The 115,343-nt window shown below is 55.6% G+C and carries 84 protein-coding genes, 2 pseudogenes and 2 riboswitches (2 of these 88 running past the window's edge); of the genes and pseudogenes, 68 read left to right on the top strand and 18 right to left on the bottom strand.

Annotated features, from left to right (window positions below; genetic code table 11):
- A protein-coding gene (yicI, locus tag PUR_RS04930; RefSeq protein ID WP_179034276.1) for an alpha-xylosidase crosses the window boundary here: on the top strand, positions 1–2,034 show its 3' portion. 288 nt of this gene lie to the left of the window's left edge; only the last 2,034 of its 2,322 coding nucleotides appear in the window; its start codon lies off the left edge, out of view; the stop codon is at positions 2,032–2,034.
- Positions 2,035–2,150: 116 nt separating this feature from the next.
- Here the strand turns inward: yicI and PUR_RS04935 are convergent, their stop codons facing one another.
- Positions 2,151–3,365: an alpha/beta hydrolase family protein gene (locus PUR_RS04935; protein WP_179034277.1), complete on the bottom strand. Its 1,215-nt coding sequence runs from the start codon at positions 3,363–3,365 to the stop codon at positions 2,151–2,153.
- Positions 3,366–3,497: 132 nt separating this feature from the next.
- On the opposite strand from PUR_RS04935, the gene PUR_RS04940 reads away from it, so the two are divergent.
- Complete coding sequence (locus tag PUR_RS04940) at positions 3,498–4,049, top strand: PadR family transcriptional regulator (protein ID WP_179034278.1); 552 nt, start codon at positions 3,498–3,500, stop codon at positions 4,047–4,049.
- A gap of 234 nt (positions 4,050–4,283) precedes the next feature.
- A complete protein-coding gene (locus tag PUR_RS04945) occupies positions 4,284–5,456 on the top strand; it encodes an MFS transporter (protein ID WP_179034279.1) in 1,173 nt (390 codons plus the stop codon).
- Between the two features lie 145 nt (positions 5,457–5,601).
- Here the strand turns inward: PUR_RS04945 and PUR_RS04950 are convergent, their stop codons facing one another.
- Positions 5,602–6,435 (bottom strand): helix-turn-helix transcriptional regulator, encoded by an 834-nt coding sequence (locus tag PUR_RS04950; protein WP_179034280.1) that lies wholly within the window; start codon positions 6,433–6,435, stop codon positions 5,602–5,604.
- A 162-nt stretch (positions 6,436–6,597) separates the two neighbouring features.
- Between PUR_RS04950 and PUR_RS04955 the strand changes: the two genes are divergently transcribed.
- The gene (locus PUR_RS04955; protein ID WP_179034281.1) at positions 6,598–8,622 is read left to right on the top strand and encodes a beta-galactosidase; all 2,025 of its coding nucleotides are present in this window, start codon (positions 6,598–6,600) and stop codon (positions 8,620–8,622) included.
- Positions 8,623–8,889: 267 nt separating this feature from the next.
- Here the strand turns inward: PUR_RS04955 and PUR_RS04960 are convergent, their stop codons facing one another.
- Positions 8,890–9,936: a LacI family DNA-binding transcriptional regulator gene (locus PUR_RS04960; protein ID WP_179034282.1), complete on the bottom strand. Its 1,047-nt coding sequence runs from the start codon at positions 9,934–9,936 to the stop codon at positions 8,890–8,892.
- A gap of 553 nt (positions 9,937–10,489) precedes the next feature.
- Here PUR_RS04960 and PUR_RS04965 point away from each other — a divergent pair.
- From PUR_RS04965 to PUR_RS04980, 4 genes are all read left to right on the top strand, one after another.
- A complete protein-coding gene (locus PUR_RS04965) occupies positions 10,490–11,938 on the top strand; it encodes a glycoside hydrolase family 32 protein (protein ID WP_179034283.1) in 1,449 nt (482 codons plus the stop codon).
- Between the two features lie 46 nt (positions 11,939–11,984).
- Complete coding sequence (locus tag PUR_RS04970; protein ID WP_232101722.1) at positions 11,985–13,448, top strand: glycoside hydrolase family 32 protein; 1,464 nt, start codon at positions 11,985–11,987, stop codon at positions 13,446–13,448.
- 158 nt (positions 13,449–13,606) lie between these two features.
- Positions 13,607–19,858: a GH32 C-terminal domain-containing protein gene (locus PUR_RS04975; RefSeq protein ID WP_232101723.1), complete on the top strand. Its 6,252-nt coding sequence runs from the start codon at positions 13,607–13,609 to the stop codon at positions 19,856–19,858.
- Between the two features lie 189 nt (positions 19,859–20,047).
- The gene (locus tag PUR_RS04980; RefSeq protein WP_179037751.1) at positions 20,048–20,605 is read left to right on the top strand and encodes an SLOG family protein; all 558 of its coding nucleotides are present in this window, start codon (positions 20,048–20,050) and stop codon (positions 20,603–20,605) included.
- 133 nt (positions 20,606–20,738) lie between these two features.
- Here PUR_RS04980 and PUR_RS04985 read toward each other — a convergent pair whose 3' ends face one another.
- The 3 genes from PUR_RS04985 to PUR_RS04995 all read right to left on the bottom strand — a co-directional run bounded on the left by PUR_RS04985 (position 20,739) and on the right by PUR_RS04995 (position 23,495).
- Positions 20,739–21,185 carry a DUF2269 family protein gene (locus PUR_RS04985; protein WP_179034285.1) on the bottom strand — a complete coding sequence of 149 codons (447 nt, stop codon included), beginning with the start codon at positions 21,183–21,185 and terminating at the stop codon, positions 20,739–20,741.
- Positions 21,186–21,349: 164 nt separating this feature from the next.
- Positions 21,350–22,807: an amidase family protein gene (locus PUR_RS04990; protein WP_179034286.1), complete on the bottom strand. Its 1,458-nt coding sequence runs from the start codon at positions 22,805–22,807 to the stop codon at positions 21,350–21,352.
- 199 nt (positions 22,808–23,006) lie between these two features.
- Positions 23,007–23,495 carry a hypothetical protein gene (locus PUR_RS04995; protein WP_179034287.1) on the bottom strand — a complete coding sequence of 163 codons (489 nt, stop codon included), beginning with the start codon at positions 23,493–23,495 and terminating at the stop codon, positions 23,007–23,009.
- A gap of 282 nt (positions 23,496–23,777) precedes the next feature.
- On the opposite strand from PUR_RS04995, the gene PUR_RS05000 reads away from it, so the two are divergent.
- The 3 genes from PUR_RS05000 (at position 23,778) to PUR_RS05010 (ending at position 26,323) form a co-directional block, all read left to right on the top strand.
- Complete coding sequence (locus PUR_RS05000) at positions 23,778–24,167, top strand: (deoxy)nucleoside triphosphate pyrophosphohydrolase (RefSeq protein WP_332107948.1); 390 nt, start codon at positions 23,778–23,780, stop codon at positions 24,165–24,167.
- A 109-nt stretch (positions 24,168–24,276) separates the two neighbouring features.
- Complete coding sequence (locus tag PUR_RS05005) at positions 24,277–24,633, top strand: hypothetical protein (protein ID WP_179034289.1); 357 nt, start codon at positions 24,277–24,279, stop codon at positions 24,631–24,633.
- A gap of 109 nt (positions 24,634–24,742) precedes the next feature.
- Complete coding sequence (locus tag PUR_RS05010; RefSeq protein WP_179034290.1) at positions 24,743–26,323, top strand: ATP-binding protein; 1,581 nt, start codon at positions 24,743–24,745, stop codon at positions 26,321–26,323.
- A 113-nt stretch (positions 26,324–26,436) separates the two neighbouring features.
- On the opposite strand, the gene PUR_RS05015 is transcribed toward PUR_RS05010, so the two are convergent.
- Both PUR_RS05015 and PUR_RS05020 read right to left on the bottom strand, forming a co-directional pair.
- Positions 26,437–27,375, bottom strand: a complete 939-nt coding sequence (locus PUR_RS05015; protein ID WP_179034291.1) for a hypothetical protein — start codon at positions 27,373–27,375, stop codon at positions 26,437–26,439.
- The gene (locus tag PUR_RS05020) at positions 27,368–27,520 is read right to left on the bottom strand and encodes a hypothetical protein (protein WP_232101724.1); all 153 of its coding nucleotides are present in this window, start codon (positions 27,518–27,520) and stop codon (positions 27,368–27,370) included. Before PUR_RS05020 ends, PUR_RS05015 begins: the two co-directional genes overlap by 8 nt.
- A gap of 203 nt (positions 27,521–27,723) precedes the next feature.
- Between PUR_RS05020 and PUR_RS05025 the strand changes: the two genes are divergently transcribed.
- The 13 genes and pseudogenes from PUR_RS05025 (at position 27,724) to PUR_RS05085 (ending at position 53,514) form a co-directional block, all read left to right on the top strand.
- A complete protein-coding gene (locus PUR_RS05025) occupies positions 27,724–29,547 on the top strand; it encodes a vWA domain-containing protein (protein WP_179034293.1) in 1,824 nt (607 codons plus the stop codon).
- Between the two features lie 92 nt (positions 29,548–29,639).
- Complete coding sequence (locus tag PUR_RS05030; RefSeq protein ID WP_179034294.1) at positions 29,640–33,029, top strand: tubulin-like doman-containing protein; 3,390 nt, start codon at positions 29,640–29,642, stop codon at positions 33,027–33,029.
- Positions 33,030–33,033: 4 nt separating this feature from the next.
- A complete protein-coding gene (locus PUR_RS05035) occupies positions 33,034–35,514 on the top strand; it encodes a transcription initiation factor TFIID (RefSeq protein ID WP_179034295.1) in 2,481 nt (826 codons plus the stop codon).
- Between the two features lie 26 nt (positions 35,515–35,540).
- Positions 35,541–36,815: a vWA domain-containing protein gene (locus tag PUR_RS05040; protein WP_179034296.1), complete on the top strand. Its 1,275-nt coding sequence runs from the start codon at positions 35,541–35,543 to the stop codon at positions 36,813–36,815.
- A gap of 38 nt (positions 36,816–36,853) precedes the next feature.
- Positions 36,854–37,495, top strand: coding sequence for a beta-mannanase (locus tag PUR_RS05045; RefSeq protein WP_179034297.1), 642 nt, complete (start codon positions 36,854–36,856; stop codon positions 37,493–37,495).
- Between the two features lie 174 nt (positions 37,496–37,669).
- Positions 37,670–38,925: pseudogene (locus PUR_RS05050) on the top strand (hypothetical protein).
- A gap of 3 nt (positions 38,926–38,928) precedes the next feature.
- Positions 38,929–42,012, top strand: a complete 3,084-nt coding sequence (locus PUR_RS05055) for a GAP1-N2 domain-containing protein (RefSeq protein ID WP_179034298.1) — start codon at positions 38,929–38,931, stop codon at positions 42,010–42,012.
- A 92-nt stretch (positions 42,013–42,104) separates the two neighbouring features.
- A riboswitch (cobalamin riboswitch) is annotated at positions 42,105–42,299 on the top strand.
- A gap of 166 nt (positions 42,300–42,465) precedes the next feature.
- Positions 42,466–46,995: an S-layer homology domain-containing protein gene (locus PUR_RS05060; protein WP_179034299.1), complete on the top strand. Its 4,530-nt coding sequence runs from the start codon at positions 42,466–42,468 to the stop codon at positions 46,993–46,995.
- A gap of 420 nt (positions 46,996–47,415) precedes the next feature.
- A complete protein-coding gene (locus PUR_RS25935) occupies positions 47,416–48,297 on the top strand; it encodes a DUF4430 domain-containing protein (protein WP_232101725.1) in 882 nt (293 codons plus the stop codon).
- Positions 48,294–49,235: an energy-coupling factor transporter transmembrane component T gene (locus PUR_RS05070; protein ID WP_179034300.1), complete on the top strand. Its 942-nt coding sequence runs from the start codon at positions 48,294–48,296 to the stop codon at positions 49,233–49,235. Before PUR_RS25935 ends, PUR_RS05070 begins: the two co-directional genes overlap by 4 nt.
- Positions 49,151–50,992: an ABC transporter ATP-binding protein gene (locus PUR_RS05075; protein WP_179034301.1), complete on the top strand. Its 1,842-nt coding sequence runs from the start codon at positions 49,151–49,153 to the stop codon at positions 50,990–50,992. The genes PUR_RS05070 and PUR_RS05075 overlap by 85 nt, the downstream gene beginning before the upstream one ends.
- A complete protein-coding gene (locus tag PUR_RS05080) occupies positions 50,965–51,648 on the top strand; it encodes an ECF transporter S component (protein WP_179034302.1) in 684 nt (227 codons plus the stop codon). The genes PUR_RS05075 and PUR_RS05080 overlap by 28 nt, the downstream gene beginning before the upstream one ends.
- A gap of 159 nt (positions 51,649–51,807) precedes the next feature.
- A complete protein-coding gene (locus PUR_RS05085; protein ID WP_179034303.1) occupies positions 51,808–53,514 on the top strand; it encodes a methyl-accepting chemotaxis protein in 1,707 nt (568 codons plus the stop codon).
- Between the two features lie 583 nt (positions 53,515–54,097).
- On the opposite strand, the gene qoxD is transcribed toward PUR_RS05085, so the two are convergent.
- From qoxD to qoxA, 4 genes are read right to left on the bottom strand one after another with little or no spacing between them, the layout of a single operon-like run.
- A complete protein-coding gene (gene qoxD, locus PUR_RS05090; protein WP_179034304.1) occupies positions 54,098–54,391 on the bottom strand; it encodes a cytochrome aa3 quinol oxidase subunit IV in 294 nt (97 codons plus the stop codon).
- Position 54,392: 1 nt separating this feature from the next.
- Complete coding sequence (qoxC, locus tag PUR_RS05095; RefSeq protein ID WP_179034305.1) at positions 54,393–54,989, bottom strand: cytochrome aa3 quinol oxidase subunit III; 597 nt, start codon at positions 54,987–54,989, stop codon at positions 54,393–54,395.
- Positions 54,986–56,935, bottom strand: a complete 1,950-nt coding sequence (gene qoxB, locus PUR_RS05100) for a cytochrome aa3 quinol oxidase subunit I (RefSeq protein WP_179034306.1) — start codon at positions 56,933–56,935, stop codon at positions 54,986–54,988. The genes qoxC and qoxB overlap by 4 nt, the downstream gene beginning before the upstream one ends.
- 38 nt (positions 56,936–56,973) lie before the next feature.
- Positions 56,974–57,990 (bottom strand): cytochrome aa3 quinol oxidase subunit II, encoded by a 1,017-nt coding sequence (gene qoxA / locus PUR_RS05105; protein WP_179034307.1) that lies wholly within the window; start codon positions 57,988–57,990, stop codon positions 56,974–56,976.
- Positions 57,991–58,408: 418 nt separating this feature from the next.
- On the opposite strand from qoxA, the gene PUR_RS05110 reads away from it, so the two are divergent.
- Positions 58,409–59,581: a polysaccharide deacetylase family protein gene (locus PUR_RS05110; protein WP_179034308.1), complete on the top strand. Its 1,173-nt coding sequence runs from the start codon at positions 58,409–58,411 to the stop codon at positions 59,579–59,581.
- Between the two features lie 133 nt (positions 59,582–59,714).
- On the opposite strand, the gene PUR_RS05115 is transcribed toward PUR_RS05110, so the two are convergent.
- Complete coding sequence (locus tag PUR_RS05115; RefSeq protein WP_232101726.1) at positions 59,715–60,347, bottom strand: TetR/AcrR family transcriptional regulator; 633 nt, start codon at positions 60,345–60,347, stop codon at positions 59,715–59,717.
- A gap of 153 nt (positions 60,348–60,500) precedes the next feature.
- On the opposite strand from PUR_RS05115, the gene PUR_RS05120 reads away from it, so the two are divergent.
- The 6 genes from PUR_RS05120 (at position 60,501) to PUR_RS05145 (ending at position 67,564) form a co-directional block, all read left to right on the top strand.
- Positions 60,501–62,198, top strand: coding sequence for an MFS transporter (locus tag PUR_RS05120; protein WP_179034310.1), 1,698 nt, complete (start codon positions 60,501–60,503; stop codon positions 62,196–62,198).
- Between the two features lie 198 nt (positions 62,199–62,396).
- The gene (locus tag PUR_RS05125; protein WP_179034311.1) at positions 62,397–62,783 is read left to right on the top strand and encodes a GntR family transcriptional regulator; all 387 of its coding nucleotides are present in this window, start codon (positions 62,397–62,399) and stop codon (positions 62,781–62,783) included.
- Positions 62,780–63,682, top strand: coding sequence for an ABC transporter ATP-binding protein (locus PUR_RS05130; RefSeq protein ID WP_179034312.1), 903 nt, complete (start codon positions 62,780–62,782; stop codon positions 63,680–63,682). Before PUR_RS05125 ends, PUR_RS05130 begins: the two co-directional genes overlap by 4 nt.
- Positions 63,657–65,702: a DUF6449 domain-containing protein gene (locus tag PUR_RS05135; RefSeq protein WP_179034313.1), complete on the top strand. Its 2,046-nt coding sequence runs from the start codon at positions 63,657–63,659 to the stop codon at positions 65,700–65,702. Before PUR_RS05130 ends, PUR_RS05135 begins: the two co-directional genes overlap by 26 nt.
- A gap of 335 nt (positions 65,703–66,037) precedes the next feature.
- The gene (locus PUR_RS05140) at positions 66,038–66,562 is read left to right on the top strand and encodes a mismatch-specific DNA-glycosylase (protein ID WP_179034314.1); all 525 of its coding nucleotides are present in this window, start codon (positions 66,038–66,040) and stop codon (positions 66,560–66,562) included.
- 249 nt (positions 66,563–66,811) lie between these two features.
- On the top strand, positions 66,812–67,564 hold the full coding sequence (locus tag PUR_RS05145) for a YjjG family noncanonical pyrimidine nucleotidase (protein WP_179034315.1): 753 nt from the start codon (positions 66,812–66,814) through the stop codon (positions 67,562–67,564).
- An 80-nt stretch (positions 67,565–67,644) separates the two neighbouring features.
- Here the strand turns inward: PUR_RS05145 and PUR_RS05150 are convergent, their stop codons facing one another.
- The gene (locus PUR_RS05150; RefSeq protein WP_179034316.1) at positions 67,645–68,616 is read right to left on the bottom strand and encodes a ring-cleaving dioxygenase; all 972 of its coding nucleotides are present in this window, start codon (positions 68,614–68,616) and stop codon (positions 67,645–67,647) included.
- A 246-nt stretch (positions 68,617–68,862) separates the two neighbouring features.
- On the opposite strand from PUR_RS05150, the gene PUR_RS05155 reads away from it, so the two are divergent.
- The 14 genes and pseudogenes from PUR_RS05155 (at position 68,863) to PUR_RS05220 (ending at position 83,130) form a co-directional block, all read left to right on the top strand.
- Positions 68,863–69,654 (top strand): DeoR/GlpR family DNA-binding transcription regulator, encoded by a 792-nt coding sequence (locus PUR_RS05155; protein ID WP_179034317.1) that lies wholly within the window; start codon positions 68,863–68,865, stop codon positions 69,652–69,654.
- 181 nt (positions 69,655–69,835) lie between these two features.
- A complete protein-coding gene (rpe, locus tag PUR_RS05160) occupies positions 69,836–70,528 on the top strand; it encodes a ribulose-phosphate 3-epimerase (RefSeq protein WP_179034318.1) in 693 nt (230 codons plus the stop codon).
- Positions 70,529–70,531: 3 nt separating this feature from the next.
- Complete coding sequence (rbsK, locus tag PUR_RS05165) at positions 70,532–71,491, top strand: ribokinase (RefSeq protein WP_179034319.1); 960 nt, start codon at positions 70,532–70,534, stop codon at positions 71,489–71,491.
- A gap of 3 nt (positions 71,492–71,494) precedes the next feature.
- The gene (locus PUR_RS05170; protein WP_179034320.1) at positions 71,495–73,012 is read left to right on the top strand and encodes a sugar ABC transporter ATP-binding protein; all 1,518 of its coding nucleotides are present in this window, start codon (positions 71,495–71,497) and stop codon (positions 73,010–73,012) included.
- Positions 73,013–73,127: 115 nt separating this feature from the next.
- The gene (locus PUR_RS05175; protein ID WP_179034321.1) at positions 73,128–74,111 is read left to right on the top strand and encodes an ABC transporter permease; all 984 of its coding nucleotides are present in this window, start codon (positions 73,128–73,130) and stop codon (positions 74,109–74,111) included.
- Between the two features lie 13 nt (positions 74,112–74,124).
- Positions 74,125–75,096, top strand: a complete 972-nt coding sequence (locus PUR_RS05180; protein WP_179034322.1) for an ABC transporter permease — start codon at positions 74,125–74,127, stop codon at positions 75,094–75,096.
- A gap of 74 nt (positions 75,097–75,170) precedes the next feature.
- Complete coding sequence (locus tag PUR_RS05185; protein WP_179034323.1) at positions 75,171–76,208, top strand: autoinducer 2 ABC transporter substrate-binding protein; 1,038 nt, start codon at positions 75,171–75,173, stop codon at positions 76,206–76,208.
- 310 nt (positions 76,209–76,518) lie between these two features.
- Entirely contained in the window at positions 76,519–77,451 is a 933-nt protein-coding gene (locus tag PUR_RS05190; protein ID WP_179034324.1) for a manganese-dependent inorganic pyrophosphatase, read from the top strand.
- Between the two features lie 222 nt (positions 77,452–77,673).
- On the top strand, positions 77,674–78,108 hold the full coding sequence (locus tag PUR_RS05195; protein ID WP_179034325.1) for an RrF2 family transcriptional regulator: 435 nt from the start codon (positions 77,674–77,676) through the stop codon (positions 78,106–78,108).
- Between the two features lie 184 nt (positions 78,109–78,292).
- Positions 78,293–78,940 (top strand): nitroreductase family protein, encoded by a 648-nt coding sequence (locus tag PUR_RS05200; protein ID WP_179034326.1) that lies wholly within the window; start codon positions 78,293–78,295, stop codon positions 78,938–78,940.
- A gap of 203 nt (positions 78,941–79,143) precedes the next feature.
- On the top strand, positions 79,144–79,842 hold the full coding sequence (locus PUR_RS05205) for a pirin family protein (RefSeq protein WP_179034327.1): 699 nt from the start codon (positions 79,144–79,146) through the stop codon (positions 79,840–79,842).
- 29 nt (positions 79,843–79,871) lie between these two features.
- The gene (locus PUR_RS05210) at positions 79,872–80,204 is read left to right on the top strand and encodes a hypothetical protein (RefSeq protein ID WP_232101727.1); all 333 of its coding nucleotides are present in this window, start codon (positions 79,872–79,874) and stop codon (positions 80,202–80,204) included.
- 192 nt (positions 80,205–80,396) lie between these two features.
- Positions 80,397–81,497 carry a Glu/Leu/Phe/Val family dehydrogenase gene (locus PUR_RS05215; protein WP_179037753.1) on the top strand — a complete coding sequence of 367 codons (1,101 nt, stop codon included), beginning with the start codon at positions 80,397–80,399 and terminating at the stop codon, positions 81,495–81,497.
- Between the two features lie 413 nt (positions 81,498–81,910).
- Positions 81,911–83,130: pseudogene (locus PUR_RS05220) on the top strand (IS110 family transposase).
- A gap of 296 nt (positions 83,131–83,426) precedes the next feature.
- Here PUR_RS05220 and PUR_RS05225 read toward each other — a convergent pair.
- Positions 83,427–84,134, bottom strand: a complete 708-nt coding sequence (locus PUR_RS05225) for a peptidylprolyl isomerase (RefSeq protein ID WP_442953765.1) — start codon at positions 84,132–84,134, stop codon at positions 83,427–83,429.
- Positions 84,135–84,298: 164 nt separating this feature from the next.
- On the opposite strand from PUR_RS05225, the gene PUR_RS05230 reads away from it, so the two are divergent.
- A complete protein-coding gene (locus PUR_RS05230; RefSeq protein WP_179037755.1) occupies positions 84,299–85,501 on the top strand; it encodes an MFS transporter in 1,203 nt (400 codons plus the stop codon).
- 86 nt (positions 85,502–85,587) lie between these two features.
- On the opposite strand, the gene PUR_RS05235 is transcribed toward PUR_RS05230, so the two are convergent.
- A complete protein-coding gene (locus PUR_RS05235) occupies positions 85,588–86,181 on the bottom strand; it encodes a hypothetical protein (protein ID WP_179034329.1) in 594 nt (197 codons plus the stop codon).
- Between the two features lie 5 nt (positions 86,182–86,186).
- Positions 86,187–86,387, bottom strand: coding sequence for a hypothetical protein (locus tag PUR_RS05240; protein ID WP_179033485.1), 201 nt, complete (start codon positions 86,385–86,387; stop codon positions 86,187–86,189).
- A 223-nt stretch (positions 86,388–86,610) separates the two neighbouring features.
- On the opposite strand from PUR_RS05240, the gene PUR_RS05245 reads away from it, so the two are divergent.
- Positions 86,611–88,506 carry a sensor histidine kinase gene (locus PUR_RS05245; protein WP_179034330.1) on the top strand — a complete coding sequence of 632 codons (1,896 nt, stop codon included), beginning with the start codon at positions 86,611–86,613 and terminating at the stop codon, positions 88,504–88,506.
- Between the two features lie 29 nt (positions 88,507–88,535).
- The gene (locus PUR_RS05250; protein WP_179034331.1) at positions 88,536–89,636 is read left to right on the top strand and encodes a Gfo/Idh/MocA family protein; all 1,101 of its coding nucleotides are present in this window, start codon (positions 88,536–88,538) and stop codon (positions 89,634–89,636) included.
- 141 nt (positions 89,637–89,777) lie between these two features.
- On the opposite strand, the gene PUR_RS05255 is transcribed toward PUR_RS05250, so the two are convergent.
- A complete protein-coding gene (locus PUR_RS05255; RefSeq protein WP_179034332.1) occupies positions 89,778–91,733 on the bottom strand; it encodes a beta-N-acetylhexosaminidase in 1,956 nt (651 codons plus the stop codon).
- Between the two features lie 84 nt (positions 91,734–91,817).
- Here PUR_RS05255 and PUR_RS05260 point away from each other — a divergent pair, with 84 nt between their 5' ends.
- From PUR_RS05260 to PUR_RS05355, 20 genes are all read left to right on the top strand, one after another.
- A complete protein-coding gene (locus PUR_RS05260; protein ID WP_179034333.1) occupies positions 91,818–92,669 on the top strand; it encodes an AraC family transcriptional regulator in 852 nt (283 codons plus the stop codon).
- A 274-nt stretch (positions 92,670–92,943) separates the two neighbouring features.
- Positions 92,944–94,590: a sensor histidine kinase gene (locus tag PUR_RS05265; protein ID WP_179034334.1), complete on the top strand. Its 1,647-nt coding sequence runs from the start codon at positions 92,944–92,946 to the stop codon at positions 94,588–94,590.
- 23 nt (positions 94,591–94,613) lie between these two features.
- Positions 94,614–95,249 carry a response regulator gene (locus PUR_RS05270; RefSeq protein WP_179034335.1) on the top strand — a complete coding sequence of 212 codons (636 nt, stop codon included), beginning with the start codon at positions 94,614–94,616 and terminating at the stop codon, positions 95,247–95,249.
- Between the two features lie 491 nt (positions 95,250–95,740).
- The gene (locus PUR_RS05275; protein ID WP_179034336.1) at positions 95,741–96,481 is read left to right on the top strand and encodes a YveK family protein; all 741 of its coding nucleotides are present in this window, start codon (positions 95,741–95,743) and stop codon (positions 96,479–96,481) included.
- Positions 96,465–97,106, top strand: coding sequence for a CpsD/CapB family tyrosine-protein kinase (locus tag PUR_RS05280; protein WP_179034337.1), 642 nt, complete (start codon positions 96,465–96,467; stop codon positions 97,104–97,106). Before PUR_RS05275 ends, PUR_RS05280 begins: the two co-directional genes overlap by 17 nt.
- A 195-nt stretch (positions 97,107–97,301) precedes the next feature.
- The gene (gene galU, locus PUR_RS05285) at positions 97,302–98,186 is read left to right on the top strand and encodes a UTP--glucose-1-phosphate uridylyltransferase GalU (protein WP_179034338.1); all 885 of its coding nucleotides are present in this window, start codon (positions 97,302–97,304) and stop codon (positions 98,184–98,186) included.
- A gap of 59 nt (positions 98,187–98,245) precedes the next feature.
- Positions 98,246–98,935: a sugar transferase gene (locus tag PUR_RS05290; protein WP_179034339.1), complete on the top strand. Its 690-nt coding sequence runs from the start codon at positions 98,246–98,248 to the stop codon at positions 98,933–98,935.
- A gap of 21 nt (positions 98,936–98,956) precedes the next feature.
- A complete protein-coding gene (locus PUR_RS05295) occupies positions 98,957–99,901 on the top strand; it encodes a glycosyltransferase (RefSeq protein ID WP_179034340.1) in 945 nt (314 codons plus the stop codon).
- A 4-nt stretch (positions 99,902–99,905) separates the two neighbouring features.
- On the top strand, positions 99,906–101,255 hold the full coding sequence (locus PUR_RS05300) for an O-antigen ligase family protein (protein WP_232101728.1): 1,350 nt from the start codon (positions 99,906–99,908) through the stop codon (positions 101,253–101,255).
- Entirely contained in the window at positions 101,252–102,025 is a 774-nt protein-coding gene (locus PUR_RS05305; RefSeq protein ID WP_179034341.1) for a WecB/TagA/CpsF family glycosyltransferase, read from the top strand. Before PUR_RS05300 ends, PUR_RS05305 begins: the two co-directional genes overlap by 4 nt.
- A gap of 36 nt (positions 102,026–102,061) precedes the next feature.
- Positions 102,062–103,678, top strand: coding sequence for an O-antigen ligase family protein (locus tag PUR_RS05310; protein WP_179034342.1), 1,617 nt, complete (start codon positions 102,062–102,064; stop codon positions 103,676–103,678).
- An 18-nt stretch (positions 103,679–103,696) separates the two neighbouring features.
- Positions 103,697–103,978: a hypothetical protein gene (locus PUR_RS05315; RefSeq protein WP_179034343.1), complete on the top strand. Its 282-nt coding sequence runs from the start codon at positions 103,697–103,699 to the stop codon at positions 103,976–103,978.
- Positions 103,965–105,185, top strand: a complete 1,221-nt coding sequence (locus PUR_RS05320) for a glycosyltransferase family 4 protein (RefSeq protein WP_179034344.1) — start codon at positions 103,965–103,967, stop codon at positions 105,183–105,185. Before PUR_RS05315 ends, PUR_RS05320 begins: the two co-directional genes overlap by 14 nt.
- Positions 105,151–106,290: a glycosyltransferase family 4 protein gene (locus PUR_RS05325; RefSeq protein ID WP_179034345.1), complete on the top strand. Its 1,140-nt coding sequence runs from the start codon at positions 105,151–105,153 to the stop codon at positions 106,288–106,290. Before PUR_RS05320 ends, PUR_RS05325 begins: the two co-directional genes overlap by 35 nt.
- A gap of 100 nt (positions 106,291–106,390) precedes the next feature.
- Positions 106,391–107,491: a glycosyltransferase gene (locus PUR_RS05330; RefSeq protein ID WP_124696792.1), complete on the top strand. Its 1,101-nt coding sequence runs from the start codon at positions 106,391–106,393 to the stop codon at positions 107,489–107,491.
- Positions 107,492–107,495: 4 nt separating this feature from the next.
- Positions 107,496–108,836: a UDP-glucose dehydrogenase family protein gene (locus PUR_RS05335; RefSeq protein ID WP_179034346.1), complete on the top strand. Its 1,341-nt coding sequence runs from the start codon at positions 107,496–107,498 to the stop codon at positions 108,834–108,836.
- A 151-nt stretch (positions 108,837–108,987) separates the two neighbouring features.
- Complete coding sequence (locus PUR_RS05340) at positions 108,988–110,361, top strand: sugar phosphate nucleotidyltransferase (protein ID WP_179034347.1); 1,374 nt, start codon at positions 108,988–108,990, stop codon at positions 110,359–110,361.
- Positions 110,362–110,510: 149 nt separating this feature from the next.
- Positions 110,511–110,594: riboswitch (cyclic di-GMP riboswitch) on the top strand.
- 12 nt (positions 110,595–110,606) lie between these two features.
- Positions 110,607–112,505, top strand: a complete 1,899-nt coding sequence (locus tag PUR_RS05345; RefSeq protein ID WP_179034348.1) for a glycosyl hydrolase — start codon at positions 110,607–110,609, stop codon at positions 112,503–112,505.
- Between the two features lie 199 nt (positions 112,506–112,704).
- Complete coding sequence (locus PUR_RS05350) at positions 112,705–114,204, top strand: glycosyl hydrolase (RefSeq protein ID WP_179034349.1); 1,500 nt, start codon at positions 112,705–112,707, stop codon at positions 114,202–114,204.
- 52 nt (positions 114,205–114,256) lie between these two features.
- Positions 114,257–115,343: the start of a discoidin domain-containing protein gene (locus PUR_RS05355; RefSeq protein ID WP_442953766.1), read on the top strand. The gene runs 1,580 nt beyond the window's last position; only the first 1,087 of its 2,667 coding nucleotides appear in the window; its start codon is at positions 114,257–114,259; its stop codon lies off the right edge, out of view.

A 115,343-nucleotide genomic window follows, 5' to 3' on the forward strand; every position in this document is an offset into this window, starting at 1 on the left:
AACGGGAAGCAGGCGATGCTGACAAGCGGCGGGCTGACCGCCGTCATCCGCAAGGGGGCGGAGTGGGCGCTCGATTTCTATCGCGAAGGGAAGCGGCTGACAGGCAGCCGCACCCGGTCAATGGCGCATGTGAGAGCCCCGGAAGGACGAACCTTTATGCGCGAGGAGCTGGACCTTGGCGTCGGCGAGTGGGTATACGGCCTGGGCGAGCGGTTCACCTCTTTTGTGAAGAACGGACAGACGGTGGATATTTGGAATGAAGATGGAGGGACCAGTTCGGAGCAGGCGTACAAGAACATCCCCTTTTATCTGACGAACAAAGGCTACGGCGTATTCGTCAATCATCCGGAGCGCGTATCGTTTGAAATCGCCTCGGAAAAAGTGAAAAAGGTCCAGTTCAGCGTTCCTGGCGAGCGCCTGCACTATTTTATCATCGACGGCCCGTCGCCGAAGGAGGTTCTGAGCAAATACACGGAGCTGACCGGCAGACCGGCGCTGCCTCCGGCATGGTCGTTCGGGCTATGGCTGTCGACTTCTTTTACGACCAATTACGATGAACAGACGGTGAACGCGTTCGTGGACGGGATGGCCGAGCGCGATCTGCCGCTGCATGTCTTCCATTTCGACTGCTTCTGGATGCGCGAATTTCAGTGGACCGACTTCCGGTGGGACGAGCGGGTATTCCCCGATCCGGCGGGCATGCTGAAGCGTCTGAAGGACAAGGGACTCAAAATCTGCGTCTGGATCAACCCGTACATCGGGCAGCGTTCCCGTCTGTTCGCCGAGGGCAAAGCGAAGGGCTATCTGGTCCAAAAAGCGGCCGGCGGCATCTGGCAGTGGAACCATTGGCAGCCGGGCATGGCTCTGGTCGATTTTACGAATCCCGAAGCGCGCCGGTGGTATGCAGGCTATCTGCGGGAGCTGGTCGATATGGGCGTTGACAGCTTCAAGACCGACTTCGGCGAGCGCATCCCGACCGATGTCGTCTATCATGACGGCTCCGATCCGTACAAAATGCACAACTACTACACCTACTTGTACAATGAGGTCGTCTTCGGGGTTCTTCAGGAGAAGCTCGGCAAAAATCACGCGGCGGTCTTCGCCCGTTCCGCCACGGCAGGGGGGCAGAAATTCCCCGTGCACTGGGGCGGCGACTGCTACGCCGACTACGAGTCGATGGCCGAATCCCTGCGCGGCGGCCTGTCGCTCGGCCTGTCCGGCTTCGGCTTCTGGAGCCACGATATCGGCGGCTTCGAGAACACGGCCCCTGCGCATGTGTTCAAGCGCTGGCTCGCTTTCGGCCTGCTCTCCAGCCACAGCCGGCTGCACGGCAGCAGCTCGTACCGCGTGCCGTGGGCTTACGACGAGGAGGCCGTCGAGGTGGCCCGTTTCTTCACCAGGCTGAAATGCCGCCTGATGCCGTATCTGTACGATGCGGCATGTCAGGCGGCGGAGAACGGCTGGCCTTGCATGCGGGCGATGCTGCTGGAATTCCCGGACGACCCCGCCTGCGAAATGCTGGACCGCCAATATATGCTCGGCGGTTCGCTGCTGGCCGCCCCGGTCTTCGACGAGTCGGGCGAAGTCAAATACTATCTGCCGGAAGGCAGCTGGACCTCTCTCCTGACCGGCGAGACGGTGCAGGGCGGTTCCTGGCGCAGGGAGCGGCATAGCTTCCTGAGTCTGCCGCTGTTCGTCCGGCCGAATACGCTGCTCGCAGAGGGCCGGACCGATCACCGTCCGGATTACGAGTATGCGGACGGCGTGACGCTGGGTCTTTACTCGCTGGAAGACGGGGCTTCGGCCTCCGCCACCGTGCGATCCTTAAGCGGCTTGCCGGAGCTGCGCGTCACCGCGAGCCGTGAGGGCAGCAAGATCATCGTGGATGCCGAAGGCAGCGGCAAGCCGTTCAGCCTGGAGCTGCACGGCCTCGGAACGATTGCCTCGGTGCGAGGGGCGGAACGGACCGGCGAAACCGCCGTTGCTATTGCAGCGGGTGCCGAAGCCGTATCGTTCCGCCTGACGCTGGCCTAAAGCCGCCCTGAGAACAACAAAAAGCCTCCAGCAACAACACGGTTAGGAACGGGAGTGACCCTATTAGTGAGACAGGGGTCACTCCCCATCCGCCGCGTTAGCTGGAGGCTTTTATATTAATGCAGTACGCCTGCCGGTTCGGCGCTGATCTTCAGCGTCTCATCCAGCCAGGAGAAGACGCGGTGATTGAACAGCAGCAGGGCGCCGAAATGGCAGTGCTCCTCCCCGCCGTCCTCTTTGGTGAGCTTCAGATAGGTCTTAGGGCAGCTCAGCGCATCGTACAGTCTCCCGGGCTGTTCAGCAAAGAAGTGATCCTCTTCCGCCTCGCAGACCAGCGTCGGGCAGAGAACCTGGTCTGCGACTCCCTCCATTGTGCAGGGCTCCGTTTTCTCGACCAGCTCGCTGAGAGAGCTCGCCTGGAAGGTGAACATGCCGTTGTCAACCGCCCAACGAACGCCGCTGTGATGCTGCATAACCTTGGCTACGGTCGCTTCGTACTCCTCGAAGGTATAGTCTGTTCGGCCTGCCATGAATTTCTGGCCCAATTCCCGGAAGCGGAACGTATGCACGCCGTCGTTGGCGATACAGGCGGCAAGGCGATGCTCAAAGGCCGCCGCCCGGGGCGCGAGATAGCCGCCGAAGCTGATGCCCATCAGCGCGATGCGGCCGGGGTCTACTTCGGGACGGCTGATTACATAATCGACGACCGGCGTAATGACCTTCTCCCAATCGTGGCGGAAAGGAATCCGCTGCTCACGGATGACGGAGCCTTGGCCGGGACCCTCGAAGGTAAGGCAGTGATAGCCCCTCTGGAGAGCGGCGGCGGCTCCGCCGAAATACAGCTCTTCGCCCGTGGAATCGTAGCCGCCGTGAATAATCAGGATCGGGCGGGGCTCCACGGCGTCTGCTGCTGTATAGAAGTAACCGGAAAGCGTCGTTCCTTCGTACGGAATGCTGACCTGCTCCACTTTGGTGTCCATCAGCTTCGCCGCTTGTCTGAAGGTGTCGCGGCTCAGCTTCCAGGTGGAGAGCATGCGCGGATCTTCGGGGCTCCCGTGCAGGAAGAACTCCGAGGTGCGGTAATAGTTGGAGGCGCGGAGATACGCCTCCCGGGCGCCGATCCGCTGGCCGGCCGCCAGTGCTTCATCCCCCAGCGCATGCACGCGTTCGGCGACCCGGAACCATTCCTTGTGCCAGCTCTCGAAATCGCCTTCGACTATGCGGGAGGCGGTCACCAGGCATTCGCCGATATCCGCTCCTCCGTAGGGCGCGTAGCTTACCGTCCGCAGCAGTTCAAAAGAAAAAGCCTCATCATTAAATATAAGTTTCATCAACTTTTCGCTCCTTTATGGTTCATGGAATTGTGTGTGACTGAATAATAGGTTAATATTAACCTATAACATAACAAACTATATGTCAATAATAACTTATGTTAAATTTAACTTAATGTTGGAGTGAAGAGGATGAGTTCGATTAAATACGCCCTGCTAAGTCTGCTGGCCAGAGAACCGCTGAGCGGATATGATATGAAGCAGCATATGAACGGGCGGGTCAGTTTTTTTTACAAAATCAATAACAACCAGCTGTATCCGACCCTGGCGAAGCTTGAAGCGGAAGGCTTGGTCCAACTGGAATCGCATGAGCGTGAGTCGTACCGTCCGGCGCGTAAGGTGTACAGCATAACGGACAAAGGAATTGATTTCCTCAAGGCTTGGGTGATGGAGGCGGAGGAGCCGCGATCGTTGGACGATTTTATGCTGAAGCAGTACAACTCCTGGCTGGTGGAGCCGGAGGCGATGATCGGTATTTTGCGGGAGAAACGAACAGAGCATGAAGAACGTCTGAAGATTTACCGAGCCAAAATCGCGGGCTTCCGCGAGCAGCAGGCCGTTTATCCCAGCAGGGACCCGCTGTTCTCCTCGATTGCGGTCATTGAGATGGGGATCAGAAACGAAGAGAGCTATATGGAATGGTGCGACAGGGTGATCGAGGCGCTGAGCAAGGATGAGATATAACCCGAATTTCAGCGAAAAAATACCCGGGGCAAGGCTTTAGGGATGTGTCTATTTTGTGACATTGCCTATATAATTAGAGTGAGCTTGGCATGTGGACATTCAAATTCCGCAAAAGGAGACGATGAACATGTCGAAGGCAAGACCTCCCTGTTAATTTCTAAAATCGGTCCTTGAGCGCGCTCCGCCTCGATTCCGGTTGGAACAATCCAATCCGAATCGGGAGGAGATCCGCGCATGATGGGTTTGCGTAATTTACGGGTGCTGTATGCGGTCCGTTTTTTTGGCAGTCTGATTCCGGCTTATGTGATCGAGAGGCTGTATTGGGAAGAGCGGGGCATGACCATTCAAATGGTCGTATATACGGAGATGATTTATGCGGTGACGGTTGTGCTGCTGGAGCTTCCGACCGGCAATATTGCCGACAGATGGAGCCGCAAACGGATGCTGGTTTTGGCCTCGCTGCTAGGCTGCTTCGAGTTTCTCATTCTGGTGTATGCGACATCGTTCTGGCACTTCGCGCTGGCCGTATTTCTCGCGGCTGTCGGCAGATCGGCGGGAAGCGGGGCGGAGAATGCTCTGCTCTACGATTCGCTGCAGGCTGCCGGGCGGGAGAAGTCTTTTGAGCAAGTGCTGGGCCGCCTAAATGCCGTCGACATTTCCTCCACGATGCTCGCCGCAATGTGCGGAAGCTTTCTCGCCGGTCTCTGCGGCTATGAGCTGAACTACTGGATTTCGCTGGCAAGTTCGTTTGCCGCATTGAGCTTTACGTTCATGCTGGTAGAGCCCGCTGCAAGCGGCGGAGCGGAGGGGGAGAAGAGCATCCCGATTGGGGCTTCTATTGCGGGTGCCGTGCGCTTTTTCAGAAGAAACCGTGGCGTCATGCTGGTGATGCTGTCCGGAATGGTGACAGGCGCGTCGCTGAACTTCATCGATGAATTCTGGCAGCTGTATCTGGACAGAATCGGGATTCCGGCTGCGGCCTTCGGGTTGTTCTCGGCATCGATCTTCCTGCTCAGGCTTCCGGGCAATCTCCTTGCCTATAAGCTGAAGACCCGCATGGGCAGCAGGCCATTGCTGACGGCCGTTACCGCGGTTTTGGCCGCGGGCTTCCTGTATCTCTCCATGGCGCGGAACGTCAGCGGCCTGGCGGCGATCTTCCTGATCTGTCTGGCCGGCGGGGTAATTGAACCGCTCGCGGCCGGATATTTGCATCACCGGATCGGTTCGTCCATGAGAGCGACCATGGATTCGTTTCAGTCGCTGGGCCTGAATGCGGCGCTTATCGCCATAGGCCTGGGGTTCGGCTACTTTTCATCCCGCTGGGATGTGTTCGGCGGCTACGGTTTTGTCGGATTGCTGTGCCTGGCATTCTGCGTTTATTTTGCATTCGCTTCTTCGAAACTATGATAAGCAGCCCCTCCTGATGATTCGCGTGCGGCCGAGGCCGTCCTGACATTGGGAGGCGGCTGCTTTTTTTCGCTGAGGTTCAAGGCTTCTCTACTCAACTAAATGGCTGCGGATGGGCCGGAATTACCTGAAGCGTCATGCGCTACTAATGCAGCTTCCTGAATTGTTCCGGAGTCGTTCCGGACTGCTTGCGGAATGTCGCGACAAAATGGCTGGCATCCCGGAATCCGACCCGCTGCGCGATGGATTTGACGGTGGCTTCCGGGCGGCCGATCAGCAGCTCCTTGCCCTTGCGGATGCGCAGGCGGACGAAATAGGCATAGGGAGATAAGCCGAACGTTTGCAGGAACAGGCTGTTGAGGTAGCGTCCGGATATCCCGATATGCCCGGAGAGGTCCTCCAATCCTATATCGGGATTGCCGTAGCTTTCTTCCATCCATGCGAGCAGCGGCTGAAGCTTGCCGAGATTGCCGGAAATGGATTTCTGGTTATGCGTGCTCCCGCAGGAGCTTAATGCGAGCAGAAATCGATAGGCGCCCGCCGAAGCGCTCAGCCCGAAGGGATCTGCTTCCTTCTCCTGAAGGTTCAGCAGAGCTTCCACCATACCGCCCACAGCCGCATCATCTTCCCATTGGAGGAAGGTGGGGCCGGCTATGCCCAGGGACTGCAAAATACTGTCGGCGGCGCTCCCCGCAAACGTCAGATAACAGGTGCGCCAGCCGTCCTGCACCGCTTCATAGCGGTGGGGGAAACGGGGAGGCAGCAGCACGCCGCTCCCCTGGGGAAGGAACATCCGCTGTTCCCCGAAATGAATCAGTCCTTGCCCCTCCGCCGTCTGAAGCCAGTGATAGGCCGGATAGCCGTCGGGGCGGCTGACTCGCTCCTGCTCGGGATTATACCCGATGCTGTCGAGGGCAATCGGCAGACGGCTTCCGGCTTCGGGAGCGAAAATAATTCGGCGGTGTCCGTGAGTAGCCATGCGGTTAACCTCCTGGGGCTTGAATATACAGAGATCGGTAAGGATCTGTGTAGTCTGTGCAAGTTCCATATTCTTATATGTGGTGCGAAAATGTTATATTTAAACGCCAACTTTAAGCGATTACAATGAGAATATACTTATACTGTAAAGGATGTGCCGCGTGTGATCAACGATAAATTGCCGAAGATTTGGTACGGAGGAGATTACAATCCCGAGCAGTGGGACGCCGAAGTATGGGCCGAGGATGACCGCTTGTTCAAGCTGGCCGGCATCGATGTCGCTACCATCAATGTGTTCTCCTGGGCGATGATTCAGCCGGATGAAGAAACCTATGATTTCTCGTCGCTCGATGAAACGATGGACCGGCTGTACAGAAACGGGACCTATATTTGCCTGGCTACGGCCACCGGGGCGCATCCGGCCTGGATGGCGCGCCAATATCCCGAGGTGACCCGTGTCGATGTCAAGGGCCGGAAACGCAAATTCGGGGGACGGCATAACTCCAACCCGCACAGCTCGGTCTACCGTACATTTTCCGCCCGGCTTGCGGGCAAGCTGGCGGAGCGGTACAAAGATCATCCCGCGCTCGTGGCCTGGCATGTCTCGAATGAGTACGGCGGATACGACTACTCCGAGCAGTCCGAGACGGCCTTCCGTGAGTGGCTGAAAGTGCGCTACGGCACGCTGGACGCCCTGAACAGAGCGTGGAATACGAGATTTTGGGGACATACCTTCTATGATTGGGAGGAGATTGTCGTCCCCAGCGAGCTGAGCGAGGAGTGGAACGGCAGCCGGACCAACTTCCAGGGCATTTCGCTCGATTACCGCCGGTTCATGTCGCACAGCCTGCTGGAGTGCTACCGGCTGGAATACGACGCGATCCGGGAGCACAGCAAGGATGTGCCGATTACGACGAATCTGATGGGCTTTTATCCGGAGCTGGATTATTTCGAGTGGGCCAAGTATATGGATGTCGTGTCCTGGGACAACTATCCTTCTCTGGATACGCCCGTCAGCTTTACGGCGATGACCCATGACCTGATGCGCGGCCTGAAGAGCGGCCAGCCGTTCATGCTGATGGAGCAGACGCCGAGCCAGCAGAACTGGCAGGCGTACAACTCGCTCAAGCGGCCCGGCGTAATGCGGCTGTGGAGCTACCAGGCGGTGGCGCGCGGAGCGGACACCGTCCTGTTCTTCCAGCTGCGCCGATCGGTCGGCGCCTGCGAGAAGTACCACGGCGCCGTGATCGAGCACGCCGGGCATGAGCATACGCGCGTGTTCCGCGAATGCGCGGAACTGGGCCGGGAACTGCAGCTGCTCGGCGGCGAGCTGCTGGACGCCCGGAGCTCGGCGAAGGTCGCCATCCTGTTCGACTGGGAGAACCGCTGGGCGCTCAATCTGTCTAGCGGGCCGACGGTCGCGCTGAACTATGTGGACGAAGTGCATAAGTATTACGATGCGCTGTTTGCACAGCATATCGAGGTGGATATGGTCGGCGTCCTGGAGGACTTGACCAAGTACGAAATCGTGATCGCCCCGGTGCTATACATGGTGAAGCCGGGCTTTGCGGCGAGAGCGGAAGCTTTTGTCCAGGCGGGGGGTACGTTCGTGACGACCTTCTTCAGCGGAATCGTCGACGAGAATGATCTCGTTACGCTCGGCGGCTATCCCGGCCAGCTGCGGCGGCTGCTTGGCGTATGGGCGGAGGAGATCGACGCGCTGCTGCCGGGCATGAGCAATCAAATCGTCATGGAGCGGGATTGGAAAAAGCTGAGCGGAAGCTATGAATGCGGCATTCTGTGCGATCTGATTCATTCGGAGGGGGCGGAGACGCTGGCGCGTTACGGCTCCGATTTCTATCGGGGCATGCCGGCGCTTACCGTCAACCGGTTCGGCGGGGGCAAAGCCTATTATATTGCTTCCAGCCCGGACGCCGGCTTTCTGCAAGGACTCCTTGGCAATCTGTGCGCCGACAAGAATATCGCGCCGCTCGTCAAAGCCCCGCAGGGAATCGAAGCTGCGCGGCGGGTGAAGAACGGAACGCCGTACCTGTTCCTTCTGAACCACACCGACGGGGAACTGACGGCAGAGATCGGCTCCGCCGGGATGACCGATCTGCTGACCGGCAGGGCGGTGAGCGGAACAGCGGTCGTTCCAGCGAAGGGAGTAATGATATTGAAGGGATAGCACTGCAAGTCCGGTTGCTTGAATCGTGCCGTGCGGAAATGAACCGGACTTTCGCGGGGCACCCGGCAGGAGATACGGCACTGACCCGAGGCAGGAAGAAACAGCAAAGGACAGCTCTTCGCTTTACGTGAAGAAGCCGTCCTTTTTCTAAATATCAGGTTAAGTATAAGCTTCGCGCTTATCCTTAACCTGATATTTTTACGAGAAACGGATGCCTTCCTCTTCCAGAGGACGGCGAAGCCGTTTCTTCTTATTTGTAAAGATGGATTAATTTGAATGCAGTTGTGCGGCTTCGCCCACCTCATTACGCCGCCGGGTCGATCCCCGCAGAACCACGCTGGTATCCAGATAGATGGTTTCCTTGTGGCGGTCGGGCTGTTCAATCCGATTCAGCAGCGCTTCGACGACGCGGATGCCGAGCTCGTAAGGATAGGTATGAACGGTGGTCAGCGGCGGGTCGATGATTTTGGCGTTGGCAATGTCGTCAAACCCCGTCACTTCAATCTGTCCTGGCACCTGAACCTTCATTTCTTTGAGCGCGCGAATCGCGCAGATGCCGATATCGTCATTGGCGCACACGAACGCGGTTGGAAGTTGGGCCAGGTCTTTCAGCTGGGCTGTCATCCACTCGACGGAAAGGTAGGGCTGCGTGTCGTCCGGCGTTATGCTGAAGGCAGGATTCGGCTCATGTCCGGATGCCCGTATCGCGCGCTCGAACCCGAGCCATCTTTCGTAAAAGCTGCGGCAGTGGTACAAATCTCCAATGAAGCCGATATTCGTGTGCCCCTCTTCGATCAGTGTTTTGGTAAGGGTATAGGTGGCGAATTCATTTTCAACCATCACGATGTCGTACTTGTGGCTGTCAAAGACGGTGTTGGGCAGGGAGTCGATGAATACGGTCGGAATGCCGGCCCCAAGGATCGTTTCGATATAAGGCTTATGAAAAATCTCGATGCATACGATGCCGTCGATATTAAACGGATTGATGTTGGCCGGCAGCGCATTGTTTCGGATATCTTCGGGCTTCACCAGGGTCAGAATCAGATTAAATCCCTGGGCGCTCAGCGCCGTTTCCATACCTTTTATTGTCTCGGCGTAGAAACTGATGACGTTAATATCTCCGCGGGTGAGCAGCGCAATGTTCCCCATGTTCATGGTGGAGAAATTTTTATATTTCAGCTCCGCCGCCTTTTGGAGAATCTTCTCCTTGGTCCCGTCGGGAATTTGCGGATGGTTGTTCAGCGCTTTGGAAACGGTATTGCGGGACAATCCTAAAGCATCAGCGATATTTTGAATGGTCACTCTCTCAGCCATAGACAGCATGCTCCTTTTTGGCTCACGATTTTTATATTTACTGGGATATGCGATTGACGCGTTTACGCCTTTTCATCGAAGTGCAATCTTTATATCATTTTAGTGTGCGATAGTAAACAAAAATGTAAAGAAAAATTCAATTGGAAAAATGCAAATGAAAACGCCCAAAACAAAAGAATGAAAAGCACAAACAGCAGAACTCTATTTAGTATGGACGGATTTCCTCGTTTTAACATCTTATTATATAACCTTTTTCAGCGGTTGCATAGGTTATCCTGTCCATAAAATCAGCTTGGAAAGCGTTTTTGTTGAAAATGACGATGATGGCTTGTCTCTACTTCAGATATGCAAAGATTTGGTTGGATCAAGCGGAAAAATATTTTACAAAACAGCGCTTTAAAAGTGATTGACACTTGGAATTGGAAGCGCTATACTTCAATTGCGTCAAAGTTGTTTACATTTGTAATGATCAATGTAAATTAATGAAGGTCGGATATGCCTATCAAAGCGTGCTTGAAAAGAGACCAGGAAGTCGGGCCTATGGAGGTTGACCATGACTGAAACGTACCATGAGCTTTACCGCCCGCAATTTCATCTGACACCGCCGGAGGGGCCGATGAGCGATCCAAACGGCATGGTGTTCTATGAAGGGGAATATCATCAGTTTTATCAATTTACTGGGAGGTGGGGCCACGCGGTAAGCCGGGATTTGCTGCACTGGGAGCATCTGCCGCTGGCGCTTGTATCCGATGAACTGGGTGACATCTGGTCAGGCAGCGCCGTGGTGGACTGGAAGGACAGCAGCGGTTTCTTCGGCGGAGGCAGTGGTCTGGTTGCCATCTTCACTCACTTCAAGGATGGCCTTCAGTCCCAGAGCATCGCGTACAGCCCGGACAAAGGCCGGACCTGGGTGAAGTATTCGGGCAATCCGGTCATTCCCAATCCCGGCCTGAATGACTTTCGCGATCCGAAGGTGCTGTGGCATGAAGAGACGGGCCGCTGGGCGATGGCGGTCAGCGTGGACCGGGCCATTCATTTCTACAGCTCGCCCAATCTGCGTGAATGGCGGTTTGAAAGCGTGTTTGAAGGCGTCGGCTGCCAGGATGCAGTTTGGGAGTGTCCTGATCTGTTCCGGCTTCCCGTCCTGGGAGAGCCGGACGAGAGCCGCTGGGTGCTGCATGTCAGCATCGGGGACAACGAGGTGACGGACGGGTCGACCGCCCAGTATTTCGTCGGAGACTTCGACGGCCGCCGCTTTGTCTGCGAGCATGAGGACGGGGCTCCCCGGTGGACCGATTACGGGCAGGACTTCTATGCCGCCGTTTCCTATTCGGATATTCCTCAGGAGGACGGACGGACGATCTGGCTCGGCTGGACCTCCAACTGGCAGTATCCGTTTCATTCGCCCACCGAGCCTTGGAAAGGCGGAATGTCGATTCCAAGGACGGTGGGGCTGGCAAGAAAGGGCGGCGAGCTTCGTCTGGTGCAGCAACCCGTGCAAGAGCTGGAGAAACTGCGTGAAGAACCGGTCCGCTTCGGTCCTCTGGAAGTGAAGGATGAAATTCTCCGACTTCCCTTCTCGGGCCTGTCGTACGAATTCGAAGCGGAAGTAAGCTGGGATCGGGCGGCGGAATGGGGAATCCGCGTTAGGGTATCGGGTGACGGCGAGGAGCATACCGTGCTTGGCTTCAGCCCGGAACGCGAAGAGCTGTTTCTTGACCGCCGCAAGTCGGGCTTCAGCGAGCTGCCGAAGCGCACGGGCGGAACGGCGAATTTCGCCAAGGTATTCCGGGCGCCGAAGAGCGGCGAAGCCGGCAGGTTGTCCGTGCGGGGTTATGTCGATGATTCGGTCATCGAGTGGTTCGTTGGAGACGGCGAGGAAGTGTTCACGTCGCTTGTCTATCCCCGCCCAAGCAGCGGCGGACTGGAATTGTTCGCCCATAGCGGAAGCGCCAGGTTCAGCCATTTTACCGTGTATCCTCTGAAATCGGTTTGGACTTAAACAAAATACAGAAAATAATTATTTTGGAATCGGATGGTGATCTACTGTGAGCAACACAATTCAAAACGAGACAGTATCTATTACCAACGGCCGGTATCGGCTGCAATATCATTTAATGCCGCCTGTCGGCTGGATGAACGACCCGAACGGACTGATTTATTACAAAGGCGAATATCACGCGTTCTATCAACACTACCCATACGGTCCTTGGCAGGGTCCTATGCACTGGGGACATGCGAAGAGTAAAGATCTCGTACATTGGGAGCATCTTCCGATCGCGCTGACCCCCTCCATGCCCTACGACAGCGGCGAAGATACGGTGTACGGCTGCTGGTCGGGCAGCGGGGTGGACGATGGCGGCGTGTTGACCCTGATTTATACGGGGCATGTGGAGAGCAATGATCCGGTCGAGGTGCAGTGCATCGCGCGCAGTACGGACGGCATCCATTTTGAAAAAGGGCCGGTCAGCGTCATTGATGGCCCTCCGGACGCGGAGTGCTTCGGCTTCCGCGATCCGAAGGTGTGGAAGCGCGGCGAGGTATGGCATCTGGTCGTCGGTTACGGCAAGGACGGCAAAGGCAAGGCGCTTCACTATACCTCAAGCGATCTGAATGAATGGACCTATGAGGGAATTGCGGCGGAAAGCGACGGAACGATGGGCGATATGTGGGAATGCCCCGATCTGTTCCCGCTTGGGGAAGGGGCGGACAGTCATGTGCTCCTGTTCTCTCCGATGAATATTGCCCCCGTCAAGACGCTGTATCTGTCCGGACAGTTCAACTATGACACGGGTAAATTCAGCAACCAGCATAAGGACCGGGTGGACTATGGCTTCGATTTCTACGCGCCGCAGACCTTCGAGGATGCGTCGGGCCGGCGGATCATGTTCGGCTGGATGAATATTTGGGGAGCGGAGATGCCGGAGAAGGAAGACGGCTGGATGGGCGCCTTTACTCTGCCGCGCGTGCTTACGCTCGCGGAAGACGGCAGCCTGCTGGCCAACCCCGCCGAGGAGCTGGAGGCGCTGCGGGGCAGCCATGTGGACGCGGCCAACATCCTGCTGAAGAACGGCGAAGAATTTACACCGGATGGAGTGGCGGGAAGCGCGCTGGAGATTGAAGCCGTATTTGTGGCCGATTCTTCATCCGATGCCGAATTCGGCCTGCGCGTGCGCTGCTCGGAAGACGGCTTGCAGTATACGGAAATTTCCTATAAGGCATCTGAAGGCGTGCTGCGAATGAACCGGGATCACGCCGGAGCGGGCGAGGGCGGAGTCAATGAAGCGGCGCTCGTTCCGACGGAGGACGGACGGATCAAGCTGCGCCTGTTCCTTGACAGCTCTTCGGTGGAGCTGTTCGCCAATGACGGACGCCGGACCATTACGAACCGGATTTATCCGCTGGAAAGCAGCCTCGGCCTCAAGCTGTTCTCAAGAGGCGGAGATACCTTGCTTGAAACGCTGAATATCTGGCAGTTGGAATCGGATAAGGCGGCGGCAGCAGTTGAATAATTGGACCCCGGGGTATGCCTGCTATGGCTAGGGAAGAAATCGAATACCCTTAAGCAAGACAGAATGAACTAGAGGAAAAAGCGGCCTGAAACTTGGGTCGCTTTTCTTCAGCAGTAATGGACAGCGCTTACATGATATTAAGAATGGGAGTGAATGCGTTGGGAAGAGGGAAGAAGCTTCGGGGGAAAGTCTGGTTAAACGCGTGGGTTGCCGTACTGCTGCTGGGAACGGTTATATTCCCGGGTTCATATTCGGTGGCGTGGGCGGCGTCGGTAGCAGACGTTACGTATGGTGAAAGCATTTCTGAGAGCGTTTCAATTAGTGGCGCGAACAGCAACTTAAGCGGGTGGACGGCGAGGGACAAGGGGATCATTGAGGAGACGGCGGACGGCCTGAAGCTGTCGTCTTCAGAGAACGGCTTCGCGCTGTCGGCGGAGCAGGGAGAAAGCTTCAGCTATGAAACGGACGTAACGCTGCTTCAGAACAGCGGCGTGGTGTCGCTCATCTTCCGCTCGAACGACAGCGGCTGGGGCTCGTACATGGCGCAGCTTGATCCGGGCGCGGATATCCTCAAGCTGAAGGATGCGAACGGCGACCGGGTGCTGAAGACGGAAAGCGTGCCGCTGGAAGTCGGACAGACGTACCACCTTAAGGTGACGGCGGAGGGCGCGTCGCTTAAGGTATACTGGAACGGCGGAAGCGAGCCGCTGATTCAGGTAAGCGATTCCGCCTACACCGGCGGGTATTTTGGCATGCATGTCTGGAACAGCTCGGCCGTGTTCCAGAATATTAATATGCAGGTCATCAACACGGAGACGAAGCCGGGAACGGTGAACGGCAACCTGAGCGGCTGGACGGCGAAGGACAAAGGGAGCATCGAGGAGACGGCAGACGGGCTGAGGCTCTCCTCTTCAGAGAACGGCTTCGCGCTGTCAGCGGAGCAGGGTGAAAGCTTCAGCTATGAAGCGGACGTAACGCTGCTCCAGAACAGCGGCGTGGTGTCGCTCATTTTCCGTTCAAACGACAGCGGCTGGGGCTCGTACATGGCCCAGCTTGATCCGGGCGCGGACATCCTGAAGATGAAGGACGCGGACGGAGACCGGGTGCTGCAGACGGAGAGCGTGCCGCTGGAAGCCGGACAGACATATCACCTCAAGGTGACGGCGGACGGCGCGTCGCTGAAGGTGTACTGGAACGGCGGAAGCGACCCGCTGCTGGAAGCTGAGGATACCGCCCACACCGGCGGGTATTTCGGCATGCATGTCTGGAACAGCGCGGCGGTATTCCAGAATATTTATGCGGGCCCGCTCGGCGAACCGCAGCCGATAGAGATGTCCGGCGTCAGCAGCAATCTGACGGGCTGGACGCAGCGGGGAATTGGAACCGCTTCCTCAGGTCCCGAAGGCCTTCAACTGTCGGCATCGGGAGCGGTTACGGTCATGTCGGACACCTACGCCCAGGATTTCACTTATGAAAGCGACATAATGCTAAAGTCAGCGGATACGGCAGGCTCCTTGCTGCTGCGTTCGGATAAAGAAGGGCGCAATGCGCTGCTGGTTCAGGTGGACGGCAAAGCCGGCAAAATCCGGCTGGCCGATGCGGGCAGCGGACAATCGGACCGCCTTTGGATCGAGAAGAGCATCGCGGTCCTTCCGGGTGTCAGCTACCATGTAAAGGTCAAAGCGGACGGAAACCGGATTAAAGTCTACTGGAACGGCAAATACGATCCCATAATCAGCGCCGAAACGGAGCTTTATTCCGTCAATAAGGGACTTGGTCTTCGCGGGGCGGGAACCGCGGTGTTTCAGAATATTAAAGTGAGCGATCTGCTTACAAATATAGAAGGTCTGTCGAACGCGGACGGGTTATGGATGAAGGACTTTCAGGGCCTTAAAGGAACGGCGCAGGGAGCACAGTGGTCCCTGCATCTCTCCGAAACGCAGGCGGAGGATTTCGTTCTGGAGGGCAACGTTACGATTTCCGTGTATTCACCGTCTGCCGAAGCGGCGCTGCTGTTCCGGGCAAACGAAGACGGTTCCGGCTACTGGCTTCAATTGAATGCGAATGAAGGCACAGTTAAGCTGGTGAAGTCGGGTTCGGCAGGACGGGAGGTGCTGGCTTCCTCTTCGGATATTCCGCTTGCTCCCGGGAAGAAGCATCATATTGAAATTCATGCGGCGGGATCGAAAATCTCGGTCTATGTGGACGGCTATAAGGGAGCGGTCGCCCAGCTTGAGGATAGCACCTATGCCTCGGGCCTGACCGGTTTTGCCGTAGCAGGAGGCAGCGCTTATTTTCAGGATGTCTATTTGACGCCTTCCGGCGGTTACTACAATGAAATTTACCGTCCGGCGTATCATTATACGCCTGCGCGCGGCTCGGCAAGCGATCCGAACGGGCTGGTTTATTTTGAAGGGGAATATCATCTCTTTCATCAGGACGGCGGACAGTGGGCTCATGCAGTCAGCACCGATCTCGTTCACTGGAAGCGTCTGCCGCTTGCGCTGAAATGGAACGACATGGGCCATATCTGGTCGGGATCGGCGGTTGCGGACGAGACGAACGCCTCGGGGCTGTTCGGCGACTCCGGGGGCAAAGGCCTTATTGCCTACTACACTTCTTTTAATCCCGACAAGACCGGCGGCAACCAGAAAATCGGGCTGGCTTTCAGCAAGGATAAAGGGCGCACCTGGCAGTATTACGGGGATGGCGCGGTTATCCAAAATCCGGGCTATGTAAGCCCCAATGAACCGGGGAACTGGGATTTCCGCGATCCGAAGGTCGTCCGGGACGAGGTGAATAACCGCTGGGTCATGGTCGTTTCCGGCGGCGATCACATCCGCTTCTTCACCTCGGAGAATCTGATCGACTGGACGCTGACCGACACCTTCGGCTACGGCAGCTATATAAGAGGCGGAGTGTGGGAATGTCCCGACCTGTTCCCTCTGCCGGTGGATGGCAACGCCTCGAACATGAAATGGGTGCTGATGCTCAGCTCGGGCGCTAATCCGAAGACGAACGGCTCGGATGCGGAGTATTTCATCGGCGATCTGACTCCCGAGGGCAAATTCGTCAACGATAACCCGGCAGGAACGGTGCTTAGAACCGATTACGGCAAAGAGATGTACGCTTCGACTTCCTTCGCCAACGCGCCGAACGGACGTCGGATCATACTGGCCTGGATGACCAACTGGGACTATCCGTTCAGCTTCCCGACCTCGCCGTGGAAGGGAGAGCTGACGGTGCCGCGCGAATTGTCGCTGAAGACGACAGCGGACGGCCTGCGTCTGGCGCAGGCTCCGATTGCGGAGCTTGAGACCTTGCGGGGCGCGCCATTCTCGGTTACCGATACTTCCGTCTCTGAGGATACGGACAATATCCTGGCTTCTTCCTTCGGCAATGCTTATGAAATTGAGGCCGAGCTTGAACTGCCTCAGAGAGGAGCCGCTTCGGAATTCGGATTCTTATTGCGCGAAGGCGGCGACCAGCGGACCGCTATCGGTTACCGCGCAGGGGACGGCACGCTGTTCATCGATCGTTCCGCTTCCGGACGGACCGATTTCTCATCCAAGTTCTCCACCCTGCATGAGGCCCATGTGCCGGTAGTGAACTCCACGCTGAAGGTGCGCATTCTGGTGGACCAATCCTCCATCGAGGTGTTTGCAGCGGATGGCACGGCGGTGTTCTCCGATGTGATTTTTCCGGGTGCGGCGCGGAGCGGCATGAGCTTTTACGCCAAGGGCGGCGCGGTGAAGGTGAAGTCCTTGAAGGTATATCCGCTGAAAAATATTTGGAACGGCGAGTTTCAGCCGGACGACTCGGCCGGCCGGATCATTCTGGACAGCAGTGTGCTGGAGCTGGGCTCCGGGGAATCCAAGGAGATCTACGCCAATGTGCTGCCGCATGAGTCCGCGAAGGAGTTAGTCTGGACCTCCGCCGACGAATCAGTCGTCAAGGCCGAGCCGTCCGGTTCCGGCAGCGCCGTGCTGAAGGCCGTGGCGCCGGGGACGGCGGCCGTTACCGTACAGACGTCTGACGGAAGCCTGTCAGCCGTCATTCAAGTGACCGTGGGTATATTCCATACGAATCTGAAAAACTGGAAGCCAAATTCCAGCTGGGCGGTGACATCCGAGGGCATCCGGGGCACCTTTGACAGCGACTCCAACTATATGTCGGGGGATCGGGCGGCGGATTTCACCTATGAAGCCGACGTTATGCTCCCGAGCACCGGCGGAGCCGGATCGATTCTGTTCCGGTCGAACACCGACGGTACGAGCGCTTACTATTTCAACCTTGATCCCAATTTGAAGGCTGCGCGGCTGTTCTATATGGCCGATGGCCAGTTCCAGGACCGGCAGGTGCTGGCGAAAGTGCCAATGGCTCTGACGACGGGAGTGAAGCATCATGCCAAAATCACAGCCGTGGGCACGCGGATCACAATCGAGCTGGACGGACGGCAAATTATTGATGTAGACGACGATACCTATCGTCAGGGCGCATTCGGTGTGAATGTATTCGGCGGGGACGCCTATTACCAGAACGTCAATGTAACCGGGGCAACGGCGGCTGATGATTCGGTCTACCGTTTCATAAATGAGGGGACGGGAGCGGCGCTTGCGGCCGACAGCCAAAATTCCCTAGCCTTGCTGAGAACGGCGCCTGAACAGGAATCGGTCAATCAATACTGGAGCTATTACCCGATCAAAAATAACGCCTACACGATCCGGACGGGGGGAAGCGGCAAATCGCTCGACTGGGATACGGGGGCGAACAAGGTTCAATTGTACGCCTATCTCGGCTATGACAATCAGCGCTGGCTGGTGAACGGGAACTCGGACGGGACGCTGACGATCCTGTCCAAGTTCCAGCCAGGCAAGGCGCTGGAAGCCCGGGAGGATGGAACGGTCGCGCTTGGCGACGCGGACGGTTCCGATCGGCAAAAATGGCGCGCCGTGAAGGTGGAGGCCGGCGGCGGAGAGCCTGAGCCGCTGCCATCGGCAGCACCGTCAGCAGCGCCATCAGTAGCACCGTCGGCGGCGCCATCGGCAGCGCCGTCAGTGGTGCCATCGGCCGAGCCCTCAGCGGCATCGTCGGCCGAGCCGACCCCGGCACCCGAGCCGACGCCTGCTCCGGCACCGAAGCCCTCAGCGGCTCCGCAGCCGGGGGATGCCGTGACGGGCACCGTCAATCAGGCTTCGGCAGCCTTCTTTACCGCTGCCAAGACGGAGCAGGGAAGCGGTTCGGCGCTGGCGATCAAGCTTGACGGCGGCGCGCTGAAACAGCTGGCCGGCGACAAGGCGGCCGATCTTCAGATCAAGGTCGGCGTGAAGGAAGACGTTGTGATAACCGGCTTGTCGGCCGCCGAGTGGAACGGGCTGTTTCAAGGAGGAAGCCGTCTCACCGTCAGCACGCCGGAGCTTACCCTGCCGCTGACTTCGCTTTCGATTGGCGATGCCATCGCAGGTCTGGGCGGCAATGTGAAGGCGGAGGACATCGGAGTGCGTCTGTCCATTGAGCGTAGCGCGGCGGCGTCCGATGCGGAGAAGATAGCCGCGGGTCAGGGATATCGTCTGCTGGCCGATCCGCTGGCGGTCAAGCTGACGCTTAGTTACAAGGACAAGAGTGTGTCCGCGCCTTTAAAAGCGCCGGCTGAACTGCTCATTCCGGTTCCGTCAGAGCAGGCGGGAACGCAGGGCGGAATTGCCGCCGTTTCGGTTCAGGATGGAGGAAGGCTGTTTGCGATACCGGCTGCGCTTAGGACGGTGGATAACACACGGTATGCCGTCATCCACGAGGCTGCCGGTTACCGGACGTATGCGCTGCTGAGCGGTAAGACGTCCTTCTCCGACACCCCGGGCCACTGGGTTCAGGGCATCGCCGCAGACCTGGCGGGCCGCCTGATGCTTGCAGGCGACGGAGACGGCCGGTTTGCGCCGGAACGCAAGGTTACGCGTTCGGAACTGGCGGCGCTCTCCGTACGAAGCCTCGGGCTCATGGGCGGAGAGATTTCATCCCCCGCCTTCAGTGATGTGCCTGCCTCTTCCTGGGCCTACGGACCGGCGGAGCTTGCGCATCAGTATGGGCTTGTCACCGGCTATCCCGGCGGCGTCTTTGACGGCGGCGGTGAGGTGAGCAGGGAACAGGCTATGGTGATCGTTTACAATGCCATCTCCCTCATCAAGGGAGGACATCCGCCGGCGGAACCTGTGAAGACGGCGGGCAGCCTGTCTGCTTACCGGGACCGCAGCGAGTTGTCTCCATGGGCTGCAGCTGCGGCTGCATATCTTATTGACAGCGGCATTGTCCAGGGAGACGGTACCCGCGAGCTTAGACCGAAGGATACGCTGACAAGAGCGGAAGCGGCTGCCTTGATTCACCGCATGCTTCAGGCAAACAGTTGGATCGACTAATCGGCTAAACATAGCATCAAGCGCGAAGCGGAGCATGCCCGCAGGGTTCACGGAACCTTGCGGGCACTCCGCTTTTTTTGCGGAAAAGGAGAAGTTCGATAGGAGGGCTCCTTGCGCGCCGCCGGCGGGCAGAGTCCGGGAACGGCTGGTATAATGGAAAGACCGACTGAAAGAGGAAAGAGGCATGACATGAAAACACTGCTCGTTACCGGCTACCGGGCGCATGAGCTTGGAATTTATGACAATAAACATCCCGGCATTCCCTATATCAAAAAGGCGCTCGCCAACCGTATGCTGCCGCTGCTGGAAGAGGGGTTGGAATGGATCATCACCCCCGGACAGTACGGCGTAGACCTGTGGGCGTGCGAAACCGCGCTTGAACTTAAAGGCAGCTATCCCGGCCTGAAGCTGGGCATCATCACAGCCCATGCAGCACCGGAGGAAAGATGGAAGGAAGAGAAGCAGGACGAATTTCGCCGGATTGCGGCGGCGGCCGATTACTACGGGGCGGTCAGCAACCGTCCTTATGAAGGAAGCTGGCAGTTCCAGGCAAGGGATGAGCTGCTGATGCGCAAAAGCGACGGGCTGCTGTTGGTGTACGACGCGGATGCGGCGGAAGGAAGCCCGAAGTATATCAAAGAAAAAGCAGTGAAGCTGCAGGAAGAGACGGGGTACACGCTGCTGACGATTTCAATGGACGACATCCAGAGCATGGCGGATGAGGAAAATCAGTCGTCATACGACTGAAACCGGGTCCGGCCGAAACTGCGGCGATTATCCGTAGCCAAATAAGAAAGGAGCCGCCGAGGCAGCTCCCGAATCCTTGATTCGCCGTCATCTTATAGCGGCCCTGACAATCCCCATAATCCCGACAATCCCGCTAGAAAGGCTTGAATACCATGAGCAGAATGAGGAGGAACGCGGCCGCATGGGTGACGCTTTCCCACTTGGCCGACAGCCTCGACAGCTGCTTATACGATTCCGGCAGGTTCTCGCCCTTCTGAGCATTGACAATTTTCAGCTGTTTGTTCATCTGCTTCGGAAGAATCCCCACAACGATCACCTGGACAGCCAAGTAGATGACGATGGAGGCGATAAACCAGCCTGCTTTGAACAGAGACGGCTCCAGAATCGCCATAGCAATGCCCGTCAGGAGCAGCAGAATACTGCCGACCTTTGGGAGGATCTCCAGTCTGTGCAGCAACGACAAGACAAATTTGGCCTGACTGACCGTTTTTGCGCTTTTGGCGATTAGCGGAAAAGCAAAGGCCGCCCCCAGCCCCATTACAGCGGCGGCAATGTGGACAAACAGAACATAAATATACAAACCATACTCCCCCAATCAACGGATGGAAATGTTATCCTGTTGGCTATTATATAGTCGAAGGCTAGGATATTTGTCACTTATTTCGGGGGGGAGAATATTTTTTTCAACGAAAAGAGAGGGAGATGCAAGCCCAATCGGACCCGTGTCTCCCTCTTCGCCTATAATTAGATAAAGCTGCGCAGCGACGGCGACTTGCGGGCTTTGGAGTGTCTCTCGAACGCGTAAGCCAGCCGGATCAGCGTCGGCTCGGCGTAAGCCATGCCCGCAAACGTCACGCCGAAGGGCTCGCCGTCCGGAGTGTAACCGGCGGGCACGACAATCGACGGGTATCCCGCCCGGGCCATAATTCTTGAGCCGAAATCGGCGGGGAACAGCAGGGCGTCCAAGCGGTGCTCCCGCATGACGGCGTCGATGCCCTCTTCCTTGCACAACCTGAGATCGGCCGCCCTGTCGCGGAGATACTGCGGCTCCGTCAAAGCGCCGGAGGTTCTGTACTCAGCGTCAAGCAGCGTCGATTGGCCATAGCGGAGCGTTTCCATCGGATGGGCGTGGTTGAAAGCGATGATGTCTTTCAGCGTGCGCATGGGCGCGCCCGGACCGAGCTTCGCCAGGTAGGCGTTCAGCGAATTTTTGAACTCGTTCAGCAGAACCGTGGAATAGCGGACCTCACGCGCTGTCGGCACATTTGCGGGATCGACGATTACCGCCCCTTGGTCCTTCATTAGCCGGACGGCCGCCTCATACAGCGCAATCCGGTCTTCGCCGACTTCCTCGAAGTAGTAATCGCGCGGTATGCCGATTCTTGCGCCCTGAAGGCCGTTCCCGTCCAAAAATTCGGTGTAATCGCCGTGGTTTCTCTCGAGTGAGGCGCCCATGGCGGCGTCCGTTTCGTCCTGGCCGAGCATGGCATTCAGCAGCAGCACCGCATCGTGCACCGTTCTCGCCATCGGTCCGGCGGTATCCTGCGTGTTCGACAGCGGCAGGATGCCGGAGCGGCTGATCAGCCCGACCGTGGGCTTGATGCCGACAATGGAGCCGAGGCTGGCGGGGTTGAGGATTGAGCCGGAGGTTTCCGTTCCGACGGAGACCGTGCAGAAATTGCAGGCGACGGCCACAGCGGAGCCCGAGCTTGAGCCTCCCGTCGGCTTCGAAATATTGTATGGGTTCAGCGTCTGCCCGCCGCGCGAGCTGTATCCGGACGGCATGCCCATGGTCATGAAGTTGGCGAACTCGGTCATGTTCGTCTTGCCAAGGATCACCGCTCCCGCTTTTCGCAGCCGGGACACAATAAAGGCGTCTTCCCCGGCAAAAGAATCCGCAAGCGCAAGCGACCCGGCGCTCGTATGCATTTTATCCCCCGTGTTGATGTTGTCCTTGAGCATGACGGGCACGCCATGGAGCGGCCCCCGGGCGCCGAGCCTTGCGCGCTCCGTATCCATGGCATCCGCGATAAACAGAGCGTCCGGATTAATCTCAATGACTGAATTTACCGTCAGCCCGTTCTTGTCATGATCCGCGATGCGTTCAAGGTACATCAGAACGAGCTGTCTGGATGTGATTTCGCCGGAGTCCAGCGCTGCCTGAATCTTCGTAATCGTCGTCTCCACAATTTCAAATGCCATCCTTCGCACGCTTCTTCCTGTTATGGAATCGCCTTCAAATTTAATATAAGCCAGTTTAGCTTTGCTTCATAGTCTGACTTCGATTTTTTTGCTGAGGAAGCAGCGCTCGGCAAAAAAAATAAAGCGGAAGCGGCCCGGCTATATTTGAGGCCAAGCTCGTTTCCGCTTTTTCAAGACGTAAAGCCCCGGACAAGAGAAGCTAATCCTGTATCTGCGAAAAGCCTTCTTCCGCCAAATATTCTCTCGCTTCCTCCGGCGTTTCAAAGGCCATTTCTAAACTCAGGCCCGAATAGAGATACCACAGGTCGTCCTCGGCTTTAAGTGTAAGATTCTCGCCTTTCCCGTTCACCCAGTTCGTCTCGGCCGCAAGCCGCTTGCGCTTCTTGGCTGACGGCGCCGCTTCGGGCAAAGGCTCGGAAAGCGAAGCGATGGAGGCGTCCAGCAGGCGCCGCAGTTCGTCCTCCGTGAAATCGCGGATGTTGACGAAGCCCTTGGCGTCGGTCTGGTAGCCTTTCAGCAGACCCGCGAATACATAGCCGTTGCCGTTCGGATGGAGATGAAACGCAACGGTCTTTTTGTCGTGCAGGCTTTCTTCATAATGGTAGTTGACCCTTCCTAAAGAAACGTCTTTGCGCTGAAGCTGCGGATAGGAGTCAAGAATCTCGATTTTTTGTTGAAAAGTAAGCATAGGGTCAGCCTCCGTTGTTCGAATCGGTCCAGCCGGGACGCAGGAGTCATTTTATCCACGGCTTTCGCTATCTGATTATATCATGCCGCCCGGCTCCACGCCGCTTTCGGACGGTTTATCCCCATATCCGCAGTGTAAAATGTGGATAGTGTGGAAAAATAGATCTAAATTATATTTTTGTGGATAAAAGATATATATCTAATGAAATAATCCACTGGATAATCACAGTATGCAGCGTTATATTCCATTTATAACATGACGGAGGTGGCTTCATTGATTCAAGTGGCGGCGGCCATCATTTATAATTCCGAGGGGAAGGTGCTGATTGCGCGCCGCAGGGAAGGCAAGTCCCAGGCGGGATTCTGGGAATTTCCCGGCGGCAAAATCGAAGACGGCGAAGACGCCTGCGCCTGCCTGCGGCGGGAATTGATCGAGGAGATGGGTATCGCCATCGTTCCTTATGAATATTTTGGCGTTAACGAGCACCGTTACGGCGGCGTCTTGCATATCCGGCTGATCGCCTGGAAAGCGGAATACCGGGGAGGCGATATCATTCTGACGGATCATGATGACTGTCGCTGGGAGCGTCCGGGGGAGCTGGAACGTTTTCTTTTTGCGCCTGCGGATATTCCGTTTGTGCAGAAGCTGGACTCGGAAGCGGGCAAGCGGTGAAAGAAGAACACGAATGAAGGAGCGGCGCTTCATACCGCTCTTTTTATCATATAATTTGCGGTTTGCAGACGTTATGATAGAGGAAAGAACGCTAATGAGGAGTGGGAACTTGCTGAAATTAGACTACAGACGAATGCTGCTCCACATCGCCATATATGCCGTTTTGTTTTTTGCGCTGCCTCTGTTTTTGCGGAGCCATCCGGGCACAATGAGTGATCTGGGCGCGCTGGTCATGCTGCTCTTGATGATCTGTCCGGCGGCCATCTTTATTTTGTCGGGAGAGCTTGGTTTTCGGGCAGGCTTTCGTCCGCTGGCGGCACTTCTGCCCATGCTTCTATTTGCGATATCGGTGCTTACGGTGTTTGAAGGCAGTGTAACCGGTTTTGTGTATTCGGCGGTTTACGGTGTGATATCGCTGACGGGGAACGCAGTCGGTGCTTTTTTTCGGAAGAGGACAAGGAGATAAAGGAGAAGAAGATTTGAAGGCGCCGGAGGTTCGATCATGTGATCTGTGAAATGCAATGCTGCCGATCCGGACGAAGGCAAGGTAAAATCGGTTTGGGAGGGAAATCAAGATGAATACGGACGAAAACAGCTTTAAGCTCATAGTCTTGTCGGAAGCGGGACAGGAGCTCATCTTGAATGAAGACCCCAAGAAACTCCTGGATAATGTATTCAATAGACTGTCATCCCATTTGGATTTGGATGTTTATTTTAATTATATTTTTGACGAGGAGACTCAGCGGCTTCATTTGATGAATTACCACGGAATCAGCCTGCAAGAATATTTACCTATCGAGTGGCTCGGCCTTGATGAAGCGGTTTGCGGAGAAGCCGCAACGAGGCGTTCCAGAATAATCGTCGAAGATGTTCAAAGCTCTTCCGATCCGAGAGTCGTGTTCATTAAAAGCTTCGGCTTAAAATCATATGTAAGCCATCCGCTGATTTCTTACGGGAAATTTGTAGGCACTTTGTCATTCGGTTCGCGAAAACGCCGCTCTTTTTCCCATTTGGAATTGGATATTATGCAGACGATTTGCAGTCAAGTGTCCATCGTGCTGGACCGCATTCTGCTTATTTCAGCGCTAAAAAGAAAGAACCGGGAGTTGGCCCAAAAAAATAAAGAACTCAAACATTCGGAGAAGCAATTGGCCGCCATTTTCTCCGTAATTCCCAGTCCCGTGCTTGTCGTTTCACTGGAGGCTCAGCAAATCATTGAATGCAATGACGCTCTGTTATCTATGCTGGACATCAGCCGGGAAGAGCTGTTGGGCCAATATTGGCCCGAGCGGCACAAGGCGGATTCGTTGCTTAAACCGATTTTGGATGCTTCCATGCAAGCTTTGCATAAAAGCAATATTGAAGTATCTTTCCCCAACGCTTCCGGCCAACCGAAGATTTGTTTATGCCATGCCGTTTCCTTAGACATCAATCAAACTCCCGGTATGCTGGCCGTCTTCAGCGACCTTACGGAGCATAAAGAGTATGAAAAGGAAATGGTAAGGCTCGACCAGCTTCATCTTATCGGCGAGATGGCCGCGGGAATCGGTCATGAGGTGAGAAATCCGTTGACCACGGTGCGGGGGTTTCTTCAGCTTATGAGCAAGACGGAAGCCGGGAAACAGCGCTATCTGGAGGTGATGATCGAGGAACTGGACCGGGCGAACTCTATTATCTCCGAATTTCTCGGGCTGGCCAAGAATCAAAGGATCGACATGAAATATGATGTGCTGAATGCCCTGATAGAAAAAATCCTTCCTTTGATTCAAGCGGATGCGATGGTTTCGGGCAAAACGGTAACGACCGAGCTTGGCCCTATTCCGCCCATGCTTATGGACGAAAGGCTCATTCGCCAGCTCATATTGAATATGGTACGAAACGGGCTGGAAGCCATGCCGCCTGAAGGTCATTTAATCATCAGAACTTATATGGAAGAGGACGGCATCATATTGTCCATCGAAGATAACGGCAAAGGAATCCCTTCCGACCAGATTGAGCATATATGGAAACCGTTCTATACGACCAAAGAAAGCGGATCCGGCCTGGGATTGGCCGTATGCTTCAACGTTGCCGACAAGCATGGCGCCAAAATCGACGTCGTTACGGGCCCGGCCGGAACTACCTTTTCAGTCAAGTTTAAGAGATTGCCTGCTTAAATTCTCCTCTGCAAGACCCAAATTCCGCACTTTTCTTCAAAAATTCATAAATTTCCGCAGGTATCACAGAATTTCGATCGTCAAATAAAGTAGCTGCTTTTGTCCCTGCGCCTCTAATGCTCAATCTGACCGAAATCGGGGTCCCAGCGGTACTTGGCCGCCCGGATTTCCTCGGCACGGACATTGAGACCGTTCCAGGACTCGTGCGGATAGGCGGAGATCAATTGATGCAGCCGGAGGAAACGGTCGCGGGGCAGCAAATCGGCGTAACGGCCGATAAAGCCGGAATAGAGCAGGGCGTAGCGCTTCATGCGCACCGCCGATCCGGCCACCGCGGCTAGCAGCGAGGAGCCGTCGTTCATTTCGAGAATTTGCGCTTCATACCGCTGTACATAACGCAGGGTGCGGTCCTTGATCAGATCACGCCGCAGTCTCGCAACCTCGCCGATATATTCCGCGAGCAGCGGCTCGAAATCTTTCAGCAGCAGCTGTTCCATCTCCAGATCCATGTCCTTGCGCAGCCGGAAGCCGTGCAGCAGGGCGACGCGCTGCCTTGCGATGCGATCGCCTCGAAGCAGCACGGCGATTTCGCGCAGCTTCTCGTAAGCGAGCGTATCGTTCTCCCGCAGCACGGACACGGCCTCCTGCCGGTTGATCTCAAGGCCCTGCTTGATCGCGCCGATATTCCGGCCAAGCAGTTCGTCCAGTGCGCGCAGGTTCTCGGCCGGCCGCGCCTTTCGCTGGGCGGCGAAGAGCGCCAGCAGCAGGGCAAGCCCGCCCGCTACGCACAGCGCAAGCTGCGGGAAGTCCGCGGCAAAATAAGCCGCGGCCAGCGTCAGGAGGACGACGGCAAGGAGGGCGGTCTTCATGCGGCGCCCGGCAAGCGAAGCCGCCCTGCGTTCCACGGATACCAGGGCGGCCCTTCCGCAGTGCTTGCAGCGTTCCCCGGGCAAAGCGGTGAACGTGCCGCAGCGTTTGCAGACACGCAGCTTGTCGAAGGCATAACGTGGGGCTTTGAAGGGACGGAGGACGACCGGTTTTTTGTTAGCCACGGGTGCGGTCGCCTCCGTTCAGCGCGGCCAGCAGCCGTTCGTCGATCTCTTCCCGGATAACAGGCCTGCGCCCCCGAAGGAAGTACCCGAGAATTCGGAAGACGGTATAAAGAAACGTAATTCCAAGTATCACGTATGAAATCATGGAGCTGTCCTTTCCTGGAGAACGGCGTGCTCGAACAGTGTCCGAAAAGGCTTACGGACGCCGCCCGTTCCCGCCTGCTCAGCGTTCCTTAAGTTGAAGTTTACAGGGTTTAATTATATCATAATGGCAGGCTATTTACAGAATTTAGCTGCCTTTATCCGTCTTTGCCGCCGCCCTATCAAATTATAAGAGGAGTTATAGTCATGCTTCGTAAAGATGTTCGAAATAGAAGGGTTTTGTCTTTTTTTGCTCGGTTTCTTCCTGCGCTGCTGCTGACGCTCTGCCTTGCGGCCGGACCGTTTGCGGCGTTTCCGGTACTCGCGGCTCCGTCTTCTTCCTCTGGAGCCTCGTCGCAAATCGATGCCGTTCTGGTGCTCGATGTCAGCAATTCCATGAAGACAAGCGATAAAAACAACATCGCCGGCGAGGCGATGAAGATGTTCATAGATATGCTGTCCGCGAAGGGAGACAAGGTTGGCGTCGTCGCCTATACCGATGAGGTGCAGCGGGAGAAGGCGCTGCTGACGATTAACTCAGCCTCAGACAAGCAGGATTTGAAGGATTTTATCGGTGGCCTGGATAAAGGCGCCTACACGGATATCGCCGTCGGCGTCGATGAAGCGATCAAGGTGCTGCAGAACGGCAGCGACCCTTCCCATGAGCCTATGATCGTGCTGCTTGCCGACGGCAACAACGATCTGAACGAAGCTTCCGGCCGGAAGCAGAGCGAGTCGGACAAGATGCTGAGCGCGGCGGTAGAAACCGCCAAGAAGAAAGGATATCCGATTTACACAATCGGTCTGAATGCGGACGGCAAACTGAACAAAGCAAGTCTCGCCAAGCTGTCCGACCAGACGGGCGGCAAGGCGTTCGCAACCGATACCGCAGACGATTTACCCGAGATTTTGAGTGAGATTTTTGCCGACCATTTGAAGCTTAAGGTTGTTCCTGTGCAGTCGATTACGGCGAGCGGCAGCTATCAGGAGGTTACGGTGAACGTTCCGAACGCCAGCGTGCTGGAAGCCAACATTTCCATCATTTCCTCGAAGCCGGTAACGGCGAAGCTGACTGACCCGTCGGGGGCGAGCGTGGCGATTCCTTCGAATAATGTGCTGCTGTCCAAGTCATCGACGTATAGTCTGCTGAAGCTCCTGTCCCCGAAGGAAGGAGACTGGAAGCTTCAAATCAAGGGCGTTCCGAAGGATAAAATCGACATCAATCTGATTTTCAACTATGACCTTGAGCTTAAAATGGAAGCTCCGGCGTCCAAGACTTACAAGAAGGGCGACAAGATCGGCATCTCCGCCCGCCTGTTCACGGGCGGCACGCAGGTGAACGAAGCGGAGCTGTACAGGAACATGAAGGCCGTGCTGCTAGCGACGGATCTTGATACCGGAAAGACCGCAGAGCTCCCGCTGGATAATTCCAGCGGCGAGTTCAAGGGCAGCTTCGAGGTAAAGGACAGCCATAACTACGAATTGAAAGTCCGGGCCGAAGAGAGCAGCTTCTACCGCGAGAGCAACACCGTGCAGATAAACGCGGGCGGTTCCGCTACTCAGGCCCCCGCAGCGGCAGGAAGCGGGAATGAGGCTCAGGACGGAGGCATGTCATGGACGCTGATTCTGGTTATTTCCGGAATCCTGCTGGTTCTGGCCGCCGCCTTCGTCATCTGGATGCTGTGGAAGAAAGCGAGCCGCGGTTTTGTCGGCCAGCTCGTGATCGAGGTGATTGACGGAAATACTGGCGAGAAGACGTATCCGCAGTACAAGAAGCTGACGGGATTCAGAGGTAAATTCAACCTGCACCAGCTGCTGCAGCTTGCCCCTGAGCTTAAGGAAAGCGAGAAGCTGGTCTTCACGCCGGGAAGCAATGACCGGCTGCAGCTTCGCGGCGGCGACGGGATCGCGGTCGAGAAATCGGGCCGTGCGGTCGACGCCTCCCGGGGACTGGAGCTGAAGAGCGGAGAACGGGTCTCGGTTCCGCTCAGAAGCGTGGACAAGACGATTATGCTGGAGTATTTGGTATAAAATCCGTAAAACTTAGCGTATGCTTTCGAAGCGAGTTTTACTGAAGTATATGCGAGGAAGTATATCATCGTAAAACTTTTAGGGGGATAAACATGAAACCGGTCGTAAGAGAACATATTCAGCAGCTGGACGTTTCGCTTGGCGGAGGCATCGTCAGCGACAAAATCAGAGTCGACACGATCGACAATCCGATTCTTATAATCGGTCTCGGCGGTACGGGCATCGACGCTCTGCTCCGCCTGAAATACCAGATCAACCGCCGCTTTAAGCTGCCGGAGGACCCGATTTCCAAGAAAAAGCGGGATAAGCCGGACAACGTGGAGTTCCTCGCTTTCGAGACGAACGAACAGGACCGCGGCAAGAAGTACAAAGGCATCGGCCTCGACCCGCAGAACGAGTTCGTGCTGCTGGCCAACGCTGAAATCGGCGGGCTGCTGCAGAACCGGAGCATTCTTGATCCCTACATTACGGAATGGCTGTCGCCCGAGCTCAGCATTACGGACGGCATGAACGGCGCCGCCGGGGTGCGCCAAGCGGGACGGCTGCTTCTGTTCACGAAGATTAATCAGGTCGTAGGAGCGATAGACAAGAAGATCAAGACTTTGTCGGTCGGCACGAACAAAAAGCTGATGGTCTTCCTGCTAACGGGTCTGTCCGGTGGGACGGGCAGCGGCGCTTTTCTGGACATCGCCTACATCGTCCGCGGCATCATCGAGCGTGATTACGGCTCCGCCGGAATCGACCGCGTCAATACACTCGGGTATCTGTTCACGCCGGACGTGAACCTGTCGAACAAGAGCCTCAGCGAGCATACCCGCGAATACATCCGCAAGAACGGATACGCGGCGCTCAAGGAGCTGGACTACTGGATGAACGTGGACAGCCGGGGCGAGCGGTTCCGCCAGCAGTACGGCAATATTTTGACCGTCAATTCGCCGCTTCCTCCGTTCAATCTGTGCCATCTCATTTCGGCGACGAACACGGAGGGCAAGCTGCTGGAGAATGCCTACGATTACTGCATGAACGTGACGGCGGAGAACATTACGAACTTTATGGCCAGCGAGGAGAAGCAGTCGGGCGAGGAGTTCGCCATCCACGACTATATCAGCAACATCCGCACGAACATCGCGCAGATGCACAAGAGCTATCCCGCCAACTACGAATACAACATTATCGGTGCGTCTTCAGCAGTCCTGCCGATTGAAGAAATGACGACTTACCTTGCTTACCGCCTGTTTGATAAAATGGATAAAATGTTCCACCAGGCCCCGGGCCAGGAGGATATCGATAAGCTTGCCCGCAAGCTTGGAATCGATCTGGAGAGCATGATTAAGTCTTTTGAAGCCCGCGTGCCGGAGCCGCTGCCCGGCTATGAGAACAGCGAGCGCCTGAGCCATTCCAACGTCATCAAGCATCAGGTCGTCGACATGGATACCGAGCTTGAGCAGAACTTCCTGTCGCGGGCAAGAGAAGAGTATATCAAGGTGAGAAAGCAGCTTCCCGGCGAAATTGTCGGACGGTTCGGCGAGGAAATGGAGCGGACGTTCCTGCATCCCGAGCAGGGGCCGTTCTATGTGTCGCGGCTGATCTATACGGAAAAAGGCTTCTGCATCCTGAAGCTGATCCAATCCTACATTGAAGCGCTGCGCGAGAATCTGCTGCGTCTGCCGCGCGATATCGAGACGGCCCGGGAGTCGGCGGAGGACAAACTGGGCGATGCGCGGAGCGCTTTTGTCTCGAAGGAAAAGAAGAAGAACGCCTATATCGACGCGAAGATCAACGAATATTGGCTGCATGCCGATACGGAGCGCACCGAGCGCATGATCGAGTTCTATGAAGACCTGTTCGAGCTGCTGAATGAGGAGAACAGCCGGATTTACGGCGTGTTTACGGAGATTTTGAACGCGCTGAGTTCGATCTTCTCCAAGAACGGGGATATTCTCACGAGCGGCGAAGAACAGACGGACCACAAGGGCAACAAGACGTATTACTGGAATATCGTAAGCGTGCCGGACATTTCGCAGACGATCTCGAAGATTATGGATCAAAAAGACGGCGACGATCTGATCCGCGACTTTTCCCGGGAAATGCTGCGGAATTCCAGCCGCTGGGTCAGAGAGCAGGAGATCGACATCGTCCGCTCCATTTCCGAGTTCCTCAGCGACAAGTTCGGTGATCTCATCACCCGGTCGATGGAGGATTTCCTCGTGATGAAATACGGCAGCGAGGAGCCGCTCGACAAGCTCGTGGAACGTACGATCGCCGGGAAGCTCGATGAGGAAGCCGTTCCGGTCTTCCACCTCAGCAACAGCTCGGGCAGCCTGCACTTTCCATCGTGGGGCTTTGTGTCGGTGCCGGTAAAGGCGCCGGGTATCCTGAAGGGCATCCGCAATTATCAGGATAACGCACTCGGCAAATCGCAGTTCACGGTCAAGGAGAGTGAAGTCAAGAACCGGATTTTCTGGCTGAATACGCGCAACGGAGTGCCGCTGTTCGTCTATACGCCGCTGCGGGTGTATGAAGAAAACTATGAGCGGACCATTCTCGATAAGGAAGGCATCGGACGCCATCTGGTGCAGACCGACAAGAACAACTGGACCTATCTGCCGTCGCCGATTCCGGAGCAGTCCTGGGGCGACACCTACAGCAACGCACGGGTGCGCGAGTATAACGCAAGAGTGCGCGGAGATTTCTCCAAAGCGCTGGAAGCCGGAGTCATTGCCGAAAAAGGCCTGGACGAAAACACGAGCAGCCGCTATTCGGTCGTGTTCTCGAAACCGTTCGACATCGACGCGTTCCTGCGCGGATACGATCTTCAATTGGAATCGCCGCGACCGAATCTGGGCGAAGTGAAGAAAGCTGCCGACGAGCTCGGAAGGCTGCGGGAGAACGGGCTGGAACGCGAAGGCGTGAAGGATATATTCGGAAGCATTAACCGGGAGCTGGCCCAGGAGAATCTGATCCGTTCGCCGCAGCTTACCGCAAGGGTGCGCGAGGAGCTGGCGAAGTACGAAGCGCTCGCGGTCAAATCGGAGGAACTGAACGCAGTGCTCCGCCGGTACCTGGACGAGGAAAAATGGATGGACCAGTTCCTGGAGGCCCTGTACTCCGATACCATCGTGAAGAAGGGCGCGCTGTTCGTGTACGATAAAGACGAGGAAGAGGATGGTTGGGAGCCGTTCGCCAACCTGATGAAGGAACGCAGCTATGTGGAATTCGCGGTCTACCGCCATTTCCGGGCGCTGGACGAGAAGAGCCGCAGCGTTCTGCTGCGCAAGGCGGCGCGGCGCGCTGCGGAAATGACCGCGGCCGAGGATGTGTCCCCGCTGCTCTACAAGCTGGAGAACCTGTATGTAACCTTCCTAGAAGCGCGGGACAGCTTGGAATACGAGCGGGTGGAGCATGCCGACGGCGACGAAATGTACGCTTTCTACAAAGGCATGACCGGAAAGCTTGGCAGCATCCGCAGAAAGTTGAAATAAGCCTATGATCAAATCGCTGGCAATGCGTTATGCGGCGGAATACGCCGCCCGGGAGGACCGGCTGCAGGATCAGGGGGACGGGCGCAGCAGTATCCATTACCCCGCCCTGTTTCTGTTCGTAGGTGAGAAGACGGCGCCTGCCATCGGGCCCGTGCTGGACAGCTGCCGCCGCAAATGGGACAATGCCGGCGGCGTTATGGCGATGCACGCTGTTCCCGAAGGCTGGAAGGCGGAGCAATCCGCCGTCCCGAAGGAGGAATCGTCGTCCGGCGGCTTCGCATCTGTGAGCCCCGCTCCCGGCATTTCCGCTCGGAGCGGGGCTTCGGCGCCCGTCTTGTCCGACTGGCCGTCGGGCCATTTGAGAACGTTGATTCTTCCCCGGCTTACAGGCCGCGATCCCCGCACCGTCCGCCGGGACTTGTTCCGTGAATTTCAGGGGGAACAACGCTATCTTGCAGAGATGAACACCGCACTGCGGCGCATGACGGGCGGCATAGCGGATTACGGCAGGCTGTACTCATCCTTCGACGTTATCCATCTCTCGATCATTACGCGGGTCGACGACCCGCTTAATGTGCTGCTGCCGGAAATCACACTGCTGACCCGCGCCGTGCTCGGCCAGTCCTTCAAATCGGTGCAGACCGACCTGTTCGCGCTGATCAGCGAGCGGGACCAGGCCGAGAGCTTCGGCCTCTCGAGCTCAGTGGGAATGGCCTTCCTGCGCGAACTGGAAGGGATGCAGTCGCCGGATTACGAATTCACCGCTCCGCTGCTCGTTACGGAGGATGGACTGTCCATTCCGGTCAGCCACGGCCCGTCGCCGCTGTTCGACCTAGTCTACGTCCTGTCGGACAAGAATGAGCGCGGCACGTCTCCGGCAGGTGGAATGGACGACAATTACGAGATTATTTCCCACATCAGCCTGTTGAAGAATGTGATGCGGCCCTCCGGCGGCATCGGCCAGGAGCAGGTCAGCTACAACAATATGGCGTTCAAAAGCGGGATAAGGGGCAGCACGGGCCGGCAGGGATACGCTTCCGCCGGCTTCTCCGGCGTCAAACGGCCGAACCGGCAGATCGCGCTGGCGGTGCTGTACCATACGTTCCGGCGGATCAGGGAGGAGATGTCCGGCTCCAGCCGTCTCAGCCCGCGTGAACGGCTGGAGCTGTTGGGCTTAAGCCCTGACAGTCTGCGGGAACGTGCCCGGCGGCTGCTTCCGGACAAGGAGGGCATTCTCGAAATGACAGGCCTGATGAGCCTTGGACGTCCCTCCTACCATGAGCTCAAACGGCTGTCTCTCCGCGAAGCGGAGGAACTGCTGTTTGGCAGCGGGGGCGAGGCTTACTTCCGCAGCAACTTCGCCTCGCCCGCGGCGAAGCGGCTGGAAGCCGCCGATCCTCTGCGGGAATGGACGCCGCTGCTCTCCGCTCCGGACGGGGCTAGTCCGGAAATCACGTTCTTCCAGCTGGCGGAATGGACCGCCGACCGGGACGATGCCGGCAGTGTACTTCATGGGCTCCGCCAGCACATGGCCGGCCTCCGAGCCGCGATTGCCTCATCGCGGGAAGAGCTGGAGCTGTTGTACGGGGATAGTGTGGACCGACAGCCCTTCTCAAGGGTGCCGCTTATGGATAAGCGGACGGTGCGGAACTTCATCCATTATTTGTTCGCCGAAGGCTACGGCGCAAAGTATGAATTGCTGCTGCTGGAGAGCGAGCTTGCGCTGTGCGCCCGCCTTGAAGCCGGGCTGGAGTCGCTTCATTCGGCAAGCGTCAAGCGGGTGAAGGCGATGGAACGGCTGGAGGAGGAGCTTAAAGCGGCGGCGCTGGACAGCATCGGCCGGGCCGAAAGTGATATTGGCCGGAACATTATGGAGTATTACCGCGCCGTAACGGATGAAGTAATCGACGAGATTAAGGCCCGGCGCGGGCCCGGAGCCCTGCTGGGCGAGCGGTATATGGGAAGTCTGCCGGGTCTGCTGGACCGGGGCATCGAGGTGCTGCTGGAACGGCTGATCGAGGTGTGCGGGCGGGAGATTCTGACGGCGGAGCCTTTTGCCCTTTCTTTCGAAGAGGAGCTTCTGCGGCGGGCAAATGTCGCGGCGGCGTACGACAACCGGGAGGTATTATCGAAAGAAGAGCTGTTCCGGCGGCTGTACCGCACACTGGAAGAGGAAGCGGCCATCAACGTCCGTCTCTTCGAGTACACGCAGGAACACCGGCATGAGGAAAAATATTTCTTCGGCGACAGCGGCTCGGAATTTTTGCGCTACGCGCTTTCCGCCGACGAGACGACGCGCATCTACCGGCTGGGCTTTGTGCATGAGCGGCGTCGAAGCGGCGTGGAGAAGCTGAATCTGATGGGCGGCTTCCATCTGGAGGACCTGCTCTACTACCGCAATGGCAGGATCTATTACGAGACTTATTTGAAGAACGGTTACGAGCTGCACGGCGTGGATGAAGAGTCGCTTCCCGCTCTGCGCTAGAGGCTTTCCGAAAGGATGATGAATCAATGCAGCGCAAATTGAATCTGCTTCTTCTCTTGTTTAGTTTGATCGGCGGAGCGGTCGCTTTTGTTATCGGCGAGCTGCTGATGGGCCGCCTGCTTGGAGACTGGCCGTCCATTTTGGTCGTCGGCCTTTATTTTGCCATTGTGGCGCTCGGTGTAGGACTCGGCTGTCTGCTGGCGGAGATGATTTCCCCCCGGCTGAATGGCTGGTCGTGGCGTCGGCGGTATCTTGGCTTGTCGTGGAAACTACTCCCGCTGACCGTCGCCATGCTGCTGGGTGTTGGGGTATTGATGGAGTTCGTATATGAACTCAATTTCGGCGGCCTGAAGCCGGTCAAGGATATCGTGATGGTCATCGACGACTCCGGCAGCATGCAGCAGAGCGACCCCGGCAACAGCCGCTACTCGGCAGCGCGGGACCTTGTGACGCGGATGGACGGCGATAACAAGGTCGCGGTGCTGACGTTCAGCGACGTGGCGTCGGTCGTTCAGCCTTTGACTTCGCTTTCGAAGGCAGAGAACCGGGAGCAGGTGACGGCGGCGATTCAAACTCTGCAGACGACGCAGGGCGGAACGAATCTCAGAGAAGCGCTGACGGAGGCGCTGAACGTCATTAACGGCGACAATGCCGCCGGCCGTGGAGCGATGGTTATTCTGCTGTCGGACGGGGTAAGCCAGCTTGATACCAGGGCGGAACTCCAAGAGTACGTGGACCGAGGCATCGCAGTCAACACGATCGGACTCAGCATCAACGACCCTTCAGGCCCGGATCTGCTTAGGGACATCGCCGGGACAACCGGCGGGCAATATTACGATGTGGCCGATGCGAATCGTCTGGCCGACATCTTCCGCCAGATTTACGACCGTCTCGGCGACCGGACGCTGCTTACGGAGCGGACAGATAACACGCAGCACAGTCCTTATTACGCGACCCTGCGCATTCTGTCGCTCGTATTGATCGGGGCCGCGCTCGGGCTCGGGCTCGGCATTGTCTTTGACAACCGCCATCTGGCCAAAAGCTTCGGCCTGGGCGGCATCGTGTCCGGCTTCATGGCCGGCTTGACGCTGGAATTCGGCCTCGGCGGACACGTCTTCCTGAATGCGATGGTGCGGCTGCTTGCCGTGCTGCTGCTGGCGGGCGTGATCGCGCTGTTCACCGCGGTCGTTCCGGTGGGGGAAGGACGGCTGACACGCCGCGGACGCGGAGCAGAGCAGCCGTCCGCGCGTCCGTCGCAGGGCTACTCGCCACGCAGGAACCGGAGCAGCAAAGGCTTTTAGCAGCAAGGCAAAGATACTAGGAAAGGGGCTGTGCGGCGATGAGGTACATCGAGCTTTCACCGGACTTGCCGGTTATCACGGATATGACCTCACGCGTGGAAGACCGGCTATGCACACTCCGTTGGCGTTGGCCGGACGGCCTGCAGGCCGTCTATGTCCACAAGGGCCCCGAGGTCGGCACTTATCCGGAGGATGGCAGCCATCCGCCCGGCGGTTTGAAGCTGTACACGCGTGAAGAATACAAGGCGAACGGCGGTTATCATGACCGGCTGGAAGACATCGGTCCGGTGGTCTACACCGTGTTCGCCCGTCTGACGGAGAACGGTGAGACACTGCTGGTCCGGCAGCGGGACGGCTTCAACCGGGCTTCCGTCAGTGCGGGCAAGGCGCTGATCTATTACGCGATTAACACCAAGCGGGGCTTGTTCCGCAAGGAACAAACCGTACATATGACGATTACGGCAGAAGTTCCCGTCGGCAGAGATGTGCTGTGCTATGTCAAAAAGCACGGCGGTTATCCGGCAGCGAAAGAGGATGGCATCCTCTTTCCGTTTGTGCAGGATTTCGCGCCAGGACGCAACGCCCTTCCGCCGATCGAGATCGGCAAGGACGATCGCATTCGCATCTTTTTTACCGACGGGCCGAAGTATGGCCGCTATTACGAACTGGTGCCGGAATGAAACAGGGTGCCTGCGGCGGCGGTACGTCCATGACGGCTCTGTGATGCACACAGGCGAAAGGTTGGCATGAAATCGCATGGCTGTGGGCAACGCCGGATGTTTATATTTTTACGAGAAACGCACCTGCGTCTTGACTAGACGCCGACACGCGTTTCTTCTTAGGAGGGTGAACCTATGTCTTTTTTCAGCCGCTTTTTGAAGAAAAACCAGCCGCAGCCGCGGCCGCTTTTTACGATATCGTATGCCCGTACTGCTTCAGCAAATTCGCCCCTTCGGAAGTGGCCTTTCGGGCCATGCACAGCCGGGAGGACGACGAAGATTACGCGCTCGGCGAAGATGACGAGCTCAATAAATACCGCGAGCAGTTCGGGCTCGACTCGGTGGACGATCTCGAAGCGATTATTCAGCCGTCCGACATTCCGGAGGAGCATCATCATTACACGGATCATGTGCTGACCGGCCTTACCGACCGCTACGGGGTGCTTACGCGCAGACGGCTGTGCCCTTACTGCCACAATGAGCTGCCGGTAACGGCGGGCAAGGTGCCGAGTAATATCATCTCCATTATCGGCGCTTCCCAGGTCGGCAAATCGGTCTACATGACCTCGCTCATCCACACGCTCCAGCATACGACCGCCGGCCATTTCGACGCCGCCTGTATGCCGCTGAACGCCGAAATCAGCCGGAAATTCCGCACGCTGTACGAGGACCCGCTGTTCGAGCGCGGCGATCTGCTGTCTTCGACCCAGAAGGAGAAGATGCAGGAGCCGTTTATTTTTCAATTCGTATTCAAAAATGAGGAGAAGCCGCCGCTGACACTCGTCTTCTTCGATGTTGCGGGCGAGGGCATGGTCGATCAGGACTACCTCGGGCTGCACGGCCAGCATATCAAAAATTCGGCGGGCATCCTGTTCATGGTCGATCCGCTGCAAATCCGCTCCATCCGCGAGAAAATCCGCATCAATATCGGCGACCGCCCCGGCGAATGGGTGTCGCAGTACGATGAGCCGCGTGACGTGGTGCTGACGCTGTTCGGCGATTTCATCGCCTATCAGGAGAAGAGCCGAACGGATATCCCGACCGCCGTCGTGCTGGCCAAAAGCGACATGCTCCACTCGCTGAAGGACGAGGACGGAGATTACATCAAGACGAACAGCAATGTATTCAACAACTACGTTCACCGCGGGACGCTGAATCTGGACGAGGTCGGCAATATCGACGGGGAGATCAGCCGTTTTATCGAGAAGGTGGACCGTCCGTTCAAGGATACGATGGATGTATATTTCTCCAATACCGCCTACTTCGCGGTTTCGGCGCTTGGCAGCAATCCTGTCGATCAAAAAATCGAGGGCGTCGTCAGCCCCGTTCGGGTGGATGAGCCGTTCCTGTGGCTGCTGCACAAGCTGAAGTTCATCGAGGGGAGCGATTAAACGGTGAGTATTCATTCGGAAGCCGGCGTCGCCCAGCAGATGTATACGCGTCAGCGGCGCGGTGTGTACCGCTCCACGGAGGGCTTTGACACGGTGGCGAAGTCGGAGAGCCTGGACAACAATTTCGTCAAAAAAATACTGCACCCCTTTTGCCTGTACGACGCTCCGGCGGAGCTGGCCGCAAAAGGCGAGAAGAACGAGTCTCTGTATCCGCCCGCGCTGCATCTGTTCCATCTGGAAAGCGGAGAGACTGTACTCGGTCAAAGCGTCTTCCAGGCTGCGGATTTCACGGGTCTGCGCAGCGCTTTTTTCACCCACAACTATGTTCTTCCCGCCCCTCGCGCTGAAGAAATCATTCGGGATTACGGCGGCTACCTGCATGCGGATTTTGCAAAAGGCTTCAGCGGAGAACCGGGCGAAGCCCTGCCGGAGCTGAGCGGCATCCCGGCTTCGCGCCGAAACCGTCCCCGCGCGGCGGACGTTCTGAAGTCGCTCGGCATTGACAGGGAAATGTTCAAAAGCCTGCTTCAGGCGATCATGCAGTCGATGTCCGGCAAAAAGAAAATTTATATATCCCTGAATGTCCCCGTGAGTGAGCTGTCGGCGAGGGCGGCCGACCTGACCGAGGTGCTGCTCGGCTGTCTCCCCTTCGAATTTCGGCGCAGACTCGGCGTTATCACCTATGCGAAAGAGCCCCAAAGCCGCAAGTACATCCACCTGACATTCGTGGAAACAGGCTCGCTGCGTCCCGGAGACCGTGCAACCGAGAAGGACTTTATTTTTGATCTGGCAGCAGGACGGACGCTGGGCGCTGATTTTCCGGCCTCGCCCCAGCCGTTCCTTGAGCTCGCTTGGGAACTGCTGCTGCGCGGGCAGGAGACTGCGGACGATTTTGCCGTGTTTGCCGACATGATGCTGGGAGGCGAGCCTGCGGAACGGAAGCTGTCGCTGGGGGCCTATAATGAGCTGGCCGTGTTTTACCGGATCGAGCAGGGGAACGAGGCTTTATACCGGGAGAACAAAAGTGCTGTGCTGAACGGGCTGCTGAGCTATCTTGGCGGAGAAGGGGCGCTGGAATCGAAAATCCGGCTGAACGACCTGTTTCTGGAGCGCTTCGACCGCGAATTCGACGCCGTCCGTCAGAAAGCCATACCGGAGCCGGCTGTTCTGGAAAGCTTCCGGGATTATTTTTCGCTGAAGGGCCATAATTACCGGACGCGGATTGTCGATTACTTTATCAACGGAATGCTGAACGCGCAGAATGCGGGCCGGGGGGACTCTCTGGAGGAGGCGTTCGGAGTGGTCGAGAGCGGCGGGGAGCTGGCTGCCGCCTTTTTCCGCAAGCTGCTGACGACCCCGGTCTTTGGACGCCTTCTGTTCCAGCCTTATGTGGAATCCCGGCTGGCATCCGCCGCGAACGCTGCGGACCTGCTGGAATTCGTGGCGGACTGGGATCGTTTTATGCCCGAAGCGCTCCGTCAACCGGCCGTCCATGACGCGCTGCTGGATTATTTGCCGGAGAAGCTGGAGCGCGAGCGTGATCCGGTGGGTGCTGTGGCTGCGATCCATGATTGCATTGAGCAAGCGGAGAAAGACCGCCGGCGAAGAGCCGGCATTCGCCCCGAAGCGCTGGCGCTCCAGAAGGAGCTGGCAGCAGCGGCGGACCGGTATTTGCTGGAGCGTCTTTCGCTTGACGATATTACGCAGGAGCAGCTGCTGGAGCTGTCGTTCGTTCGGTATTCCCTTGAAATGGGCGCATGGGACCCGCCGCTCGACCTGCACAGCAGACGGAAGGCGAATGTGCTGCGCACGGCGTACCGCTGGTTCGGCGAAGAGGACCCGGACGAGCATATATTCGACGGCCTGTCCCCGCAGGAAATGGACGATGTGCAGCTGTTGGGTCGGCGCTGGCTCAAGGAGAACCGGGGAACGGAGCCGTTTGCCCGCCTGCCGCTTGCCTTCTACCACAGCCGTGCCCGCGAGGGAGGGCCGCTGGAGTACGACGCGCTGCTGGAGCATCTCCGCCAGAAGGCGGATGGCGATAAGGAAGCGGTGTACCGCTTTCTGGCCTGGTCGCAGGACAATCCGCTGTTCGCCATTTCCTCCAAGAAGCTCCAGCCGGGCTACCGGCGGGCGATTTTGAAATATTTTGCGGGCCATGACCGTGAAGCGTTCAAGAGCCGCGATTTCCGTAAAAATCATATGGCCAAGGCCGGACCCGCGCTGCAAAGCGTATATGGCGCGGCCCGGTCGCAGCTGGCCTCGCCGCTGGCGCAGTGGGTACGCCGCCGCCGGTTTCAGCTGATGATCTTCGGCGCGGCCCTCATCGTTCTGCTGATCGCGGGAGTCCTTGCCACCCGTCTGCTGAAGGGAGGAGGAGACGAAGCGGTTCCGGCAGCCTCGCCGCAGCCTTCGCCTTCGCAGTCTGCGTCAGGCGTGAGTTATCTCGAAGCTGCGGCGTATCTTGTACATGGCGACGGTAAGGGCGGAAGCTCGCTGCTGTTCGCCTTCGCCTCCCAAGCCGCCTGCCAGGAGTTTAACCCGGCAGAGATTGAGGTGGATTCCGGGACCGGACAGGCTGAAGTATATAAAGTGGACGGCCTGACCCATAACTGCGAACTTCAGGTATCCGCTAGCCCTTCGGATTCCGGAGTCGAGGCGGGTGCCGGAGAAGCAGCCGATTCGGGAACGGTGGACGGAAGCGCCGGAACGGCCGGGAACGTAAGCGGCGGCATAGGCAATGCGGAAGCGGCGTCCGCCGATGAGAGCGAAGCCGCCGCGGAATCTTTGGCGGCTTCGGCCGTTCCGCCAGCCTCTCCCGGCGGGGACGTTCCCGCCGGTGCGCCTTCGCCGTCAGGAGAGCCGGATGCAGCGTCAATCGCTCCGGGTTCCCCGGCTCCGGCCTCACCCGGCGCAGGAACTTCCGGCCTTGCGCCTTACCAGGTGAAGGTGACGCTCGTTTCCTCTCCGGAGCTGACCGCCGGAAGCGCGGTCAAAGCCGAAGACTACACGCTGGTACTGATGGAAGATCCGCAGGCGGCCCCGTCCCCGGCTCCTTCCGCAAGCGCGAGTCCTCCGGCGGAATAACGTGTGATTTTCCCGTTTTAATTAATGGCCGAATGGCCTGCCATGTATGGACAACCTCTGCGATAACCGATATGATAAAGATTGTCAAAATTTAATATAGTCTTAAAAAAGGTGCGGGCCGATTACAAGCCTGCTTAAAAGGGAAGCCGGTTGGAATCCGGCGCGGTCCCGCCACTGTATATGCGGAGTAACCCTCTGAAATCATGCCACTGTTCACGTAAAGCGGGAAGGCGAGAGGGAAGCGATGAGGCATAAGCCAGGAGACCTGCCTTTTTTAGTCAAAGTTCGGTGTCCTTCGGGGGGTGAGGGCATCTGACATTTGCGTGCGGCTGATGCTGGGAATGGCTTACAGCATGGATTCCGGCTCATTTTTCCGAAAGACCGTCCCTCCGGGGGCGGTCTTTTCTTATTCGGAAGACTCCCACATTATTCAGGAGAGAAAGAGGTTGAAGAATGAAGAACAGGATTTCTTCCAGAATGTTTGCGCTGGGAATGGCATTATTGATGATTTTTTCATTATTGGGCGCGCCGTTTGCTCCGGCGGGGCAAGCGCTTGCCGAGGCTGCGGATTCGCAGACAACGGGTGCTGCCGATGCCGGGTACGCTGCGGATGCAGCTGCGGCTACCCCGTCTTCCCAGTCGATCGGTGTAACCGATGCCGTTTATTCCGCGGCCGAGTATATTATAAAGCAAGGCGTAGCCTCGGAATGGCAGGCAATCGGCTTGGCCCAAGCCGGGTACAAAGTGCCGAATTCCTACTCTGCCGCGCTTAACCAAACGGTAGAGAAGGCGAAAGGGATCTTTTCGGCCGTTACGGAATATGCAAGGTACGCTTTAGCGGCTAAAGCGATCGGAGAAGACCCGACCAATATTAAAGGATATAATCTGATTGAATCTATCTACAACAGCGGCGGAATTACCGGGCAAAGCCTGAACAACGCCGTCTACGGATTGATCGCGCTGGATTCCGGCAGCTATACGGTGCCGTCCGATGCGAAATGGACCCGTGACAAGCTGGTTCAGCACATTCTTTCCAGACAAAATGGCGACGGGGGATTTGCCCTCAATAGCGGAGGCTCCAGTGAGCCCGACCTTACGGCAATGGCTTTGGCCGCTCTGTCTCCTTACAAGGGCGATCCGGCTGTCGCCACCGCCGGGCAAAAAGCGGTACTATGGCTGTCCGCTCAGCAGAATACGACCCACGGAGGCTATGGAGAGAGCAGCGAAAGCGTCTCGCAGGCCATTATCGGCCTGACCGCATACGGCGTCGATCCGGCCGGTTCCGATTTCACCAAGAGCGGCAGCAATCTGATCAGCCGTCTGATGAGCTTCCGTACGGCAGACGGAGGCTTTGCCCACCTGCTGTCCGGCGGCAACGACGCTTTTGCCACGGAACAGGCGCTGCAGGCGCTTGCCGCATACAGCCTGTTCACGGGCGGCGGCGACAGTAATCTGTATGATTTTATTGCGAATCCGCCGGCCGTGCACCCGCTTGTCCAAGTGTCCGTAGCCATCGAAGGACCGACGGCTTCTTTGGGCGAGGGCAATGTGTACGGCAGCAGCGCTTTGGACGCGTTGAACAAGCTGGCGGAGACCAAGGGAATCTCGGTTGTCAATCCGAGCGGCAGTTACGTAACGGATATTGGCGGCATTCCGGCGGGGCTTTTTGGCAGCTTGTCCGGGTGGTCGTATGCGGTCAAGAGAGACGGCGAATGGGTTGCCATCGATGTCGGCATGAAAGATTTCGTCCTTAAGGATGGCGACAAGCTCGACATTTATTATGGGAACTATGGCGTCACTCAACTGATTGATTCCGTATCCTTCTCACCGCAGCAACCGAAGCAAGGAAAGGCGTTTGAGGTCAGCGTTATTCAAAAAACGTGGGTGTGGGACAACGAGACTTTCGCCTCGCATCCTGTAACCTCTCCGGCGGCAGGCGTCTCCGTCTCCATCGGCGGCAAAACGGCTGCTACGAACGACCAGGGTGTCGCGTCCTTTGGAACCGATCTGACGCCGGGAACACAGGCGCTTCAAATTACCGGCTACCAGGACGATGCCGCGCCGACTGTCGTGCGTTATACCGGGTCTGTTACGGTTCTGCCGAAGGAAGTGCCGGTGTCGTTGTCGGTAGAAGGGCCGCAGGGAACCATTATGGAAGGCTCCATAAGCGGGTCCGTTGCGCTTGAGGCTCTTCAAAGACTGGCCGATGCCGGTCATACGGCGCTGGATATTACACAATCCTCATACGGAAGCTTTATCAGCGGGATTGGCGGAATCAGCGGCGACATGAACAACTGGTGGTCGTTTGTCGTTCAGCGCGGGGGCAAGTGGATTTATCCAAGCGTCGGAATAGGCGACTTCGAACTTCAGGCTTCGGACAAGGTGCTTGTCTATTACGGCAGCTACTCGACCCAGGTTGTCCATTCTTTGGAGCTTTCGCCTTCACAGCCTCAGCCGGGGCAGGCTTTTACGATTAAAGTCACTCAAGTTCAATGGGTGTGGAATAACGAAACTTACAGCTCCGACCCTGTCACTTCACCCGCTTCCGGCGTGAAGGTAAGTATCGGAGGTCAGACGGAGGCAACGAATGACCAGGGCATCGCTTCGTTCAGCGGCCTATCGGCGGGCAGCTATGCAATCGAAGTGACCGGTTATCAGGCGGGTGGTGCGCCAAGCGTGGTGCGATATATGCAGCAGACAGCCGTTTCCGCACCGCCGGCGGTTTCCACGGCAACCCTTTCCGTTGTCGGCGACAGCGTGAAAGGAACGATTCTTCCAAGCACCTCCGTCGCTCTCAGCGCGGGGGACAGTCCGTACAGTCTTCTTCTCCGCAAGTTGGGCGGCAAAGTAGAATCGCGGACAACTTCGGGAGGCGTGTACGTCTACTCGATCGACGGTCTGGCCGAATTTGACCGGGGCGCCGAGAGCGGCTGGAAATATTTTGTCAATGGAAGCGAACCGTCTGTCAGTGCCGATAAGTATGTGCTTAAAGACGGGGACGAGGTGCTGTGGAAGTATGTGTCCTCTTCGTCGGAAACATCGACCGGCGCGGCTTCTGGCACAGAAAATCCGGCAGCTTCCGGCGTGTCGATTACTCCCGCAAATACGCTGCCGCTGAATCAGGTTGGTGCGACAACAGCGGTCAGCGGCACTCCGATGACGGCGGAGAAATCCGCCGAACTGGCCAAGACTCTGGCAGCGAACAGCGTATCCTTTGCCCAGCTCGCTACATCGGCGGGAACCGCCTTGAAGGATGCGGCCGGCGAGGTGCAGCTGCAAATTCCAGCGGGCGCGGTAGAAGGTATCGCCTTTACCATCGGTGTGCAGGAGCAGCCTTCATCCCGGCCTGAGCTGGTATCCGGCTTGTACGAGTTCACGCCAAACGGAACGAAATTTGCCAAACCTACGGATCTCTCCATCCAAATTCCAGTAGGGGCGCGCAATCCGCAAAATCTGGCGCTGGCCTGGCTGGATGAAAAGACCGATCAATGGATTCCGGTTCCGGCCGTGCTGGATCTGTCGACGGGAACCATTACCGGCAAGGTGAGCCATTTTACCAAATACGCTGTAGTTGACCGAAGTAAATGGGAGGCTGCAGGAAGTGGAGTGAAAGCAGATATTTCTGCAGCGGCAAAATGGATCCTGTCAGCGGGCGAGCTTAGCGATTGGCAGGCCTTCGGCTTGGTCCGTTCCGGCAATGCATTGCCGGCAGGCTATCTGGAAAGCGTGCTGAAGCAAATTTCGGAGAGCAAGGGCGAATTCCGCAAGGTGACCGATTACGAGCGGCTGGCGCTGTCAGTGGCCGCAGCCGGTGGGAATCCGAGAAATGCGGCGGGATATGACCTGATCGCCAAGATCTATAATAACGAGGGCCTGACGAAGCAGGGCAGCAATGGACCGATCTTTGCGCTCCTGACGCTGGACAGCGGGAACTATTCCGTACCGGTAAATGCGCCATGGACCCAAGCCAAGCTGGTGAAGTGGATATTGGATATCCAGAACACGGACGGAGGCTTCCCGCTGGCAGATGGCGGAGAGAGCAATGTAGATCTTACCGCAATGGCTGTCGCCGCGCTGTCCGCGCACAAGGAGGAAACCGGTGTACAGACAGCCCTCGATAAAGCGGTGGCCTGGCTGTCGGCGCAGCAGCTTGAAGACGGCGGCTATAAGCTGTCCGGTGAAGAGAACAGCGAAAGCGTGTCGCAGGTTATCATCGCCCTTTCCTCCGCAGGTATTGGACCGGCTGATGCCCGGTTTGTCAAAGCGAAGGGAAGCCTGCTGGGCAATCTGGCAACGTTCAAGCGCAGCGACGGCGGCTATGCGCATACCCTGAATGGCGAGAGCAGCGGGCTGGCGACCGAGCAGGCACTGCTTGCCCTGACGGCATACGATCTTTATATGAACGGAAAAGGCAAGCTGTATAGCTTAGCCGCGGCCCCGGCGACAGCCGCCGCCATATTCGCCGACGAGAAACAAATCTCGGCATGGGCGCTGTCTTCGGTGCATGAAGCCTATGACCAGAAGCTTATGGAAGGCGTAGGGGGAGCGGTTCCGTCGTTCGCGCCGAAATCGGCGATCACCCGGGCGCAGTTCGCGGCTCTGCTTGTAAGGCTAACCGGCAATACGCCTGCCGATGCTTCGGCCGTTTCCGGATTTGACGACGTCAAGTCCGATTCATGGTATTATGGATATGTTCTGAAAGCGAAAGAGCTTGGCGTAATCGGCGGGGTAACGGCAACCACGTTCAAGCCGAACCAACCTGTCAGCCGTCAGGATATGGCGGTAATGATCGCTAGAGCTTACAAACTGTCGCCTTCGTCCAAAACATCCTTCAAGGATGGAGCCGCAATCGGCAGCTACGCGATTGACGCCGTAAACGCGGTAACGGAGAAGGGGTATATGACCGGCTTTGGCGGGTCGTTTGATCCGGCTGCCGCCGTAACGCGGGAGATGGCGGCCGTTGTGGCAGTCAGACTGCCTTAGCATTCTGCCTGGATCGTGTACTTGAGCGGCAGCACGCAGCTATTGTCCAGGGAGTTGGCTGCCTCGCGCTCGATCCGCAGCGTTGCTCGATCCGCAGGGTAAGAAAAGGGCCCGATCTCAGGTAAACCGATGATACAAGCAGGAAAATATCCCCTTTATTTTTGCTAAAAGGATGTTTACGGTTAATCGAACTGGAAAAACTCCGGTTAATCGGCCGGTTTTCCTTTGTTTCGGGCTAAATCGCCGGATTTAGATGGAGATTTTCCCGTTTGTTTTTGCCGGAGGCCCTTTTACTGATGGATAAGCGGGAGAAATTCCGTCTCGCAATTTCTGAATGTAATCATACAAGCTTTAATACAATGAACGGGGGCGCTCTGCTGCCCTCGTTCTTTCCCTTTACACGGAGGTGTTCCCATCTTGATGTCAATCCGAAAAGCGGGCGCCGGTTCCCTAGCGCCCCTTCTGCTTGCAGCCGCGCTGCTGCTGTCCGGCTGCGCGCCGGACCGTGACGAGGCGGCGGTAACGAGCCCGCCGCCAAGCGCCGCCGGCACGGGCACCGGCGGCGGCGCAGCCCCGGCTTCGGCGCCGCCCGAAGCCGCCAAGGGCACGCCCGGCGCGAGCCCGGCGCCGGGGACTGCGGCAGCGGCTGATGCGTCCGCCGCTGCGCCCAACACGGCCGGGCCTGCCGCCGACGCGGCCCGGCCAACATCTCCCGGCGCTTCGCAGCCGCCGGGAGACCGCGCCGCCGCCGCGCCGGAGGCGGCGGGCAAGACAGCCGGGGCCGCTTCGCCCGCCCCGGCGTCCACAGGCGCGCAGCCGCCCGCCAAGGCGGCTGCTCCGCCAGCTTCGGCTGCGCCGCCTGCGGCCGTGAAACCGGCCGCCCCGGCGCAGCCGAAGCCTACGGCGACGGCGGCCAGCCCGTCGCCTTCATCCGGCGGCGACCGGCCCGCCGCCGAGCAAGCCGCCGTCACAATGTCCATTGTCGGCGACAACGAGCTTGGAACCGTTCTGCCGCCGACCCCGGTAGAGGTGGAGGAGGGCGACAGCGCGCTGGATGTGCTGAAGCGGGTCACCCGCCAGCACAAAATCCAGATGGAGTACCGAGGAGCGAAAGCCGTCGGTTACGTGGAAGGCATCGCCAACCTGTACGAGATGGACCGGGGCGCCGAGAGCGGCTGGATGTACCGGGTGAACGGCAAGTTCCCGAGCGAAAGCGCCGGAGCTTACGGGCTGAAGCCGGGAGATACGGTTGAATGGCTGTATACGCTTGATATGGGCAAGGATCTGGGAGCCTCAAGGTGAACGGCTTCCGGTCCATGCATCCGTCGGTGGCCGTAGTCTATTACGCCGGGCTGCTGCTGTTCACGCTGCTGCTGTTCCATCCGGTGTTCCTGCTGACCGAAATCGGGGCCCTTCTCGGCCTGATGCTGCTCCAGGGACAGGGACGGCGGATAGCGGGGAGCCTGGCTTTTTGCCTGATCGTCGCCATTCCCGCAGCATTGCTGAACCCGCTTTTTTCGCATAGGGGAGCCGTTATCCTGTTTTATTTCATGGATCAGCCGATTACGCTGGAAGCCGTGCTGTACGGGCTGATGATGATGGTTGTGCTGATTTCGGTTTTTGTTATCTTTCTTTCGTACAACTATACAGTAACGCCGGATAAATTCATGTACCTGTTCGCGTCCGCGGCTCCCAAAAGCGCCCTGATAACGCTCATGACGCTCCGCTTCGTTCCGCTGTTTCAGCGACGGCTTCGCCGGATTGCACTGATTCAGGGCGCGCGCGGAGTGTCGGTCCGCGAAGGCAGCCTGCGCTCTCGTATGTCGGACGGCATGACGCTGCTAAAGACACTGCTGACCTGGTCGCTGGAGGAAGCGCTGCAGACCGCCGACTCCATGAAAGCGCGCGGGTACGGCATAAGCCGCCGAACCTCTTATGCGGTGTACAGGCTGGATCGGCGCGATATTCGCGTCCTGGCCGGGCTTGGAGCGGGCGGGCTGGGTACCCTGTGGGGCTGGTTTCAGGGATACGGCATGCTGATGCTGTATCCCCGGATGAAGCCGCCGGTATTTACCTGGCAGGAAGCGGCGATGTACGCCGCCTTTTGTCTGTTCGCAGCGCTTCCCCTCTGGGTGGAAGGAAAGGAGAAATGGTTATGGAGATACTCCGCGCACAGGAGCTGTCCTTCCGCTATCCAGGGGAAGAAAGGCCTTCACTGGACGGGATATCGTTCACAATAAAAGAGGGCGAATTCGTTGTCCTCTGCGGTCCCTCGGGAAGCGGCAAAACGACGCTTCTGCGGCATTTGAAGCGGGAGCTGACCCCGGTGGGGGGCGGCAGCGGTACGATTTATTACAGAGGCTCAGAGCTGCCGCTGCTGCCGCCGGAGACCGCGGCCGGGGAAATCGGCATGGTCTTCCAGAATCCGGAGGCGCAGATCGTGATGGAGACGGTATGGCAGGAGCTTGCTTTTTCCATGGAAAATCTGGGTCTTTCCCCGTCCGTCATGCGTGGCAGGCTTGCGGAGATGGCCGGGCTGTTCGGGCTGGAGCCGCTGTTGTACAAGCCGGTGCATGAGCTGTCCGGCGGACAGAAGCAGCTCGTCAATCTGGCTTCCGTCCTGCTGCTGCATCCCCGGCTGCTGCTGTTGGACGAGCCGACCTCGCAGCTTGACCCGATAGCGGCCCGCGAGTTCATTTATCTGCTCCGCCGTCTGAATGAGGAGCTGTCGATGACGGTCATTATAAGCGAGCACCGGCTGGAAGAAGCGCTGCCGCTGGCGGACCGCGTGCTGGTGATGGAGAACGGCAGAATTGCGGCGGACGGAAGCCCCCGCGAAATCGTGCGCGCCGCGGGGAGCGGGCTTGGAGAAGGGCATTATGCCTATTTGCCTGCAGCTTCGCGTTTGTTTCTGGCCCTGTCAGCCTCCCCGGCCGCCGCGCTGACGGATATAATTCCCCTGACCGTGCGGGAAGGCAAACGCTGGCTGGAGTCGGCTGTCGAAGAAGCGCAATCGGCGTCCCCGGTCTCTGCGGAGGGGGCCATTCCGAGCGCTGGCCCCCGGGAGAAGAATGCGGCCGGTCCAGCTCGGATAGACCTGACCCGACTGGGCGGGAGCGGTAAAGGCAACACGATTGAGGGAGCGCGGCTCTGGGAGAACGGGGGCGTCGGATCTTCATTTTCACGATCCGGCTCCGGAGCATTCGCGCGGGAGCCGCAGCCGTCACGCGCCCAGGAGACGCTGCTCGAATGCAGGGAGGTAACATTCCGTTACGAGAAAGACGGGCCCGAGATATTGAAGAAACTCGATTTCTCGCTGTACCGGGGGGAGCTTACCGCTATCCTTGGCGGAAACGGTGCGGGCAAGTCCACGCTGCTGCAGCTGATGGCCGGTCTGCTGAAGCCGCAGCGGGGCCGGATGGCGCTCACGAAAGGCGTCACCGCCGGCTATCTGGCGCAAAATCCGCTGCTGTATTTCAGCCATGACACAGTGTCGGAAGAACTGCGGCATATGGCGAAGTACGCGGGCCTGCCCGCCTCGGAGGGCGAGCGGGAGATTGCCTCGCTGGCGGACGCTTTCGGCCTCGAAGGCGTGCTCGCCAGCCATCCGCATGACATCAGCGGCGGCGAGCAGCAGAAAACGGCGCTGGCGATGGTGCTGCTGCTGCGGCCGGATATTCTGCTGCTGGATGAGCCGACCAAAGGGCTGGACCCTGGCACCAAGGAGCATTTGGCAGAACTGCTGAGAGCGCTGGCGGAGGCTGGGAAAAGCGTAACGTTCGTTACGCATGACGTCGAGTTTGCAGCGCGCTACGCTTCCCGCTGCGCTATGTTATTTGACGGAAGCATGGCGGCGGAAGGGCAGCCGGAGGCTTTTTTCGGCGCGAATTATTTCTATACGACAGCCGTTAACCGGATGGTCCGCGATCGGCTGCCGCAAGCATTGACCGTAGAGGATGTGATGTCACAATGGTACGATTTCGTTTCCCGGTCCTGATTGCGTTTGGCCTGTTTATAGGCGCGCTTGCGCTGTCCTCCGCGCTCAAGGACCGCCACTATCTGCTGCTGAGTCTGGTGCTGCTCTGCGCCGCGCTGCTTCCGCTGTTTCTAAGGCTGGAACGCCGGAAGCTTGAGCCAAGAGAGCTGGTCTTGCTAGCCGTTCTTGCCGCGCTTGCCGCCGTCAGCCGGATTCCGTTCGCCGCGCTGCCGAGCGTCAAGCCGGTGTCGGCCATTGTTATTTTGTCGGCGTATGTATTTGGAGCGGAAGCGGGCTTTCTGATCGGGGCGGTTGCGGCTCTCGTCTCCAATCTGTATTTCGGACAGGGGCCGTGGACGCCGTGGCAGATGTTTGCCTGGGGGATGGTCGGGCTTACCGCCGGCTGGCTGCGCAACACGCGCTGGATGAGGACAAGACCCGGGCTGCTGCTGTTTGGCTTTATATGGGGCTTTTTATTCGGATGGATCATGAATATTTGGCACCTGATTGGCCTGCCCGACGCTTTCAGCTGGGGACTTATTGCGACTGTATATGCCGCCAGTTTTTATTTCGATCTGGCGCATGCGCTGTCCAATGTCGTCTTTCTGTCCATTTTGGCGGGAGGCTGGATTAAGGTGCTTGAGCGTTTTCGCAAAAAATACGGGCTGCTGCGTTAAAGAACGGCTAACGTGTCATGACAAGCCGGCGGATTGTTAATCTGCCCGGCTTTTTTGTTGTAATTTGTCGATTATCGTTTCAAATCATTCAATTTGCAAAGGAGTTTTGCCGATAAACAATTGTATATGTAAAAAGTCACCCGGAGAGTGAGGATCATAATGAAAAATTTGAAATTGAAGTACAAAATGGGACTTATTATGCTTATCGTCCTGTTTGCACTGATCAGTGTGGGAGTTGTGGGGATAGTTACCGGGCAGCAACTGGCGGATCGTTCCAAAGCAATGTATAAGGAGAACCTCCTGCCTGTTCTATGGTCCGCCCAAATCCGAATCAACAACGGTTTGATCGAATCCGATTTATTGGAGCTTATGATGACCAACAACGTGGCAAGCAATGCGAAGCTCGCCGAGGATGTTGAATCGAAGAAGGCGAGTAACGATGCCCTATCTAAGAAACTGCTTCAAGTTTCTTTTGGTACGGCCGAAGCCTTGAATAAGCTGAAAGAATACGAATCGCTGCTTCCGGAATACCGGAGCCAAAGAGAGCGGATTATTACGCTGGCTAAGGCTAACCGCAAAGCTGAGGCGTATGCCCTTTTTTCCGGAGATTTCAGCACTCTGCGCAGCAAGATGGTAAATCTGCTCGGCAATGCCGGAAGTCTTCTTCAACAGGATGCGGAGAAGCAGTACGCTGACGCAATGGCAAAAGCCCAGAGCACACGGAACCTGAATATTGTCCTGATTATTGTCTTTACTCTTCTCACCCAACTGGGCGCCTTCTTTATCGTCCGCATGATTACCAAGCCTTTGGCCATACTGCGCGAGAGCATGGGAAGAGCGGAGCAGGGAGACCTGACGGCGGCTGCGGCGTACAGCTCCAAGGACGAAATCGGTCAAATCACCGGCTCGTTTAACGGCATGCTGGCGAGCCTGCGCCGTATGATGCAGAGCGTGTCGGAGAGTGCGGAGACCTTGTCCGCTTCTTCCGAGGAAATGAGCGCCAGCGCCGATCAGACCTCGCTGGCTTCCAATTTGATTGCTTCCACCGCTTCAGAATTGGCCGCAGGGTTCGAAACGCAGATATACAGTTTGGCCGAGACGAACGCTTCCATTCAGGCGATGGCGGAGGATATCTCATCGGTGGAGAGCGGCAGCGGGCAGATGTCGGCCCTGATGGCGAAGGCGGCGGATTCTGCCGACCACGGGGCGGACAAGGTCACCCAAATTGCGGAGCAAATGACGCAGATCAACGCCAACATGACTGAAACGCAGAAAATTATCGCTTCATTGGCCGAATTGTCAGGAGAAATCAGCGACATTATTACGACGATTAACGGAATTGCGGGGCAGACGAATCTGCTGTCGCTCAATGCTTCCATTGAAGCCGCCAGAGCCGGGGAGGTTGGACGAGGCTTTGCCGTCGTGGCGGGAGAGATCAGGAAGCTGTCCGAAGAGACGGCCAAGAGCTCGCTTCACATTACCGGCATTATTACGCAAATTCAGCAGCAGACCGGAGAAGCCGTGGAATCCATGTCCCACGGGGCCAAGCTTGCGACAGAGGGCGTGGCCGGAAGCGGCGAAATTTCCGAGGCATTCTCTGATATCGTAGCTTCCATCCAGGATGCCATCCGGCAGACCGAAACGATCAGTAAATCTGTAAAGCATGTTTCCGAAGAATCCGGAGATTTGGTCGCCGTTATGGAAATGGTGAACGACATTTCGCAAAAAGGCGGAGCGGGCGTCGAGGATGTCAGCGCGTCAAGCCAGGAGCAGATGTCGGCGATGGAAGAGATGTCGAGTTCAGCCCGTTATCTGGCTTCGCTTGCGGAGGAACTGCAGAAGAATCTTGCCGGGTTCAAGCTGTAAGGCCGCAGGGGCATCCAGCTTACAAATAAAAAAGGGGCTGTTCCCAAAAGTCATCGCTGGATGACTTAGGGATGGCTCCATTTGACGTCCCAGTCGGGAGCCAGCCCTTACGGGCTGCCTTAAGGAACGACTAAGCGGAATTCCTCCGTTAAATTAGCAGGATAACAGGCTGATATCCGAATTATAAGGGAAAACCTCCAGCTAATTGGGGCGTTTAATCGACCGAACGGGCGGAATCCGTGAATTAGATGGAGTTTTTCCAGTTAATCCGTTCAACCGCCCGATTTCTCATGAATTAGATGGAGTTTTTCCCTCTCCATCCGCCAATTGACCAACGGGGCTTCTCATCCCCGTACGCAAAAAAAAGGGGCCCTCCCAAAAGTCATCCTGGATGACTTAGGGATGGCCCCTTTTTGCGATGCTTCGCGCAGCTTTGATTTGCCGCAGGGCATCAAAATACGCGAAGCGAACAAAAAAGCGTCCCGGCCGCCGCAGCAGCCAAAGACGCTTTTTCCAAAATATAAGACTTTTATAAGCTTCGCGCCTATCGTTTGGTCTTATATTTCTTCTTGTAAACCGATATTTAACTGTACCAGCCCCAGACGAAGATGTAGAGCGTGCCGAAGATGGTGACAAGACCAACGAACAGCGCGTAGGCGATGTTGATGTACAGCTCTTTTTTCGTGTCGGCCGATTCCCCGATGTGCATGAACAGGAACAACTGCAGGGAAGCCTGAATCAGAGCGGTAACGGCCAGTATAACGATGTTCGCGGTATGGGAGAAATCTCCGTAAATAACCAACAGCGCCGCGGCGGAAAGGACCAGAGAGGCAATATAGCCGATTACATGGCGAATGGGAAACAGCTGCTTCATCATGTCACATCAGTCCTTTCAGGTAGACGAAGCTGAAGATGAAAATCCAGACAACGTCCAGGAAGTGCCAGTACAGCGAGAAGATGAACGATTTGTTGGCTGTAGCCGGGTTAATCCCTTCCCGCATGAGCTGGATCATAATCGCGGAGCCCCACAGGAAACCGAAGGTTACGTGGGCGCCGTGAGTGCCTAGCAGTACGAACAGACTGGAGAGGAACGCGCTCGTCTGAAGCGTCGCGCCGTCATGTACATAGGTCACAAATTCTGAAATCTCGATGCCGAGGAAGCCGAGGCCCATCAGCAGCGTAATGCCGAAGAAGACGAGCATGGCTCTCTTGTATTGATGGCGCATGGCGTGAACGGCCAGACCGATTGTAAAGGAACTGGTGAGCAGCAGGAATGTCTCGGCCAGCAGCGGGCTGACTTCGAACAGCTCGCTTCCGCTCGGACCTTCCCCGAAACGGTTCACCAGAACGAAGAATACGGTAAACAGTGTGGCGAACAGCGCGATCTCCGCTCCCAGAAAGATCCAGAAGCCGAAGATGCGGTTCCTGTTCTCTTGCGTGCTGTATTCAAGCGGTTTGGAGGTATCTACTTTCATACCGTTCCACCCCCCAATTTCTTTTCTGTCTTGATCACTTTGTCAGCCGGAATGTAAAAGCCGTGATCCCGGTCGAATGACATCGCCGCCAGCACAATCAGGACGCCGAAGCCGGCAACAATCGCCGGAATCCACATGCTGAATACCAGGAAGAATCCGAGGAAGAAGAAGACAACCCCAAGGACAAACGGCTTGCCGGTATTGCTCGGCATATGAATCTTCGTAATCTTGTCTTCGAACAGCGGCTGCTTGTCATACTTCATGGCCCATAACGGATCGCGCGATTTAACATTCGGAACAACCGCGAAGTTGTATTCCGGGATTGGGCTCTTGGTCGCCCATTCGAGCGTGCGGGCATCCCACGGATCGCCGCTCTCGTCGCGCGGCATATAGCGTGTGCTCCAGTAAATGTTATAAACGAGAATGACGAAGCCGATAGCGAGGCCGAGCGCGCCGGCGAATGAGATCATGTTAAGCGGGCCGAAGCCCGTTTCGGCGGAATAGGTGTACATCCGGCGCGTCATGCCCATGAGTCCGAGAATGAACAGCGGGAAGAACGCCACATTAAAGGAAATGATAATCCACCAGAAAGCATGCTTGCCCAGACGTTCGTTTAGGCGGAAGCCGAATACTTTGGGGAACCAGTAGTGGAAGCCCGCGATAACGGCGAATACGGCGCCCGGAATCAGAACATAGTGAAAATGCGCCACAAGGAACATGGTGTTATGGTACTGATAGTCGGCGCTGGCCATGGCCAGCATAACGCCGGTAACGCCGCCGATAGTGAAGATCGGAATGAAAGCCAGAGAATACAGCATCGGCGTTGTGAAGCTGATCCGCCCTTTTCGGAGGGTGAACAGCCAGTTAAAGATTTTGACGCCTGTCGGCACGGCAATGGCCATCGTCGAAATCGAGAAGAAGCTGTTGACCATGACGCCTTGACCCATCGTATAGAAGTGATGCGCCCATACAACGAAGGACAGTAAGGAGATGATCAGCATACTGGCGACCATCGAAGTGTATCCGTACAGATTTTTCCTGGAAAAGGTCGCGATGATTTCACTGTAAATACCGAAGGCCGGCAAAATAACGATATATACTTCCGGATGTCCCCATACCCAGAACAGGTTGGCCCAGAGCATATCCATGCCGCCGTTCGCCATCGTAAAGAACTGGGAGCCGAACAGACGGTCGAACATCATCAGCGCCAGCGCCACGGTCAGCACCGGAAACGCGAAGACGATGATTACGTTCGTAATCAGCACGGACCAGGTGAACATTGGCATGCGCATCAGCTTCATACCCGGAGCGCGCATCTTCAGAATCGTCACGATAAAGTTGACGCCTGTCATCAGTGTGCCGATACCGGAAATCTGCAGCGCCAGCGAATAGTAGTTGTTGCCCACGGTCGGGCTGAATTCCAGACTCGCCAGCGGGAAATACGCGGACCAGCCGGCGTCGGGAGACCCGCCGATGACAAACGAGATATTAAGCAGCATGGCTCCGAAGAAGAAGAGCCAGAAGCTGACCGCGTTCAGGCGCGGGAAGGCGACGTCCCGGGCGCCAATCTGCAGCGGGACGACGACGTTCATAAGGCCGATAATAAACGGCATAGCCATGAACAGAATCATAATCAGTCCATGGGTCGTAAAGACCTCATTGTAATGCTGCGCGTCCAGAAATTTCATTTCCGGGGCGGCGGTCTGCAGACGCATCATCAAAGCGTCGATGCCTCCGCGGAACAGCATGAGCAGCGCGGCCAGAATGTACATAACGCCAATCCGCTTGTGATCAACGGTCGTCAGCCATTCCCGCCACAGCCAGCCCCATTTTTTAAAAACGGTTAACCCGACTACAATCCCGATCGAGGCGAGAGCGATGCTGATCATCGCTCCGTAGATCAGGGGTTCGCCGTGAACCTTGAATTTTTCTATATCAAAATTCATTGGGAGGACTCCTTTCAGTTGTTCAAGTAAGTCTGGAATTAGTTGCTCTGGTGCGTGTGTTCATCCGCCGGCGAGCTGGGCAGAGGAGAGTTGAGTTCAGAATCCGGCTTGCTGTTGAATTCCGTCTGTTTCTCCGGAGCGGGAGAAGGATGAACGTCCTTGTTATCCTGGTGCTCCATGTTGCCGTTGTCCATTTCCATATTGCTGTGGTCCATATCCATATGCTCGCTGTGCTCTCCCGGAGGAGGGCTGAAGGCCAGATGCGTGGACGAGAACGTTTCTTGCCCGACATGGGCCGTTGCCAGCAGCGATTTGAATTTGTCTTCGGTCAGCTGCGGAGCGGTTTCCTTGACGTCTTTTATCCAATTGTCATAGTCTTCGGCGCTCATTGATCTCGCTGTGAACTCCATTTGGGCATAGCCTTTGCCGCTGAAGTTCGTGTTTCTTCCGAGAAAATCGCCTTGGGATTCCGCGACAAGATTCAGATAGGTCGTCATATCGCTCATCGCGTATTTTTGTCCGGCGAGCTGCGGAATCCAGAAGCTTGTAATCGGTCCGAAGGAATACAATCTGAACTCTACCGGGCGATTAACGGGGAAGTTCACATAGTTTACCGTTTCAATGCCTTCCTCCGGATAGCTGAAATGCCATTTCCAATTGGAGGACGAAGCGTAAATGACCATCGGTTTCTGATCCTTGTAATCTGCGGGAACATTCTCCACCGCATTCGTCGTCTTCACGGTTACGACCGAAAGGAAGGCGACGATGATGATCGGAATCGTGATCCAAGTGACTTCCAGCCATTTATTTCCTTCTTCATGCGGAGGAATATACCCTTCGTTGCTTTTTTTTGCGCGGTACTTCACCAGCATGATAATGTAGAGAATGTAGACCACGGCCAAGACGCCGAGCATCGTCAGAATGGACAGGATGATCGTGTCGGACAGCGTTTTTGCCGCAGGCCCCTTCGGATTCAGAACGGTGAGCGAACTGCATCCGGGCAGCAGCAGGAAAAGGCTGAAAAACAATGCGTATAAAGGCCCTTTTTTGTTCATGGTGAACTCCTTTCCTTAAATACTGGTTTTCATTAACCGGAAAACATTAACCTCTATCTATATTAGAAATTCCTTAAGGGGAATGCAAAATGCACAATATAGTTTATATTCCATATAAATCCTATAAAATGGCGATTTGTTTAATTTTCTGTGTAAAAACTGTTACAAAAATCGAGATAATATGATATAGATCACTGTCGTTACGCTGTTTTGCGCTGGATTTTAATTGTTCGAAAATTGTTCATGAATTAAAGATTGTTGCTAAGTTTGTCACAAATAATTTGCTCTTGCGCACAGCTTTTAGTGCCGGTGGTAACAAGTTTTTTGCCTGATGGTTACATTCTCTCAAATTCGTTTGATTCTATTTATGTTAAGGTTTAGAGAGAACTGAACTACATAGGATAGGAGACTTGCCGCCTTGCCGATCAAAAAACTGTTGTTATGCGCTATTATATTTATCATCGCATTGGGAACGGGGCCGGGAGCGCTTGCCGCAGGAAGCGGCGAAATAAAGCTTGGAGTCAATGACAGCGTTACGGATATCCGCGCCGTGTCCGTGGAGTATACCTTTTATGTGCCGGTGCGCGAGCTTGCGGAGAAGCTGAAGCTGAGCCTTTCGGGCACACCGGAGGATTTGAGTCTTGCCGGCGGCGCCGGAAGTCTCAAAATCTTGAAAGAGGGCAAGGGGATCATGGAAGACGGGACGGAAATAAGCCTGGGCACCTTTACAAGCGGCGGTAAGCTGATGGTGCCCCTGAAAATCGTTCCGCTGTTCGGCTATTCTGTATCTTATAAGCCCGATCAGCATTTGCTGCGGATTACGGACGGTACGCAGTCGCTCGATGACGATGCGTTTGCCGCGAAGTTTAAAAACGAGCTTGCGCCGGAAGAGCCGGCCCAGCCTGCTCCAAGCCCGTCCCCGGCCGTGCCGGATTCTTCCGTGCCAGCCCCGAATTCTACCAAGCCGGGAACGCAGGGAAAGATCGTTTATTTGACCTTCGACGACGGACCGTCGGCGACGACCGGGCAGCTGCTCGATATTTTGGAGAAGCACGGCGCAAAGGCGACCTTTTTCATGCTGGGACCGAACATCGGGCGTTATCCGGGTCAGGTGAAGCGCATGGTTAAATCGGAGCAGGGCCTCGGCCTGCATGGCATAACCCATATGAAGAGCAAGTTTTACGCTTCGCCGCCTGCCGCGCTTAAAGAAATGAACCAGGACAATGCAGATCTGGGGGCGGTCTCCGGTCAGTCCACCAAGCTGATTCGCACGCCTTACGGCAGTAAGCCGTATTTTACGAAAGCCTTCAGAGATAAAGTGCTGGGCAGCGGCTATCGTCTCTGGGACTGGAACGTCGATTCCCTGGACTGGAAATATGGGAGCGCCGGCGATTCGATCTATAACAATGTGGTCAGTCAGGTCAGCAAGCTGGACAAGTGCGGCGTCGCGCCCGTCATTCTGATGCACGATCAGAAGACGACGCTCAAGGTGCTGCCCCGTATTTTGGATTATCTCCAAATGAAAGGCTATCAATACGAAATCATCACATCCGATCTTAAGCCGGTGAATTTCTGGCATGATACGCGGTGATTGATATGCGGCGCCCCGTCTACAGGAGCATCCGCTGCCGGCAAATCAGATAAGCCGTTAAAAAAGCGTCCCGAAGAACCCAGTGCGGTTCAGAAGGACGCTTTTTTTGGGAAATAAGAAGCGTGGGCTGCTCTTATTCGCCAAACAGATAGTGGACCAGCATATCGACCAGCTCCGCCTTGATGCGGTTGGCCGAAATGCCTCCGCCGGAGAATACGATGCGGTCCACAACGCTGCTGACCGATTCGAAGACAACAACGGCGGCGGCTTCCAGGTCAGAGGCGCGCAGCTCATGCTCGCTCAGCTTTAGAAACTCCAGCGTTTTCCGGCGGCCTAGGTCGTATTGGCTTTCCATGACCTCTTTAATCACCTCATCGGATAGCTGCAGAAGGGAGAGCTCCCGATGAAAGCTGATATAGGGGGCGTGCGATTGGATAAGGCTGTCGATCATATGCGAGATGATCACCCGTTTGTCCGACGGATGGGTGCCAAGCTGCGCTACCGTGGAATCGACATGGGCCTGCATCGCTTCGCTGTGAATTTTGAGCACATCAAGAAACACGTCGCGCTTGTCCGTGAAATAAGAATAAAAGCTCCCTGTCGAAACCCTTGCGGCCGCGGCGATCTGTTTGGTGTTCGTCCGGTGGTAGCCTTTCTCGGAAAAAAGCTTGGCTGCCGCTTGAACAATTGCATCCTTGGTCTTGATGCTCCGGTCCTGCCGGGGTGTTCTTGTTTTGTCCGCTATTTGTTCTTCAGTTTCGTTCACGCGCAAACCCTCCTTAATCAAGATTGTAAGGAAGCCGAAATAGAGTGTCAAACGAAAATTGAACTTTAGTTCAGTTTTTTCATTGACAAACATGAACTAAAGTTCATATAATCTGAACGCGAACTATAGTTCATATTTATGGAGGGGTTGCGGGTGAGCGAAAAAATGAAGAGGGTTTTTGCGTTTACGGCAATCGTGCTGGGTTTTTTTATGGCGCTGCTGGATACGACGATCGTCAATATCGCCCTGCCGGAAATGACAAAGCATTTCGGGGGCGACGTTGCGGGGATTTCGTGGGTAATGAACGGTTATAATTTGGCCTTCGCCGTCTTTATTTTGACGGCTTCCCGGCTTGCGGACCAGTTCGGGCGCAAAAAGGTGTTTCTTATCGGCATCGTTCTGTTCACCGTCTCGTCGCTGCTCGCCGGATTTGCGTCAAGTCTCAGCGTATTGATTGCGCTGAGGGTTATACAGGGTCTGGCGGGCGCGATCATCGTGCCGGTGACGATTCCGCTGACGACCTCGACGTTTCCGAAGGAGCTGCACGGCGCGATTATCGGGATATGGGGAGCCGTTTCGGGTCTGGCCGCGGCCAGCGGGCCGGCGCTCGGGGGAGTGCTGATGGAGAAGCTGAGCTGGGAGTGGATCTTTTTTGTCAATGTGCCGCTCGGCGTGCTGAGCGTGATTCTGACGCTAGTGTTCATTGGGGAATCGAAGGATGTCTCCGCGGGGCGGAGAGTGGATTTTGCGGGCACACTGTTCATCACCGGGAGCATGTTCTGTTTCGTTTACGGCTTAATTCGGGTCGGTGATTGGGGCTGGACTTCTTCCGCCATTCTGCTGCTCTTCGCGTCCGGTCTTCTTTTTCTGCTTCTCTTTCTCTATATGGAGCGTAAATGCGCGGAACCGATGCTTCCGCTGGAGCTGCTGAAGATCAAAACCTTCAACGGAGCGGCGTTAACCCTGCTGATTGTCGGTGCGGGGCTGATGAATATTTCGCTGCTGACCTCCTTTTTTCTAATGCGCATCATGGGTATGAGCGATTTGAAGGCAGGATTGATCCTATCGATGATGGCCCTTGGCTCGACATTGACCTCGGCCGTTTCCGGGCCGCTGTCCGGGAAGTACGGAAGCCGATGGTTCGCCGCTGCTGGCATTGTGGTGATTGCGGCCGCCACTTATTCCCTCGGAGGACTGTCGGCTTCTTCGCCGGTGAGCGGAATTCTGCTGCGTTTAGCTGCGGCCGGCATCGGTGTTGGCCTAACGATGGCTCCGGTCATGTCGTCTGCGGTGCGCAATGTGCCCGAGGAGAAGGTTGGCATCTCCTCGGGTGTCATCAATATGACCAAGGCGCTCGGCTGCGTGCTCGGCGTGGCCATCATCGTCACTGCGCTCCAGCAGAATCTTGATGATCAGGCGGCCGCCGCCCGCAGCAGCGCCGTACAGATGATCCGGGACGATGGCCGGCTGCTGCCGCCCGTCAAGGAAGCCTTGGCGGCGTCGCTGCAAAGCGCCGGTTCCGGAGGCGCAGTCGGCACGGCTTCGCCCCCTTCGCCGGAAAGCGCGGCGGCGGCAGTCGGCTCGCAGCTTCGGGCTGCCGCTTCCAAGCTTGCGCCTGCGCCTCGCGCGGCGCTTGAGCAAGCTGCGCCCGCCCAGATTCGCGAAACGGAAGAGCTGGTGGGCCGGATTGGCGGCGAAATGAAGGAGGCGGCTGTGAAGGGATTCAGCCGCACCTTTGCTCTCGCCGGCCTTCTGCTGCTTCCCGGCGTTGTATTTGCCCTGATGAGCGACCGGTCCCCGCGCCGCAGCGGAAGAGAAATTCCGGCTGCGGAGAAAGGCACGCTTCTCTAAATTGGCGCGACCCCGTCGCATCAACCGCTATTGCCGTTCCTGTGGAGATGCCCATATCTCCTGCGGGAACGGCTTCTTCAATTTAGCAGGATTGTATTGACAATTCCGATTAACTGTATTATTAATAATAGTACAGTTGATACACCTGCTCTGCCAGGGAAGCTATAATCCCGGGAGCGGGGGAAGGGGGAGTCGCATGTGTTCGAACTGGACGTTCGGAGCCGCAGACCCATTTACGAGCAGTTGACGGATAAGATCAAGGAGCTGATTTTGTACGGCATTTTACGGTCCGATGAGCAGCTTCCGTCCGTGCGGACGCTGTCGGCGCAGCTTACCGTGAATCCGAACACCATTCAGAAGGCTTACCGTGAACTGGAACGGGAAGGCTATATTTACTCCCGGCCGGGCAAGGGCAGCTTCGTTTCGCCAGCGCAGCAGGGGACGAATGCAGCCAAAAGGGCGGAAGTGCGCGAGGAACTGCTGCGCCTGATAGCGGAGGCCGTTTACCTCGGCTTTACGGAGTCGGAAATCGTTGAATTGTTCAAGCAGGCATCGGAGCAAAAAGGAGAGGAGGATCAGCCATGATCGAGATACGGGAGGTCAGCAAAGTTTTTCAGGACCGGAAGGCGGTTCAGGGAATTTCCTTGACCATACATAAAGGGAATATATTCGGGCTGCTCGGCTCGAACGGGGCGGGGAAAACGACGCTGCTCAAGACGGTTGCAGGGATCTACCTGCCCGATGCGGGAAGCGTGATCATTGACGGTAAGCCGGTGTTTGAGAACCCTGACACCAAGGGGAGAATCGTATTTATGCCGGATTTTCCTTACTTCTTCCCTCAGGCTTCCATCATGCAGATGGCCGATTTCTACAGGTCCGTCTACCCGCGCTGGAGCGGGGAACGCTTCAAGGAGCTGGGCGGATTATTTTCGCTGGACCCGAAGCGCAAGCTGAACCGGCTGTCCAAGGGAATGCGGCAGCAGGCCGCTTTTTGGCTGGCGCTCAGCTGTATGCCGGATGTGCTGATCATGGATGAGCCGCTCGACGGACTAGATCCGGTGATGCGGCGGCTGATTAAAAATGTGCTGTTCCAGGAGGTTGCCGAACGCGGCCTTACCGCCGTCATCTCCTCGCATAATTTGCGCGAGATTGAGGATCTGTGTGACCATGTTGGCATTATGCACGAAGGGGCTCTGCTGATCGACAAGGAGCTTGACGAGCTGAAATCCGACACGCATAAAGTGCAGGTGGCCTTCCGGGATGAACGCCATGAGGGGGCGCTGTCCGGCAAGCTGCAGATTCTGCACCGCGAACGGCGGGGGAGCGTCTGCCTCTATATCGTAAAAGGGGACCGCGAGCGGATCGCGGACGCGTTCCGTGTCTATAATCCGTACGTGCTGGATCTTCTGCCGCTGACCTTGGAAGAAATCTTTATTTACGAAATGGAGGGGGCGGGCTATGACATCGCGCCGATTCTACTTTAACCGGGGCATGATCCGGCAAAATCTCAGGCAGCATTCCTGGATCGCCGCCGTTTACCTGCTCGGTCTGCTGTTCGCTCTTCCGCTGCAAATGTTCCTTGGCGGAAATCCCGACACGCCGCCGCAGAAGGTGGACGATCTGTTCCGGATCAGCGGCTCGCTGCCCATGCTGTTCACGCTTACGCTGCCCGTGGCGGCCGGTCTGCTGCTGTTCCGCTACCTTCAGCACAAAGGGGCGGCGGACATGGCGCACAGCCTTCCGCTGCGCCGTAAGCATCTTCTGACGGTCCAGCTGTTCAGCGGCTCCATTCTGCTTCTGGTTCCGGTATGGCTTACGGCGCTTGCTGCCGGAGTGATGCAAAACTGGGACGGCAATATGTTCCTTTACAGCGGTGCGGATGTCTGGACTTGGGGAGCTATAGTCAGCGTGTTGACGCTGTTCCTGTTCACCTTGACTTCTTTCGTCGGCATATGCCTCGGTCTTACCGTGCTGCAGGGCATTGTGGTTTATATTTTGCTGATTCTGCCCGCCGTGCTCTCGCAAATGGTTCTTTATCATTTATCCATCTACCTGTACGGATTCCCATACCAGAACAATTTGAGAGGTATAGACTACTGGTCGCCGTTCCTTCACATGATGGAAATAACCGCCAAGCCTTATACCTGGGGCGAGCTGGGCATCTATGCGGCTTTGATCGTTCTGTTCGTTCTGCTGTCGTATGTGCTGTACCGCAAGCGGCGGGTGGAAACGGCAGGCCAGGCGATGGCCTTTACGTACTTCAATCCGCTGTTTAGAGGCGGAGTCATGCTGAGCGCCATGCTGATCTCCGGCACCTACTTTGCCCAAATGCGCTCCGGACTCAGCGGCTGGTCGTTCACGGGCTTCGCTCTCGGGGCCGTTATCGGATATGCCGGAGCGGAAATGGTAATCCGGAAATCCTGGCAAATCCTGAACCGGAAGCTGCCCTTGCAGTTTGCGGGTTACGCGGTTGTCCTCGGACTTCTGCTGTACCTTCCCGTGTCGCCCATGACCGGCTTTGAGGCGAGAGTGCCGGCCGCGGACACCATCAGCGAGATCTACGCGGGCAGTAATTACGAGGGTTATAGGGATTCGCAACCGGCGGCTGTAAGTTCCGTTGACTACAATACGATAGGCAGCCCCTATAAGGGCATAGCCCCGTTCTCTTCAGACCCGACCTATATAACAAACGTCCGCAAGCTCCATGAAGCGCTTGTCCAGGTGCGGCCGGGGGACGGGGAGGGTCGGTACAAGATCTATTCGGAGCGAACATTATTCGGCTATACCTTGGTCTATAAGCTGAAGGATGGGAGCAAGATTACCAGACAGTACAATGTGCCGCAGGCCGGTTTCGAGCCTGAGCTTAAAGCGGTGATGGAATCCCCCGAATTCAAGCGGACCAAATATCTCCTGCCGCTGCTTGACAAGCCGATTGCGAGTATCCAGGTGAGTTCCGGTGTCAGGAGCGTCACGATCTCGGAACCGGCGGATATCGCGGCGTTCAAGATGCTTCTGAAGAAAGAGATCCTGAACATGTCCTTTAAAGACCAGACGGACGACGCAGTTCCGCTGGCCACAATCCGTATCGCAACCGAGGAATCAATGAATCATCCTTATTCGGGTTACTTGTTCGAGGGCTACAACTGGAACCCATCTTTTCATGAGCTGGGAGCATGGCTTGAACAAAAAGGCTATGCGGATAAGGTCAGAATCAAGGCAGATGACTTGCTGTCTGTTGAAGTGGCGAAACAGAGTAGCGAAGACGTTCTTCCCAACGGCGTTAATTACGACCCGGAGGCACATCTCAGGTTGGCGAGGGAAGGGGGCCGATCCGTCATTGTCAAGGACAAGGCACGAATAGAAGATATTCTGAAAATACGGCGGAACTATTCGTCCAAGACGGATTCGTATTTCGCGCTTGTGAAGTTCAAGAACGGAAACGGCGAATATTATAGGCTGAATGCGTCGGAAATGACCCCTGAACTGAAAAGTCTGCTTCCCTGAAAATATACTGAAAAGATCCGTCCGGTACGTTGGCACGGCTCTGAACGCTTCGTCCAAAACGGCTTGCCGCTTCGGGCGAAGCGTTTTTTTTGAAATATCAGGTTAAGGATAAGCTTCGCGCTTATCCTTAACCTGATATTTTTACGAGAAACGGATGCCTTCCTCTTCCAGAGGACGGCGAAGCCGTTTCTTCTTAGATATGGACTTACGAATCCGAATTGTCTAATTTTTGTATCCGTTCCCGTAAAGGGGCAATGAGGATTGAACGCGTCGAACTGCGGCTGGAGTTAAGCCCCGGAGCCGGGTATTATATAATGTAACGGAGGTGAACGGCCATGAACCCGGTGGAGGATCATCTAGATCTAGGGCTGCAAATTGTATTTATCGGCTTCAACCCGAGCCTGCGGTCTGGAGAAGCCGGCCATCATTATGCGAATCCGCGCAATAATTTCTGGAGAATTCTTTACCGCAGCGGACTTACGCCGCGGCTGTACGACGCTTCCGAGGACGGCGAACTGCTGAAGCTGGGCTACGGCTTCACCAATATCGTCGCCCGTCCCACCCGGGGAGCGGAGGATATTACCCGCGAGGAGTACAATCAGGGGCGGGAACTGCTTCGGACCAAGCTAATGAAGTACCGGCCGCAAATCGCCTGCTTTGTCGGCAAGGGCGTATATACGGAATTCAGCCGCAGGGCGCAGGCTGATTGGGGCTTCCAGGAGGCGCTGGAGCCGGTGGTGGACGGCGTGCGCGAGTTCGTCGCGCCTTCCTCCAGCGGGCTGGTGCGGATGCCGATGGATGAGATTGTCGGGATTTACCGGAGGCTGAATGAGTCGGTCCGGGAACGGTCGGATCTGTAATCCGGTTTCCCGGGTCAATACCGCGCTTTTCTCACAGCTTTCTTTTTTAGGAGCAGTCGTGAAACCGCCAGCAGCCGAGTCTTGTATTTGCAAGGCGAAGGCTGCTTTGTTTTTGGAGGGACGTTCATAAAACCTTCTCCCGAATGAGGATGGACGGGCAGGAATACACAGGGTGAAGGTTGAACTTTAAGAACGATATCATCAAGAATGCGGAAATCCATGCATGATAGTCGGGAGGTTAGACTGCAAGTGAAGTACGAAGTCATTCTATTTGATGCGGACGATACGCTGTTCGACTACGGGCAGGCGGAGAGCTATGCGCTGCGGGAAGCTTTTAACCAGTTCGGCATGCCGTCGGGCTTCGATATTTGCGCCCCGGCCTACAAAGAAATCAACAAGGCGCTTTGGAGGGATCTGGAGCTTGGGCTGATCTCCTCCGCCGTGCTGCGCGTGGAACGGTTTACCCGGCTGTTTGCCGCGCATGGCCTTGATCTGGACCCCGAGTCCTTTAGCGCTTCCTATTTGAACCATCTGGGAGAGGGGATTTTTCTGGTCGAGGGGGCGGCGGAACTGTGCGATGAGCTTGCCGGGTGCCGTCTCGCGGTGATTACCAACGGGATCAAGGAAGTTCAATACTCGCGCATTCAAGGCTCGCCGCTGCGCGATACGTTCGCGCATATCATCATCTCTGAGGAGGTCGGAAGCCAGAAGCCGGAGCGGGGCATTTTCGATCACGCCTTTGCAAGGCTCGGACTTACGGCCGAAGACAAGCACAAAGTGCTGATTGTCGGCGATACGCTGACATCGGACATCCAGGGCGGCATATCATACGGCATCGACACCTGCTGGTTCAATCCCTCAGGAAAGCCCCGGGACCCGGAGATCATACCGACCTATGAAATACGGTCATTGTCCGAGCTGCGGCCTATAGCTGAGGGCAAGCCGGGGGGATGGCTCCCGGGCGGCGAAGGATGTCCGGGCAGGGAAGAGCCGATTTCCTGAGCAGCAGTATTTTTCGCAAAAAAAAGAGGATGACCTAGGGTCACGCGCCCCGGGCATCCTCTTTTTTGAACAGTCTCAAGTTACTGTCTTGTATCCAGCGGCTTAAGCATTTCCTCGATCTGGCTGCGCTTTGGCTCCAGGAACGGAGGCAGCGCCAGCGATTCGCCAAGATGGTCGGCCGGCTCGTCCGTATCGAAGCCCGGCCCGTCCGTAGCCAGCTCGAACAAAATGCCGCCCGGCTCCCGGAAGTATAAGGAACGGAAATAGAAGCGGTCGACAAATCCGGAATTGGGCAGGCTTGCGGAGCGGAGGCGCTCAATCCACAGCTTAAGCTCCTCTTCGTTGTCCACCCGGAAGGCGACATGATGTACCCCGCCCCGGCCCAAACGCTCGGCCGGCAGATCATTGCGCTCCTCGACATGGACCTCGGCGCCCGAGCCGCCTTCGCTGGTCTCGAACACGATAACGTCAGGCTGGCCCGGGACAGTGGAGGGATAGACGCCCTTGCGCCGGAATCCGAGAAGCTGCTCCAGCACGGTGGCGGTAGGCTCGGCGTTCTCCACCGTCAGATGCGCCGGTCCAAGTCCGGTGATGGCATGCTCGGCGGGAACGGGACTCTTGTCCCACGGATGGCCGCCGGCAACGCCTTGATTGTTCTCGTCCGAGACGAGGAAGAACCGCTGCCCTTCGGGGTCGCGGAAGAATAGCGTCCGCCGCCCGCCGCGGTCCGCAATCTCCCCGTGGTCGACCCCGTATTGCCCGAGCCGATTCTTCCAATATTCCAAAGCGGCGTCGGAGGGAACGCGCAGCGACAGAGCGGAGATGCTGCTATTGCCTTCCCGGTTCCGGCCCGCCATCGGAATTTCGAAGAACGTGACCTCGGTGCCGGGACTCCCTTTTTCATCGCCGTAAAATAAGTGGTAGACGGAGGTATCGTCCTGGTTGACCGTTTTTTTGACCAGACGCAGGCCAAGCACTTGAGTGTAGAAATTAAAGTTTTCAGGCGCTTTGGCCGTGATCGCGGAAACATGGTGAAGTCCTTTGAGTTCCATAACAATACCTCCGTTTTTCTGTGGTTTCATTCCGCTGTTGTTCTGATTTGTTCAGAACATCTATTTTAACCGTAATATATTAAGTTACTAAAGTTTTAATAGTAAATGACGGGATTTGCAACCCGTCTAAACCCCAGGCCGAATAACATGATTTGGCAAAAAACTTGTGGCTCGGGGTTCGGATGCGATATATTTGTTTCAAACATTACTTTTTTGAAATCCATAATTGTGGTTGGAGGAAATTCTATGAGCAACCCATCCCGAGAGAAAAGCGAACCGGCAAACGCCGCCGAGCGAAAGAAGGAAATTATTGAGCTGCTGGAGCGTGGAAACGCTGTTAAAGTAACGGAACTCAGCAAACGCTTTAAAGTTACGGAAGAGACGGTCAGACGGGATTTGGAGCGTCTGGAGAACGAGGGGCTGATTGTGAGGACCCACGGCGGAGCCGTGCTGAACCGTTGGGAATCGATGGAGCCTCCCGTTATTCAGCGGGAAACCATTCATGAACAGCAGAAGAAGGGAATCGGCATTTATGCCGCCTCGCTCGTCAGGGAAGGGGAAGTGATTGCGCTTGACGCCAGCACCACATCCCTTCAGGTGGCCAAGCAGCTGCCCAACCGGCCGTTGACCGTGATTACCTACTCGCTTGTCATCGTGAATGAACTGATCAAGAAGAATGAAATCAAGCTTATTGTAATCGGAGGCAATCTGGACACCGACGCGATGGCCATGACCGGCATGCCGGCCGAGAATATGCTGGACGGCTATCATATCGACAAGTTCTTCTTCTCCTGCCAGGGCTTCGACCTGCTTCGGGGGATTACCGAGCCTTACGAATCCCATGCCCGGCTTAAACAGAAGATCATGTCCATATCGGATGAGCGCATTCTTCTGGCCGACAGCAGCAAGTATCAGGCCCGCTCTTTAATCCGGCTGATGGGGGTGGAGGAGGTGCACCGGCTGGTGACGGATTCGGGCCTCCCTCCGGAGGAACGCGAGAAGTTTCATGCCAGGGATATTAACGTTACAGTAACCTGATGGCCCGAACAGTTGAATAACAGAAACGATTGAAATCAGCCTTGTCGGCTGGTTTCTTTGTTTTCAAAATATTTTTGTTGAATTCAAAAATAATATATTGTAATATACAGATATGAAATCGCTTTTATGTCATAAACAAACGTAAAATATCTGTAAAAAAAAGATAAGAGGTGCGAAGAGCATGACGCTAATTGGACCCTCCATGATGTGCGCGGATATGGGCAGGCTGCTGAAGGATATGGAATCTTTAAATCGGGGAGGAGTGGATTATTACCATTTCGACATTATGGACGGAACCTTTGTCCCGAACTTCGCCATGAGCCCCGATATGCTGAGGACGCTTCGCCCGTATACGGACAGACCTTTTGACATTCATCTGATGGTAGAAGAGCCCGAACGCTATATTGAGCTGTTCGTCGAAGCGGGGGCGGACTGGATCTCGGTACATGCCGAGACCAAGGTTCATCTCCAGCGCGCGCTTCAGATGATCAGGGACAGCGGACTGAAGGCCGGGGTCGCCCTTAATCCCTCCACGCCGCTGAACTGTCTGGAATATGTGCTTGATGTAACGGATTATGTGTGTCTCATGACGGTTAACCCTGGTTTCGCGGGTCAAAAATTTATCCCGAGCACCTACCGCAAAATCTCCGATTTGAAAAAGATGATCAAACGCAGCGGAGAAGATGTCCGGATTCAGGTTGACGGGAATATCAGCTTTGAAACCATACCAGGGGTTCTGGACAGGGGAGCGGATCTGCTGGTATGCGGAACCTCCTGCCTGTTCAAGCCGAACACGGATTTGGAGCTCGCTGCTCTGGAACTGAGGGGATTTCTTGAAGCTAAACCGGCGCAGGCCGCCGTTCGGGAGGGATAGACGATGATCACAGTGGCAGGTAGCATTAACATGGACATTATCGCCAGAATCGACCGATACCCGGGACATGGCGAGACGAGATACGGCAAGGATGCACAGATGCTTCCCGGGGGCAAGGGAGCCAATCAGGCGGTCACCTGCGCGAGATTGGGCAAGGAGACGCATATAATCGGCTGCACCGGAGACGATGCCTTCGGCGGCGTTGTACTGGACAGCCTTAAGGCCAATGGGGTCGGCACTTCCCATCTGAAGCTGGCTCAAGGCTCTCCGACCGGGGTGGTGCTGATCACGATAGACGATACGGCGGAGAATACCATGATTGTGGTCAAAGGAGCCAATGAAGAAATCCGGCCCGGCGACATTGAAGAGCGGATCGAACTGCTGAAGCGCAGCAAGGTTCTGCTGGTCCAGATGGAAATCCCGCATGACACGGTCATTTATGCGATGAAACGGGCGCGCGAGCTCGGCGTCTTCGTTATTCTCGATCCCGCTCCCGCGGACGGCATTCAGCCCGAAGCGGTCCGGTATGCCGATCTGATCACGCCCAACAGACAGGAGACTCTCCATCTGACGGGAATCGACGTTACTGACGAGCAATCGGCGCTGGAGGCGGCGAGGAGGCTTGAAGCGGCGGGTGCAAGAGCGAGCATCATCAAGATGGCGGAGAAGGGGTCCTTCATTTATTCCTCGGGACAGGGGACGCGGATTCCCGGCATTCCCGTACAAGCGGTGGATACGGTAGGGGCGGGCGATTCCTTCGCGGGGGCGCTGGCCGTCGCCCTTGATGAGGGATGCCCGCTGGAGGAAGCCGTAAGATTCGCAACAGTTGTAAGCGCTATAAAGGTCTCTAACCAAGGCGCTCAGGACGGTATCCCGGGATGGGGGGAGATTGAAGCGTTCTGCCGGGAAAGGCAGATTGCGACATACCGGGAACTCATGAGCCGGCAGGAGAAGGAGGCGTAATTCATGGCTGAATATTTGCTGGAAATGAACCGGATCAGCAAGACCTACCCGGGCGTCAAGGCACTCGACAATGTCCGGTTTGCCGTCAAGGCGGGAGAAGTGCACGCGCTGATCGGGGAAAACGGGGCGGGAAAGTCCACCCTCATGAAGATACTCGCAGGCGTGGAGCAGCCGGATGAAGGAGCGGAAATCTGCTTCAACGGAGAGCCGGTCCGGTTCGCCCGTGCGATTGATGCCACCCGTCTCGGAATTTCGATTATCTACCAGGATCTCAGTCTGTTCCCCAATTTATCGGTGGCGGAGAACATCTGCATCGGGCGCGGCGGAGAAGGCGGCGGTCTGGTGAAGTGGAAGGATATGAAAGAGACCGCCGAGCGGGTGCTTCGGGAACTGAGGCTGCAGGTCGATGTCGATCTGCCTGTGGAGAAGCTCAGCATCGCCAAGCAGCAGATGGTGGCTATCGCCAGGTCTCTCGCCTTCGACTCTAGGTTGATTGTGATGGATGAGCCGACCTCGTCCCTGTCCTCCGGAGAAGTCGAGCAGCTGTACCGGGTTGTGGACGATCTACAGCGCAAAGGCATCGCCATTATCTTCATCAGCCACAAGCTGAAGGAGCTGTTCAAGGTCTCCGACCGCTTTACGGTTCTTCGGGACGGCAAATTTGTAGGCAGCTACGACAAATCCGAACTGGATGAGGATAAGTTGATCGCCTTGATGGTCGGACGGCAGCTTGAAGCGGTCGACAAAGTGGGGACGGGGCCTTACGGGCAGGTTGTGCTGGAAGTCGAGAATTTGTCCAAACGGGGCAATTTCAAAGATATATCCTTTTCGCTGAGAGAGGGGGAAATTATCGGGATTACCGGTTTGGTGGGAGCCGGAAGGACGGAGCTGGCGCAGGCACTGTTCGGCCTTAACCGTCCCGACAGCGGCATAATCAGAGTATCCGGCAGGCAGGTAGACCTTAAATCGTCCGGCGACGCCATCCGGCACAAGATCGCCTATATTCCGGAGAGCCGCCAAACGGAAGGTTTGTTTCTGCGACAGTCCATCATTGACAATATTTCGGTCACCGTGTTCCGCCAGATGCTCAATAAATTCAGACTGATCGAGCGGAGCAGGGAGAAGCAGCTTGCCAGCGAGTATATTCAAATTCTGGATATCCGCCCCCCGATCGCCGATATGAACGCGGGGCAGCTGTCGGGCGGCAACCAGCAGAAGATCGTGATCGCCAAGTGGCTGTCGACCGAGCCGAAGATTCTGATTATCGATGAGCCGACCAACGGTATCGATATCGGAGCCAAGACGGAAATTCACCGTCTGCTGCGGCGTTTAACCGCCAAGGGCATCGCCGTAATCGTCATCTCTTCGGAGCTGCCCGAGGTTCTTGCGGTCAGCGACCGGATCCTCGTCATGAAGCAGGGGAGAATTACCGGCGAGCTTAACGCCGACGAGGCTACCCAGGAGAGCATCATGAACCTCGCGGTGCTCGGAGCGGGGAACAAGCAGGCGGACCCGGCCTGAGCCCTTTAGGGGAGTCTCGTGCGGGGAGCCCGGCGGGAGCGGCAGGCCGGGGCTAGCGAGAACTGTAAGGTTGAATGATTAACAAGAACTATAAGCATACCGGGCGGTGATTAACATGAGAAAAGTATTTAAATCCAAAGAAATGGGGATTCTGGCCGTACTCCTTCTTCTGGGCCTTGTGCTCGGATTCAGCAATCCCGTCTTTCTGACGGCCGACAATCTGCTTGATATTTTGAAAGCGAATTCCGTCCTTGTCATATTGGCCATGGGCATGACGCTCGTCATCATAACCGGGGGCATCGATGTTTCGGTGGGGGCCGCCACAAGCGCGGCGGTCGTCATCACAGGCCATCTCATGCAGTTGCTTCCGGACAATCCGTTATCCATTGCAGTGATGTTCGGCATAGCCGCGGTTACGGGCGTCGCTGTCGGCCTGATCAACGGCGCGCTGATCGCGCGTCTCAGCATTCCCCCGATTGTGGTGACGCTCGGGACCATGAGCATTATTAATGGAAGCATCCTGTTCTTCACGAACGGCGTGTATCTGAACAGCAGCAATTTTCCTGCCGCCTTCATTTCCTTTTCCGAAATCAAAATCGCGGGTTTCTCCATCATCATCTACATGCTGCTGGCCGTAACGCTCGTCACCTGGTTCATCATGAAATATACCGCCATCGGCAGAGCCGTATTTGCGATCGGAGGCAATCCCGTCTCCGCCGTCCGCGCAGGCATCAGCCTGAAAGGTACCCAGATGTTTGTATACGGATTCATGGGTCTCCTTGCCGGCATTGCCGCCATCTCGCAGATGGCTTATACCAAATCAGTCGACCCAAACGGCATGCTTGGCTTTGAACTCACCGTCATATCGGCGGTCGTTATCGGCGGGGCGAACATTCTGGGCGGAAGCGGGTCCGTCTGGGGAACCCTGCTCGGCGTCCTGCTGATCGGGGTGATGCAGAACGGGCTGATTCTGATGCACATCGACACCTACTGGCAGAAAGTCGTTGTCGGGCTGGTGATCCTGTTCGCGGTATCGTACGACCACCTGCAGCGCAAACGGGCTGAAGCCAGACTGTTGAAAGTGGAAGTCGAAGCCTAGGAGGGGAAACGAAGTGATAAAAATTTCCAAGGAAAGTACGCTGGGTCTCATTCTGGTTGCGCTGTTCATTCTCATGGCGGTCACGGCGCCCGGGTTTCTCGATCCCTATAATCTCAGCAATATGATGTTTCAGTTCCCGGAGTTGGCCATTCTCGCCATCGGCATGATGGTCGTCATTATCACCTCGGGCATCGATCTTTCCCTTACTTTTACCGCGGCGTTCTCCGGGGTGATTGCGGCCATGACGATGACGCATCACTATCCGATTCCGCTGGCCATCGCGGCCGGCGTTGGCGTTGCACTGCTGTGCGGACTGGTGAACGGCTTCTTCGTCGCATTCATCGGTGTTTCGCCGATCCTGGTGACGCTGGGAACTATGGTACTGTTTGAAGGACTTATCTTAAGCATAACCAAAGGCGACGCGATCTCCGGCTTCCCGGACGCGTTCGGCTGGATCGGCAATATGAGCATAGGGCCGTTCCCGCTTTCGATTCTGATATTTGCCGCGCTGGCTCTCGCCGCCTCGGTTCTGCTGAACAGAACACCGTGGGGAAGAAGCGTATACAAGGTCGGCATTAATCCTGTGGCGGCCCGCTTCTCGGGGATAAATGTAACCAGAGTGCTGCTTGGCGTCTACCTGTTCTCGGCGTTCGCCGCCTCGGTCTCTTCAATGATCATGATCTCCCGCTACAACTCGGCAAAAGTGGATCTGGGCTCGTCCTACCAGTTGCTCACCATCGCCGCCGCCGTTCTTGGCGGAACCGACATCGCCGGCGGGTACGGCAAAGTGATCGGTACGGTCTATGCCGTCGGTATATTTCAGGTGCTGTCCAATGGCCTGAACCTTCTTGGGGTACCGCGTACGGTGGTCGATATCATGATGGGCGTGATTCTGATCGCGGTCCTGACCCTGAATTATTTTACGGCCAAAACCAGGAAGAAGAAGAGCGTGAAGCAGGCGCTCCAGGTCAAATCGGCAAGCTGAACGCGCTTCAAGGCGTTCTTCCCAATATCAATTCCCAATATCATGTCCAAAGATCAGAAAGGGGTTGTTACAAAATGACAAAAAAATGGAAACAAGCGGTGGCAGGACTCCTTGCGGCTTCGATGATTCTGGCGGGCTGCTCGGTCAAGACGTCACAGAGCGGAAGCGCCGCGCAGGCGGAGGGCAGCTCATCCGGCGGCAAAATCAAGATCGCGATTGTTCCGAAGGTGGTAGGCATTCCTTATTTCAACGCCTCGGAGACGGGGGCTAAGAAGGCGGGGCAGGACCTTGGCGTCGATGTGATCTATACGGGGCCGACGCAGGCCGACGCGGCTCAGCAGGTCAAAATCATTGAAGACCTCATCAGCCAGAAGGTTGACGTTATAGCCGTGGCTCCGAACGACCCCGCGTCGCTGACGCCGGTGCTCAAGCGGGCCAAGGATCAGGGCATCCACGTGATGGACTGGGATACGCCGGCCGACCAGTCGGTGGTCGAGCTGTCCGTTCACCAGATCGACGATGAAATCTTCGGCCGGACCATGATGGATAAACTGGTGGAGAAGATCGGCTCGGACAGCGGAGAATTCGCCATTCTGACCGGAGGCATGTCTGCAGCGAATCTCAATACCTGGATCGGCTGGGCCAAAAAGCAGGCGGAAGAGAAATACCCGAACATGAAGCTCGTCAACGATAAAATCGCGACCGACGAGAAGCAGCAGGTTGCATATCAGAAAACGCTCGATTTGTTGAAAGCGTATCCCGATCTTAAGGGGCTGCTGGCCTTCTCGACGGTAGCGCCTCTGGGCGCCGCCCAGGCCATCCAGGAGAAGGGGCTGCAGGGCAAGGTGGCCGTCATCGGAGCCTCCCTTCCAACCGATTCCAAACCGTATATCTTAGACGGTTCCATGTCGTCCGCCCTGCTCTGGAACCCGGAAAATCTGGGATACCTGACGGTATCGCTCGCCAAGAATCTGGAAGAAGGCAAGCTTCCCGCCAATGGAGACGATGTGCCCAACGTCGGCACAATCCAAGTGAAGGATGACAACAAAACCGTCATCATGGGGCCGCCTACCGAATTCACCAAGGAGAATGTGGATCAATTCAAGTTTTAAATTCCCACATGTGAACAAGAACCGTTCCGGTATTCCCGGGATGGTTCTTGTTTGGTCTTATGGCCCGGTTACCTTAAACAGGAGCCTGTCAGCTTATTGTTCAACGCCCGCCTAACCCCTTCCCGGCTCCGAAATATCCTCGGTGAATCAGGAGAGGAACAAACGTGTTTCATGGTGCAGCGTCCAGATCGCCGGAGATCAATAGGGAGGTATACTTCAGAAGTATGCCGATTGTCTCCATGGATTCTGGCTTGTCCCTATCAATCTGTGGTATATTAAATGGAATAAAACCAAAGTAAGGAGCTTGGAAATGGAAAAAACATTGATCTTTGGACACAAAAATCCCGACACTGATACGATTTGCTCCGCCATCGCCTACGCCGCGCTCAAAAAAGAGCTGGGCTGGGACGCTGAAGCCGTCCGCCTCGGCGAAGTCGGCTCTGAAACGAAATATGCCCTGGACCATTTCGGCGTGGAAGCTCCGCGTCTGGTAGAAAATGTGGCCAGTGAAGCGAAACAGGTTATTCTTGTCGACCATAACGAGCGCCAGCAGAGCGCGAACGACATCGATCAGGTGCGCGTCGTTGAGGTTATCGACCATCACCGGATCGCCAACTTCGAAACGGCTCATCCGCTGTACTACCGCGCCGAGCCGGTAGGCTGCACCGCAACGATACTGAAGAAGCTCTACAAGGAGAACGGAGTGGAGATTTCGAAGCCGGTAGCCGGACTTATGCTGTCCGCCATCGTGTCCGATTCCCTGCTGTTCAAATCCCCGACCTGCACGGATGAGGATGTAGCCGCCGCCAAGGAACTGGCGGAAATCGCCGGCGTGGACGCGGACAGCTACGGTCTGAGCATGCTGAAGGCCGGAGCGGACCTGAGCGACAAGAGCATCGATACGCTGCTTAACCTGGACGCGAAGGAATTTACAATGGGCGACAAGAAGGTGATTATCGCCCAGGTCAACGCGATTGACACGAACGATGTGCTGTCTCGCCAGGCCGAGCTTGAGGGCGCACTGCAGGGCATTATCGACGAGAAGGGGCTTGATCTGTTCCTGTTCGTTGTAACGGACATCCTGAACAGCGATTCCGTCGGCGTCGCGCTGGGCAGCGCGGCAGGGGCCGTCGAGCAAGCTTACAATGTGAAGCTGGACGGCAACAAGGCCTTGCTCAAAGGCGTCGTTTCCCGCAAATCGCAGATCGTGCCGGTCCTTACCGAAACGATTTCCAAGCTGTAGGTTTATACAATAAATTTTTTTGCCCGCACTGCTATCGGACAGGCCTCAAAGCCGTGTCTCCGCTCCGCGGGAATGATGCGCGCAGGGAATCCCGGCAGCCGTTACCGGCCAGGGATTCCCTTTTTTCTGTACAGGCTCTTGATTAAGGCTGCCCCAAACCGATTGCCTGTTGGATTTTCGATTGGTACAATTAGAAGGACTCAATGAAGGGAGGAGAATGGGATGACCAAACGCAATATAGGCTCCCTGCAATATAAATCATTCGGCCTGGCCCTTCAGGCGCTGGTGGTGCTTGCCAAGGACGGGGGGACCTGTCCCAGCTGCGAGATCGCCAAGATGATGTCGTCCGAGCCGACGCTGCTCCGCCGCATTCTGGCCAAGCTGGCGAAGGAGTCCATCCTGGTCACCCGGGAAGGGCGGGATGGGGGATATACGCTGAACAAGGCGCCCGACCAGTTGACGCTGGCCGAAGTATACCGCGCGCTGGAAGTAGGAGAAGCCCGTCATGAGGCGGTCAGCGGCACGATGTGCGTGAGTGATTTCGGGACTCAGATGAAGACGGCATGCTGCGGCATTTTGGAAGAGGTCGACCGAAGCGTCACCGAGGTACTGAAAAATTATACGGTTGCCGATGTCGTTCGAAAAGCGGGATATTGACAGTTCGCTTTTTATTGTTTTATACTGTGCTTATTAAACAACAGTTGAATTGTTGAGACGGATTTCCGGAAGTAACATTTTTTTTGGTTTTAACTGTGCCATTATACACACAGAATTAAGGGTGGGAGCAGCAGCCGCCCGGCCCGGCCGGCGGAATTATTTTTCATTCAGGAGGAAACCAACTATGGAAACGCAAGTAGAGAACAGCCTGTCTTTCAGCCAAGTTATTCAGGAACGCCATTCGGTAAGAAAATACGATTCTTCCCGGAAAATGTCCGATGAAGAGATCCATGATCTGCTGAACGATGCCGTCCTGGCCCCGTCCTCTTCCAATCTTCAGCCTTGGCGTTTCATCGTCATTACAGATCAGGCGCTCAAGGAGCAGCTGCTGCCGATCGCCTACAACCAGCAGCAAGTTGTGGAAGCATCCGCCATTATTGCCGTGCTTGGCGACCTTGAAGCCTACCGAAACGTGGATAAGATTTGGGATTCGGCGGTAGAGGCCGGTCACGCGACGCCGGAAGTGCGGAATATGATGGTGGAGAACAGCTGGAACAACTACTCCGCGCTCAGCCGGGAGAAGCAGAAGGAAATCGCGCTGGTGGACGGAGGTCTCATCTCCATGCAGCTGATGCTGGCGGCCAAGGCGAAAGGCTATGACACGGTGCCTATGGGCGGCTACAATGCCGATCAATTCCGCGAGATGTTCCAGATTCCGCAACGCTATGCGACCGTAATGCTGATTGCCGTAGGTCATGCTGCGGCCGCAGGACGCCAGACCACACGCCTGCCGCTCGAAGATGTGGTTCAATTTAATGGATTCAAAGGCTGAATCCAATCTTGGCGCTAATCCCCGCCGTCTTCCGGAAGATGGCAGTTAATTGCGAACCCCCGCCAAACCGGCGGGGGTTCGTTAGCGTCCGGCGGGATTTCGCTATTAAAGCCCCTTTCTGCTACAATTTTGGTATGACGGCAGAGACCGCTTTAGACGCGAAAAGAACGACGGAAAGCTTTTGAACAGGAGGCTGAAGCGCAATGATAAAGGTGTATACGGCGGAATCGGTCCACCGCTTCGATCACGGTTGGTTGAAAGGAAGCCATATTTTTTCGTTCGGCGAATATTATGATCCGGCCAATACCGCTTTCGGCCCCATGCGTGTATGCAATGACGACACCATCGCTCCGGGGAAGGGCTTCGGAGCCCACCCGCACAGCGATATGGAGATTGTCTCTATCATTCTCTCCGGCGTGCTTCGCCATGAAGACAATCTGGGCAATGTCGCGGAGAGTTCCTTTGGCGGTATCCAGCGGATGTCTGCCGGCACCGGGGTCATCCATACCGAGCACAATCCGTCGAAGGACGAGCCGGCGCGGCTGCTCCAGCTCTGGTTCATGCCGTCCGTTCGCGGTTCCCGGCCTTCGTACCAGGCGGGGAAATACTGGACGGAGAAGCTTGACGGCGCTTTGGTGCCGGTAGTTTCCGCCGAAGGTTCGGATGAAATCGTTGATATCGGACAGGATATGACGATATATTTGGGACGTTTGCGCGGCGGTCAGAATCTTGCGTTTCATCAGGAGCCGGGACGCCGCATTTTTGTATATGTGATCGAGGGAAGTCTTGAGGTCAGCGGCAGCAAGTTGAATTCCGGGGATTCGGCGCGGATCGAAGATGAAGATACAATCTCGCTCGCGGCAACGGAGTCCGCTTTTGTGATGCTGGTCGATCTGCCGTAGGCGGTGAGGCGTTAAATGAGGAGGTCCTTATGATGAATCAGCGGGAAAGAGTATTGGTCAAACATGCCGTGACCGGACGTATGCTGCTGAGCAGCGCGGAAGGATTGACTTACGCCTTCAGCCGGGATGGCGAACTGATGCGGATTTCCATCTTCGGTGTACCGGCGGATAAGGGACAGGAGGTCCTGACGCTGAAGGCGGAGCTGAACGTCCTTCGGTTCGAGGAGCCGGAGGGCGGGCCTGTCGTCAAGCATTGGTATTACGTTGGTGATAACCCGGTTGACTATGACGAAGCTTCGGGTTGTCTTACCGTGACCGCCCAGTCGGAAATCGAATACCGGCCCGACGAATATTGGGATTGAGCATCTGCTCACGGCACCGAAAATTACGCAAAACTGTAACAGGGGAAGTCAGTATTCAGTTCTTTTGCTGCATGGATGAGCGGATTTATCGAGAAATTCGGTCAGCAGGAATTGACAATTGGTCAATTGTATACTAGTTTTGTTATGAAAGCTAACATTGGCAACATACAAGGGACAGGAGAAATGAAGAACATGGATTTATTCTCGGTATTGGAACGGGACGATTACGAACAACTGCTGTTTTGTCAGGACAAAGCGTCTGGGCTGAAGGCGATCATTGCGATTCACGACACGACGCTCGGGCCCGCTCTGGGCGGAACCCGGATGTGGACCTATGCTTCCGAGGAAGAGGCAATCGTCGACGCGCTTCGTCTGGCAAAAGGCATGACCTACAAAAACGCCGTCTCCGGACTTAATCTGGGCGGGGGCAAGACCGTAATCATCGGTGATCCGAAAAAAGATAAGAACGAAGCGATGTTCCGCGCCTTCGGAAGATATATACAAGGGCTGAACGGACGCTATATCACCGCCGAGGACGTTGGAACGACCGAGGATGATATGGACATTATCCATCAGGAGACCGATTATGTGACCGGGATTTCCCAATCCTACGGTTCTTCGGGCAATCCTTCGCCGGTTACGGCTTTTGGCGTATACCGGGGCATGAAGGCAGCGGCGAAGGCGGCATTCGGTACGGATTCGCTGGAGGGCAAGACGATCGCCGTTCAGGGCGTAGGCAACGTAGCCTATGCCTTGTGCGGGCATCTTCATGAGGAGGGCGCCCGGCTTATCGTCACCGACATTAACAAGGAGGCCGTTCGCCGTGCCGTGGACGCATACGGCGCCAAAGCGGTCGACCCGAATGAGATCGTTGGCGTAGACTGCGATATTTACGCGCCGTGCGCGCTCGGGGCGACCATCAACGACCAGACGCTGCCGCTGATCAAGGCCAAAGTCATCGCGGGCGCGGCCAACAACCAGTTGAAGGAGTCCCGCCACGGCGACGCGCTGCATGCGAGAGGCATTGTCTACGCCCCCGATTATGTGATCAACGCGGGAGGCGTTATCAATATTGCCGACGAGCTGAACGGCTATAACAAGGAGCGGGCTCTGAAGCAGGTGTCGAAGATTTATGACAGTATCACCCGTGTCCTTGAAATTTCGCGCGAGAAGGGCATTCCAACCTACGCGGCGGCCGACCATCTGGCGGAGGAACGGATTGCTCTGCTGAAAAACAGCCGCAGCACCTTTCTTCGCGATGGCCATCACAACCTGAGCAGAAAACGGCATTAATCGGATTTCTACGGCCCGGTATACCCGCGTTCAAGCGGGCCGGGCTTTTTTAAAAAATAGAATTTATAATTAAGATCGAAGCGTCGGAAGAACGTTTTCCGGCAAAAAAGCCTCCAAGCTCCCTACCGACTTACCGATCGGTAACAGCCAAGAGGCTCTTTTTCTAAATATCAGACTCCCATGCCGCTAACGCGGCACCACTGAATAATGAAAATATGGGCGATACTGGTTACTGGGCTGGCGAAGGTAGGTCGTACTTTCTTGGTGTCACGAACCCGGATATCAGACGGACCCCATCGACCCGGTGCATCACAGATTGTTGCTCCCTTCAGGGAAGCACGCAGGGCAGAATAACCTTAGTATTGGTCTTTGCACCAGCCTTAATTAGCGCCAGCAGGCAGGAGAAGCAAACCATGGAAATCCTGATTGAACGTTGCTGTGGATTGGATGTGCACAAGAAAAGCATCACCGCATGTATCATCACCCCGAAAGGAAAGGAGATTCGAAGTTTTGAAACCCTGACCAGACGACTGGTCGATCTGGTGGATTGGATCAAAAGCGAGCGGTGCAGCCATGTCGCGATGGAGAGTACCGGGGATTACTGGAAACCGATTTATAACCTGCTTGAACTGGAAGATGTCAAGCCGATCGTCGTGAACGCTCAGCATATCAAAGCGGTGCCTGGGCGAAAAACGGATGTAAAGGATGCGGAATGGATTGCCAAGCTACTCCGGCATGGACTGGTGCAGGGGAGCTATATTCCGGGTCGGGAGCAGCGAGAGCTTCGGGAAATCATTCGCTACCGGCGAAGCATCATCGAAGAACGAGCCCGGGAAGTAAACCGACTGCAAAAGGTGCTGGAAGGCGGAAATATCAAACTCTCGTCGGTGGCCTCCAATGTGCTGGGCGTATCTGGACGGAACATGCTGGAAGCGATGATTCAGGGAGAAAGTGATCCATCGATCCTGGCTGACTTCGCGCAAAAAAAGCTAAAGGCTAAGAAAGAGCAATTAAAACTGGCCCTTGAAGGCAGCCTGGGGCCGCATCAGCTGCTCATGCTGGAAAAACAGCTGTCGCACATCGACCAACTGAACGAGTTAATCACTGAACTGGATGAAGAAGTGGAACGCCGAATGACCCCTTTCGCAGAGGACCTGAAGTTGTGGATACCATTCCCGGCGTCGGTAAGCGAACCGCCGAACAAATTCTGGCGGAAATCGGGACCGACATGACACGGTTTCCAAGTCCGGGACATTTATGTTCCTGGGCAGGAATGACTCCAGGTCACGATGAAAGTGCCGGGAAAAAGCGGTCAGCGAAGACCCGAAAAGGGAACAAGAAACTGCGAAGTGCACTGGTGGAAGCGGCACGAGCCGCGGGACGAAAAAAGAATACCTACCTGTCGGCCCAATATCACCGGATCGCAGGCAGGCGAGGAAAAAACAGGGCAGCAGTGGCTGTCGGACATAGCATCCTGACGATCGTTTATATCTTGTTAACGCGAAAACAAGAATATAAAGAACTAGGATTTGATTATTTCGATCAACGAAACCGCGACATGGTGATGAACCGTTCCATCAAACGATTAGAATCCTTAGGCTACCAAGTGAATCTGACGGAACAAACGGCCTGACAGCTGATTCAAAAAAATATACAATCTGGGGTTTGTTTTCGTATGCACACTTTTAGTGTTCTGGAGCAACTTTATTTTCAGGGCAGAAAGTATAAGCTTCGCGCTTATCCTTAACCTGATATTTTTACGAGAAACGGATGCCTTCCTCTTCCAGAGGACGGCGAAGCCGTTTCTTCTTAAAATACAAGAATTTATAAGTTTCACGCTTATAAAAGACCTTGTATTTCTACGAGAAACGCACTTGCGTCTTGAAAGACGCCGTCAGGCGTTTCTTCTTAGGCGGACATGCATGAACGTTACTGCATTTTATCCGGTTCGGGATAAGCGACGCCCAAGGTATCTACCGTTATCTTCTTGATTACGGGCGGATTTTCGGGACGGTCGTTGGCGTCTCTCGGAAGATTGACGATGGCGTCGACGACATCGAGCCCTTCGGTGACTTTTCCGAAGGCCGCATACTTTCCGTCCAGACTCGTCGCGGCCGCAGTCATAATGAAGAATTGCGATCCCGCCGAATCGGGATCATTCGTCCGGGCCATCGACAGCACGCCTGTCGTATGCAGGAGCTTGTTGGGGAAGCCGTTCTCGGAGAATTCTCCGGAAATGCCGTACCCGGGGCCACCCATGCCCGTGCCTTCCGGATCACCGCCCTGAATCATGAACCCGGGGATGACACGGTGGAAGACCGTCCCGTTATAGAACCCTTTTTGAATGAGTGAAATGAAATTGTTCACCGTATTCGGGGCGACCTCAGGATACAGCTCGGCCTTGATGATCCCGCCGTCCCCCATCTCGATGGTAACCAGGGGGTGGCTCGCACTATCGGAGGGCGTTCCGTTAGCGGGCGCGCCGTTTGTCTGCGACCCCGAGTCCGGGGCTGGGGATGCGCCGGGGTTCGAGCCGCCCGAGGCGTCAGGCTTACTGCCGCAGCCGGACGCCAGAATCAGCATCATAAGGCCCAGAAGCGCCCATATGACGAAAGAATGTTTGCTTGCAGCTCTCACTAATCTGTCGCTCCTTTACTTCATTAATCCGTGCGTCATATGCATCATAACCCGGAGCCGGTCCGCTTTGCAAAATTCACAGGGTTAATCGGGATTGGCATCGGCCGCAAACAGGTTTACAATAATAGGATGCTTCCAAGAAGCTTGAAAGGATGTACAGCATGATGAACTTTTCGTGGAAGCGGAACTTGGTCGTCCTTTGGTTAGGCGTATTTCTGTGCAGCACCTCGTATTCGATCTCGATTCCGTTTATGTCCATTTTTCTAGGCGATGATCTGGGGGTGACCAGCCACCTGGAGGTATGGTCCGGCGTTGCCTTCGGCATCTCGTTTTTGGCCAGCGCGCTGATTTCTCCTTTCTGGGGCTCCCTGGCGGACAAATACGGACGCAAGCCGATGCTGGTCCGTTCGGGCTTCAGCCTGGCGGCGCTTTATTTGATCAATTATTTTGTCCATGATCCTTATGTATTTCTTGTTATACGGGTGCTGCTGGGGCTGCTGGCCGGGTTCGTTCCGTCCTCCATCGCGCTGGTGGCGACGAATACCCCCGAAGAGAAAACCGGGTACGCGCTTAGCGTTATGTCGACCTCGGGCGCTGCCGGAAGCATTATCGGCCCGCTCATCGGCGGCGTGATCAGCTATTATTACGGCAACCGCAGCACCTTTCTGTTCTCGTCGGCGATTGTGCTGTTGTCGGCGGTGATCGCCACCTTGTTCGTGAAAGAGCGGAAATTGGACCGGTCGGCTCCAAGATCGCGAGTGCGCGACGATATCAGGGAAGCCGGGGGCAATGGAGCCTTCGTTTCCCTGATGGTAATGACGGGAATCTGCAACTTTTCCGTAATGCTGCTGGAACCGCTTATCCCCATTTACATGCTGGATATGGGAATCTCGAAGGACAGTGCGTCGCTTACTTCGGGAATCGTCTTCTCGGCGGTGGGCATCGCCACGATGCTGATGGCTCCCCGTTGGGGGAGAATCGGGGGACGAAAAGGCTTCGGAGTCATTCTGTTTCTCGGCCTTCTGGGCGGCGGAATCGGCAATATTCTGCAGTTCTTCGTGACCGGCTATGTCCAGTTCGCGGTTCTGCGGTTTATCTACGGACTGTTTTATGCCGGCGTGCTTCCTTCCATTAATGCGATGATCGTACAGGTAACGGAGCCGGGATTCCGGGGGCGCGCTTTCAGCCTTAACCAATCGGTCTCCCAGCTTGCGACCATGGCCGGACCCATTCTGGGCGGCCTGCTCGGAGCCTTCCTTCCGATCCGGTGGGTGTTCGTGATCAATGGGCTGATGCTTTTGGCCGCGGGACTGACTGTGAGGACGCGGAGACTTGAGGCCCAGGTATCCGCCGTCAGGACGGAGTAACCTTCTCGGCTTGGCAAGGGTGGAACGAACCGGGCACGGCAATGCGCCGCCGGACGCCAAAAATGATCGGGCGGCGCTTAGCTGCTTTATTCATCTTCGCCCGTAGAGCCGTTCAGCACATCCGTGCCCGGCACGGCATCAAGCGAAGGGGAAGCCGGATCGACCGGACTGCCGGCCTGGATATCGTCGGCGTCGGGAACATTCTCCAGCGGATCGGTATCGTCCTCCGCCGTATCATCGGCGTATTCGATGGAGCCTTCATTGAGCCCGGCGGTAAAAAAAGCCTTGGTCGCATCGGAGTACAGGAGCTCGTCCCGGCTCGGGGCGGGTCCTGAAAGAATGCTTTCCTCCAGATCGGGCGGGCCGCCCAGTCCCCGTTCGGGAGCGTTAAGCCCGACATCCGCCGCGAGCTCCGGGTCCCGGGCCAAGGTTTCATTTTCGGCGGTATATACGATTCCGTCGGAGGCCATCGAATCGGCGCCGACCCGTTCATGGGTGGTAAAAGGAGATTCGATGGGAACGTGCACGCTGCCGGAAGCTTCTTCGCTTACGCTTTGCGCCGTTTCTGTTCCTACAAGCCGGATGTCATCAACCGGAATATCCTGCTCCGGAGAGACGCCACCCATTTTGGCATAGCGTTCGTATTCAAAATCGGCTTCCGTCTTATTGAAATCAGCCATTTTATTCAGCTCCTTTTAGGTGTAATATCATGGGTATCCGCTTCCTTGGGAAGCGCATGCCGTACGGCTTTAATCTGATTCTTGTCAGGCAGGGCATCCGGAAAAGTTCCTTCCTGAAACAGGCCGAACTCTTCGTCGATATCCCGCTCGGTTACTAAATCGTCATCTTCCGAGCCGCTGCGCTTCTTGTTTCGGTACTCTTCCAATGAGCAGCCCTCCTTCTTGGTTATCAGGCATCTGCCCTGACAACGGTATATATTAATGTATACCCTTATAGAGGCAAGCGAATCCTTCCTTGGACTCTATTCTTGATCTTCATGTGTATTCTTTCGTGAAACGGTTATTTTTAATCCACTTAAAGGGAAGAATCGAAAGTTGGTCGAAAATTATAGCAAAATATCTATTTTGGATAGCCGAGGTGCCACTGTTATGAAATTGCCACTACACAAAATAGCGGCAGTAGTGTTTGTCATATTGCTGCTGGCCTCCATGATTGAAATCGGAATTTCCATGGAGCGGGGGAAACAGGAGGGTACCGAGCTTTCTCGGTGGAAGCTGAAATGGGTGAGCGAAGCGGAAGGAGACCGCGGGCAGCGTCCTCCCAGCGGGGATACAGGATGGATTGACGTATTGTCTTCCGGCCCTCAGGTCGAGGTGCCCGGAGAGACGGCTGCGGTATGGATCCGCGCTTCTTTGCCTCCCTTTAGCAGCAATTCGGCCGCACTTGTGAATAAAGTGTACGGAAACAATATCAGAGCTTATCTTGACGATACGCTCGTCTATAGTTCAAGCGGCAGCGTAGGCCTGAGTGGAAGCAAGATTTTAATTCCGCTAAACGCGTCGCAAACCGGCAAAGAATTATACATATACTGCGAAGGGCCTGACACCCGCCTCGGCATAGACGGAGAGATCAAGATTGAGAGCTACGGAAAGCTGCTGAATCTTTACTTGAAGGAAGATTTGATGGACATCATCATCGGCGGAGCGCTCATTTTTGTGGCCGTCGTGCTGGGCGTCTGCTCGATCTTTTTAAAAAGAGAACTGTTTTTCAGCGGATTTTTGCTGATGCTGATCATGCTGTCGTCCGGGGTGCTGATGATCTACTACTCTCCTTATTTTTCGCTGGTGCTGGGCAGCAGATCCAAATGGATGGAATTGTTTTTTGATATATCGCTATTCACGCTGCTGCCGGCGTTCACCTATTTTTTCGAGAAATTATTCGGCCCCGGTCTGTATGGCGGCGTTACCCGGCTGAGGAAGTTCCAACTGGTGTATTCTCTGTTCTGCCTGGGACTCAGCGTCCTCAATATTGCCTTGTCTTACCGTATTGACGGCCTGTACAGAATGTTCACGGTGGATATTGCAGGCGTTCTCATGATCATGCAGTTCCTGTTTCTGCTCGGACATGCGGTCCGTTACGCCCTTCGAGGCAATGTGGAAGCGATAATCTTCACCTCGGGTTTTGCCGTGTTCGCCTTGACGGCTCTAAGTGAGCTGTCCCTGTTCTACATGTCGGGCGAGGGGTACCATCTGTACTGGTGGAAGTGGGGCATCGTCATTTTTCTTGTTTCCCTGATTGTTATCCTGGGGCAGAAATTCGCCAAGAATCATGAGCAGGTGGTCGAATATTCGAAGGAGCTGGAGAAGTTCAACAACGATCTTCAGCGTTCGGAAAAAATGGAAATCATCAGCGAGCTGGCCGCTTCGGTGGCGCATGAGGTCCGCAACCCGCTCCAGGTCACGAGAGGCTTTTTGCAAATCATCGGTGAAGGGTCGGACAGCAAGGAGAAGGAATATTTGCAGCTGGCTATTTCGGAGCTGGACCGGGCCGCGCATATTATCAATGATTTTCTGACATTCGCCAAGCCGCAAATGGATGAGGTGGAATGCCTGGATGTCGGGGGAGAATTGAAGCATGTCGCAGGCATTCTGCTTCCTCTGGCCAAAATGCAGGAAAGCACCATCGAGATCCATCTGGAGGACGGACTGTATGTGAAGTTCAGTTCCTCCAAATTCAAGCAGGCCTTGATCAATCTTATTAAAAACGGCATCGAAGCCCTTCAGGAAAATGGGCTGGTGATCATTACTGCCTGGAAATCCGGCGGTTACGTCGTAATCAGCATCCGGGATTCGGGGGAAGGCATGACGTCCGGGGAGCTGGCCAGGCTGGGGGAGCCGTATTTCTCTAACAAAACGAAAGGCACCGGTCTCGGTTTGATGGTCACCTTCCGGATTATCGAGGCAATGAACGGCACCATCGAGTTCAAGAGCATCAAGGGAAAAGGGACGGAAGTGATCGTCAAACTGCCGGCCGTCAAACCGTGAGAAGCGAAGAAACGGGAGGAGCTGGATCAATGGAAAGAATCGGGTTCGGATTAATCGGCGGAGGCTGGAGGGCGGAATTCTTTCTGCGGATCGCCGAAGCGATGCCGGAGCGTTTTGCCGTAAAGGCCATCTTTGTCAGAGACCGGGGGAAGGCGGACAAGCTGCAGGAGCATTGGGGCATTAAGACGTATACCTCATTTGAGGAGTTTACCGCCGCATGCCGGAATGAATGTTCATTCGCGGTTGTTAGCGTAAAACGTGTGGTTAACGCTGAATTCATCGAAAAGCTGACGGAAGCCGGTATCCCGGCGCTGGCGGAAACGCCTCCCGCTGACGGCGCGGAAGGCCTGCTCCGTCTGTGGGAGCGGGTGGGAGCCTCGGCCAAAGTCCAGATCGCGGAGCAGTATGCGTTCCAGCCGATGCACGCGGCCCGAATCCGGCTGGCGCGTTCCGGCAGGCTGGGCGAAGTCAGCCAGGCCCAGGTATCCGCGGCGCATGATTATCACGGTATCAGCCTCATCCGCAGGCTGCTCGGAATCGGCTTCGAGAATGCCGTCATCCGCGCCCAGACTTTTACTTCGCCCATTGTCAAGAGTCCGGACCGCGGCGGTCCTCCGCTCTCGGAAGAGCTGGAGGAGTCTCAGCAGATCATCGCCATGCTGGATTTCGGGAATAAACTGGGCGTGCTGGATTTCACGGGCGACCAGTATTTTTCATGGATTCGGGAAAAGCGGATTCTGGTTCGCGGAGAGCGCGGGGAGATCGTGAACGATGAAGTGTCCTGGCTGCAGTCCTTCGACAGTCCGGTTTACGACAAGCTGCGCCGGATCGATACCGGACATAGCGGAAATCTGGAGGGCTTCCACCATAAGGGGATTATGGGCTGCGGGGAATGGCTGTATGTGAATCCCCATGCCCCGGCCCGGCTGTCGGACGATGAGATCGCCGTCGCTGAAACCTTGGCGAGAATGGGAGATTACGTCCGGGGCGGCCCTTCTTTTTACAGCCTGGCTGAAGGCTGCCAGGACCATTATCTGGCGCTGGAGATGCAGCGGGCCGCGGCGAGCGGCGTTCCTGTCACTACGCAGACCCAGCCCTGGGCTTCGGCTTCGGCGGGAGGAAACGTTTAAGGTCCACAGCGGATTGATCACAAAGGAACCAAAAAGCGCTCTGTCCTGCATAAGCCATTTGCGGCTAAGCGGGACAGGCGCTTTATTTTGGAATACGGAGACGAGGCCGGCTACGACGATGAATCAAGGGTCCCCGTGTTTTCAGTTCCGGGAGCCGGACGGCTTCAGGCCGGGGCCGCTGGCAGCAAGTGCGGATTCCAGGGCTTCGTACTGACCGCGAAGCCGAACCAGCCTGGAGACGCTCTGCTCAAGGCCGCCCATCCGGTTGCGTTCGCACCACAACAGACGGTATTGGAGCAGAAGCAGATCGAGATCTTGTTTCAGTTCCCCGATTTCGGTGGGCGATACAGGGTCATTAGCCGCGAGGCGGCGCTTTAGGAAAGCGAGTCTGATCGAATGCTTGACGAAATGAACGCCGTTCCGCAGTTCTTCCAGAATCAGGCCGGCATCGTCGCAGCGTGGGGAGAGGCCGTCAAACCGCTCTTCGATTTCCTCGATATAGGCTTTAAGGCGATGCAAATTCTCGTCCGGCAGTTTGTCCGTCAGGCGCATATTGTCCAGGTCGCTGCGCAGCAGCATGGACATCTCGGTATCGTTATGATGCGGATTGCCGGATTCCAGCTTGTAGTAGTTCCCGAGGTCCAGCAGCAGTCTGCCGGTCTGTCCCGAATCATCGGCGAACAGGAATCTGTCCATGTAGCCCGCGATATCGGCGTCAAGACTGGCATCGGCACTCCAGGCAAGGGCCGCGCCGTACACGAATCCCGCATAGCTTACGGGAAGATGCTGCCAGTGTCCATTGTCACCCCAATCGGTGATCAGATAGCCGATGGCTCCGTTGTTCTTGCCGTGAACGGCCGCGCTGCGCAGATTGGCCAGCATATTGTCGGTGCGGCCGGTGATGGAATTCCATGAACTGGTTCCGGGGCATACATAGAAGGGAATGCCCGCGGCGCTGAAATTTTGCGTATCGGCTTCGAACGGATGCTCTGCGGTGTACCCCCATTCCATGGCGATGATATCCTTCGGCAGATGGGGAATCAGTTCGGGGTGCTGGAGAATAATGTCTCCCCAGAACTGCATCGTTTTGCCGCGTTTTCGGACGAGCTCCGCGATTTTTAGGAGAAAGGTCAAATAAAGACGGCCTTTGCCTGGGGACTCTGCAGCGCTTTGACTCCGCCCCATGCCCAGCTCATAGGTCTCATCGCAGCCGACATTGAACTTGCCGGAGCTGAAGTAAGGCAGCAGATCGTCGTACATTGCTTCAAGCAATTCCGCAACTTCTGGCACTTCCGTAAAGAACGTTCCGGGTCTCATGGCGAGGCCGTCCGGGTATAGGTCGGAGTCGTACATGCCCTCCGGCATCATGAAGCCTTCCGGAATTTCCGCCAGATGGTTAAATTCCGGCCGGGACAGCCAGCCTTCCATATGGCCGAAGCTGTTCTGATTGGGAACCAGCTCAATGTAGCGCTGCCGGCAGTACTCATCAAGTTCCAGGATTTCTTCGCCGGTGATCGGGGTTTCCAGCTCCCAGACACCCGGGAAGGATTCGTAAGAGAAAGGAGTTCCTTCTATATATAGCTGCAATTGGTTCAGTTTTAAATCGGCCATAAGATCCACAATCCGCCGCAGCGTCTCCAACTTGGGGATTTTGTTGCGGCTGATATCGATCATAAGTCCTCTTGCCGGAAAATCGGGTTCGTCGGCAATGTGCAGACAAGGCAGAACGCCGCCCGTCCGTTGGATCAGCTGTTTCAATGTGGCCGCGGCATAAAAGGCCGCTTGCGGCGATCCATAAGTTACCAGGGCGCCAGTCTCGGTTACGGACAGTTCATAAGTCTGATCGTCCAGGTTAGGATTAAGGGTAAATATGAAGGCGCAGGAAGAATCGGGGCGCACACCGATGGATATCTGGAGATTTAGACCCAGATGCTTGGACACGGCATCCTGTACGGTTCGGGCAGCCGGAAGAGCCTGCTTGTCGGCGGGTCCGGCGAGCGCGATTTTGTCGCCGCGGGACACCCGGTAAGAACCGGGCCGGAAGGTCATTTCCTTGGGAACGGGAAGCAGAACTAGGGATTGGAACGGTTTGGACAATGACGTGCACCTCGCTATCCTGTAGAATATGATCATCTTAGGCAATAAACATATCACTCCGAAAAGAGCGGAGGAATGCAAATCATGTCCATACACATGGATTATATGATCAGTCCTTATCCAATTAGAATCATCGATCCGAAGGTGGAGGCCTCCAAGCTGCGGCTGAGCTCAATCCGGGTGGGCCAGGTCGGCCACTTGCCCGGAAGAACGCTGTTCCGTACGGGCGTAACGTTTACGCATTGGGCCTTCGTCTATGTTGTTTCCGGCTCCGGCACCTATGCCGAGAACGGCGGTAAGCGGCAGCAGGTTCGGGACGGCAGCCTCTTCTTCTTCCAGCCGGGCCGCATCTATGATTTTGGTCCCCCGCCTTACGGGAGCTGGGACGAGTACTATATCAACTTTACGGGCAACCGGGTGAACGAATGGCGGGAGGCGGGACTTTTGACGGAAGGAATCGTCTTTCGCGCAGATGCGGCGCAGGATCTGGCGGCAGGATTTGAAAGAGTGCTGGATTGGATGGAGGGGGGAGACCCTCGGGACGCCGACAGGGCGGCACTGCTGCTGGAAAGGATGCTTCTGGATTGCTGCGGCGCCGGCGACAGCCACCGCCCCGATTCCGAAGACAGCATGCAGGCCATCCGCGAAGATTTGCACTCCTGCATTTATGGGGTGTTCGACGCTTCCCTGTTCGCCCGCAAGCACCATATCTCGGTGTCGACGTTAAGGCGGCTTGTGCTCCGCAGCAGCGGATACCCCCTGCATGATTACATTCACCGGTTGAAGATGGGAGAAGCCAAAAAGCTCCTCCTCAACACCCCGCTGCAGGTTCAGGAAATTTCAGGTATGTTGCGTTATAACGACCCTTTTTACTTCTCGAGGCTGTTTAAGAAATATATGGGGATTTCCCCTATGGAATGCCGGTGTAATGTGTAAGGCTGAAAGCTTGTCGTCAGCGGAAATTAAGCTAACATGGCTCTGACTCTCAAATGTAAAAAATTAGAAAAAAACTTTCTGCATACCCCGTTTCGGCACGGAATAAACAAGGAAAAATAAAAAAAATATACTAAAATTTTAATCGTGTAACCGTTAACAATGAAAAAGGTAACTTGTTATTGTCATTTTTCTTTTGTATGATGCATTTAACACAGCAGTTCCCATGAAGGTAAAAGCTCGCATTTTCCACAAATTTGGAGAATAGGGTGGTGGGATGAATATCAAGTTATCTGCGGAAGATCGAATGATTACATTTTTCCGTTATTTTTCACTGTTTCTTACTTCACTGATGTTCTTAATAACGCGGACGGGTCCTTCTCTGTTTTATAAAATTCCGATCATCATTGTTCTGGCCTTGCTGGCCCACGCGTTTACGATTTCCTTTCGGAGTTTGCGGCACAGGCCGCATGCCGTTATGGCTTCGGTGAGCATCGAGATGTCGCTGATTCTTCTGCTGGCGATTTGTACAGGCGGTTATAACAGCCCATTCAAGCTGTATACGCTAAATCCCATTTTGATTGCCGCGGGTTCTTTGTCCTTTTATTTTTGTTGGAGTCTGCTGGCCGGCTATTTTGCCATTTTCTTTGGATTTTGCTATTTTTTTTATAAATCGGCGGAAGATACGTTTGCCTCTGTTTTGCTGGAGAACGGGAACCTGTTCCTGGCGCTTGCTCTAACGGTGACCTTTATGCAGCTGCTGTCGCGGTTCAGGCGCCAGCGGGAGGAGGCGAATGCCCGAACGGACGAAATGCTTGAGCATATCAAATCGTTGTATCACATTGTGGAAACCTCAAGCGAGCACGATTTTATGAATATCGGACAGGTCATCACCGACTATGCCGTCAAGCTGACGAAGCTGAACAAAGCGCTGTTCTGGTTTGCGGGCAATACTGGAGGACCGTCTCCCGTAAGCCGCCAGACCGGTTGGCTGCCCGAAGATGAAGGTCAGTTGTTCGGGGAGCTGAAGAAGCACGAGACGGAGTGGCGGCGTTTGAAGGAACCGATATTCAAGAGCTTTCCCGGTTTTGGGGATCTGCTGTTAATGCCGGTTCGGATGAGCACACGTTTTGTGGGTGTGATCGGAGTAAAGCTTGAAGCGCACGAGGGGCTGGAGGGCCGAAGATGGTATATCCAGCAGCTGATGTTTCTGGCGGAGCTCAGCGCGATTACGCTGGAACGCCATGAACTGAGCGTTACCGAGAACCGGCTTATTGTAACGAACGAACAGAACCGGATTGCGGACGAAATGCACGACAGCGTCTCTCAGAGCCTGTTCGGCATTGTATATGCGGCCCATTCCCTTAAGCAGTCCTGCAGAAAAATGACGCCCTCCCAGCTGGAGGAGCAAATCGAGCTGATCCATGATTCGGCGACCAAGGCGGCCAAGGAGCTGCGGATTACGATTTACAGCCTGAGCTCCAAGAAAAGCGGCGGCCCGACCTGGCTTGGCATGGTAAGATCGCATCTGAAGAGCTTGTCGAGACTGAACGATGTCGAGATTGATTTCAAGGTGAAGGGTGATGACTTCAGTCTGCCCTATACGTACCACAAAGCCCTTTTTCGGATTATCTCCGAAGCGACCGGCAACGCTATTCGCCACGGAGCCGCACATAAAGTCGAGGTTGAGCTGACCTTGAAGCCGAGGTGGATTGGACTGGCAATACGCGACGATGGCGTAGGATTCGACACCGATCTGCTATGGACCCATTCCGAGGAAAGCACCGGCGGACTGGGAATGAAGAACATGCAACATCTGACCCGGTCTCTTGGCGGGGATTTTCAGTTGTCGAGCAATGAAAATGCAGGCACCCAAATTCTAATTTCAATTCCGGTAGGCGTAATTGAACTAAAGAACGCATAATAAATAACAGGAGGTCTTTGCATATGGAAATCGTGATAGTGGATGATCACCCCCTTGTGAGAAGAGGACTGGCAGCGGTCATTTCCATGCAGCCTAATGTGAAATTTGCGGGCGAAGCGACAAACGGCGAAGAGGCTCTGCGCGTACTGGAAGAAATCCGGCCCGATATGGTGCTGATTGATTTGAAGCTTGCCGACGAGTCGGGGCTTGATGTAATCAAGGCGGCGCGGAGCCGCGGAATTGAGAGTAAGTTTATACTGCTGACCTCATCGGCGAGCCGTGAGGATTTCCTCAAGGCGGAGGAAGTTCTGGTCGACGGATATGTATTGAAGGAGGCGCTCCCTGAAGAGCTTCTGTTCGCCATTCAGCTGGTCCACAAAGGCCGAAAATATTACGATCCTGGCCTGATGGAAGACAAGATGAGGATGAGCGGCAAGAGCCCGACCGACGAATTGACGCCCAAAGAGCGGGAAGTTCTGATTGAGCTCGGTCAGGGCGCCTGCAACCGGGAAATCGCCTCCAGGCTGTTCATCAGCGAGTTCACGGTCAAGAAGCATGTCAGCCAAATTTTGGCCAAGCTTCAGGTCGCGGACCGCACTCAAGCGGCGCTTTATGCCAACGCGGTCGGTCTAACCAAATACGAGATGTCTGTCGAATAAGCTCGGACAGAATCATTCATTTTCAGGAACACGGACAAGATGTCCGTGTTTTTTTTGTGCGAATATAAGAATTTATAAGCTATGCGCTTATCATTTTGTCTTATATTCCTACGAGAAACGGTACCTAAAAGCGATACTCGTATCGCTACTTCGGAAGCTTAAGCTCCCTAAAAGGACGGCGAAGCCGTTTCTTCTTGGAAATCATAAACTTTGGAGCCCTAAAGACCCGGTTGAGGTCTGGGCCAGTACTTCAATTTGCGGTTACTTATTTTATCGGTAACTGTTCCGCAGTGGAATAGACAACTTCGTACCATATTGTATGGTACCAAAGTATACCATAGTTTGTCCTTAAGCGGTAATTTTCTTTATTCGAAAGTGAAATCGAAAGTAATGGCAGGGACCATGCCTCGAAAAATGAGGATTGATAGAATAAAAGTAAGTTATCTGAAATTTTCAGAAGTCTTTCAAAATCCTACGGAAGGAGGATCGCTGTGGAAAAGACGATTTTGGATTACCTGAATCTGATTAAGAAAAGGCTGTGGCTCATTGTATTGTTCGTGCTGATCTCCTGCAGTACCACCTATTATGTCAGCAAGAACTACGTGGTCCCCGTCTATTCCGCAACAGCGCAGCTGCTGGTGAACAACGCCGCAGATCTGTCGGAAGGCAATAACCTTAACAATCTGAATTTCAGTCTCAATCTGATCGGGAGTTACAAGGATGTCATCAAATCGCCGGCTATTATGGACCGCGTGGCCGCAGCGCATCCGGAGTTCGGGCTGACCGGAGATCAGCTGAGCTCCAAGGTTAGCATCAAATCTTCGGAAGGAAGCCAGGTCATCAATCTCGGCGTAAACGATGAAAGCTATGTCAAGGCCGCCGGAATCGTCAATGCGGTATCCCAGACTTTCATTCGTTCCCTGCCGGAGCTGATGAATCTGAGCAACGTCACCTTCCTAACACCCGCGGACCCTAAAGATGTTCCGGGGCCTGTAAACGGCGGCTTTACAATGAATTTGGTTATCAGCTTCGTCGTTTCGCTGATGGCGGCTCTCGGGATTATCCTTCTGATGGAGACGCTGAGTGGCGCTCTTCGCTCCGAGAAGGAAGCGGAGCATGAGTTTGGCCTTCCGGTCATCGGCACCATCCCGGTTATCCGCAAACGCGACCTCGGCAAAGGTGGAGACAACAAAGCAAGGGTAGGGGAGGGAGCTTATGCTGCGGTTAAGTAACAGTCTCATTGCCGAACGAAATCCGCAGTCGCATGTGTCCGAATCGTTCCGCTCGCTTCGCACCTACATCCGGCAGCTCGGGCTGCTGCAGGGCGGGGGAGGAAGAGCGCTGCTGTTCACATCCGGCGAAGCGGGAGAAGGAAAGACGACGGTTCTGGCCAATCTCGCGGTTTCCTTCGTCCAGGACGGCAAGAAAGTGGCGGTTGTGGATTGCAATCTTCGTAGCCCCGGTCTTCACACGGTGTTCGGGGTAGAGAATGGCGAAGGATTGGCTGACTGTCTGAGCGGTCAGAAGGAGCCGGGCAAGATTAGCGTCTTCGGCAACCTTGCCAATCTGACCATAGTTACGGCAGGTTCTTCCTCCATTAGCCCGCCCGATCTGCTAGGCAACGCGGTGATGGTGGAACTGCTGGAGGAACTCAAAGGAACTCATGACCTGGTTCTGCTGGACTCGCCTCCGGCGGTGGAATACAGCGATGCCCGCGTGCTCGCGCCGCTTACTGACGGCGTCGTCATCGTTGCCCGCTACGGCAAGTCCAAGCGAGATTCGATCCGCAAAGTCAAAATGCTGATGGAACAAGCCGGGACTGCAATTCTCGGCATTGCCATAAATCAAGCCAAGTAAGCTTACGAAGCTAGTTTTGCGAAGTTGTTCAAGGATGCTTATGCTAACAAAACTTGGTGGATGCTTACGAAGTCAGTTTTGCGAAGTTGCTCAAGGATGCTTATGCTAACAAAACTTGGTGGATGCTTACGAAGCTAGTTTTGCGAAGTTGCTCAAGGATGCTTATGCTAACAAAACTTTTAGGAGGCATGGATGATGAAAAAAGTGAAAAAAGTGATTATCCCAGCAGCCGGTTTAGGAACCCGTTTTCTTCCCGCAACGAAAGCAATGCCCAAGGAAATGCTGCCCATCATCAACAAGCCTACTATTCAGTACATTGTGGAGGAAGCGATCGCTTCCGGCATAGAGGACATCATTATCGTAACCGGTAAAGGTAAACGGGCGATCGAAGACCACTTCGACAACGCCTTCGAGCTGGAATCGAGGCTGCTTGAGGATGGCAAGCTGGAACTGCTTAAGGAGGTACAGCGTTCGTCCAAGGTTGAAATTCACTATATCCGGCAAAAGGAACCCAAAGGCCTGGGCCATGCGGTCTGGTGCGCAAGACGGTTTATCGGCGACGAGCCGTTCGGCGTAATGCTCGGGGACGATATCGTTACCGGACAGACGCCGTGCCTCAAACAGCTGATCGACCAGTACGAGGAAACGCAGAACTCGGTCATCGGCGTGCAAGAAATTCCCGACGAGTTCACCAATCGGTACGGCATTATCGAGCCGGATTTGCAGGACGGCCGTCTGTACCGCGTCCACAACTTTGTCGAGAAGCCGGCGCTGGGCACCGCTCCTTCCAACCTGGCCATTATGGGCCGGTACGTGTTCACACCGAAAATCTTTAAATATCTCGATTTGCAGGAGAAGGGCGCCGGCGGCGAAATCCAGCTGACGGATGCGATCCAGAAGCTCAACCAAAGCGAGCGGGTCTATGCCTATAATTTCGATGGAACGAGATACGACGTCGGGGAACGGCTGGGGTACATTTTGACAACAATGGAGTTCGCTTTGCAGAACAAGGATTTGCGCTATCCCCTCATGGATGCCATGGCCGAATGGTTAAGCAAGGCGGAACAAGCCACAAGTTGATAGATTAAAGCGTTACACACATTATAAGGGCCATTCTTTCAAGGAGGATTGAGAGGGAAATGAGCATGCAAAAAATGCCGGATGACGCTGAGCAGATTCTGTCGAGCCTTTATGTGCTGCATGCCGAAGAAGCGCAGGAAGCCAATTCCTACCTGGTTATGAAACGGGTAATCGACATCCTTTTTTCCGCTCTGTGTCTCTTCTTGCTGCTGCCCCTGTTTGCCGTAGTCGCGATACTGATTAAGCTTGACGACCCGAAAGGGAAAGTGTTCTTCCGGCAGACTCGCGTAGGCAAGGACGAGAAGCCGTTCGAGATGTACAAGTTCAGATCCATGATCGCGAATGCGGAGGAATTGAAAAAGAATCTGATGGCTTACAACGAGGTCAGCGGGGCGATGTTCAAAATGAAGAACGACCCCCGCATCACACGGATGGGCAAGTTTTTACGCAAAACAAGCATCGACGAGCTGCCTCAGCTGTGGAACGTGCTGGTCGGCAACATGAGTCTGGTCGGCCCCCGGCCGCCTCTTCCCGATGAAGTGGCGCAGTATACGGAGTACGATAAGCAGCGGCTGACCGTCACCCCGGGATGCACGGGCTACTGGCAGGTGCACGCGCGGAACAGCGTCGGATTCGAAGAAATGGTCCAACTGGACCTGACGTACATTCGGATGCGGAGCACGGCGCTCGATCTTAAGATTATCGTCAAGACGGGCCTAATGCTGCTAGGATCGAAAAACGCTTATTAATTCAGAAATTAGGTGATGCCCATGTTAGAGCAAGGAGACGTACCCCGGCTGTCCATCATCATCTGCACTTATAATCGGGCCGGGCTGTTATCCAAAACGCTGGATTCCCTGCTCGGGCTCGAAATGCTGGATGAGGCGGAGGTCATTGTGGTGGATAACCGCTCGACCGACGATACGGCGTTCGTCGTGAAGCGGTTCATGGACAAGTATGAAAATATGATCCAAATGAGATATTTGCTGGAGCCGGTTCAAGGACTGTCGGCGGCCCGTAATTCGGGAATTCTGGCGGCGAAATCGACACTGATCGCCTTTCTTGACGATGATGCGCTGCCTGTCCGGACTTGGATTTCAACGATTGTAAACACCATGGAAAGCAAGCCGGCCGTAATGGCCATGGGCGGGAAGGTCGCTCCTATTTTCGAAAACGGGAGGCCGGAGTGGCTGATCAAGCCGTTTGAGTTCCCTTACACAATCATGGATCTGGGCAACCGGATCAAAGAGTATCCCGGCAAGTTCCACCCCTGCGGCGCCAACATGGCGATGAGGCGCGAAGTCTTCAATCTGAGCCTCTTCCCGCTGGAGCTTGGCCGCAAAGGGGAGTCGCTCTTGTCGGGCGAGGAAACCTGGCTGTTCGGGAGAATCCGGAAAGAAGGACAATCCATTCTGTATCATCCGCAGATGGCGGTGGACCATTTCGTTCCGGCGAGCCGCCTGACGGAGGACTGGATCATGAAACGGTACTACAGTCAGGGGCTGTCCAACGCTCTCGGAAGCGGCGGCCCGATGGGCAGCCTGCTTCTTTGGGGGAAGACGGGAGCCAAACTTCTGTATATCGCCGTGGATTCCGTTTTGTCCGCGATATCCGGAAGCCAGGGAAGAAGGCTGCTGAACAAATGCAGGCTGGAGAGCGTCCGCGGTACGCTCCATATGCTGCGGAATCGAAATCGGGAATCGGCGACGGGGTGAATGGATGATGATAAGCGGCCACCGGGCTTCCAAATTGTATGCACTGCCGTACGGAATGCTCTTTCTCATGTCGGCCCTGTTTCTCGGTACGACAGTGATTTACAAGCCGGCTGTCGCGGTTGCCGCTGTCGGTTTGCTCCTTATGCTCGTCGTATCCCTGACCCGGCCGGATTATATCAGCTATTTCGTACTCCTAACCACGGCAATATCAATCAATTTTCTGTATGGCGGCAGCCTTTTCGGAATGGAAATACTGTCGCTGTATAAGCTGGCCATGCTGGCGCTGCTCGTGCCCTGCATCCTCGTCAACGGCCTGCGTTTCAAGCTCAGCTATCCGCTGTGGGCCTTGCTCGCGATGGTATTTATGACCTTTACGGTCTCCATCTGGCTCCCCCAGATGACATCTCAGATTGCGGTCAAGGCATTCATCGGACTGTCTCTGCCGTTCATGTTCCTGCTGATCAACTGGAAAAAAGAAGTGGCCCAGCGGCACATCTACTTGATCTGCCTGCTCCCGACGGTAAGCCTGGTGGTCGGAGCGCTGCTGCAGGCGGCCCATCTTCACCCCATGCTGAACGTGGAATTCACCGGCGCGGTGCGGATTCAAGGGGCGAATATCCCGTCGCATCTGGCGATGCTCGCCTTTCTTGGAACGGTGATTCCGTTCATTGAGCTGAAGCGAAATCCGGGCCATGAGCGCTTTTATTACAGCATACTGGCCGTGAATTTCGTGACGCTGATCGGTACGGGAACTAGAGGGCCCCTCCTCGCGCTGCTCCCAATGGCTCTCTATTATTTTTTCGACATTTTCCGGCGCTATTTGAAAGGTAAAACCCGTTATTTGATTCCACTGCTGTGTTCGGTAGCGGTCATTGCCGGAGCCGTGTTCATGCAGTGGGACAATATCAAGAAGCGGTCCTTCGAAAGGCAGACCAGCGAGGGGATCGACTTGTCGGGACGGTCGGAAGCCTGGACTTACTTTTTGGAAAAAGCGTCGGGTTCTCCTATGTCGGGAAGAGGCTTGGGCGCCGTGACGGTGGCCAATGACGGTACGTTGTTTATAGGCTTTGTCGTTCCCCACAACGAATATATCCGGTTTTACTTCGACGGGGGGTATATCGGCTCGATTCTGCTGTGGCTGTCGTTAATGGCTGTGTTCCTTCTGGTTTGCAGAGCTTTGGCGCCGCCGGTAAAAAAATATTACCTGCTCTTAATAGCAGCGTTTCTGGTTTATTCGTTTTCTGATAATACGCTGTCGACGGTCCAATTCATTATTCCGTTCTGTTGGTACCTGAACTGCCTGTATCGGGCTTCGCAGCCAACCGATTCCCCACAAAAAGAAGTGATACGATGAATCAAGTAAACATGTTCGATGTCAACTTTAACAATTATGATTTCATGGATCTGCTGGAGTATATCGATACCGCGATCCGGGAACGAAACCATTCCTACATTCTGACTTGCAATGTGGATCATGTGATCAAGCTACGCAAGGACCAGGAATTCCGGACGGTCTATTCCGAAGCGGGCGCTGTGGTCGCAGATGGGATGCCCCTCATATGGGCTTCCAAGATACTGGGCAAGCCGCTTAAGCAGAAGGTGTCCGGAGCCGATCTGTTCAGCAGATTGGGGCATGCGTTTCAGCAGCGAAAATACCGGCTGTTCTTCCTTGGCTCCGCCGAAGGCGTGCCGGAACGGGCCACGAAGAACCTGAAGGCCGCATACCCGGACATCAACATCGTCGGCTGCTATTCTCCATCCTACGGCTTCGAGAACAACGAGGAAGAGAACAAGCGCATCATCGGTATGCTCAATGAAACCCGGCCCGACATCGTGTTCGTCGGCGTTGGGGCTCCCAAGCAGGAGAAATGGATCTACCGCCATTATCTGTCCTACCGGGCGCCGATCTCGATCGGTGTCGGAGCAACCTTCGACTTTCTGTCTGGATCGGTTAAGCGGGCCCCGGATTTCATGCAAAAAACGGGGCTGGAATGGTTCTGGAGGCTAAGCCAGGAGCCGGGAAGGCTGTGGAAGCGGTATTTGGTCGACGATGCTCAGTTTCTGGTTCTTCTGCTGAAGGAACTGCGCAAACGGGAAAAAGCGAACGGACAGAGCTTCGAATAAAGGCATATCCGCAAGGAACTGGAGGTGTATGAGACGATGACAAGCCGCTATTCGGGCAGCAGCACCGGCCTTCCGCTGCCGGGGAATCTTCGCGCTTTGGCAACAGCGGGCATCTTTACGGCGGTGTGTGCGGTTGTGCCGCTGATGATCGGCTTTGTCAGCGCGAAGCTCAGTTCGTCGAGCAGCTTGCAGCTGGCTATCGTGTCGGCTCTCCTGTTTCCTGCCTTTCTGCTCGCCCTGCTGAAGCCGCGGTTGCTCATTTCCTACACGCTGCTGGTCTGGGCCATCGCTCCCGAATTGCGTCGGCTCGCCGACTGGAGTGAAGGAGTCTACCATTCCGTCTCGTTGCTAAGCCTGGCTCCCTTGCTCGCGGGGGCGACAGTCGCCATACCGGTTATGCGCGAGATTCATACCATCAAGCGGCCCTTTATGCGGCTTATGCTGCTGTTCGCGGTTCCGCTCGGATACGCCACCCTGATCGGCATGGCCAAGAACGGCGTCGGTTCGGCGTACGATCTCCTGAATTACCTGGTTCCGCTGCTGCTGCTGCCGTATTTTGCGGTAACGCCGTTTACGGCCCGTGATATCGACAAGCTGCTCGGCACGTACGCCAATCTCGCGGTTATGGTCGCCGTGTACGGCATCATTCAGTACTTAACGGTGCCCGCGTGGGATGCCTTCTGGATGCGGAATTCAGGCATGAATTCCATCGGTACGCCGCATCCGCTGGAGGTCAGAGTCTTCTCCACCCTGAACTCGCCGGGACCCGCCGCAACCTTTCTCGTGTTTGCGCTGGTGCCGATGATCCTTGAGAAGCGGTGGCGGGGGGCCTTCAGCTGGATCGGCGTTCTGCTTGTGGTCGTTTGTCTGCTGACCACGCTCGTCCGCGCATCCTGGCTTGTACTGCTTGTTATGCTTCTCGTCTATATCGCTTCCTCCTCTTCCAAAGGCAAGTGGAAGACGCTGGTTCAGGTGCTCTTTGTGGCACTCGCACTATTCTGGATCGTGCCGAAGCTTCCGGGAGCGGAGGGGCTGACCGCCCGAATGGAGACCCTCTCATCCATTAAAGAGGATCGCTCGTATAATGACCGGCTCAACCTGCTGGGAAGCATGATTCCGGCTATTAAATCGAATCCGGTAGGCCAGGGGATCGGCAGCGTCGGACAAAGTACGAAGCTTGGCAACAGCGGCGAGCTTGGCGAATACGGCATTATGGACAACGGCTTCATTGCCCTGATGCTCACCTTCGGCGCTCCGGGCGGCCTGCTGTTTTTTATCGCACTCGGCGCGGTGGCCAAGCAGATATTCCCCAGAGTCGCCAGCACGAACCAGCTTCAGCTGTATGGCAGGCTGGCCCTCGCGGCATGGGTCGGCGCAGTGGCCGGGCTTGTGTCGGACAACGGATTCTCCGGACTTAAGGGCTACCTGATCTGGATGCTGATCGCTCTTGGCCTCGGCGCCAGAGAGAGGATGAACAGCAGAAAGAAGGAAACGGCCCAAGCCGCGATCGAATCCGAAACTGTAAGCGCGCAGGTTCGGTGCGGAGAAGCAGGCTGCTTCGAAATGCCGGCCGTTCCGCAAGTCGTTACGGTTGAGACGAAGACGACAATGAATTCCTATATGGGCAAGAAAACAATGGATGCGAACGGTTAGAAAAAGGAGGAAACCTGCATGAATTCAGTGTCAAGCATGCTTGCCGGCTGCGATCCGATTTCCGCGGTCAATACCGTCCAAAATGACGAAATCCGGAATGAACACCGGCCGTTCGCCGAAGAGATTGTGTGGGGTGAGGGAAGCGGGGATGGGGCGATGCAGATCGCGGACAGCCGCGACATCCCGGATCATGTGCGAATTCATAGTCGGCTTCAAACCCTCCGGGCATTACGGACTTTAAGGTCAAGCCAGGCGGAGAAAGTACGGGAGAAGGGAGGAAGAAGCTATGTCTTATCATGACGGATTGAACATTATGTCGACCGGCCTTAGCTGGCCGTCGGTGCAGCCCGGAGGGCTCAACACGTACTTCAAATCCGTCTGCGAGCAGCTCTCTTCCCGCAACCGGGTGCAGGCGCTGATTTGCAGCAGGGAGAGGCCTGAAACGTCCGAGGAGCTGATTATTCACAACGCCGGCGATCCGAAAGAAGCGATTTGGAAGCGAAAAGATGCATTTCAGAGAAAGGCGTCGGAACTGTTTAGCGGCGGAAAGGACCGGATTGATATCCTGTACTCCCATTTTGCTCCTTACGGAGTCGGCCCGGCCATTGAGGCGAAGAAGCACGGAATCCCGGTCGTCATGACGTTCCACGGCCCTTGGAATGAGGAAATGAAAATTGAAGGCCAGGGCATTAAGCATCAAGTCAAGACCGCGATTGCCAAGTCCATCGAACGCAAGGCCTACCGGCTGGCGGATAAGTTCATCGTCCTCAGCGAGACGTTCCGCGATATTCTGCACTCGCTGCACGGTATTCCGCTTCACAAGATCGTCGTCATTCCCGGCGCGGCCAACATCGACCGTTTCATTCCATCCGGGAACCGGCTCGCGGTTCGGCGGATGCTGAACCTGCCGGAAGGCGCGACTACGGTGCTGACGGTCCGCAGACTGGTGAACCGGATGGGACTCTTGCAGCTGCTGGAAGCCTGGCGGTCCGTGTCGGAGCGCTTCCCGAACTCCATCCTGCTGATCGGCGGAAAAGGTCCCTTGAGGGCGGAGCTGGAAGAGCGGATCGCCGATTACGGGCTGGCGAGCAAGGTCAGACTGCTCGGTTATATCCCCGATCACGAACTGGCTTCGTATTATCAGGCGGCCGACCTGTTCGTCGTTCCGTCGCAGGCTCTGGAGGGCTTCGGCCTGATTACGGCAGAGGCGCTGGCGAGCGGTCTCCCGGTAATGGCGACGCCGATTGGCGGGAACCGGGAAATTCTGCAGAACTTCCGCCCGGAGCTGCTCTTCAAGAGCTCATCCGCCGCGGATATGGCCGAAGGGATTTCCCATATGCTGGGCAACCGCAGACTCCTTCCCAGCCGGGAAGAATGCAGAGAACATGTGCTGGAAAAGTACACCTGGGAGCATGTCGCGGATCAGGTGGAAACGGTATTCAGAGAGGTTATGGGGAAGGGAGAGACGCAGAATGCTCAGAGTGGCGTATATCGATCACACGGCTAGATGGAGCGGCGGCGAAGTGGCGCTGTTCAACATTCTTACCCATATCGGAGAACAGGTTGACCCGCTCGTAATTCTGGCGGAGGAAGGCGCGCTGGCCGACCGCTTACGCGACAAAGGAATCGACGTCCGGATCGTTCCGCTGGACGAGAGTATCCGAAGCCGCGGGCGCAACACCGTCAATCTCGGCGCGCCGGCTGCGGCCATGAAGCTGCTGGCCTATGGCCGGAGGCTCGCTCCGCTGCTGAAGAAAGAACGGGTGGCCTGCGTGCATACCAATTCCCTGAAATCGGCGTTGTACGGAACGGTTGCCGCCAAGATGGCTGGCGTACCGCTGATCTGGCATATCCGCGACCACATTGGCGCGCCTTACCTGAAGCCGGTTGTCGCCAAAGCCATCCGGCTGCTCTCGCGTCTGCTGCCCAACGGCGTCATCGCCAACTCGAAGTCCACGCTCAGCGCGCTTGAGCTGCCGCGTTCCAAGAAGACGCTGGTCGTCTATTCCGCCTTCGCCAAAGCGATCGGCGGCGTGGCCGGACGCGGGGACCAGAAGGACTTCAACGTTCTGCTGGTAGGGCGGCTGGCTGAATGGAAGGGGCAGCATATTTTGCTGGAAGCGGCGAAGAAGCTGCGGAGCAACGGGCGGGTCAAGTTCTGGCTGGCTGGCGACGCCCTCTTCGGCGAAGACGAATATAAGAAGAAGCTGCTCGCGACGATCGAGCGCGAGGGGCTGAACAATGTAAGTCTCCTGGGACATGTCGAGGACATTCAGGGATTGATGCAACAAGCGGATCTTCTCGTGCACACTTCGATTACGCCGGAGCCTTTCGGCCAGGTGATCGTCGAAGGGATGGCGGCGGGTCTGCCGGTAATCGCGTCCAACGAGGGAGGACCGGTTGAAATCGTTGTGCCGGGAGAGACAGGACTGCTCATTGAGCCTGGAAACCCGGCCATCCTTGCGGAATCGATCAATTGGATGCTCGATCATCCCGAAGAGAGGGAGAGAATGGCGGAGGCCGGGATCAAGCGTGTAAAAGAGCATTTTGTGATCGAGAACACGGTTAAAGAGATTGTCGCTTACTATAAAGGCCTGCTGGCGGGCATCTGACGAACATACGTAAGAGCGGATATCACCTGTGAAGCAAGCAGGCGGCATGGCAGCCGCTTCTTGACAAACATTGCTCCATCAAACGTTGAGGATGATTCACATGAAAATTGCGATAGCGCATGATTACTTAATCCAAATGGGCGGGGCGGAGAGGGTGGTGGAGGTTTTTCACCATATGTATCCGGAAGCTCCGATCTTCACGACGGTTTTTAACGGAAGCGGCCTGACCGAGAATCTCAAGGACGCGGATATCCGGGCCTCCTGGCTGCAAAAAATTCCGGGAGTGAAGGCCAATTTTAAAGGGGTGCTGCCGCTTTATCCCATGGCTATCCGCGATCTGGACTTCCGCGGGTTCGATATCGTTCTGAGTTCCAGCAGCGCGTTTATGAAGAGCATTCAGGTGCCCAAGCGCACATTTCATCTCTGCTACTGCCACACCCCGATGAGATTCGCCTGGGACTATGACACCTATATGGAACGGCAGTCAAATTCCGGTCTATTCAAAAGAGTGCTGAAGCTCTACATCCAACAGCTCAAAATGTGGGACCAGCGGACTTCCAAAAATGTGAACCAGTTCGTTGCCAACTCTTCCGTCGTCAAGAGCCGGATACAGAACTACTACCACCGGGACGCCGACGTTATCTTCCCGCCCATTAATACATCCCGCTTTACCAGCTCAAGTTCCATCGGCGATTATTATCTGATCGTCTCCAGGCTGGTATCCTACAAGCGGATCGATCTGGCGGTCGAAGCCTTCAACCGCAACGGGTTGAAGCTGCTCATTGTCGGCGACGGCCCCGACCGGAAGCGGCTGGAGGGGATGGCCAAGAGCAACGTGAAATTCCTCGGCCGGCTTGAAGACGACCAGGTCACCGGGCTGATGTCGCAGTGCCGGGCTTATATTTTTCCCGGGGAAGAAGACTTTGGCATAACGCCGCTGGAGGCGAATGCCGCGGGAAGACCGGTTATCGCTTATCAGGCGGGTGGAGCGCTGGACACGATTGTGCCTTATGTAAACGGAGTGTTTTTCAAACGGCAGGAGGTTGACGATTTGCTTCGGGCGATTTCCGAAGTGGAATCGTATGCGTGGGATGTCGGAAAAATTGTGAAGCACGCGCAGAAATTTGATGAACAAACTTTTATGGTGCAGTTCAAGCAGTATGTCGAACAGGCGTATGTGAACTTTCTAAAAGGAGGATGAAGATATGAATCTGGCGGTAATCGGCACCGGCTATGTCGGCCTCGTATCCGGCGTATGCTTTACACTTGGGGGTAACCATGTTATTTGCGTCGACAAGGATGAAGACAAAATAGCCAGACTGGGTCAAATGAAGTCGCCCATCTACGAACCGGGAATCGAGGCGCTGATCGAAATGAACCTGAATGAGGGAAGATTGCACTTCTCTTCCGATCTTCAGGAGTCGGTACGCCGCTCGGACATCATCATCCTCGCTGTCGGCACGCCTTCTCTTCCGAACGGCGAAGCGGATTTGCAGTACATCGAAAACGCGGCGGCGGATATCGGACGGGCGATGGAAGGCTATAAGATTATCATGACGAAATCCACCGTTCCCGTGGGAACCAACGAGAAAATCCGTCAGATCATTGCCGCCAACACTGGTTATCCGTTCGATATCGTATCGGCGCCTGAATTCCTGCGGGAAGGCTCGGCCATCCAGGATACGCTGCATCCCGACCGGATTATCATCGGCCTTGACAACCCGGCCCTTGAGCCCGTCATGCGGGAGCTTCATCAGGGCTTCACTGAAAATATTGTCGTCACCGACATCCGCAGCGCGGAGATGATCAAATACGCTTCGAACGCTTTTCTGGCAACCAAAATATCGTTCATTAACGAAATCGCCAATATTTGCGAAAAGGTCGGCGCGGACGTGACCGAGGTGGCCGAGGGAATGGGCCTCGACCGGCGCATCGGCGCCTCCTTCCTCCAGGCCGGCATCGGGTACGGCGGCTCCTGCTTCCCTAAAGATACGAAGGCGCTCATCCAGATTGCGGGGAACGTCGACTACGAATTCAAGCTGCTGAAATCGGTGGTCGAAGTCAATCAGGGGCAGCGGTTCATGATTCTTGCCAAGCTCCATGAATCGCTCGGCAGCCTGCAGGGCGCGAGCATCGGCATTTGGGGACTCGCCTTCAAACCGAACACCGACGATGTGCGGGAATCACCGGCAAGGGAAATCATCGAGGCGCTGGTTAAGGAAGGGGCGCATGTGAAGGTGTACGATCCGATCGCCGCAGACAATTTCCGGCAGCAGTATAATCACCCGCTGATTCACTGGTGCGCAGTACCGGAGGAAGCGGCATCCGGCAGCGATGCGCTCTGCCTGCTGACGGACTGGGCCGTGTTCAAGGATATCGATCTGCACCTTCTGGCCGCAGGAATGCGCAAGCCGATCCTGATCGACGGGCGCAACGTCTATTCCAAAGAACAAATCGAAGGAACCGGACTGGAATATTATTCGGTGGGACGCCCGCGTATGGGCGGACTCAGCGGCTTTTCCCCAAGTGTGGCAGGCGCGGTGTAATGTGATTGTGGATGGCCCGCGGAGGCCTGAGCCAAACGGCGAGGCCGCAGAGGAAGCAAGTTAACCGCGGCGCCGCCGCTCCAAAGGATGTCCCGTTAGGAAGCAGGCAGTTCACGGCTATATCATGACCATTTTGAGGGAGGGTATCATTATGAAACTGGTATTATTGTCAGGCGGTTCGGGAAAACGGCTGTGGCCTCTGTCCAACGACTCTCGGTCGAAACAGTTTCTGAAGGTGCTGGAAAGCCCGCTCGGCGAGCCGGAATCGATGGTCCAGCGGGTATGGCGGCAGCTGGGAGAAGCGGGACTCGCGGAATCGTCGTATTTGGCGACAGGCCGCGGACAGGTGGAAATGATACAGAGCCAGCTCGGCGGGGACGTCAAGATTATCGTTGAGCCCGAGCGCCGCGATACTTTTCCGGCCATTGCGCTCACGGCTGTCTATCTGTATTCGGTAGAGGGTGTTCTGCCGGATGAGACCGTGGCGATTCTGCCGGTCGATCCATATGTGGAAGGCTCCTTCTTCGGCGCAGTTTCAGAGCTGGAGCAGGCGCTTGACGCCACCGGCGCGAACCTGGCGCTGATCGGTGTCGTGCCGGAGCATCCTTCGGAGAAATACGGCTACATTATTCCTTCGGGCGGTGAAGCCCAGGAGAACGGGGTTATGCCTGTGAACGGTTTCCTTGAGAAGCCGGATCGCCTGCGGGCCGAGGAATTGATCGGCCAGGGCGCTTTGTGGAACTGCGGCGTGTTCGCCTTCCGGCTGGGGTATCTGCTTAATATTTTGCAGCAAAAAGGGCTGCCTTTAACCTACGAGGAGCTGCAGAAGCAGTACAAGCTGCTCTCTTCCATCAGCTTCGATTACGAAGTGGTTGAACAGGAAGACAAGATCGTCGTCCAGCCGTATGACGGGTTCTGGAAGGACTTGGGCACCTGGAATACGCTGACCGAGGAAATGGCGAGCAATCAAATGGGCAGGGGCGTTATGACCGAGGATTCCTCGACCAGCTGCCTTGTCAACGAGCTTGATATTCCGATTACGGTAATCGGTGTACAGGATGTGATTATCGCGGCGAGTCCCGACGGCATTCTCGTCACCCACAAATCGGAAAGCCCGCGCATCAAGGAAGTGCTGAAGGGCACCGAGCAGAGACCGATGTACGAGGAACGCCGCTGGGGCCACTACCGGGTCATCGATTATGTGAAATACGAGGAAAGCAATGAAGTGCTGACCAAGCGGATATTTATCGGCGAAGGAAAAAACATCAGCTACCAATACCATCTCAAACGCAGTGAAATCTGGACATTCATCAGCGGGGAAGCGAGCATTATCCTTAACGAGAGAATGCATAAGGTAAAAGCGGGCGACGTTGTGCGCATACCGGCAGGAACGAAGCACAGCATTCTCGCTTTAACTGATGTGGAATTCATCGAAGTACAGACCGGCTCGGAGCTGGTGGAAGAGGATAATATTCGCATAACACTGGATTGGAAGGATATTGAACTGCAACAATTTATCTCTTAAAAGGGATGAATGACTATTAACCTATTTATTAACCATATTAGAAGGTGACTAAACGGGTCTTTTGGCTCATTTATTAAAGGAATATGAAAATCAGTCTTCATCAATAATTGCATAACGTCGATATGTACGGTAGAAGGTTAAGCCTTCCAATACGACAAAGGCAAACCTATCGCGAGGTAGGGACGCAAAGCCACAGGGCCTCTTGATTTCAGAGAGGCAGCCTGGCCACCGAAAGGAAGATTAAATTGAAAGCTCATCGTATGTATCGATTGTTCTGCATGCTGGTATCTCTGTCTCTGCTCCTGGCATTTGTTCCGTTTCTGGGCGGAGGAAGTGCATCGACCGTTTCAGCGGCTGCTGCGCCCGCAGCGCCTGTCAACCCGGATGCTTCACCCGAAGCGGTCAAGCTGCTGAGTTACCTGAATTCCATTTCCGGAACCCGCATCATCACCGGTCAGCACGATTACCTGGAAAGCCCGGACGAATTCAGCAACAAGCTTCTGGGAACGAGCGGCAGATATGCGGCTCTCCACGGATATGAGCTTGGCGCGATCAACGGCCAAACGGACGGCGCCGTAACATGGCTCCGGCAAAATGTCGTGAGCAGCGCAATCAAATGGCACAAGGCCGGCGGCATCGTCGCCATGACGTTTCACGAGAATCTACCCGGAACGACCTACACTTGGGCCAATGTGCAGAAGTCGCTGTCCCAAGCCGATTTCGACAAGTATGTTACGCCTGGAACTACGCAGTACCAAAGTTTGATTACTGAACTCGACAAAGTGGCGGTATCGCTGAAAACCCTGCGCGATGCGGGAGTGCCCGTTCTGTGGCGGCCTTATCACGAAATGAACGGGGGCTGGTTCTGGTGGGGCCAGAAGAGCAATTTCACCGACCTCTGGAATATTATGTATGACCGTTTTGTCAATGTTCATAATCTGAACAACCTGTTGTGGGTGTGGAGCCCGAATGCTCCGAACAGCTGGGCCGATCCTTACGTCAAGTCTTATCCCGGAGCGGATAAAGTGGATATTCTGGCGGCGGACATTTACAACAAGGATTTCAGACAGAGTTATTATGACGACCTGCTCAGTTTGGCTGCCGGCAAGCCGATTGCCATTGGCGAGAATGGCGAAATGCCCGATCCTGCAATGCTGCCCAAATCGCAGAGCAAATGGGTCTTTATGATGACTTGGGGCAAAATGCTTTACGATAACAACAGTACGACTACAATCAAGAGCTTTCTGAACAACGGATTTACGTTAACCCGCGATGAGATTATTACGGCTATGGCTTCGTATACGGTGCCAACGCTGTTGCCAAGCCCATCGCCAAGCGCAACGCCGAGTCCGACGCCAACACCGTCGCCAAGCCCGACACCGACGCCGTCGCCAAGTCCGACACCGACGCCAACACCAAGTCCGACGCCAAGTCCGACACCGACGCCAACACCAAGTCCGACGCCGAGCCCGACACCGACGCCAAGTCCGACGCCGAGCCCGACACCGACGCCAAGTCCGACGCCGACGCCGAGCCCAACTCCGACGCCGACGCCGAGCCCAACTCCGACGCCAACACCGTCGCCTAGCCCAACACCCGCGCCGACACCAACACCCGCGCCGACGCCAACAAATCAGCTGACAGGCGAAGGTTCGGGCACAGGAAACTCGACGCTGCCGGAAGACTCTGACCAGACTGCGCCACAGCCCCGCAACGGTCTTCTGGGCGAATATTTTGCCAACGTGCAGCTTTCCGGAACGCCTGCACTGGTGCGGGAAGAATCGGCTATCGATTTCAACTGGGGATCAGGAACGCCGGACAGTACAGTCGGTCCCGACCGTTTCTCCGTCCGTTGGAGCGGCAAAATCAAGCCTCTTTACAGCGAGAATTATTCCTTCTATACAAGCTCGGATGATGGGATTAAAGTATGGGTCAACGGAGTTGCCGTCATTACCAGCTGGTCCTCTCAGTACGGAGTAGAGCGGAAGGGAAGAATCGACCTGGAAGCCGGGAAACTGTACGACATTAAAGTTGAATATTACGATAATACGGGAAGCGCCAAAGCCCGTCTGATGTGGGAAAGCAGCAGCCAGATCAAGGAAACCGTTCCTGCCAGCGCGTTTTACCTTTCCGATTCTCTTTGATATATCTTTTACGGCAGTCCTCGCGGGTGACCGCCGGTACTTATCCATATTACAATTGCATTCTGTTCATTTAAGCCTTGCCAGGCCCTGCTTTTTACAGCAGGGCTTCTAAGCTATAAGCCCCATTTGGGGAATTACCGTCTTTCCCTCATTTGGGAAGACGGCTTCTCCGGCGGCAATCCAGGCTTAAGAAAGGAAGATGAATTTGAACAAATCCTCCAAGTATCGGTTGTTCGTTACAGTTGTACCTTTGATTCTGATCATGTCCCTGCTGCCCTGGATCAACTCCGAAACCCTGCCCAAGTCTGTAATTCAGACGCCGTCCGTTCCCGTCAATCCGTCGGCTTCGGCGGAGGCGCGGGATCTGCTCGGTTACCTGGCGGGCTTAAGCGGCAAGAGCCTGATATCCGGCCAGCACGATTATCTGGAAAGCCCGGATGAATTCAATAACAAGCTCGAGAAGGCTACCGGCAAATATGCCGTGCTTCACGGTTACGAGCTTGGAGCCATCAACGGCCAGTCGCAGGGCACGATCGACCGTCAGCGGAATGCGGTTGTGCAAAGCGCCATCAACTGGCACAAAAGCGGCGGGATCGTAGCCATGACCTTTCATGAAAATCTTCCCGGCACCTCTCCGGCCTGGTCCAATGTCTCCATGAGTCTGAGCCAAAGCGAGTTCGACGCCTATGTTACTCCCGGCACGGACCAGTATAATAGCCTGATTGCCGATCTGGATCGGACCGCTGTGTATTTGAAGCAGTTGCAGAGCGCCGGAGTCCCCGTTTTGTGGAGACCTTACCATGAAATGAACGGCGACTGGTTCTGGTGGGGAAAGAAAAATAATTTTTCGGCGCTTTGGGATATTATGTATGACCGATTTGTGGGTAAACATAAATTAAACAATCTGCTCTGGGTATGGAATCCGAATGCACCCAACGGGTATGCCGACGCCTACGCATCCTATTATCCGGGTGCGGACAAAGTCGATATCCTGGCAGCGGATATTTACAATAATGATTTTCAACAGTCGTATTACGACAGTCTGCTGAAGCTTGCGGACGGTAAGCCGATTGCCATCGGCGAGAGCGGCGAGTTGCCCGATCCCCAGGTGCTGGCCAAGAGCCAGAACAAATGGGTCTATGTGATGACCTGGGGGAAAATGCTGACCGAGAATAACAGCAAACAAACCATCAGCAGCTTTATGAACGCTGACTACACGTTGTCCAGAGACGATTTTATCAAATTGCTGGATAAGGAGACTGTAGCCGCCGGCAACGGACTGCGGGGAGATTACTTTGCCAACAAGGAACTGGAAGGCAAGCCGGTTATTAGCAAGACCGATGCCAATTTGGACTTGAGCTGGCAGGATGGGGCGCCTGGAGAAGCTGTGGACACGAACTTCTTCTCCGTGAGATGGCAAGGCCGCCTCAAAGCTCCGGGCACCGGGACCTATACGATCAAAGCGGTGTCCGACGACGGTGTGCGAATTTGGATCGGAGGCAAGCTTATCATCGACAGCTGGGTGCCTCAGAACGATGTTGCCAGAGCCGGAACTATCAAATTCAAGGAGAACACTTTTTACGACATCAAAGTGGAGTACTTCGAGAACAAAGGCAAAGCCGATATCAAGCTGCTCTGGCAAGGACCGGGGCGGCCGGAAGAGGTCATTCCCCCGAAAGTGCTTTTTCTACCCGACTGAACAATGAGTCCCAACCGGGAAGTCGGACTCCTTGAGAAAGCGAGGACAGGAAATGAGAGAACCAGGAAAAGCTCAACCCTTAGCCGTACTTCTAAAGCTTGCAGGATTTATCATCTTATTTCTGCTGTCTGTCTCTTTTTTTGGGAACGAAGGCGCGGAAGAAACCGGTATGCCGAAGCTTTCCACCGAGTATAAGACAGCGCCCGTTGCCCCGCCGGGGAAAACAATCTGGCAGCTGGGCAGCCGGAATGAATCGGCCGGCGAGTTCGCGCCTAAGGATTCTTCGTCCGCGGCGAGCACCGTCAGCATGGATACGTCGACGCTTGACACGAGGGAGCTTAAAAAAGTGCCTTCCGGTCTTAACGGCAAAAGCTTGCCCGAACTGCGCGTATCGTATAGCTTGAACAAAATTCCCGCAAACGGGGTATTGCTGCAGGTCAGCGTTCTCGATGCCTATAAATCGGTTCCGCAGATGGCGGCTTTCTCCAACAGCCAGCTGTCGGGGATTATTCAGATCGCTGGCGTTGCGGGAACGGGCAGCGAATACGATTTTCGTAAAACATACGAATTGTATATTCCTAAGGAACAACTGAAGGTCGGCAATAATGAGCTCAAGCTGAAAGCGGCCCGTTCCCTGTATGCGTCGAATGCGGAGGACCAATATTCATGGTTGACGTGGGACGATCTCAGCCTGCGGTCGCTGGATTCCCCGATCAGCGAGCCGATTCACGGCAGTTACGTGCTTACGGGTACGATGGTCGCCAACAAGCAGTTTTATTTTGATACAGGCGCCACTACCCATCTGCCGTACATTATGAAATGGCTGGGCGTGGCCTATAGCGGCAATATTATGCGGACGGGCGGCGCCAGCGATGTAGGTTTTTCCCGTTCCGATTTGGAGAATTACTATAAAGTGCTTAAGGATTACAATATGCAGTCGGTTGCGCTGTATTTGTACACCGGGGATATCAAGCTGAACAGCGACGGATCTTTGCCGGAAAGCGCGAAAAAGAAGTTGACCGATTATTTTCAGCAATACGGCTCTTATTTTCAGTATTACGAGGTGGACAACGAACCCGGATTGTTTAACCGCTCCAAAGCGGTCAATTTGGCGATTGCCGATTGGCTGAACAAGGAGG

The organism is Paenibacillus sp. URB8-2 (genome assembly GCF_013393385.1).
Lineage (GTDB): Bacteria > Bacillota > Bacilli > Paenibacillales > Paenibacillaceae > Paenibacillus_AQ.

Excerpts from the sequence above, each read along its gene's own strand:
- PUR_RS04935 (WP_179034277.1), bottom strand. The coding sequence starts at position 3,365 with ATGAAACTTATATTTAATGATGAGGCTTTTTCTTTTGAACTGCTGCGG.
- PUR_RS04940 (WP_179034278.1), top strand. The coding sequence starts at position 3,498 with ATGAGTTCGATTAAATACGCCCTGCTAAGTCTGCTGGCCAGAGAACCG.
- PUR_RS04945 (WP_179034279.1), top strand. The coding sequence starts at position 4,284 with ATGATGGGTTTGCGTAATTTACGGGTGCTGTATGCGGTCCGTTTTTTT.
- PUR_RS04950 (WP_179034280.1), bottom strand. The coding sequence starts at position 6,435 with ATGGCTACTCACGGACACCGCCGAATTATTTTCGCTCCCGAAGCCGGA.
- PUR_RS04960 (WP_179034282.1), bottom strand. The coding sequence starts at position 9,936 with ATGGCTGAGAGAGTGACCATTCAAAATATCGCTGATGCTTTAGGATTG.
- PUR_RS04965 (WP_179034283.1), top strand. The coding sequence starts at position 10,490 with ATGACTGAAACGTACCATGAGCTTTACCGCCCGCAATTTCATCTGACA.
- PUR_RS04980 (WP_179037751.1), top strand. The coding sequence starts at position 20,048 with ATGAAAACACTGCTCGTTACCGGCTACCGGGCGCATGAGCTTGGAATT.
- PUR_RS04990 (WP_179034286.1), bottom strand. The coding sequence starts at position 22,807 with ATGGCATTTGAAATTGTGGAGACGACGATTACGAAGATTCAGGCAGCG.
- PUR_RS04995 (WP_179034287.1), bottom strand. The coding sequence starts at position 23,495 with ATGCTTACTTTTCAACAAAAAATCGAGATTCTTGACTCCTATCCGCAG.
- PUR_RS05010 (WP_179034290.1), top strand. The coding sequence starts at position 24,743 with ATGAATACGGACGAAAACAGCTTTAAGCTCATAGTCTTGTCGGAAGCG.
- PUR_RS05020 (WP_232101724.1), bottom strand. The coding sequence starts at position 27,520 with ATGATTTCATACGTGATACTTGGAATTACGTTTCTTTATACCGTCTTC.
- PUR_RS05025 (WP_179034293.1), top strand. The coding sequence starts at position 27,724 with ATGCTTCGTAAAGATGTTCGAAATAGAAGGGTTTTGTCTTTTTTTGCT.
- PUR_RS05030 (WP_179034294.1), top strand. The coding sequence starts at position 29,640 with ATGAAACCGGTCGTAAGAGAACATATTCAGCAGCTGGACGTTTCGCTT.
- PUR_RS05035 (WP_179034295.1), top strand. The coding sequence starts at position 33,034 with ATGATCAAATCGCTGGCAATGCGTTATGCGGCGGAATACGCCGCCCGG.
- PUR_RS05040 (WP_179034296.1), top strand. The coding sequence starts at position 35,541 with ATGCAGCGCAAATTGAATCTGCTTCTTCTCTTGTTTAGTTTGATCGGC.
- PUR_RS05045 (WP_179034297.1), top strand. The coding sequence starts at position 36,854 with ATGAGGTACATCGAGCTTTCACCGGACTTGCCGGTTATCACGGATATG.
- PUR_RS05060 (WP_179034299.1), top strand. The coding sequence starts at position 42,466 with ATGAAGAACAGGATTTCTTCCAGAATGTTTGCGCTGGGAATGGCATTA.
- PUR_RS25935 (WP_232101725.1), top strand. The coding sequence starts at position 47,416 with ATGTCAATCCGAAAAGCGGGCGCCGGTTCCCTAGCGCCCCTTCTGCTT.
- PUR_RS05075 (WP_179034301.1), top strand. The coding sequence starts at position 49,151 with ATGGAGATACTCCGCGCACAGGAGCTGTCCTTCCGCTATCCAGGGGAA.
- PUR_RS05080 (WP_179034302.1), top strand. The coding sequence starts at position 50,965 with ATGGTACGATTTCGTTTCCCGGTCCTGATTGCGTTTGGCCTGTTTATA.
- PUR_RS05085 (WP_179034303.1), top strand. The coding sequence starts at position 51,808 with ATGAAAAATTTGAAATTGAAGTACAAAATGGGACTTATTATGCTTATC.
- qoxD (WP_179034304.1), bottom strand. The coding sequence starts at position 54,391 with ATGATGAAGCAGCTGTTTCCCATTCGCCATGTAATCGGCTATATTGCC.
- qoxC (WP_179034305.1), bottom strand. The coding sequence starts at position 54,989 with ATGAAAGTAGATACCTCCAAACCGCTTGAATACAGCACGCAAGAGAAC.
- qoxB (WP_179034306.1), bottom strand. The coding sequence starts at position 56,935 with ATGAATTTTGATATAGAAAAATTCAAGGTTCACGGCGAACCCCTGATC.
- qoxA (WP_179034307.1), bottom strand. The coding sequence starts at position 57,990 with ATGAACAAAAAAGGGCCTTTATACGCATTGTTTTTCAGCCTTTTCCTG.
- PUR_RS05130 (WP_179034312.1), top strand. The coding sequence starts at position 62,780 with ATGATCGAGATACGGGAGGTCAGCAAAGTTTTTCAGGACCGGAAGGCG.
- PUR_RS05135 (WP_179034313.1), top strand. The coding sequence starts at position 63,657 with ATGACATCGCGCCGATTCTACTTTAACCGGGGCATGATCCGGCAAAAT.
- PUR_RS05140 (WP_179034314.1), top strand. The coding sequence starts at position 66,038 with ATGAACCCGGTGGAGGATCATCTAGATCTAGGGCTGCAAATTGTATTT.
- PUR_RS05150 (WP_179034316.1), bottom strand. The coding sequence starts at position 68,616 with ATGGAACTCAAAGGACTTCACCATGTTTCCGCGATCACGGCCAAAGCG.
- PUR_RS05155 (WP_179034317.1), top strand. The coding sequence starts at position 68,863 with ATGAGCAACCCATCCCGAGAGAAAAGCGAACCGGCAAACGCCGCCGAG.
- rpe (WP_179034318.1), top strand. The coding sequence starts at position 69,836 with ATGACGCTAATTGGACCCTCCATGATGTGCGCGGATATGGGCAGGCTG.
- rbsK (WP_179034319.1), top strand. The coding sequence starts at position 70,532 with ATGATCACAGTGGCAGGTAGCATTAACATGGACATTATCGCCAGAATC.
- PUR_RS05170 (WP_179034320.1), top strand. The coding sequence starts at position 71,495 with ATGGCTGAATATTTGCTGGAAATGAACCGGATCAGCAAGACCTACCCG.
- PUR_RS05175 (WP_179034321.1), top strand. The coding sequence starts at position 73,128 with ATGAGAAAAGTATTTAAATCCAAAGAAATGGGGATTCTGGCCGTACTC.
- PUR_RS05185 (WP_179034323.1), top strand. The coding sequence starts at position 75,171 with ATGACAAAAAAATGGAAACAAGCGGTGGCAGGACTCCTTGCGGCTTCG.
- PUR_RS05190 (WP_179034324.1), top strand. The coding sequence starts at position 76,519 with ATGGAAAAAACATTGATCTTTGGACACAAAAATCCCGACACTGATACG.
- PUR_RS05195 (WP_179034325.1), top strand. The coding sequence starts at position 77,674 with ATGACCAAACGCAATATAGGCTCCCTGCAATATAAATCATTCGGCCTG.
- PUR_RS05200 (WP_179034326.1), top strand. The coding sequence starts at position 78,293 with ATGGAAACGCAAGTAGAGAACAGCCTGTCTTTCAGCCAAGTTATTCAG.
- PUR_RS05205 (WP_179034327.1), top strand. The coding sequence starts at position 79,144 with ATGATAAAGGTGTATACGGCGGAATCGGTCCACCGCTTCGATCACGGT.
- PUR_RS05210 (WP_232101727.1), top strand. The coding sequence starts at position 79,872 with ATGATGAATCAGCGGGAAAGAGTATTGGTCAAACATGCCGTGACCGGA.
- PUR_RS05215 (WP_179037753.1), top strand. The coding sequence starts at position 80,397 with ATGGATTTATTCTCGGTATTGGAACGGGACGATTACGAACAACTGCTG.
- PUR_RS05230 (WP_179037755.1), top strand. The coding sequence starts at position 84,299 with ATGAACTTTTCGTGGAAGCGGAACTTGGTCGTCCTTTGGTTAGGCGTA.
- PUR_RS05235 (WP_179034329.1), bottom strand. The coding sequence starts at position 86,181 with ATGGCTGATTTCAATAAGACGGAAGCCGATTTTGAATACGAACGCTAT.
- PUR_RS05245 (WP_179034330.1), top strand. The coding sequence starts at position 86,611 with ATGAAATTGCCACTACACAAAATAGCGGCAGTAGTGTTTGTCATATTG.
- PUR_RS05250 (WP_179034331.1), top strand. The coding sequence starts at position 88,536 with ATGGAAAGAATCGGGTTCGGATTAATCGGCGGAGGCTGGAGGGCGGAA.
- PUR_RS05260 (WP_179034333.1), top strand. The coding sequence starts at position 91,818 with ATGTCCATACACATGGATTATATGATCAGTCCTTATCCAATTAGAATC.
- PUR_RS05265 (WP_179034334.1), top strand. The coding sequence starts at position 92,944 with ATGAATATCAAGTTATCTGCGGAAGATCGAATGATTACATTTTTCCGT.
- PUR_RS05270 (WP_179034335.1), top strand. The coding sequence starts at position 94,614 with ATGGAAATCGTGATAGTGGATGATCACCCCCTTGTGAGAAGAGGACTG.
- PUR_RS05280 (WP_179034337.1), top strand. The coding sequence starts at position 96,465 with ATGCTGCGGTTAAGTAACAGTCTCATTGCCGAACGAAATCCGCAGTCG.
- galU (WP_179034338.1), top strand. The coding sequence starts at position 97,302 with ATGAAAAAAGTGAAAAAAGTGATTATCCCAGCAGCCGGTTTAGGAACC.
- PUR_RS05290 (WP_179034339.1), top strand. The coding sequence starts at position 98,246 with ATGAGCATGCAAAAAATGCCGGATGACGCTGAGCAGATTCTGTCGAGC.
- PUR_RS05295 (WP_179034340.1), top strand. The coding sequence starts at position 98,957 with ATGTTAGAGCAAGGAGACGTACCCCGGCTGTCCATCATCATCTGCACT.
- PUR_RS05300 (WP_232101728.1), top strand. The coding sequence starts at position 99,906 with ATGATGATAAGCGGCCACCGGGCTTCCAAATTGTATGCACTGCCGTAC.
- PUR_RS05305 (WP_179034341.1), top strand. The coding sequence starts at position 101,252 with ATGAATCAAGTAAACATGTTCGATGTCAACTTTAACAATTATGATTTC.
- PUR_RS05310 (WP_179034342.1), top strand. The coding sequence starts at position 102,062 with ATGACAAGCCGCTATTCGGGCAGCAGCACCGGCCTTCCGCTGCCGGGG.
- PUR_RS05315 (WP_179034343.1), top strand. The coding sequence starts at position 103,697 with ATGAATTCAGTGTCAAGCATGCTTGCCGGCTGCGATCCGATTTCCGCG.
- PUR_RS05320 (WP_179034344.1), top strand. The coding sequence starts at position 103,965 with ATGTCTTATCATGACGGATTGAACATTATGTCGACCGGCCTTAGCTGG.
- PUR_RS05325 (WP_179034345.1), top strand. The coding sequence starts at position 105,151 with ATGCTCAGAGTGGCGTATATCGATCACACGGCTAGATGGAGCGGCGGC.
- PUR_RS05330 (WP_124696792.1), top strand. The coding sequence starts at position 106,391 with ATGAAAATTGCGATAGCGCATGATTACTTAATCCAAATGGGCGGGGCG.
- PUR_RS05335 (WP_179034346.1), top strand. The coding sequence starts at position 107,496 with ATGAATCTGGCGGTAATCGGCACCGGCTATGTCGGCCTCGTATCCGGC.
- PUR_RS05340 (WP_179034347.1), top strand. The coding sequence starts at position 108,988 with ATGAAACTGGTATTATTGTCAGGCGGTTCGGGAAAACGGCTGTGGCCT.
- PUR_RS05350 (WP_179034349.1), top strand. The coding sequence starts at position 112,705 with ATGAATTTGAACAAATCCTCCAAGTATCGGTTGTTCGTTACAGTTGTA.